We start from the raw sequence: 109,478 nt of genomic DNA, 5'->3' as shown, positions 1-109,478 counted from the left end.
CCTGAGATGGCTACCGTAAGTCCAGGTACTTACGAGGCAAGGCCAAGCGATAAGGAGGCTTCAGTAATCATGGAGTCCGTGCCTGAGGACCTAATAAAGAAGCGTAGGATTGAGCTCGTGGAGAAGAAGACCTCACCAATGCCTGACCTATCAAGGCTGAGAAGGTCGTTGTGGCAGGGCTTGGGACTGGAGGTGATTTAGAATTGATTAAGGAATTCGCAAACCTAATAGGCGCCGCTGTCGGCGTCACAAGACCACTCGCAGACATGGGCATAATGCCCAGGGACTACCAGATAGGCACCACGGGTGTCTCATTGAGGGCTAAGACCGTGTTTGTATTTGGTGCCAGCGGCGCTCCACACTTTGTTTATGGTATTAGGGACTGCGGTACGATAGTTGCGGTTAATACGGATAGGGAGGCACCAATATTTGAGAATTGTGATTACTGCGTCGTGGCTGACTTATTCGATGTGCTTAAGGCATTGATAAAGGAGTTGAGGGGTGGTAAGTGATGGCTTCCCTTAAGAACATAATAGTCACGATGAAGGTAACACCAAAGCCTGAGGAGATAAGGTTTGACCCGGTCACTAAGACTGTTGATAGGTCAAAGGCGACGAATGAGATAAACCCAGCTGATAAGAACGCCCTTGAACTTGCACTACAGCTTAAGGAGAAGTATGACGGTAGGGTAATAATACTGTCCATGGGACCACCATTCTGGGACCAATTCATAAAGATGGGCATAGCCATGGGCGCCGATGATGCAGTACTAATAAGCGACAGGGCCTTAGGAGGCTCTGACGCCTTTGTAACGTCAAAGGTACTTGCAGCCGCCATTAAGAAAATAGGTGATTACTCGCTTGTAATTACCGGCGAGGAGAGCGAGGATGGCTCAACGGGCCAGGTACCACCTGGCATAGCCGAGTGGTTGGGGATCCCCGTTGTTACCTACGTTTCCCAAGTCATTGACGTGACCGAGGACTCAATAATTGTTAGGAGAACGATTAAGGGAGGTTACGAAAACGTTAAGGTTAAGATGCCAGCCGTATTATCAGTAGAGCTTGGGGTTAATGCACCGAGGTTTCCGGACTTCGAGAGACTACAATGGGCCCAGGACCAGTTTAAGACAATGGTGTGGGGTATCAAGGACCTTGGGCTCACGGAGGATGAAGTTGGCTTTAATGGCTCACTAACAGCTGTTACAGAGCTGAAGGAATTAAGGCCTCGTGAGCGCCTACGCCAATTCATCGAGGGTAGCCTGAGGAGATAGCTAGGGAGCTCATTAAGAGACTTAGCCTTAAATGATTACCCAGCCAATTCATCTAATTGACTCAAAACATCCGCATAACCGCTTTGCCTTAATTCGTTGACCTCGTTCTTCTCGTACTTATATATTAAATCCGCCCTATTTGGTTCGAAGTCCCAAGGCGCAACCAGTATGTAATCACCAACCCTAAGCCACATCTTCTTCCTATACTTACCTGGTATCCTCACGAGCCTAATCTTGCCATCCTGGCACACGGCCTTTGCCCTATCATCACCAACAAGCTCTATTACCTTGGCAAGCATTTCACCCTCCTCAGGTAATCGTGTTTTACTTCCCTGCTGATTTTCCTTGGGCATCTGCGATAATAAATCTCATACCTTTATAAACCCAACCTTTATCATCAGCACATACCATTGAGCACATACCTATCATTACCTATCATAATTTCCAGGGACCTTGATCCTCGATCTTCAACACACCTGGTCTCATAACTTGGCACCGATATACCATCCTTAATAATTTCACTCAACCTAACATTAATAATCTCCCTACTACCCAACTCCATTAGCCTAAATGTCCCCTGCGAGTAAGAAAGCACGTAATATGGCCTATTTAAGTAAATAATCACTGAGCCACGGCTCAGAGGAACCAAAGCCACGCTAATACTTAACTTGGTAATTACCTTATCACCGTGTCCCCTAACCACACTCTGGCTCTCGGTTACCCTGCTCGGCACCGCCTTATGTATCTTATAGGCTATGGACCTAGCGAGGCTTTGATCCGATAACTTAATGTCGAGCCCCTCCTCCGTATCCTCAATCTTTAAAAAAACCACTTCTTTCATTCTTAATGGTTTCCTTCCTAACAACATCAATTATCAACCTCTTTAGTAGGCCATTCATCGGCACGGCACTCCTAACCTGTATGACCGCTCTTTCCCTTTCATTAATCATATCCCTACACCTTGGACACAGCTCCTCACTATACCTAACCCTGACATTAACCTCTTCGTCATAGTCGCTAATGAGTCCATGAACCGAACCCCTGACCTTAACCACCGCCGTATTCAACCCATGCCTCAAACTCAGGGTTTCGATGGATGCATTGGTGACCCTGCCCATGTACTCTATGGACTCGAGTATTAACTTCTCAATAACCCTTGGATCCTTCACCCACCTGCCCCTGTAGAGTATTGCGCCACAGCTTGGCACCTAACAATACCCACCACATCCCTCTTCACCCTGGCAAGCGGGTGCGTCTTCCTATAGCAGTCTGGGCATAATCCCTCAATCAATATATCAGTCTCCCTGCCACACAATGCACATACCCTGCGCATTTCCCATTAACGAACTAAGGCGGGTTAAATAAATCCTTTCCATTACCATAATACTTAATACATCTGGTTGCACCAATTACCTGTGAGTAAGGACGTGGAGTCAAGGATTATAGACATAGTTAATGAGATGAGATCCTCAGTCGTAAGTATAATAACGACTAGGCTCATGGTTGATGAATGGTTAAACGCAACTCCAGTCAGGGGTATTGGCACGGGATTCTTCATTGATAATAAGCATATAGTTACGGCGAATCACGTGGTTCATGATGCGGCCGAATTGGTGATAGTGACACCAGAGGGCGATGAGTATGAGGGTGAATTACTAGGTAGAGACCCAGAGTTTGATGCAGCATTAATTAGGGTTGAGGGCGCTAGGTCAGTTAGGTCCGTCAAGCTCGGTGATTCTGATAAACTCAAGGTGGGGCAGATGGTCATAGCCATAGGCTACCCACTTGGTTTGCTTGGTGAACCAACGGTCACTCTCGGCGTTATTTCAGCAATTGGTAGAAGCATAAATACGCCAGTGGGTGTTCTTGAGGGCTTAATACAGACGGACGCGGCGATAAATCCGGGAAATTCAGGTGTCCATTACTTAACCTTGATGGTGAGGTCGTGGGCATGAACACCGCAATAATAGCTGGTGCCCAGGGTATTGGTTTTGCTGTGCCCATAAACCTGGTTAAGTTAACAATAGATGAGATACTGAGGTTTGGTAGGGTCGTTAGACCGAGACTGGGCATATTCGGTACCGACATTAATAAACCCCTGGCTAGGTACTTTAGATTACCCGTGGAGAAGGGGGTTTTAGTAGTTAAGGTTTTACCAGGTTCTCCAGCTGATGATGCTGGCATTAGGCAGGGTGATATAATTACGGCTATTGATGATGAGGAATTATCAAGTATCGTTCAGTTAAAGGTTCACATGACTAGGAAGTTCATTGAGGGTAATAGGGCATTTGACCTGACAATAGTTAGGGGCAGGACTAGATACAGGATTAAGGTCAGCATCTAAGCTATTACCTTATAGGAATAGTTAAAAAAAATTAAAATTGTTTAAAATCATTATGAACAAGAACAATGAGCGAATTAGCGATACCTAATTATTCAGACTTAAGCATTCAGAATCTAGCTAATACATTACTATCGCATTTTGGCGCGGTACCTAGGGGTCCTAAGTTAAGGCTTGACCTTGACATTAACGATCGCGTAGTCCTAATACTAATTGATGGCCTTAGTTACCTGGATTTAATAAATGCCATGGGCAATTCATTACCCGTAAGTAGACTATATAGGATAACCTCGGTTTTTCCAACAACCACATCCACGGTATTAACAACACTATTCACAGGCCTAAGTCCTGGCCAGCACGGCGTCTTCGGCCCTAATGTCTACATTAAGGAAATCGGAACAATAGTCAATACCCTATCCATGGGTCCCGTAATTGGTGAGAGGGATGGACTACATAAAATGGGTTATGACCTAAAGAAGCTCTTCCCAATAAAGTCTACAATATTTGAGGAGCTGGGCAACATGGGTATAAGAAGTAGGGTGTATGTTCCTAAGGGCCTATCCGGCGGCTTATCAAGAATAACCTACGCAGGTGCTGAGATTGTGGAGTACGTAACGCCATACGACGCGATAATAAATGCATCAAAGTTCCTGAGTGAGTATAGGGTTAGTTTCGTGCACATATACATAACCACGGTAGACTCAGCAGCGCATAAGTATGGGCCGGACTCCGAGGAATGCAATGCCGTGATTAGGGAGACCGTGGATTCCGTGATTAGGATGGCTAAGAAGTACATGGCTGATGCCACGGTCTTGATAACGGCGGATCACGGACATGACGAGGTCAGGAGTAATGTTAAGGCCAATGATGTTCAGGGATTAATGAGACACCTTCATGTACCACCCTACGGCGATGCCAGGGCCGTATACCTCAAGCTCAGTGATAAGTCGAGTATTGATGAACTAACAGCATTACTCAGTAGGCATAACGTGGCCGGGCACTTCCTAAGTAGAGATGATGCGATTAACATGGGCCTATTTGGTGAGACTTCAAGCAATGTGATTGACAGGGTTGGTGACGTAATCTTCATACCCAATAGTGGCTCAGCCTTCATCTACCTGTATAAGCCGGACAATGAGGAATTACTAACCTCAGGGGTCAGCATGGAGGCTTAACCGAGAGGGAATTGTACATACCATTAATACAGCTATAATTACTCACTAACCAACCTGCCCAGTCTCCTACGTGACTTCTTTAACTGATTAACCATCCTCTTCATCAATTGATAGTAATTCAATAACTCCTTAACGTCCTTAGGAGTTACCCCAGCGCCCCTGGCTATCCTACGTATTCTAGATGCATTAACAATATCCGGGTTCAGCAACTCTTCCTTGGTCATCGAATCGAGTATGTGCCTCCACCTCCTGAGCATATCCTGGGCATTGCTCATTTTCTCCTCATCAAGCATCACAGCCCTATACTGCATCGGCAACATACTACTTGGTAATAACTCCAGGATCTTACTGAGGGGCCCAAGCTTCATTATTGAGTCGATCTGTTTCTTAATGGTTAGTAGGTTTATCTTGCCCTCCTCGATCTCCTCCATGATCTTGCTCTCCTCCTCAATAGCCCTTACCTTCTCAATCAATGCCTCAAGGTCGCCCATACCTAGTAATCTTGATACGTACTTATTAGCATCAAAGACCTCAATCTCATCAATATCCTCACCAACGCCAATGAACTTAATCCTCGCGCCGCTCTTTATAACCGAGGTTAATGCACCACCAGCCTTTGCGGTGCTATCCATCTTCGTTAGAAAAACACTATGTATTGGTACGTACTTCATGAAGGCCTCTGTTTGGGCAGCGGCCTGTCTACCGACTGTAGCATCGATCACGAGCATGACCTCGTCAGGCTTAGCCTCATCATAAATAGCCTTGGCCTCCTTCAGTAGCTCCTCCTCATTCTTATGCCTACCTGCCGTATCAATTATTATCAAGTCAACCCTATTCCTCTGCATGTGCTCAAGGCCGTGCCTAAGTATGGCTATGGGATCTTTAGAGTCCTCCTCGCCATAAAACAGGGCATTAATTTTTTTCAGCTAGTTGCTTAAGCTGATGATATGCGCCGGGCCTATATGTATCGGTCTCAATAAGCCCAACCCTTAGATTCCTCTTGATATAAAATCTGGCCAGTTTAGCCGCTGATGTTGTCTTGCCGCTGCCCTCAATGCCGATCAGCATTAACCTATATGGTCTTTTACTAATATTGACGTTTGGTATTTCCTCACCGCCAAGCGCCTTAACTAATTCCTGGTATAGGAGGTATAGAAGGAATTCCTTACTTGTGATGCCCTGGGGAGCTTCTCCTGCCTAAACCTTTCCTCAATTGCTTTTGTTATTGATAAAACAACGTCAGCACTAACGTCAGCCTTCAATAAGATCCTCTGTATTTCTCTTAATACCTCTTTGAGCGTTGCCTCGTCTATATAATTCAACCCCCTAATCCTATTGACTAGGTTCGTGAAAGCCTCAATTAATGGATTTGGCGCCACTGCAGCCTTAGCACCTGCTTATCTCTTAATTAATTTATTGCGGGTATTTTACTAGGGTAACGGGCTTAGTAGGTGAAAGGGTTAATTGAGCTTGACGTAGGCTCTGGCTATGAGTTAGGTTCTCTTGACCACGTTACTACTTAATAGTTCTTTATTCCTTGCCCTAAGTGAGGGCCAGGGCGGTTTTCCTCTAAGGCAATCGTGCCCGAATCAATACGCTCTATAAGCAAAATTAATGCTTATTGCTGCGTCTCGTAGTATTGAGACGTGTAATACTGCTGCGGGTAGTAGTAATAGCCCTGTGAGTACTGTTCCATCGCGTACTGATGCCCGCAGATACTCCTCAACGTAACCTCATTATTCAAGGGGCCTATCACATAAATACCATAAGGCGCGGCTATATCGTATACAAGCTTTATTGGTTTAATCGGCATCCACCTCATCTTCCTAATAAACATAATCCTGCTAAACACCCAAAGTTACTATTAATCATTGATACCTCCCTGAGGGATAGCATAATCACGCCACTCGCAAGATACTCCTCAACGCCAAACCTACTGAGCTTATTCTCCTCACCCGTGGGTATTTCCGAGGTCATTATCGTAGTCACATCCTTAAGTTTCTTAAGCTGGAACACCAACTCCCTCAGGTACTCCCTAATCCAAATAACGTCTTGGTGACTCATTATTATTAATGGCGCAATCGGATCAATGACGAGTCTCTTAACATCATACTTCTTAACCTGCTCAATAATCATCTTAGCCAGGTCCTTTGGATCAAGAGTTATCTTCTCATCCCGCGCATAAATCCTGAAGTATGTCCTGAAATCAGCCATTATTAGTTTACCGTTCTTCTCATAGGAATCTAAATCCCAACCAAGGGCATCCCTAACACCTCTTTTAACGTCCTCTGAAGGTTCGTCAACCGTTACGTACATACCCACCTCGCCAAGCTCGGCACCTGTCCTTAGGAATGTTAGGCTGAATATGGTCTTACCAGTGCCAGCCTCACCGGCTATCAGGTAAACCTCACCTCTCTTGAACCCACCACTAAGTATGTATGAGTCTAGGTAGTTAATTCCAGTTATTGCCTTGTCCTCATAATAGTAATAATAATATGGATATTGGTCCTGTGGATACTGAAGAGTTTGTGTGTTATATGGATATTGATAATATGTCATTGTATCATTATAATAATTATTATCTGTTTGATAATTTCCATAGTAATTATAATAATTCGAATAAGTATCCGAATCAGCTACCACGGGCTTTTTCATTGAACTCATATTATCCTGACAATAGTTATAAAAGTGCTTATATATGTTGCGTTTCGTCAATGTTCCTTCGGCCTTACCTTAAGTTGAACATTAAACTTCCTCCTAATATTCTCAAGTTTAGGCAGCCCCTTGGAGATGACAGCGCCTATGTATGCGTCAGGTACTTGGATTATTACCGAGCCATCCTCGCCCCTAACTATTGATATCTCCTCTGGTGGCACATACTTCCTCAAAACCCTAATAATCCTACTAATCAACCTCTTATCATTAACTGCCTGACCAATCCTACGTGACCTACTGATAGGCGTTACGAAGATCTCTTCGCCAAACACGTAAACCTCATACTCAACAGTATCATTTATGAAATCCTTAACAATGACCACGGGCCTCGCCAAGTCCTCCTCGCTCATACCCTCGGGGACCTTGACAGTAAGCTCGAGACTATACACCCTCTGAACCTCGCCATCCTTCATAAAGAGGACCGTGTCTATTATTGATGGTAGCATGCCAAGCTCAGTCCTGCCTATGAACCTCTGAATCGCATCTATGGGGCTTGTTGCGTGGACAACACCTACCATGCCAACACCCGCCAGCCTAAGGTCTATGTATAATTGGAAGTCGGCCGTATCTCTCATCTCGTCAAAAATCGTGAAGTCCGGTCTCGACAGCAGCAGTAGGTCGTGAACTTCTTCGGACGTTGCGTAGGTCTTTGATATCTGCGTTATTTCATTAGGCAGTATCATGTCTCTAGGTGATTCCACGGTCTTAACGATCTTGCCAAGGTTCATGTAATACTCCGCCAGAGCCTGGGCAAAGGTTGTCTTACCAGCACCTGGTGGGCCGGCTATTAGTATTCCCTCGGCCTGCCTACTCAGTCTATCAAGAACCTTTGGGTGCAGTGAATAATCCTCAAGTTTACGCTTAATTAATGGCCTAACTGCCGTTATCTCAATCCCATCAGAAACGGGGGGTAACGCAATGACAATTCTATACTCACTGTGCTGAATAATGAGTGAGTTCTCCCTCCTAATCTCAACCCTGGTGTTACTATTGGCCATGAGTGATGCCGATATCAATTCCCTAACCATCCTCTCCAGGTACTCCCTACTAAGCGGTTCACTACCGAGAGGCACTAATTGCCAACTTCCCGGCCTACCCTTCTTGGCATAGGGTATTGAACCCTCCTTTAAGTGGACGGACATAGTGTCGTTATCGAAGAACCTCTCAATCTCCAGTTTATCCTTATGCTGACCAATGAATAGCGTTTCAATACCCATAGCCCGTGAAATCTCAAAATTCATCTCATCACTCGTCACCAGTATTGCGCCTAATTCCCTGGCCAATTCCCTAACGATCTCATCAACCGAGTGCTGGTCAGGCCTTGGTATTGACTTTGGGAGTGTCGATACGTACTCAACCCTTACATCCTCGAGGCCGAGCTTATTTATTGAGTCCATGATGTAATTCAATTCCCTAATACCCAACCAACCCAATGCGCCACCAGACCTAGCCTCGCCCTCAAACTTCCTAATTATCTCTGTATGTATCAATAACCTACCCTTGATGTTACCCCTCAATATTGCCTCCTTTAGGCTTCCATCCAAGAACACCGACGTATCGGGTATGTAAATATTGCCTACTTGCATTCCGCTTATCGCTAAGTAATCGATATTAAGCACCCTTAATAAATACTTTTATTCATAATAAGCCAATTAATCATCACTCTCGATAATCGCGCCATTAATATCCAACCTGGCCCTTAATGCGGAACCGCCCACGAGTTCCACTGCCTTCTCAACCTCTACCCTATCGGACAACGCTATCATGCACCCACCGCCGCCGGCACCTGTCAACTTAGAGCCAAGGGCGCCTGCATTTCTGGCAGCATAAACCATCTCATTTAACTGCCGAGTCGACACACCAAGGGCATCAAGCAGTCCATGGTTAATGTTCATTAGAGCACCCATTAACTCCAAGTCACCCTTCTCCAGGGCCTCCCTACCCTTCCTAGTGATTAGCCCTATTGACCTTATTATCGGCTCTATTACGTCCCTCATGGTCTCGTACTTCTTCCTAACCATGGCCACCAAGTCCTTCGTCGTGCTCACCCTGGCACGTACCCAATAATCAATGGAATACTGGTTCCTGGCTTCACGGGTTCCATCGCCGCGTTGTTGCCCTCGGGTTTCACATACATTATACCGCCGAATGTGGCCATTGTGGTATCCGTAGGGCTTGCAGAACCTTGAACATCCTTCTCAACTTGCCAGGCCAGACGTGCCAGTTCGCGTTTATCAATATCATAACCCAGTTCTTTTATGTATGCGTATATGGTCGCTACGGCAACAGCAGCTGACGTGCCTAGCCCAGCGCCAACAGGCATTTCAGATCGTATCTCCAAGTCAATGCCAACCCTCTTATCTAGGTACTCCGTGGCTAGCTCAACCGCCCTCTTAACGTAGCTTAACGCGGAGATGACCGCGCCATAATCTGTCCTGGCAACTATATCGCCGTCTTCATTAATCGTCACCGAGACACCTGCCAACCTTAGATCTCTCGCATTTATGTTCACCTTATTATCGTTCCTAGCCTTTGCCATAACATAGACATACCTATTAATGGCCATGGCTAAGGCTGGCTCGCCGTAAACGACGGCGTGTTCCCCATACAGTATCACCTTACCAGGGCTCTTACGACAACCACAGGGGTTAGGATAATCAAGGAAATTAAATTCTTCCGCCGAATAACACCGAATCCTTCTGCCGTTGGTTTCGCCTGCTTAAATGAATGATCATGTTTAATATTGTCCTGCATGTGCTACCGAGTCCGTGAATTATCACTATATGACATTGGAATTACAGCACCAGATATGAATAGGAACGCAATAACTAAACCTGGCTTATAGACAGGGTCATTGTTCACTAGGGGTAATATGACGAGACCTACTTAAATGAATTACTACCAAGCTCAGTGACAGGGTTAATGGTATCAGGAATAAGGACTCTGTACTGATCCTATAAAATTCACCTGCCACATAACTACCTATTGTCTGTCCAATTAACTGAAACGTTATTAATAAGCTCATTCCATAACCCCTCTTGTCAATGTTAATTCTATTACCCAACTCACTCTGGATTGCGGTCATGATTAGCTGGGTACCGATTTGTAGGAGTAACATGTACCCAACGGTTGAGTAGACATTTTCGAGTAGGCCTATTGCGCTACCTAGCGTGTTAATAATGATACCAACAATAAGCAACTTACTCCTGTACCTATCTACATAGAACAATAGGAGAACACCTAGGACTATGTATGCTGCGTAGGAGGTGGATACCAAGTAACCCCAATAAACTGTACTCAATTCTAGCCTGTATACAACGTATATCGATAGTAACGTGTTAAGGGGCATCACGGCTATGTATGTTATTAATGTTATTAAATACATGGTTAGTAAGTCATTGGATAGATGAACCACGTTGCTCAGGGAGTAATAGGAACGCAATAACTCCCTAAGGGAGATATTTCTCGGCTTGCTATTGCCCAGTGTTTCCTTAATCGTGAAGTGCCTAATCACTGACACGGCCGTAGATATGACCGCGGAAAATAGGTAGGCAATTCTAATACCAAGTAGTCCGTACTTATTAATTAGGAAACCGCCGATTGGCGGTAGGATTAGCCACGGTATTTGGGGCAATACGGATGTCACCAGGATACCGCTGGCGTACCTTTCAGGTGGTAATGAGTCTATTAATATCGCCAACAGTGCAGGTTGGTAAAAACCCGCTGCCATGCTCAGGCATAGAATACAGCAAGTAATTGCCAACTTGGTGCTATCACCATTAAGTATGTCATTATTGTTATTAGCCACGTCCCTATGATTATTGACGATCTACGACCAATGGTATCCGTTAAATAACCACCGGGTATTATCGTCATTAACTGCGCTACCATAGACACCGAGTAGGTCAGGCCAATATCCACTGCATTGGCGCCAAGCATTTTAAGGTAGATTGAGAAGTAGGGCAACGTTACCGCATTGCCTATGGCATAAAGAAACCAGGTAAGCAATAGGACTCCCACATTACCTGTCACGTAATACCTAATGCCTCTTTTTATATCGTGCAATAACAATCCCCTTAATTATTAGGTATAGAACATGACTTATTTTAAGCATTATGAATGTAGGTGCAATAATCATACTCAGTCATTTACCCATCATCATTTAATCAAGAGACCGTCGTTTCATCATAGACATTAATTAACCCTTTAGGGCTTAAAAAAGACTTAAGCGTCGTGTCTTTATGGTACTACGTAGTAATAATCCTTTGTTGACTCCCTAATAGTTTTCTCATCAGCGTATATAGGCACCACTATTGGTAATGTATAGGGTGTAGGTATGATCACCAAGTGACCGGTAACTTGGCCATAATGATTATTTTTACTTCCGCTGTTTACTGGGTCGTTGCTATTTATTGATGACTTACTTAATTGCGTTGGTAATACCTTGATTCTTAAAATCCTGATTATTGATTTTGTTACCATCATACATTTTCCAACCTTTATGGAGAATTTAAATACCTATAAGGTAGGGAGAGTATACTTGCTATATATCAAGCATATTGGAAAAATTACTATATATGCTATATATCTCACATAGAATTAAATACTAATATTAGATAATTTTCACGAAACCTTAATCCTAATTATCGCACCCCTTGAACATACCAACTGACAAATACCGCAGCCAATACATGCCTTGGTATCAATAACGGGTTTCCTATTTAATTGAATTGCTGGACAATTAATCCTTAAGCAATCACCGCAATTATCGCAATACTCATCAACAATGCTAAACACGTATTTACCTAGGGAATTCACCGAGATATTTATTACAATTATACCACGTGAATTAACGATGTCCAGAACATCCTGTAACGAACTCAGGGGATTACCTGGATCGTAATTTACGACTTTATATTGAGCACTGACTTTAGATAAAACGTTTAAAGCCTCATTACATTCACCATTAATTAATGGAATTATCATGAGGTAATTATCATGAGTAGTATTAATGATCTCACGGATCAGATCCTCCTGGTTCAATAATGAGCATGGATTAACCACCGCTATTAACCTGCCATAGCCATAACCAGCCCTTAGAAATGCCAATATTGACATTAATGGATTCACCACAAAATCAACCACTTGATCGAACTCCTCGGTTCGAAGAATGTTGGGAGCATGTCATAGCTTGGCGTCAGCCCTTCAGTACTGATTATATGCATGTATGATGGGTCAATCACCATTATCGGTACTTCACCCTGTCTCCTATACTTTGAAAAGAGCCACTCAATGAGCATCAATGGGTCTCCCGGTCCCCGAAAAAAAGAGCCGCTTAACGGCATTATTGATTAAATCGTTATACCATTTATCAATATCATCAACCATAAGCCTATCAACACCGACCTCCTTCATTAAGTAATCCCCAATATCGATGACGTACTTAATACTGATCGAATCCTTAGGAAGTGGATTTATGTATAATGACAATATCATAGAGTAATTACTGATTTTATCGATGCGCTCCTTAATGAATGACCACGCAGAACCAGATATGAGTACCCCATCACCCTTCCCAATAATAGTAATGTTATCACGAGTCCTAACCCTGACCTCCTCAGGCAATTCTTTACGGAAACTACCCAATAATCGATTAGGTCCCCAACGCATGGGCTCACCCCAATTCTTATTAAACGTGGCCTCCCTACGCCTAACGCCAACGCCATTGATGCCCTCATCTATACCTAACCAAGGCCCCAACCTCACTATGTATGGTAGCTCAAAGGACTCACTATAATCACGGCTTTCCTTAATGGCCCTAACTAGGCTTTCCTGGTCCCAGGGCTCCAGGCATGGTAAACCCACTAAATTACAGAAGGGCCTTATGTCGTGAACGTCATAAACGAGTATCACGAGCGAGCCTCTATCTTGGCGATGCTTAAGGAGCCTAGGGAATTTAAGAAGCCGGTATCGTCAATTAGCACCGCAACATCCCTAAACATGCTTGAGAGGACCTCAGCCTCATTAATCGCATTCTCAGGATTTATCTTTACAGTAAATACCCTATTCATTAAGTAGGAACCTGTTATGACTACATCGTTAAATGAGTTCCTTAATACATCCGCGATTCTCAAAATACTACTTCTTACATCATGCACTGATTTCGGTATCTATACCGCGATTTAAAAAGTATTATTTTTGTCATGGAATTGAAAGGTTTTAATAACCTTATATATAAAAGTGTTTTATTAAGTATGAGTTCGAATGACTGGAATGGACTCGTCCCCTCGGTAATTATGAGATACATAATCATCACATTGATAACCCTGATCTTCATCTCAATTAATGCTAATGCATTAACACCTACTGTGAATAGTACACACTTCCTAATATACGACTTGGCAAATGCAGGTTCGTCATACGACCAAGCCCTAGATAATTACCTAGAACAGGCATACTCATTATATACTAACACCCTGGGCATGAAAATGTCACCGCCATGCAGTGGAAGTCAATACACGGTATATGTGGTATCCTCTCTTCCAGGGTCAGAGGCAGGCGTAACTGGGTGGGAATATACCTATAATCCAAACACTGGCCAAATAATCAGTACATGCATAGAGTACATAAACATAAGTGCTGGTTTGTCGAGTGATTGGCTTGAACACACGGCTTATCACGAGCTTGTACACGTATCGCAATTAGCGTATATGCAATACACGACAATACCCCAGGATTACCCGTGGTATATTGAAGCCGATGCTGAGGGTACAGCGAGTTACTACACGAACCAGTGCCCAATGGCCCAGGACTACTTCCAGTACAACCAGTATGGGTATGACCCATACGACTACTCAGGAGAGCCAATAATAAACATGTACTACTACTCAGCCTTCATATACTGGCTAATCGCGAATGGCATTGGACCCGCAACCATCGAACAGAACGTATTCGCCGGCAATAGCATCATTAATTCATGGCTCGATAATTACTACACCCAGTACCTAGTTTCACTGGTCCATGGGCAAAACCTATGCGGATCAACCTACTACCCAAGCTTCCAAACAATAAGTATGAGCGGTAGTACTTATTCATTTAGTGTTAGCCTTCAGGGCCTCAGCGCTCAGTACTACAAGGTTCAACTGCCTGCTACGGGCACTATAGAAATCACGGCAGGTGGTGGTTCAGTTATTAGTAACATTGAGCTCAACTCCGCATTCTCGATAACAAACACGACACTATACATGGCCCTGGTCAACCCAACAACAAATAACGAAACCGTTACCCTAACAATCAGCTATACACCGGGTATCACGGCTAGGATAGTGGGTGGTACGTATAACGTAATGACGGAGAGCCTGACCCTTAACCTATACGTAATGTATGGAACAGCGCCAATCACGGGTACGATATACATCAATGGCACACCAACAAGCGCAAGTAACGGCTATGCAAGTGCTACATTTACAGGGATCACCTGGGGCACCTACGTAGTTAACGTGACCTATGAAAACTCAACGGCATTAACCTACATCACGCTGGGTCAGCCGACGGCATCGCTGGTCACAACAACCACATTATACCTAACGAGTAATAGCTTTGGCAATTTAGTGATTTCAGTAAACAACCCAAACAGTGTAACGTTGGTTACGGACATGCTGATCACATCGCCACCAAGCCCCATCAACCCCTATAAACCAATGATATACTTCGAACCACCAAACACGACCTTAATACTGGGCCCGGGAACATCAACGATTAAGATAAACTTCGTTGTTAATTCCACCGTATCAAACGGCCAGGGTGACATCTACATATACAATAGCCCAAGTACAGCACTATCCCTTGGGTATGATGTAGTGCCCGTGCAGGTAAGTATCATAAACGCCACGTACTACATAAATGGTAACTACACAATTGTTGATACGTACGTTAATGATGTAGGGAAGATGAACTTCGTGATTGGGGGATTCACGGGAACAGTCTACATTAATTACAGCACGTACACAATAACAACGCTTAAAATAGGCGTGGTGAGCCCTACGGTAAGGCTATTACCGGAAATAGTATTACTAGCGCCAAGCTGGGCCTTGGTCAATACGACAATTGAGTTGATGACACCTAATTCCTGCCCTAGCTTCCCCGTGTTTTACTACGGTGAGTTTTACGTTAATAACACGTATGTAGGAAGCAAATTAGTTTCTTGCGGCAGCATTGGTGTTGTGTGGAATTTATTAAATGAAACCTATACGGGCCAGTACATGGTGTTGTCTGTGGCGGGTATGAATATCATGGCCAACATTAGCATAGTGCCTCCATTAATAAATGTGGTTAATTACCTATGGAACATAACCAGTACTAATGAATACGTAATTGTAAACCTAAGTATTTACGGCCCATACGAGTACGCAGTTCTTAGCCACTATGTGAACAACTCAACACTTCAGTTAACGTATTCCCTACCCGCGAACTATACCATGCTAACCATAAACACGGGGTTTGGCAATATAACGGTTTCAAGGCCGACACCATTAATAAGCCTTGAATCGCCCGCGGTGACCATCTATCCACAGCCAATTAACGCGGTTATCAACATCACAATGCCACCAACTTGCCTACCAGGGTTTATTGAATACGTACCTAAATGGTTCATTATACTCATCAACCACGGTTGACCTATCGCCAGGTGAATCATCATTGTTGGGCATGGTTATTAAGCCACGGTGCCGGGCACGTACGTGATTAATGTTGAGTTGGGCGCATCGGCATCGATTAATGTTACCGTAATGAGCGTGGAATTATTTAGATTGAGTATTGAGGCAGAACCGCTAGTGATTATTGGTCATAATGAGACGATAAATATAATACTCAATGATTACCCCGCGATAAGCGTACACGTTAATCTCACATTGCAAGGTTGCATTAATGATACGACCATGGTCATGGCAAATACATCATTAAGCCTAGGATTCAATAGGGAGTGTGCATTATTAATTAATGCATCGGCATACGCACTGACGGGTGAGGCTATTAGCTACTGGGATTACTTAAACCTATGGATTAATAACACGGTTGGTTATTACGATGGTTATCCGTTAATACTTAATGGGACAATAACTGCATATGCAACATTCCTAAACGGTTCCGAGGTGCCGGCCACGGTACTCATTAATGGATCAACAACGCTCACACCGCGGTACCTGGGACTCATCACAATTACGTTGAGCATTAATTACCTCGGTGCTACTAATGAGTCCACGGTAAGCGCCTACGTCATACCACCAACATACTTCGAAGCAGAGAAAATACTCAGTGAGTTGGGTAATCCACAGTTCCTGAACGCCACAGTTAGTAATGCTATAATGAGCGGTAACTGGAGCTTGGTCGATGAAATAATTAATGAGTACCAAGCATCATCGAGGCCGTACGACCCATTGGCTCAATTATCGAGGTATTTGCTAGTACAGGCAATAATGAGCGGTAGTGTCAGTAAGATAAGTCTCGTAAATGCCATACTTAGGTATGAACTCCTTATCTATACCGTGCTCATACTAATTATCATACTGGTGATGGTGGCTCTACATAGGGTAAGGGCTAGGTCACGTAAGTCCTAACTTACCCTCCTCCCTAAGTCGTTTATCGAATATCCTAATAAGCATGGTTGTGACTATGAATAAAGACGCCACGGTGGTTACTGAGTAAAATAGTTGGTAAGTAATTGGTATGGGAAGCTCCAGGTAGCCCAGGGCAGCCTCACGCATTATAACAAATGGGTAGGCTATTGGCGAGTACTCATTCACCAGCATCACGTACCTACCTGCCTCACTCGGTATTAATCCGCCTAATACAGGCATTAGGAACTGCATTATGTCTGTGATGACCCAGTTAGACCTGAGCCTAACCACGAGCATCGCATATATTGTTGATATAAAGAGAAGCTGTAATGAAGCAAGTATTATGGATGCTGTAAGGAGTACTGGGTTCCTAATGTCAATGGTTAGGCCGAATACTACGTAGAAGCTTATCACGAGAGATGCCAAATCGAGTAATGTATATATTGAGTATGCAATGCCCCAACCAATCACGTGTATTAGTAAGTTATTTATGGTGGTCATGACATTCTCGAGAATTCCCTCATAGCTCTCCTCAATAATCCCACCGCCAAAACCCCACAACCAACTCGAGTAAAGTGCGAAGGCATATGCAGCCATAGGAATAACTGGAGGATGAGTTTACCCAGGGTGAGTACACCGAATCCCCTGAGGGTGAGTATGAAGAAGGCAAGCCATAGTGGCGCCGTTACAACGTTTATCATAATCGATGATGGTTTCGAGAATAATAAGCGTAAACCTCTCCATACCTCAGCACCCAACTTTCTAAATTCCCCTGTTCCTGAACCCCCTCTCGAGCTTTGCATATGAGGTCATCCCAAATAGTAGGTATATGATTGTTGCGGTGATTAGGTAGATAATGAGCATGTAACTTGCCTGCCCAATGCTCTCTAGGTACATGGAGTAGAAGGTTATGTACATAGGTAGTGCATAAACGAGCCCCCTAACCCACCATGGAAGTACATATACTGGGTATGTGGTCCCAGATAATATTGTTAATATTGGTGTTATTACATTATTTACCGCGTCTGCGTCGTTAAGTCTCATAACTAGACCTGCTATTAATAATCCAATGCCATATAGAGGGAATAATCCGATGAAGAGCGTTAGAAGAGCTAATGCTAACCTAAGGCTCCGATTAATCCATACTCCATATAGAATAGTGGTAAGGATGCTATTGTGAAGGCGCCGATGTTTACTATTATCATCACTAGGGATGTGCCAAGTAAGATCAAGTACATGCTGGTTGGTGAGGCAAGCAGGAACTCAAGCCTACCACCCCTCCTCTCCTCCCATAGAAACCTAGACCCGGTCTGTACCATTATCATTGACAGCATTAAGACCTCAAACCCAATGAATTGCCTAATGAATACACTACTCGTTACCTTGACAAAGAATGATGCTATAAATGCCATACTACCAGCGATGAAGTACGGAAGAATGACAAGCAAGGCCAAACCGCCCGGCTCCCTACTTATTATCTTTAGTTCATTAGCCATTACAGCAAGTAACACACCTATCTTACCCATTTTACTCACCCTCATTCTTAACCACCTTCACGAAAGCCTCCTCTAGAGAAGGTTCATTTATCCTAACCCTAATTATATTCAACCCCCTCGCTTCTGCGTCATTAATGACCCTACGAAGTGAGTCAGCAGGGTTCGTGGTCTCCACACGTATGGTCTCCACACGGCCATTGAGTTGAACCTCAACCTCAACCACGTACTTAAGCCCAAGCATGTCCTTTATATCCCTCGGTGAACCCTCGATGATCATTCTACCATTACTTATTATACCAACCTATCACAGACCTCCTCCACCTCCCAAAGGTTATGACTAGTAAAGAGTATTGCCTTACCCTCCCTCTTAAGTCTCCTTACCAACTCCCTTACTTCCCTCGCAGAGATTGGGTCTAAACCGATGGTTGGCTCATCGAGAAACAGCACAGATGGGTCGTGAATCAATGCCCTGGCTATGGCAAGCCTAGCCCTCATACCAAGTGAGTACTCCTCATAGGACCTATTCATCGCGTTCTCAAGCCCAACAAGCCTCATTAACTCCCTAGCCTAGCCTCAGCCACCGACTTGCTTAACCCATAAAGCCTGCCAAAGTAAACGAGGTTTTCATACCCACTAAGTCTCGAGTAAAAACCTTATCTGGGTAAAGTACTAGGCCTATGATACTTCTAACGATACTTGCTTCCTTAACAACATCATGTCCATTAATCAAGGCATAACCGCCATCAGGGATTAACAAGGTAGACAGTATCTTGACGGTAGTCGTTTTACCGGCACCATTAGGGCCCAACAACCCATACACCTCACCCCACCTAACCCTGAAGGAAACACCCCTCAGCGCCTCAACTACGATTTTTCTCCTCCTTAGAAAACCAGTACGTTCATTACTAATGAACCTCTTCCTAATATTCGAAGTTATTATTGCATCGTTCACACAACCTCAAGCTTAAAGTCCCGAGTAAATAAGGCTTTGCTGATCACTAGTTTAATGAGACCTTAATTTAGGTAATGGGTTAATCCTCAATAGTGACATCATCAGCAATAAGCACCGGACTAAGGTGCTTGACCTCAAGTGGGAACCACCGTTAATGGAGAAACGCATAAGGTTTATTAAGCCTAATATTTTTATGGTTGTCGAATGAAAATACCGTTTTGCACCTTCTGTGTCAAGACCAGGGTGTTTTGCAACAAGTGCCAGTCTTTGCTTGACAGTGGAGAGTACTCCATGCTTGATGTTGATGTTAGCGACGCATTGCTAAATATAGCCACTGGTAAGATGGAGGAGGTCCTGAAGAATGTTGAGTATGTGAAGTCCTACGAGGTCGGTGACTTGGTTATTGTTGTACTTAAGGGCATAAAGGCGCTTCCTCGGACCATAATACAGCAGATGGAGCACGACTTAGAAAGGACATTGAATAAGAGGGTTAAGGTTGTTGAAAAGGGCGTTAATGTGAATGAGCTCGCCACGCAATTAGCATCACCTGCCAGGATACTCACAGTATCAACGTCCTGGCTTCCCGATGGCACCACGGAGACCGTAGTCAGAATAACAAAGAGTGAACTTAGGAGGTTACCATTTAGACCGAGTGAATTGGCTAAGGTTCTTAGTCAAATTAGTGGTACAAACATTAGGGTTGAAATTACCAAATAATCACAATTTTTAAATCCCCAAAATCTATAAGTTAGTCGTGAGTTTTCCAAGGAAGACCCACTGGACTAAAGACGTAATCCCTGAGCTTGATGGTAAAGAGGTCGTGCTGGCCGGCTGGGTCTGGGACATCAGAGACCTCGGTAATATAAAATTTATACTGCTTAGGGATAGGGAGGGCACTATTCAATTAACGATAAAGAAGGGGGCGGTCTCAGACAGTGTTTGGTCATTGATTCAGTCACTGGGTAGGGAGGACGCGATTGTCGTTAAGGGGGTCGTCAAGGCAAGCAAGGTGGCCAAGGCCGGTGTTGAAGTTTTCCCGAGCGAGATACATGTCGTGGCTAAGTCGAAGGCATTACCAATAGATATATGGGGCTCGGTGGAGACCGACCTGGATACGAGGTTAAGGTATAGGTCTGTTGATCTTAAGAGACCTATTAATTCTCTGATATTTAGGGTAGAAAGTGAGGTTGTACATGCAATACGTGATACATTGTATGGTCAGGGTTTCATTGAGGTGTTTACCCCAAAGATAATAGTGACTAGCACCGAGGGCGGTGCTGAGTTATTCGCGGTTCAATACTTTGAAAGAGTTGCCTACCTAGCCCAGAGCCCACAGCTCTATAAGGAGGAGTTAACGGCGAGCCTCGAGAGAATCTTCGAAATAGCGCCTGCCTATAGAGCTGAGAAGCATAACACGAATTATCATCTCAACGAATTCATATCGGTGGATATCGAGGAGGCCTTCGCCAATTACACGGACGTGATGGCGGTTCTTGAGGATGTGATAGTCAATGTATACGATAGGGTCAATAAGATGTTCGGCAATGAGTTGGCGAGGTACGGCATTGAGATTAAGATCCCCAGGAAACCCTTCAGGAAGATAACCTATGACGAGGCCCTAGACATACTGGGTAGGAGGGGCTTGAAAGTGAATTGGGGTGATGACGTGCCTAAGAATGGTATGGAAATCCTAAGTGAGGAGTTCGGCGAGCCATTCTTCATAATACACTTCCCAACGGACCTAAGGGCATTCTACACAAAGCCCCTCGACTCAGACCCAAAAATCAGTGAGTCATTCGACCTAGTCATGGGTGGCCTAGAGATAGCGTCAGGGAGTAGTAGAATTCACATTAAGGAGCAATTGATAGAGGCGCTAAGGAAGAGGGGACTTAACCCTGAGAGCTTCGAAAGCCACTTAATGGTTTATGACTACGGAATGCCGCCACACGCTGGTTGGGGCATGGGGCTCTACAGACTATTAATGGTATTATTGAAGAGAGATAATATTCGTGAGGTCGTGCTTTACCCAAGGGATAGGTTCAGGCTTGAGCCATAGCTATATCACCTTCCTCTTCCCAACAACCCTAGTCATTAAGTGTGGGTTAATGAATGTCACATAGCTTTTAGGCGCAATGTTTGGCGATGAGACAATTTCCTCATTTACCTGCATAGGTAAGTAATAGCTCATTAATCGCGGCTTTCTCCATACGTTATTTCTATTCAATTCAATATTGAGCGATAATATTGAAATAATTAGCAATATCCATGCCACCGAGTTCATTGGTAATCGCTGTATTGGTAATGACGCTATTAATGAACTAATAGTCTCCATAGAGGATGTTAACGAAGTCTCAACAGGACCTATTTGCCTAATTGATTCTGCGTATAACATGTAAGGTATTACGTTACCAACCAATGCCAGTATTAATGGGTAATAGGGGTTATCGAGACCGAGAGCTAATACTAGTGGGTTCCGTATTATTAAGTATGAAATAATGAGGGTACCAAGCGATTGACCAAGTACAAAATTAATAATATCAATATCATTAATTCCCGCAAGCTATTGTGTATACAAAATTCATGACCATGAGGAGCAGCGCCACATAAATGGAATCACCATAGCCCTGGAACAATAGGTATAGGGCTCCGAGCAGGGTAATCGCTGATACCAGGTACCTCACGTTAATGCTCCTATTATTGATGTAATCAAGGATTATCAGTGGTATTATGTAGCTTGAGCTCACGAGGGCGGTTAATCCACCAACACCACCCGACAAGTCCGTGTATAAGTAAACAATTGCGTAATTGATTGGCGACAATAGTAAACCCTTAATTATCGATTTCTCATCATAACCATGAAATAGCGATGCTATGAGAAGCAAAACCGTGGAAAATAGATAGCTTAAGGCAATTAACTCATTTATGCGGTATAGCCCCAGTGCTAAGTAGGTAATTGGGTACGAGGCTCCCCACAAAGCCGAGGCAAGCATCGCCAATGCCAAGTATCGCTTAGTCATAGGACCCACCACGAGTTTGGGGCTTTAAGGAAGAGAGCGAAACTTTCACTGTACTTGATAATTAAAAATCTTTCTAAATCAATTTCTTAGAATTCTAATGGTAATTCGATAAGTTATTTCATGGTGACTCATCGTGGTATTTAACTAATATTTCAGTTTGTAATATCCATGGGTTTTAAGAAGGTATGGAGCTTCATTACCTACGGTCAGCTGCCTTATCAAGTGCATGTATTGGTAATCCCCTGGTCTCAATACCAAAAATGAACCAAGCTAACGCCGCTAGGAAACCCACTACGTAGAGTATTAGGTTTGAGAGTAGGTATACGTAGGTGTTTGCGGAGGCAAGTAGATAATAGATGAGGAACACATACATTGCCCACGCAATGAACCTAACAATGCCAACCCAGGTAGCCCTATTTCTAGTTGGGTATAGCTCAGGCTCTAGGAGCACCCTAACTGCCCAACCAAGCTCACTGAATACCATGTTTAGGAATAGTAATGTATAGAATATGGTTAAAGACGATGCAAAGGCACTTTTAGTCATTACACCGTATATTATGAATATCGGTACCATGGTTAATAACCCACCCAGGAACGAAATCAGGGTGAAGGTCTTCCTACTTAACTTATCGACAGCCAACCCAATCAAACCAGCAATTGAAGCACCCACGTTGGCCCACAGTAACACTTGCGTAGCCAACACTTCATTATTTGAGAATGGTAATGATGGCAAGTAAACAATGTAAAAGGCCATTAATCCATAGGTCGCCAACTGGGATACACCGAGGAGAGATAGCACAAGTGTCCTAAACCACAAAGGCGGAAATCTAACGCCCTGTTCAGAACCTTCAGTGAGGCGTATGATAAGCCGTACTCACTAGCTATCCTTTCAGCCTCACTAACCCTGCCCTTAACGACAAGCCATCTAACCGATTCAGGCGTTACTAACCTAATAATCACCGCTACTATCAATACGATTATTGCGGAACCAATCATGGTCCAGGTAGCGGATAACTGAGTACCCCTCATCAACGCCAGCAATAGTATCGCCGATGCTATGGCCGCACCTATGTTATCGAAATTCGTCATTAAGACTAGTATCGAGCCCCTGTAATTATACGGCATTAACTCCGTAGCCGCGGCAAGTGCTGGCGGTTCCTCACCACCAACGCCTATCTCGGCTAATATGTACGATATAATGAACGGTATGAAGGCCTCAGACGCCGGTATTACATTTGATAGGAGTATTGACAACCCCATGCCTATTAACCCAATCGTATATAGGCTCATCGTATAGGCATATATGCCCCTCCTACCAACGATATCCGCCAACCTACCCATGAGTACATTACCGATCATTAGGGATATCGGTCCAAGGGCTACGGAGATGGGCACTAAGAACCTGGGTATGTACTTAGAGAAGTAGTAAATCGACATAACACCACTCGCGGTCACAAAACCCCATATTAAGAACGTGAGTGAGTAGCTCACGAACATAACGTAGTGAATCCCCGATAATCCCAAGTCCTCAGATGTTTTCATATCAATCACTCTTTTATTATTCATTAATAACATATTTATTTTTAAAGATTACTCGAGAATACAATCACTTAAATTATCGATGAATGATCAATGAATGTACCGCCAGGAGGAACCTATGACTGAGAGAAAACATGAATAAGCGATTGAGAAACCTAACCTTACTCCTCCTCAGTCTCCTGGGGCACCTCTATGTTCAGTTTCTTAAACCAACCCATGTAATAGTTCTTAATCCTATCCCTAACCTCCTCAAAGTGCTTCGGCAAATCAACAGGATCCAAACCCTTAGCCAAGTACTGAGAAAAGCGGGCCCTATACAACGCCTCATTCTCGCCCTTAAGCTTCTCCACGTACTCAGCAATGTGCTTACCACTTATCCTATCCTCATCGGGGAGTACCTCCTCGCCATGGGGCACCTCAAGACCTGTATCAAGCGCGCCCTTAAGAACAGCGAAAACGCGGGCGCCCTTAATCGGCCTATGAAGCCAATATCGAGTATCACCTTCTTAACGCCCTTGAGCAACGCCTTATAACCAACTATTAAGCCCACGAGGTACGCACTCGAAGTATTCTTCAAACTACCCTTCCAACCAAAACCTGCCAATTCCTTAGACGTGGCGCTCACGATAACCTCATCGCCCATAACCCTAGGCACAACGACCTGGGCAATAATGTACCTATTCGTCCTCCTAACAACAAGCCTAGGTAAGCCACTCTTAATCATCCCCCTACGCTTGTAATAATTCGTCTTACCCTCCCTCCTACGTCTAAACCTGACTTTATAGCGTCCGGTCCTTGCCATGTTCGTAAAACCAAGAAGATAATCACTTAATAAGTATTTCTAGGATAGAGAAGCAGGCTATTTTTACCGCTGTTGCTTAAGGAGGTTATTGCTGATTAGGTATGTCCTAAGTGACGCCACACTATCGAACCTGCCACCCTTAACCTGCAGGTAAAGCTCCCTCCAAGTCCTAGCATCAATCAACCCTCTTCTCTTTAGCGAGTTTAGGTACCTCCTCAATGCCCTAACCTTATTGACCCAAGCCTCCTTAGGATCAAGCCTAGCATACTTACTACCCCTCCTACTACCAACACCTCTCCTCCTTCCCTTCCTCCTCTTCTCATGCAGCTCACGCCACCTACCCCTACTAACGCCCCTGGCATACTCAGCGTATATCAAGCCCTCCTTAATCAAAGCCCTAACATCAGCCTTAGTAGTAACCTCCTCAAGCCTATCAAGAGCCTCAGGCTAATCCTAACCCGTGACTCACCGACACCCAAAATCTCGGCAGCCAATCTCTTAACGTCAACCATCAAGGACTCCTCATGAATGCACTATTTAAATATTTACCTAAGTAAGGACTGAAGCCGTTACGGCATGAGTAATACCTTACCTATCCTATCCTCAGCCTTGAACATGACGTCAAACGCCTCCTTAACCCTATCAAGCTCATCTTTGCATAGATTGGTGCCTTAATCCTACGTTTACTAAGCAGGTCGAGCAACCTAATAAGCTCAATCCTGGTACCACCTGTCGAACCTATTACAGTGACCTCCCTTGATAGAGTGATGGTAAACTAAGCGTAACATCGCCACCAGTTAATGCGCCAGCCGTTACCCACCTGCCGTAACGCGCAACTAATTGAAAGCTTAGGTTCCAAGTGGCTTGGCCAACGGAGTCGACCACTAAGTCGGCACCAAGCCCATTGCTTAACTCGTTTACAAGTACTTGAGCCTCCTCTGGCGTCACTACGTAATCGGCGCCTAGCCCTATTAATGCATTCCTGACCTTGTTTGCCTTACGGCTTACCGCGATGACCGTGGCTCCAGCTAGTTTTGTGAACTGAACGGCGTAACTACCCACGTTACCCGTGGCACCAAAAACAACGACTAATTCTCCAGGTCTTACGCCAGCTCTGTCAAAGACCATGTGCCAAGCCGTCAATGCGCCGACGGGCAATGTCGCCGCCTCATCAAGACCAACGCACTTGGGAACCCTTATTACGTTGGTCACGGGTACTACGGCGTATTCCGCAAACCCACCATTAGTTACGATGCCTATTAACCCACCATTTATGCACAGCTCCTCATGACCAATTAGGCAGTACTTACAGGTGCCGTCAAACAACCTGTTATAAATCACAACCTCATCACCAATATTGACGCCCCTAACATTGGAGCCAACCTCCTCAATCACGCCGCAAACTCAGCACCGGGTATGTGAGGCATCGGCCTGCCACCCCTATTGATTGTGAAGTAATCCACCGGGTTAACGCCTGCAAATTTAACCCTGACCAGGACCTCATTAGGCCCAGGCTTTGGCGCTTCGACATCCATTACCCGTAAATTCTCCATACCTGGTTTATCAAATACCACGGCATGCATTAATTACCTCGTAACCAATCTCGATTTAAATTAGTATGCGGCAGTTTTCAAATCCTTGACACGCATGGCATGGAATAGAGGCCCATTATTGCCGTGATTAGGGCGACCATGAGTTTGATGTGACGTTCAGGTAATCTTCTCTGGGTGATTGTGCCTAAGTAAATGCCGACCATACCTCCTAACCCCATGAATGCTCCATTAATTATGTTAGGTGGGTAACCAAGGTATGTATATAATATTACTCCGATCATCGATACTATAAACGTAACAATTAATGTTGGGCCCGAAATTACGTAGGCTGACAATCCCATGGGACCCATTAGTATTGGCGATAATATTGATGCGCCGCCAATACCATACGCACTACCTATGATGCCCACTAGCACCGTGATTATTACTAATAATGGTATATTGACTTCGTACGTATGGTCTTTAGTCGTGGTTATAGTGAGCAATAGCCTCCTGCGGTAGCACCGTAGTACCTCCTCGTAAACACGGACCTCCCTAATAAGTAGGGAATTTAAAATGAGTTCTATAGCCAGTATAAGCAGCACGAAGCTCATGAAGCAGGAAAAGACGTAACCACTAATTAAATAATGCCTTCTCAGCCAACGTTCCTAGCACAGCACCAGTTGATGAGCTCGTAATCAGCGTTAGGGTTAGTGGCATTGCAAGTCTTTTTTTTCACGGATGTACCTATGAATACTTAGTGGTATTGAGATTAGGTTATACATTAAGTTCGTACTTGTTATTACTGGGCTTAGAGTATTTAGGATGTACGACTGTATTGGTAATAGTAAGTAGGCCCCTGATATTCCTCCCTGGGATGTTATGAAGGATATTACCAATGCTATAAGGAATAATTCAATTGGTTTAAGCAGGTTAATACTCATGGAAATCTCAGAGTTTTTATTTAGAGATATCGTATTAAGGTTTGTTCCACGTGCAATTACAGACTTATTTTAAGGGATGTATGGTTTCCTCTTTCCTGCCGGGTATGTTAAGTTTTCTCCAATCAGACACAACTTTAACCTCTTTGCCCCTCCTGGTCATTGCATATGAGTACGCGGATAATGCCGCAATTACTCCCTGGGCAGCGGCAATAACTGCCTGCTTATACGGAGATACGCAAACATCGCCGCCCGCAAATAGCCCCTCAGTGCCTGTTCTACCGTACTCATCAATTATTATTTCACCCCTCTCATTTAGCTTAACTAGGTGGCGCACGAAATCTGTCTTAGCCACATAACCAATCTCAATAAACACAGCCTAACGGGTATTTCCAGTACCTCACCCGTGACCCTACTCTTAACTATCACGGACTCAACCCTACCCTTACCCTTTATCTCAACAACTTCATGCCTAGCATGAGTATTACCTTACCACTATTAAGTACGAGATTCATGAATTCATCATCATTGACAGGCCTATCACCGGGAAATACCAAGTAAAACTTATTCACCACGTTCATTAGGATTTCGGCAGCCTCATAAGCAGGCTTCCCCAGGATACCAACGCTACGTCTTGACCACGGTACAACGCCGCATCACATATGGTGCAGTAGCTCACGCCCCTACCCTTCAACTCCTGCTCACCAGGTACACCCAGGTCTCTCGGGGGTCTTTCCGAACGCCAGTATCACGGCTATGCTCCTATACTCATCGCCACTAGCCATCTTAACAATGAAGCCCCCATCACCAGCCCTATCAAGTTTAACCACTCTCATCAAATACAATTTCAGCGCCAAAAACCCTGGCTTGGCTTTCAACCCTTCTAACTAAGTCTAAGCCCTTAATGCTTGTGAAGCCAGAGTAATTCTGAACCTCATCCGTTAATGATAATTGACCACCAATATCCTTACTAATAACCAGTGTTCTTAATCCCTGCCTAGCAGTGTATAATGCGGCGCTCAGCCTGCAATACCCGCACCTATTATTATAACGTCGTAGGTATCGGTCTCGCCGTTCATCGTAATTGTGCCCTAATACTGCATTATAAATTCTTTTTACATGTTCAATAAAACTATTGATTTTTCATATGCTTAATTAATAATTATTTATAAGTATTCTTAATTTAAAAACAAATGAAATCACTCAATCATAGGGCTTAACCTCGTACTTACCGTCAGGGTATACGATAGCCCTAGCCCTCCTTGTTGCCCAGCAGGAGAAGACTATGCCTATTGCGAAGGTTGCTGGGTGCCTATAGGCATACTCAATGTGTACGTCTAGCGCCGTCACCTTACCGCCAGTTCCATGGGCTCCAATGCCGAGCTTATTAATAGCGTTCAGTAGCGCATCCTCGATATTGGCAATGTCAGGATTACTATTCCTAGAGCCGACCGGCCTGAGCACTGCCGCCTTCTTAGCGAGTTTTGCTGCAACGTCTAAGTTAGGGCCGATGCCTATTCCCACAATGACCGGTGGGCATGGCATTGGGCCGGCATCTATCACGGCATTAAGAACGAGCTCGGGCAACCTCTCCCAGGCATTGCCTGGCGGCACGACGAACGCCTTACTGGGTAATTCAGTACCACCGCCCTTTGGCGTATAGATCATCTCTAAGTAGTCCCCATCGAATAAATCAACATCGAAGACTGGTATTCCAATGCCGGTATTATCTCCTGGGTTCTTCTCTGTTAATGGGTCTACGGAGTTAGACCTGAGCGGTAATTCCTTCGTGACCTCCCTAACGGCCTCCGTGAGTATTAAGAATAACTTGCTCCTGATGGGAAAGCCATCACCAAGCCTTATGAAGAACGTTGGGACGCCAGTGTCCTGGCACACCGCCGCCGTATACTTTTGGGCCAGTTCTATGTTCGTTAATATGGCATTTAACTGAACCTTGCTTGGTTCATGAATTTCAACCTTAAGTGCGTTCTTTAATGCATTAACAACATCTTCAGCTGGAGATATGCTGGCCATCTTTATTATCGTCTTGGCCGCCTCCTTAACCACGTCCTCAAGACTCGGCATAGGTAAGCATCGCTTTACTTGTATTAAAGCTTTAATCCTATGTTTGTTTATAGAAAATACTTAGAAGAATGCTTAATTATACCCAACCTGATTGACTTAATTGGTAGGTATGGGTACGTACTACCTTAAAACACCAATATCAGATGATGACATTACTAAATTAAGGGTTGGCGATACAATATACGTAAGCGGCACCCTAATCAGCGCCAGGGATGCCGCGCATGTGAGGATGGTTGAGTTACTACATAGGGGCGAGAAACTACCCGTGGACCTAAGGGGCGGCGTTATTTACCACGCAGGTCCAGTGGCTCTTAAGCAGGGCGATACCTGGAGGATAGTGAGTATGGGCCAACCACCAGTGCCAGGATGGATGACTTCGAGCCAGAGGTCATTGAGAAGCTGGGTGTTAAGTTGGTCATTGGTAAGGGTGGCATGGGTCCAAAGACCACGGAGGCCATGAAGAAGTTCAAGGCGGCCTATGCAATATTCACGGGCGGCGCCGGTGTCCTGGCGGCTCAGGCAATAAAAAGGGTCGTTGGCGTTCACTGGCTTGACTTGGGTATTGCAGAGGCGATGTGGGTTCTCGAGGTTGAGAATTTCGGCCCATTAACCGTGATAATTGATTCATACGGTAATAATTACTATGAGGACTTGAGGAAGAACGTTAGGAGTAAAGTGCCTGAGCTGAGTAAGGAGGTCGTTAATACTATAAAGAATGTAATTAAGATATAGATGGGCGTGGCAGTACATAATTTAAATTAATTTCTCCATCTCACAATCACTTAACCATGCTCTTAACAACGTCGTGCTCAGTGATTATACCCATTAATCTACCAGTCTCAACAATCGGTAGTGAACCAAGGTTATTCCTCCTCATTAACCTAATGGCATCAACCAATGACGCGGCGCTATCAATTGTCACTGGGTTATGACTCATTAACCTTGATACGGCAATGTTGAGGTCAACCTGACCCCTTAACTTATAGTACCTAACCACGTACCTCAGTACGTCCTTAACCGTCATAATACCAAGCAACCTATCCTGATCCGTAATCAGTAAATGCCTAATGCCGTGCCTGACCATAACCTCCATGGCAGAGACCAATGAATAATCCTCACCAATCCTCACAGGATTCCTATTAGCAACCTCATGAACCCTATAACTCATGAATGATTGTTCAGGCATTTTGTTGATCACATCACGCTCAGTGACAATACCAACTAATTCACTTCCTTTAAGCACGAGTGCGTGGTCAACACCAACGTCAAGCATTTTCCTAACCACGGTCACGGCATCATCATTGTGAGACACAGTAAGGAATTTACCACTACCGTACTTAACCACGGGTTCCCTCAGGGCATTAATACCATTATTAACAATCCCATTGATTATCCCTAACGCCGTCAATACTGACCTCACGGAACCACCCTCAATAATCGGTAAGTGCCTAAACCCGTGATCAACCATTAACTGTACGGCAACGGCTAATTCCCGATTAGGGTCTATGGAGAATACGCTACCCGTCATTAACTCCTGCGCATTCATTAACTAGGGATAGCTATTCTCCAGTTTAAGTATTTCTAATCATTAAACCCGTTAAATGAGGTAGTACCCAGAAGACTTATTTTAAGGCCATTAAGAGCATGATTAATGCAGGCAATAACCATAAACATACTCGGCCCCGTAACATTGCCAGATTTTCCCAGGGAATTCCACGACACAATGACCAAGTTCGGTGTCTTCCGCGCCTTTATTACTGGTTCATGGATTGACTTCGGGAGTTACATGCCGGTTAAGTCGCCAATAAATGGCGAGGTGATAGCCCAGGTAAACAAATTAGGCGCTGAGCACGTTAATTCAGCCATAGAGAGACTTCACTACTCATGGCAGTCGCTCAAGGCAATACCGGCGCATAAGCGTGCCGATATGCTGATAAAGGTGGCAGACTTTATCGAGGAATACAAACAGCTGTTTAGGGATGTACTAATCATTGAAGGTGGGAAGCCCATCAACGAGGCTGAGGGCGAGGTTAACTCAACAATAACCAGGCTCAGGATGATTCACCAGGACCTGGGCAGGTTATTAAACGTAGGCATTCCAGGCGAGTACGGGGCAGGTACGGAGAATAAGTACGCAGTGGTTGTTAGGGAGCCTATAGGCGTGGTCGCGGCAATAGCCCCATTTAATTACCCATTATTCACATCAATGGTAAAGGTAGCCACAGCCCTCCTGGCAGGCAATCCCGTGATATTTAAACCATCGAGTTACACACCAATAACCGGCGTGTTAATAGCCAAGGCCATTGAGTATGCAGGGCTCGGCAATTACTTCGCAATGGTTACAGGGCCGGGAGCAACGGTGGGTGACGCGATGGTCACACACCCACTGGTTAGGGCAATCACCCTGACCGGTAGCACAGAGACTGGGCTTAGGGTCATGAGGATGGCCGGCCTAAAGAAGCTGCAGCTCGAGCTTGGCGGTAAGGCGCCAGCCATCGTACTTGAGGATGCCGATTTAAAAGACGCGGCCAAGAAGATAGTTATGGGTTCATTAAGGCTCTCGGGCCAGCGTTGTGATGCGATTAGCAGGGTCATCGCCATTGACAGCATTGCCGATGAATTAATGGAGTACATTATTAAGGAGGTAAATGAGTGGGTTGTTGGTGATCCACGTGATCCAAAGGTTAGGGTTGGCCCACTCATTGATTCCAACGCTGTTGAGAGGGTTCACTCAATGATTGATGATGCATTAATGAAGGGTGGTAAGTTAATCTACGGTGGTAGGTATTGGCTCACGTACCACGAACCGACGGTAGTCGATAACGTGAGTAGGAAGTCCAGGCTCGCGCTTGAGGAAATTTTTGGACCTGTGATTCCAATTATAAGGGTTAGGTCGGTTGATGAGGCCATTGAGGTGGCCAACGAGGTTATTTACGGGCTCGACGCCGCCGTATTCGGGCGTGACGTGGGCACACTATGGAGGGTGGCAAGGTCTCTTGAGGTTGGTGAGGTCACAATAAATGACTTCCCAAGGCATGGACTCGGCCTATTCCCATTCGGCGGCGTGAAGGAGTCAGGCTTCGGCCGTGAGGGTATTGGGTTTAGTGTGGAGGACGTCACAGAGTTAAAGACCATAGTCATAACGTATGGTTGATCAGTCCCTGACCCATCATTCATTGGTGTTCATCCGCCGCTGAAGTTTCATCATCCGCAAAACACTATAAGTGGGTGTTAAAATGCTTATTTGAGGATGAGCTTAAGGGAGAGGCTTGTTAAGGCGTTGATAATCGTCTCTAGGGATGGGGTTTTTACGCATGAGTCTCTTAAGTCGGTGTCGGGGCTTGGTGATTCCATGATTGATGAGTTCATAGGCTCGCTGATTAATGATGGGGTTTTAGTTAGGGTTGGTGATGGCTATAAGTCGGTCATGCCGCCTCATAAGTTAATTAAGTACTTCGTGGATAGGGGTGTTTATGTTGATCTTGAGTCGGTATCGAGGTACCTGCCATGGGATGAGTTTGAGGCCTTGATTAGGCTCGTGTTTGAGGAGTGGGGGTTTAGGGTTGTCAGTAGGCTTAGGGTCCCCGTGGCTGGTTCTAGGGTTGAGTTCGATGTAATAGCCTATAGGAGACCCTGGGTACTGTTGATAGAGGCTAAGCGTTGGAGGAGGGTCTCGTCATCGATACGGCAAATAGTGGATAGCACTTGGAGAAGGTTGGGTTAGTCGCCAGGGAGCCTGAGGTTTTGATGAGTAGGATTGGCGTTAATTGGGGTGAGGCGGTGCTTGTGCCTGTGGTTATTACTTGGCATAGGGCATCCATGGAATTACTGGATGGCATACCCATAGTTAGTATTTACCAGGTTAACTCCTTCATTAACGGATTTGATAGTATAATTGATAGTGTTAGAACGTTTAGGGTCTCCTGGAGCTATCTATGATGTTAGTGAATTATTATTGATTCAGCCCACTATCCCCCCTGTTAAACCTGTTTTTCCTTGCGTGATGTAATTTTTACATAACATTCGGGGCATGCGTAGACCTTGAAGGTCATGTTGAGTTCCTTAGCTTCATAGTCAACGATATGGTATTCCCTAACCCTCCTTAGGCAGAAGAAGCAGATTACGCCCTTATTGCTGGTTTTCCTCATTATCCTCAGACTGCTCTGTTTCTTCCTCACTCTTAAGCATAATGGTTAGACTCATTAATTGGTCAATGTCCGTGTACATGTCTCCCACGGTTGTCTTCTCTCGGTATAACCAAGTGCTCATCATGAGTAGTACCGTACTTATTAGGTAGGTATTGAAGAGAATCCAACATAGGCATTAACACCAACAATTATTGATTGATTTATTGAGTTCTCACCTAGGGGAATCTGGGTTGGTATGGGTAGTGAGAATATGAGGGCCACTATGAGCATTAGGATTATTCCGAAGAACAGTGGGTCTGAAACATCGATACTGTAATTTCTCTTAATCAGTAATAGGACTATTGAAATTATTATACCTATGAAGACGAATATCGGTGATAGGTAATCGACTGTGTCTATGAATAATGAATAACCCTTAATGGGTATTAACGTTAATGAACCGTTAGTATCACTAATGATTAACTTCAGTCCAGGTGTTACGTTGACGACATCATTAAAATTAGACACTGCTGCATTAGTTATTGGTAATGCAACCCTTATATTAGACATTATGAGTATTATTATGCCAATGACTATGAATGCCATTACGACCTTTCTCATTGTTTATCGCCTATAGGGTTATCACTCTGTTTTAAGGTTTTCTCTATCAATTCCTAATTCAGCGTCTGAAACACCATGCTTAATTCTATTCCTAATAGCACCCTTAATATAATAAACTAACGTATAATCATTGTTAACCCACCTATTTACATTATCAATCAATGAGTCAATTGGATTTCTCGCAAATAACGGTTCAAGCAACTTCCTATTAGTTTCTAAGCGCCTAATTACGCTTGATGGGTCGGCATAAAGGGTTAGGAAGTCATAAACCCTAGCGAGTGGTATTGCCGATAGCTTAGTTGACCAATGCAGGGAAAGGGGTACCCTATACATCCTTACCTTAAGCATTGTGTTGCCGCCAATAATGATATCGTTGCCGTAAGCCTGGAATAAATCAAAGGACTTCATACTCCTATTCACAACCTCATTTACTAAGTTAACGAAGGACCTCATCTCCTCATTATCAACTTCCTTGGCTAGTGGGGCAATAACCTTGAACCCATTCATTCCATCGAATATTACTGCATTATTCACCAAACCAACGTATTCAAAGATAACCCGTACTACGCTGACTATTAAGTCCATGAGTTCCAATCCTCTATCAATCATCCAAACCTTCCTACCACCCTTAACATCGATTATAGCCATGTCAATGCCCCTTGATAATGCAGTACCCACGGAGGCCATGAAGTCGATACCGCCAGCCTGACATACTTGATCAACTCATCCTTACTATTAATAATAATTGGTAATTTACTCCCATCCTCATGCCTAACCCTGGTCATTAAAACAGCGGAATCACCGATCTGTCTAATAATGGCGGTTCTCCTATTCGCTAGGAAATTAATCATTAAATCACCAACAATATCGTAATACTTAAGGGGCCTAATGGATGGCTTAATCACCATCGGCACGAGCCTCCTAGGCATTGTTAACCACCCCGGGCCTGTAGTAGTAAGTTAATTTACCGAGTATCCAATCCCTAATCACGGCAATGGCAGCTCCCTAGTATTCACCTTACCACCCCTCAAAAGCAACCCCCTCCTTCTACCGACTAGTTCCAGGAGTTCCATTGGGTCCTCCGCATCAACACCATATCTATCCATAAATGCCTTGGGGTTGAACGACTTAATCCTCATTATTAACTTTACCGCCGGTAAAACAGGATCCTCAAGCCTGGAGGGGTCTATGGCACCCTTAATAATGAGCAATGCCTCATCCCTAACCTCCTCAGGTGGTATAACACCGGGCGTGTCTATGACGATGAGCCACTGCTTAGCCTTGACGATCTGCTCGCCGATGGTCCAACCAGGCACTGGGCTTGTCTCAGCCACGTGCCTACCCTTAGGTAATTAATTATTGTTGACTTACCCACGTTTGGATAACCAACCACGGAGACCCTGACGGGAAGCCTGGGCGCATGCTGCTTAATACTGACGATAAGCTTCCTAGTGCCAAGCCTATTCTTGGCGCTTATGAATACCGTGGGGTACTCCCGCCCGATGTATTCCTTCCACTCCTTAAGCACGTCAATAGGCACTAGGTCAGCCTTGTTAATCACTATTATTAACGGCTTACCCAACTTACCCAAGAGCTCCTCAACCCTCTTGTTCCTCGTCTCCACAGGATCCCTGGAATCAATAACCTCAAGTACCAAATCGCTCATCTCCAGCACATTCCTAACCCTCCTCCAAGCCTCAGCCTGGCTCACCCTACTCATTTACCAAGGCCTAAGTCCTTATGTAATAATATTTAAAAATATAAAACGTTCCTTAACTACGTGGCCTTTGAGAGACCAATACCGTCAAGGCTAACCCTATTGAGACTTAGAAATCAGGAGAGGCTTTATAGGAGTATTAAGAAGACGGTTGAGGATGCGAGGAATGCAACCATACAGAGGATTAGGGCAATAATACCCAAACTTGAGAACGCAAGGAAGAGTGTTTATGACGAGTTAGAGAAGGCATCACTAGCGCTTAAGGCCGCCATTTCAAAGATGAGTATTGAGGATTACGGAAAGTTAAGCGAAGTTATAAGGCCATCAGTTGATGTGGAGTTTACGGACATAATAATGGAGGGGCTTAAGTTCAGGGGGCTTGAGTTTAGGGGCGTTTCGAGTCCTAATTATGGCATATTTGCAATACCGCCGGAACTCGATAGTGCCCTGTACGGTATTTATAGCAACTTCAGGGCAATCTCGGAAATGATGAACCTAGAGAGCCTATTCTATACGTTACTGGCTAGGGTCAGGGAGTACCAGAGAATGGTGAATGCCATAGACAACGTATTGCTTCCCAGGATTGTCGAGAACGCGAGATTCGTTAGGCTCAAGCTTGATGAGGATGAGCGTGAGGAGTTCGTCAGGAGGATAGTGATTAATAGGCTCCTTGAATCATTAGGTAGGCGTTAACTTAGTAAGTAAGGCTTAAGTACTTCATAGTGGCTTTACACGTAATGAGGACAGGAGGGATGCACCGAGCGGTGACGAAGGATTTGAACGCTGATTACCAATCCCTCCTCACATCAAAGCAGCGCTTTAGTGAGAAATATGACTGTAAGTATTAAGAGGGTTATTCTAATATACGCAGTTGAATTGCTGATCCTAGTGATAGTATCGTTAGTGGGTTTTTATGTAGGGCCATTGTTCATTAGCCAATCAATGGTTGCATCATTACAAAATCAGCTAGAGAGCACCGTAAAATTAGGACCAAGTTCCATTTTTCTGCATAACCTGGCAATAGACACATTAATGGCAATTCCCGTAATCGGCCCATTCTTCTTCGTATTTGCATTGGTAACGACGGGCTTCGTATTAGGTATTTATATTGCATATGCCGTGAATTCTATAATCGTCCTTATAGTAGCTCTCCTCGTAACAATGTTCCTTCCTCATGGTATTATAGAACTCCTGGCCTACGCATTCTCCACGGCAGGATCATTAACATTCACGAGAAATCTCATTAACTCATTACGTGGCAGGAGACGCATTGGTAGGAGCGAGGTCATAGCATTGATAATATATTATCTAATATCGGTTGTATTGCTCTATATTGCGGCAAATGTTGAGTATTTCGAAATAACGGCATTGAAGAGCTTAATAAGAGTAATGATTGGTTAACTACTTAGATTTTGATATATGAATTTCTGGGTCATTAAGTTCTGTATAAGTATTGGTAGCTGAATGCTATTGCTTGTATCGTCATAGGCTCCGGTCACCGAGTTATAACCGATTATGAAGAGTGTTGGTAAGTTCGGCAGGTTAATGGGTACCTCATACGTGAGTGGCGTCGGTGTCAAGAGCGGTTGTACGTAATAATCATTAATGATAGAGGGTATCACCATCTGATACATACTATTGGAAACGTAATGTCCATATTCACTCACACATTCTGTGGCGTTCAAGTTAATGTCCAGGTTATTAAGTATCTCCTGTATTGCGGATATGCTTGTGAGGTTTGCTACTTTAGTTATATTACTACCTACGAATGAACCAATCTCACTTAGAAATAATAATGCATTATATCTATTAGTTGAGTTGTAATATAGGCAGTAAGCCACGGAGGCTACATTCTCCTCAGCCAGTACAAGTGGTGAGGGCTGGCCTGAATAGTTGAAAGAATTTATATTGAATACTATCTCATACTGAACAAGTCCCTTCTCTGAAGTATTGATCATGTAATTAGTATTAACAATTGAGAAGTTAGTGGCTGGAGGTAAGATAGGGTTGTAGAATATCAATACCTTGATTGGTGCTGTATCTGGTCCATAAACCAAGCTATAATTCTTGAAGGTATTATAGACACTGCTTACTATGGATGCATTAAGTAATTGAAAGTATGGAGGCCACACGATGATACCAGACGTACCAATGGGGTACGTAATTATTGTTTCTCCACTATGTAGTTTTGATGGTGGTGCAACGACTCTAGCAAGTAAAAAGTATGTTAATACCGCGGCCAGTATAATCACTAATATGAGTATCGCATCATTTATTACCTTGTTAATGTCCATCTCGTTACCATAGGTGCCCGATTTATTAAGGATTACTCACGCATTAATAACGTTATAGAAATGCTTAAATTAGTGATTACCCCACGGATACTCAATGTCGCTACCCAGAGTTGAGAGGCCAAGCCGGTACTCCATGGACCGACCGTGCCAGTGTGTAGTTCATGCGGTAAGCCAATTAAGCCATACGAGAGGGCAACCCACTTCCTATGCCCAAACTGCGGCAAAGCCGAGATTTGGAGGTGTGAGCATTGTAGGAGGACGGGGAACCCATACAAGTGCCCAGTATGTGGTTTTGAAGGCCCGTGATACTCAGCATATTTAATTATCCTGCTTTCTCCAGTCTGTGAATGGCCTTGGGAACAACTCACCTATGTTATGTCTAATTACTTTATCTCCGTGAACGATGATCACCTCCTCGACACCGAACTCACTCATTACCTGGAGACAGGCTCCACAGGGATATATTGGCCTGTCTAGGTTTGAGGTCAGTACTATTGTCTTTATTTTCCTCTCGCCGTTGGATACGGCATTAAATATGGCGACCCTCTCCGCACAAACCGTGAGCCCAAGGGACGAATTCTCCACATTAACCCCTCTATACACCTTACCGTCTGGTGTTATAGCCAGCGCACTTACCTTAACTCCGCTGTATGGTGCGTATGAGTATTTCAACCCATCCTTAACAAGCTCCACCCACTCTCTTGGGATCACGGTTTGTGATAAGGTAATAATGAATTTAAATAGTTCCTGCTTAAGTTACGTAGTTGGTGGTTAATATTGAAGCTTGCCATAATAGTTGGAGCAAATAATGTGAGTGTTAATGTGGCTAAGGCCCTCATGGATAGATATGATGTGGTGATCGTCGACTCAAATGATGATGCGTGCTCAAGGGTTTTCAAGATGCTTAAATCGTCGGCGCTTGTTTATAGGGGTGATCCGAGTAGTGAAGATGTGCTTAATGAGGTTGGTATTGACAAGGCTGAGTTATTTCTGGCTTTGTCTGATAATGATGAATTAAATTATAAGGCATGTAGTATAGCCAGGGGTAAGGGGGTTCCATTGATAATCGCTAGGGTTAATAATAGGGATAACGTGGATTTGTTTAGGGAATTGAATGTAAATACCGTGATTGTTGAAGACCTAATATCAAGAAACATAGAGACCCTTATAATAAATAACATAGCTAAGTCCGTATTTAACGATCCATCAATAAATATAACATTCGCAGTAATTAGGATTAATGCAGGCTCGCAATTAATAGGTAAATCCATTAATGAGATAATTGATAATTACGGCATTGCAATACCGTATGTGGTAACATCGAACGGCGTCACCAAGCAAGTGGTGATTACGTTGTGGAGGGAAATGATGAGTTAGTGGTTGTAGGCCCCTCAGAAAGTATCAATAAATTAATAGGTGACCTCGGCGTTTAATTACTCATTACTCCTAACATTATATCTCCTCCTAAGCTCCATTGATAATTCAAAGGCCTTATTAAGTATGGAGTACTTAACATCATCTATTGTCCTCAAATCCTTATATATACCCCTTGCCATTAACTCCACAAACCTGTCCTCAATTGCCGCGACGTCAACGTGCGGATCTTCAATACCCAACTCCTCCATGTAGTCCGTGAGATCCTTGCGTAAATCCTCAATGAGCAACTCATTCTTAGGTACCTTAAACGGTATTCTAATTTCAATGCCTTCTGTGGGCGGTACTTTCCTAATAACATTCTTAAGTATTAATGTGTATGGCACGTATATCAACTCATTACGTGAACTCCTAATTATTAGGCCTATCGATGATTGCTTAATTATGTAGCCCTTAATCCCCATGACCTCCACGTGATCCCCAACATCCAGTGAGTAATCCTTAATGAGCCTAGTTATTTTACCCGTGAAGTACTCCTCAATTATTGGCCTAGTGCTAGTATCAATATTACGGCGAAAACAACAAGTAAGGTACCAACGATCAAGTACTGCTGATAAACATAGGCTATTGCTGATAGTATTGTCACTACTAACATCATTCTGAAGATGAACTTCGCATTCTCAACATCACCCTTCCTCGAAAGTTTCACGAAGGCCCTAACCAACTTATCAAATGCGTAATCAAGCACGAAGTAGATGGCCACGGCAGCCACAAGCACGATGATGGCTGTCCAGACCCAACTAGGGACTAGGCCGCTTACTCCGCTACCAATATTACCTGGATTACTTGCATTAATTATTTCGGCCATACTATGAATATCAATAATGATTAAGACAATCCGTGTTTTAAGCCTAACCTCATCTAATGAACAACAAGAACGGGCCTATTAGCATACCTAACAACCTTCTCACTCACTGAGCCCAGGAGAAAGCGGGTCAATCCCCTCAACCCCCTAGAACCAACTATTATTAAGTCGACGTTTAGGTTATTTGCAACATTTATTATGGTTTCAGCCGCGTCAGTGCCGACTTCAAGGAGGCCTTCCACGTCGACGCCGAGGTTTCTAGCACGTTCAACAGCCCTATTCAGCAAGTCCCTGCCCTGTTTTTCCATGGAGTCAATTAGGGCCGGGTACATTGATGAGTCGGGAGCTATCGTAATCTTGCCTTCCTCAATTACATGAATTATATAAAGCTTGGCATTAAAGCTCCTGGCAATGTTTATTGCGTAATCTAGGGCCTTATCACCGGCTTTCGAACCATCGTAACCAACCAATATCTTTGTTATAAATGACACTGGCTTTGTATGCATGTTTTATTAATAAGTATTATCAATCATTGGCACTGCTTATACTCGTCATGGATTTGTTGCCCCTGTAAATTGCGTAGGTATTACAAATTGGCTTTAATTCACATCTGACGCAAAGAAGAGGATCCGGTGGCTCCATAGGCCAGCCTTGGTAATTCTCGATAGCCTTGAGTTCCATTATGACGTTTTGGTACTCTCTTCTCAACCTATTTATGGGTAATGACTTAACGTCCCTCATAGTAACTAGGTATGCTTCCCTAATGGTTATACCGGTTTCCTCAAGCATTAATACGTATGAAATCACCTGCTTAAGGTACCTCCTCTCCCTATCTTCATTGAGATTCCACGAACTCTTCAACTCAATAAGCCCCCAAACCTCCTCTCCGTCAAACTCCCTCATATATATAATGTCCGCCCTACCCGAGGTGTCCACAGTCTCTATACCACTTTCGATCTCCACGTGAACCCTGGAATTAGCGAACTTAAACCACTCTTGGTAAAGGTCATGTATCGCCCTTCCCCTAGCCAAGCTCTTTATGCCCTCCATATTCGTTATTGTGCCAAACCTAAGCTTTATCAATGACTTAACAAAGCAATCGTTACTGAAGAAGGACGGTGTGGCCCTACCCGTGGCCTTATCTACGAGGAATAAGTCATCACCAATGACCTGGGCATTCCTCAACATCTCACCCACGTACTCATCAGTCTTCCTCCTAATCTCATCCTCACTCAACACATCGGCTATGGGCTTTACTACCAACTTAACCATAAGATGCAAATAAAGCCATACTTAAAGCCCTTTATAAATCCATCAATTATGCCCAATTAATAACTTAAAAGTACATACATCATTGAAGAACCTAATATGGTGTATGTGGGTGTTGATGTTGGCGCGACATACATAAGGGTTGGGCTTGTGAACGAAGACGGCCAAGTTATCAATAAGGTGAAGACGAGACAGCCAGCAAGTGGTGATGAGAATACCGTGGCTAACGTAATCATTAAATCAATAAGGGATTTAACGGGTAGAGGTGGCATTGATGGCATAGGTATCGGCTCAATAGGCCCGTTAGACCTAAGGGAGGGTATTGTACCCTGGACACCGAACGCACCAATTAAGAGGTTTAAACTCGTGGAACCAATAATCAGGGAGTTCAAGGTACCCGTGGTCCTGGGTAACGATGCGATGGCGGCCGTGTGGGGCGAGTACCTATTCGGTATTGGTAAGGGCATTAACAACCTCGTCTACATAACCCTTAGCACAGGCATTGGCGCTGGCGTCATTGTTGATGGCCACTTACTCGTTGGTAAGGATGGTAATGCTCACGAGATCGGCCACATGGTAATTGACGTGAACTCAGAGATACAATGTGGTTGTGGGGGTTATGGGCATTGGGAGGCCCTTGGTTCGGGGGCTAACGTACCGAGGATCATTAAGGAGTTCATTAAAGGGAGGTCGTACAAGTCGAGGTTGTATGAAAGACTTGTTAAAGGTGAGTATGTAAGTACTGAGGAGGTATTTCAGGCCTATTATGAGGGGGATGAGCTAGCCAGAGATTTCATTGATAATTACCTAATGAAGGTGCACGCAGCCGGCTTGGCCAGCGTCATGAATGCTTACGACCCGGAATTAATAGTGTTGGGGGGTTCAATGGCCCTTAACAACATGGATTTATTTAGAGGAGGAATTGAAAAATACCTAAAGAGATACTTAGCGGTTAAACCAGCACGTATTGAGTTTACTAGGTTTGGTGATGACATAGGCGTCCTGGGCGCGGCGGCGTTGGCAATAAAGGTGCCTGAGTCATTAAGGACCTACGTAGAGCAGTATAGGAAATTCCTTGAGCTAAGTTATTAAAAGTCACGGGTTCTCACATACTTTGTGGTTGATGCTGTTATAATCGGCGCGGGGCATAATGGATTAGTGGCGAGTATAGTCCTGGCCAGGGCCGGGCTCGATGTGCTTGTTCTGGATCATGTGACTTGGCCTGGGGGCTTGGCTGGTTATCACGTTGTTAGCGGCGTTGAGGTGCCCATAGGGCCTACGTACTTGGCCTAATACCCAGTGACTTAATGGGTGAATTGGGGATAAACGTTGACCAGTATAAGCCGGAGCCTATCGCAGTTTACGTAAAGGACGGTGAATTGGTTAGGTGGTGGAGGGGTTTTGAGGATAGGGTTCGTGAATTCAATAGGTGGGGCCTTGGCGATGACCTAAGGGCTATGTGGGGTAAGATCGTGAATTTCCATAGGGCATTACGTAAGTACATGTATAGGTTGGACCGCCGAGTAGGGATGAGTTACTCAATGACCCGGTGCTGGGCGAGTTCATTAAATTGAGGAGTTGGGAGTTCCTTAGCCAATACCTGCCCAGGGAATTTTGGGGTATGTTCATATTCGAGCCATACCTAGACCAGCCAGCCTCCATGGTTGGTTACTACAACCCCGATACCGATTGGTGGTTCCCCGCCAAGGACGGTGAGGTTGGTATGCAGGTCTTTGCCCGTGAATTATACAATGCCGCCCTGAGGGCCGGTGCTAAGGTAGTGCTTGGCCTGGGCGTTAGGAGAGTAATCGTTGAGGGTGGGAGGGTCAGGGGGGTGTTGACCGATGATGGGAGGCGTATTGAGCGAAGGCCGTGCTTTCCACGGCGAGCCCAGTAAACACATTAATTAACCTGGTTGGTGAGGATTACTTCGATGAATCAGTGATTAATAGATTGAGGAACATACCTCCAGGTGGTACGTCTAGGCTGGTCATTGTTAGTAATGGGTCAATTAAATTGAGGGGTGAGTTGAATAATTACAGGGATTCAATACTACAACTACCCTTCGGCGAGACGGTGGTTCATGACAATTACTTAATAGTCACGGGTCTGCCAACTAAGGATGAGCTTAGTGACTATGTAAATATTGATTGGTCTAGTATAAAGGCCTTTGAATTAATAACACCGAGTGATTACGAATCAATATTTAGGTTGGCCGGCGGCAACCTCAATCATCTGCCAATGACGGAGGATTACATGTTTAGTAATAGGCCTGTACCTGGTTGGGGCTACTCAACGCCGATAAGGGGCCTTTACCTGGGTGGTGCAGGTACGTGCCTGGTGGGCAAGTGACTGGGGTGCCTGGTTATAACGCGGCGAGGAAAATACTCAGTGATTGGGGCTCGCTGAGGTGATTGTTTTATGTATAAGCAGGTTATTGTGGTTAGGACTGACCTTGGGATGTCCTGCGGTAAGACGGCCGCCCAAGTGCTCATGGTGCTGTTGGGGCTGTGCTTAGAGTTCTTGAGGATGGTAAGAGGGATTGGCTTGAGTGGTTTAGGGCCTGGGAGTCCTCTGGGCAAAAGAAGGTTGTTTTGATTGCTAACTCACTGGATGAATTACTCAGGCTTAAGGAGAGGGCGGAGAAGCTGGGCCTGCCGACGTTCCTCGTGGAGGATGCAGGCCTCACGGAGTTGCCGCCGGGTACAATCACCGTACTCGCGATTGGGCCCGGACCTGAGGATTTAATTAATAAGGTCACTGGTTCGTTGAGGTTGTTAAGGTGATCATGTGAGCTTATCTCAATTCTTTAAGGACGTGATGAATAAGGTCTTTGCATACTCAAATTATGAATTGGTAAATACGGTTATCACACTCTTCCAACTGAGGAAACTTAGGTATTGGGCCTTTCAAGAGGTACTGCGCTCAATACGTGATTGCAGTGGTTACTTACTTGACCTTGGTGCTGGTGATGGCTCAATGACCAGGTTCGTAATAAATAACGGTCTTAAGCATAGGCCAATAATATTACTCGACCCAGCAATTAGTGGTCTCAAGACAATGAGTAACCTACACTCTGAGTTGGTTGATAGGGTTGTTGGCGTTAGTGAGTATTTGCCGCTTAGGCAAGGGTCGATGTGCGCCGTGTACACGTCGTTCGCACTGAGGCAATTCAGTAACAAGCCACTTGCCCTACTTGAGGTACGTAGGTCCTCAGGAGGGGTGGTTCATTCATAGTCCTCGAGTTCTGGAGACCCGATAATCCGCTAACCTATGCCGTCCTACTGTTTTACCTAGTGTTTGCACTGCCATTGTTGGTATCTATTGTGGCGCCTAGGGAGGTTTGGGATTACGCCACAATGAGGATTACAGTTAGGGGCATTGGGGGTATTTCATGGCTGAGGAGGTTAATTGAGGATTTAGTCGGCTACACCATATCTTACAGGACCTACCTAGGGATATTCCTACTAATAAGGGCTGTGAGGACCTAGGATTGAGACAGTATCTTTAGCCTGACAAGTGTATCCTGCCTAGGCTCCCAACCTCGTCATAACCCCTAAATTCGTAATACTTCTTGACCATGAACGACCACTCCTCCTCAGTGACCACGTACTGCTTGCCCTCATACTCAACAGGTTCCCTCAACCACCTCGGTGGTAACCTGTCCTGCTCAATCGTGGTACCATTCATGTACCTATGAAGCACAATAATCCTCTGGGCAGCCTCCCTCAACTCATCAACCGTGTAGTTAAAACCCGTCACGGCGTTCATGACATCCCTAATGACGTCCCACGTATATACCGCCCTACCGAACTTACAAAGGAGTATCGAGTCGTACAAGGCATTCCTCTCCTCAATATCCATTACAGCCCTAACCTTCTCCTCGCCAGTGGCGAACCTACCGCCTGCTTGACCAGCAATATCGACGGCATAAGCACTAGACCAAAGGTGATCAGCGCCTCTCTCGGAAATGGCATTGTTGAGTATCATGCCCTTAAGCGTCCTTGGGTCATAGGCAGCCGGCTCAAGGCCCTTAACATGTATTGCCAAGTCTTGTACGCCTAACTTCTCGGCAATGGCCTTAGTGCCCAATGCGGCTAGCTCACCAAGCCCACGCCTATAGGCGGTATCGATTATTAAGCGCTTAATACCCTCGTAATCACCCCACCCTGGCGCGCCCTTAATGATACCTCTCTCACCTAGGTATATTAGGAACGCTAATGTGTTTCCGAGACTTATCGTGTCGAAACCAAGCCTATCGGCTAGCTCCGCAAGGTCAATGAGCCTCTGTGGGTCGTGAATACCCGTTAGGCCTCCAAGGGCCATTGTTGTCTCATACTCAAGGTCGTACTCACCATTGCTTGATTTAACGACTTTATGACAGGCCACTGGGCAGTATAGGCAGGCGCCATGCTTAATGAAGTACCTTGGCTTTAGTACCTTCTCCCACGATATGTCCTCCCAATTGGGCATGACAACCCTGGTCCAGTAAATTGATGGGAAGAACCCCATGCCATTACCAACGTCTATAAGCCTTACAGTGCCGCCTTGCCTGTACGGTATCATGCCTGGGTTCGTGACGGCTTGCTACTTAGGTTCCTAACCAAGTCCTGGTAGGCCTTATCATCGGCCACATCCACGGCCTTGCTAACGGGTATGAAGGTTATGGCCTTCACACCCTTACTACCCATGACAGCCCCAGCCCCAGTACGCCCAAATTGTCTCCACTCCTCATGGCCGATGCACGCATATGGCACCTTATTCTCACCGGCAGGCCCAATCGTTAGGACCGCTGAATCCCTAAACTCCCTTTTAATGGCGTGCTCAGTCTCCACTGCGTCCATGCCCCATAACTCCCTCGCATCTCTAAACTCGACCTTACCATCACTAATCACTAAATGAACGGGCCTTGAACTTACGCCGGTAATCACTACGGCATCAATGCTGCATACTTCATGTACGCACCGAGCGTCCCACCAACAGTTGAGTAACTCCACCTACTCGTGAGTGGCGACTTAAATATTGCAGCGGCCCTAGTCGCTAATGGCATTCTCGTACCACCTAGAGGCCCCGTGGCTATTATCAACGGATTTTCAGGGCCATACGGATCAACGTCGTTAAGGTTCAGGTTCAAATCAAAGATTATCTTTAGCCCTAACCCCCTGCCTCCTATGAATAACCTAGCCACATTTTCACTAATGCCCTCAGCCCTCACCTCGTTACGGCTTAAATTAATCCAGAGCATCCTACCTGCATAACCATGCATATCGACATTGCCTCACTTAATAACTGATTAATAAGGGCTTACTCAAACATTTTAATCCCGGTACTCATTTAAAATCAGCGCCCCTTAACAATAGGTTTGTGGAGAAGACGTACTCCAATGGCGATTGGTTAGTAAGGGTTAGCAACGGCGTTGCCGAGGTCATAATAAATAGGCCACCACTGAACCTAATAACGCTTGAGATGAGGAGGGACCTGGGCAGGATAATAAATGAGTTGGAGCAGGACAGTAACGTGAGGGTCGTGATTTTCGAGGCAGTGGTGATAAGGCATTTAGCGCGGGCGGTGATGTTACGGAATTCCTAAACACCACACCCAGCGAATTAATTGATTGGGGTAAAATGATAGAGGCCGTGGAGAACCTCAGCAAGCCGACGATAGCCCTCCTCAGGGGCTACGTACTTGGCGCAGGCACAGAATTAGCCCTCGCCTGCGACATTAGGATAGGCACGCCGGACGTGGAAATAGGACTTCCCGAGATAAGGCTTGGCATGGTGCCGGCAAGTGGTGGACTGACAAGGATTGTTAAGGCGCTCGGCCCACTCCGTGCGAGGTATTACCTACTCCTTGGTAGGAGGATTAAGGCGGAGGAGGCGATACAGCTTGGCTTAATTCACGAGATTGTTGATCAGGCTAAGGCTCATGATAGGGTTATGGAGATAGCCAAGGACTTAATGTCACTGTCACCACTTGCGATTAAGGCGTTGAAGGAGGCCATTAGGTTGATCCAGGACTCGCCAATGGAGGTTGGTTTTGACCTTGAGAGGAAGGCCTTTGCATTACTGCGATACAGCCAGGACTTCCAGGAAGGCATTAGGGCGTTTAAGGAGAGGAGGCAACCCAGGTTCCAGGCTTATAATGTGGCGAAAGATTATTAAATCAATGTTAATACTGCTTAATTACCACACAGAGACCCGACGAGCGGGCCGATGAAGGTCGTGGGTTACCCCGGCCATATTTCATCCTTACTCATTTTAGGTAATTATCAAGGTCTTTAATTACAAGTCTTAAATCATCCGTAATTTCATAAGTAATCCTCTTCACATCGCCATTAATAATCACATATATCTGCGGTATCCTCACTACTCCATTATCAATCCCATACTTAATGATTAACCGTAGAGCCTCTTGGTCTTCGTAATTCATGGTCTCGCAATCAATACCTGCCTTAATAAATTGTGAACACAACATACTTAATTGGTCCTTGAAGTAATCCCAATCGGCCGTTACTATGACTATCTTCTTCGGCATCTATGACTTATTGAATTAAGTAATGTTTTTAAAGCGGTTTTCAACTGACATGTCGAGGAGGTATGGAGTACGTATATGCAGCATTACTGTTACACTACGGCAAACAACCCATTAATGAGGAGAATGTAGTCAAGGTCCTGCAGGCAGCTGGTATACAGGTTGATGAGGTTAGGGTTAAGGCTTGGTGGCTGCTCTTAAGGAGGTTAACATTGACGAGGCCATAAAGACTGCCGTCGCAATGCCGGTGGCCGCCGCCCCTGCGGCTGCAGCCCAGGCAGGCGGTGCTGCAGCTGGTGGTGAGCAGAAGACTGAGACTAAGGCGGAGGAGAAGAAGGCCGAGGAGAAGAAGGAGGGCCCAAGCGAGGAGGAGATCGCGGCAGGCCTTGCAAGTCTATTTGGCTGAATTAAATATTGTCATTAAACTTTCAATTTTACTTAAAATTATTGAATAGTACCCTCCTCAATCTTAAATAGGGTCTTCATTGCCTTATCCCACAGGTCCCTTGGTGACTTATGGTAAATCCTTATCTTTGTGTATGGTAATCCAGACAGTGGTTTTGAGAGTTGGAATTCGATGAATCTTCTCTTCTCATTAATCACTATCTGCTTGACTTGTATTGGCGACTTGAGTAGGTACATACCATCAATGAGCATCGCATCTCTGAAGATTATTAATTCCTTGGTTACTGTGTATGGGTAGTCTGTAATCTGAACGTTCATTGACATAAAGGGCATCCTCATTATCCTGAAAATCACGTACATGAGAATGAAGAAGACTCCGAAATATATGAGGTAGTCAATGAAGTATGCGTAAAATAGGTTTGCCTCCTGAATTGTTGATGTGAACCAGGGCTTTAGGTAGTAACCAATGTCCATCGTATCTGATATGTACTTAGCCAGTGCTATGAATGGCCCGGAAAGTACATACGTATAGAGCAGGAGCAAGCCTATTAGGACGACCATGAGTATCACCATGTTTTTCATCTGGGACTTAACGAACCTATTCGTTTCCTGAATGTACTCGGGATCCTTCTCCATCGCCTTCATGAAGTCATCACGAGTTAACTTCTCCACGGCGCCGGACTTCGTCATCTTCATGTACTCCTCAATCTCCCTAAACCTAACCCTAGTGCTCCTAATGCCTATGGCTATGGCTATTCCAAAGAATATGGCTAAATAAGCAATTACTATTATCCAGGTTATAGATGCTTCATGCGCAATGTTACCCCAGGCACCGACTATGGCGAAGACTAGTACGAACGCTATAGGCCATACATACCTAAATACCTTATTCCAGGTACTGCCCTGTTGTTGCGGGTACATCTCGGGTTTCCTTAATTCTAATGCCCATTTAAAACTTACCAAATGCTGGGTGATGTGCGAGGAAAGATTTATTTCCCGCATTAGCTATTGCCCTAGCGAAAATGAATGCTAGTAATGAATTAGTGATAAATGTGATTTGTGATAATGAGGTGAAGGCGCCCAATGTGAATGGGGATAACTCCATATCCTTACTGATCAATAATGAGTTAATGATTGATACATGCTCAAGCACTAGTAAGTTAATTAGTAATAGTAAGGCGTTGGGCATTAGCATTAAGCCTAAGTTACTGGTCATAACGACACCGGTTAATCATCACTGGGGTGGTATTGACGCCATTAATGGAGTATCCACAGTAGCCATACCCGTTGACAACACAATGCATGGCTTTGAACTAAGAAGTAAGCTTTATGAACTAGGTCTTGACGCTCTTGAGGTTGATGGTAGGGAAAGAATTAAGCTCACTCTAGGACCGTAGAGCTTATTAGGGTCGGTAATAAAAGGGTTGGCGAGTTATTCATTTATTTTCCCAACTATAGGCTACTGGTGAGCGGTTGCGGGTTAAACCTATGGCTCATTAATGATGATGAAATAACGAAGTTCTTCGGGGAATTGGGCGTTAGGTACTTCGTGGGTGGTTTGGGAGCTACATCAATAAGTGAATACCAAGGCGCATTATTGAGGGACATTATTAGGAACCTAGGCGGGGTTTATCCACTACATGGTACTGGTCCCAGGCTCAGGAGGGAATTGGTAAGTAATTACAGGAATGCCCATGATGCTGGTACAGGTTCTGTACTGAGGTTTAGGTGATGCCATGCAATACCTAGGCCTGTTAATAATCATCGCCGCCTGGTTCGTAATTGTTGGGATAATATACCTACTTAGGAGTCTCGGTATCAATGTGCCTGTGAAGGTTTACTACGGGGTATTCATAATGCTTAGGGATGAGGAGTTGGTTAAGGAGGTGATTGCGCCGCTCGGTAACCTACTGCGTAGGTTACCTAGTTGGTTAGTCATAGCACTGACTGTAGGCTTCTTCTCCGTTTCCATGTTTATAATTGTACCAATACCACTGACAATCATGGGTATAAACGCATGGGGCTTACCATCAATGCTCTACCTAATGTTTAGGAACTTAATTCTAATGGTCATAGCCATGATGCATAGACTAAGCCCAATAGAGACTGTGAGGAGTGGCTTCACCCCACTGGCTCCATTAATACCTGGCGTTACTGTGTCTCTTTACACGTTTATTTACATAATAGTCGCCATAGGCATTGGAATACTACTACACGAACTTGCACATGGAGCCGTATCATCTAGGTACGGAATAAGGATAAAGTCCGGAGGGGCCTTTGCCTTCCTTTTCCTCGCCTTTGGCGGATTCGTTGAAATCGACGAGGAGGAATTAAGGAATAGGAGCATCCTAATTAGACTCGCGGTTTACTCGAGTGGTGTGTTCATGAACGTAGTACTCGCCTATGTGGCGGTGGCTATCGTAGAGCTAGCAATGATGAGCCTAAACTAACGCAGGACCTCCTGGGCACCACGGTTGTTTATGTGGTTAATTCCACGGATATAGCCCTTAGGAATGGTTATATAATAACGGCCGTGAACAACCAACCCGTGGCCAGTATTTACTCACTAATTTCGATACTGAGCTCAACAAACTCAAGTAGTGTCACATTAACCATACTTAACCCGGCCAATGGCGCCATGTTCAATGAGGTCTTAAGTACGGGTAATTTGTCAATGTCTCTGCTTGGGTATTCGGCCTTGTATATAAGTCCGTGGGGTATCGTTGTTGAGAGTAGGTCCTTCTACAACCTAATGTTTTGGATATATACATTGAACCTAACCCTGGCGTTACTCAATGCCTTTCCAGCGTATCCACTTGACGGCGGTCAATTCCTGGAGACATTACTTGCAAGTGTGATAAAGAATCAGGAATTAAGGAGTACATTTATGATAATAATATCAGTAGTGCTGTGGTCCCTCATAGGATTAACCCTGTACTACACGTTAGCAACCGGTTTGTACAGGTTGATTTAGGGTGCGTGATTCTTTAATAATTCCCAACTAAGGTGCTGGTAATGTGCGGTAATACCATTGACCAGTCAAGGGACGTTAACATGAGGATTAGGAGGGGTTTCATACTTGGTGTAATTGTTACGTTTCTACTATTCATAATGGGGTTAACAAGTCTTGGCCAGGCCTTTGCCCTGGAGCCGAGGTATTACTACGTGATTTATGAATCTGGCGAGATCATACATGTTGGTTACGTACCATTCTACATCTATATGTGGAGGGTTTCATCATTAATATTCCTTGCCTGGGTGATTACGTACGTAGCGTACATAATAAAGTCATCACATGTTCTCGATTCTGCAGGTGTTGTATATGGCATCTCCTACGTAATCACCCACTACATTTACCTATTCACAATAGGCGCGCCGGTGATTATTTATCCCTTCACCTACGTGTTAATCACCGTGGGCAAGCCCCTCCTTTACCTTGATTGGGGTCAAGTCATTGCGTTAATAACCATTTGGAGGCTTTACTTAATTCGCAGGTTAATGCGGGGTTTATGATGAATAGCGTTAAGGAGAGAATAGCGAGTTTATTGCGTGGGCTCGGCATCAATTGGGTCAGGGGATTCGAGGAGAGGGACCCTCAATACTTAGCTGTGGCTAGATTATGCCGTGGATTTGGTCATGATGTGGAGGTGGCACTAAGGTTAACTATACTTAATGCCCTAGTTAGTTATCAATTGGCTGGTAAGGGTGAGGACCACTGGAATTACTTCGCCAATTACTTCATTGGGAATAAACCCGTTAATTTATGTGAGGACTTCATTAATTACGTGATGAGTAGTAGGTACTTAGTTCGTTACAGGGATTCTAGGGTGAGGAGGATTAGGAACGTTTGTCCACAAATAGCCAAGTTAAGCCTTAGTAGATACCTTAATGACTTATCATCGCTGTGGAGATTACTTTCGAATATAACAAAAACGCGTGGTGATGAGAAGACCATAGTGTTTGCCGTTAAGATGGCTTATTACGTGGGTAGGGTCTGTGGGCTTGGTGTTTCGGTTCCAATGGAAATACCAATACCCGTTGATTATAGGGTTACCGTAATAACAATATGTAGTGGGTTAATTACGGTTACGGTAAACCCCAACAATGTGACTGGCCTGGCTAGGGAGTTAATGACTAGGCGTAGGGCGGAGATTCAGCATGTGTGGAATGAGATTGGCAGACTCAGTGACATACCGCCGCTTAACCTCGACTCCGTGGTTTGGGTCCTCGGTGGATTACTAATTAATTCCTCATTCAATATAGATAAGGCAATTAATGAAGTAAGGGCTCTCGGCGCACTTAATGAGAAGGTCTCTGAATTACTTCATTTGTTTGGTGGACGCTGTGTCGAGAGGTAGGCATTAATAATGATTTCCCTGGCCCCCCTATATATTTGTGAGTGGTTCTTATTTGTCTTAAATCTACGTATTAGCTCAGCCCTATCACCCTTAATTACTATGTAGCCGCTTGAGACGAGCCTATCAAGTATTGCCTTGGCATAACTGGGGCCGAGCCAGTAGGTCATCATCCTATAAACCTTCAAGTACTTAAGCTTGGCCTTACCATTCCTCAACTCAAGCTCCTCAAGCAGTAATAACGCAAGTCTCGCTTCAGGCTCATTGACATAGACCTCACCCCTATCCAGGTCAACCCTGGCAATGGCGCCACTACTAAGGTTCAGTATATCCCTGGGTAGGTTAGTCATTATTGGTATCTGCGCCATGACAGCCCCAATTATAAGCATCGTATCAGCCTTAACACTGAGTATCACCAGTGGAGCCTTACCATACTTACTCAGTTGGTACATAACGTAGGGACCCACAGTCGAACCCCTCGAACTAGGTATCACCAAAACCTTACCCACAATGCTTGCGCTAATAGTCCTTATGACGCCATTTCTGCCATCAACATCGCCGAGGAAGGAAAGTGGTTCTCGATAAACCACCAACTCACCACTAACAATGCCATTTCCAAACACGGTCTCCCCCTTAAATTTCATGCGAGTTCAGGGTAATTATGAAAAATAATTACCTTATATTTTTTTAGGGGATTTAATGAGAGTTTTCATTACTCAATCCTAATCTTAATAATTCTCTTGGTCTCCTCAACCTCCTCCTTAGGCAACTCCCTATATGTCAACCACCAGGCATAGCCCTTATACTGCTGAAGTCTCTTGGGAGCCTCCTCAACATGGTGTGGTGGCGGATTCAACACATTCTCACCAATTACCTCATTATATGGCCAGTTAGCTGGCATGACAACGCCATACTTATCAATTAACTGTAATGATCTAACAATTCTAAGGATCTCGGGTATATTCCTACCAAGTTCCAGTGGGTAGTATAGTATTGTCCTTATTGTTGCCTTGTCATCTACTATGAAAACGGTCCTAACGGTGTTCGTGCTTGACTCTGCGTGAAGCATCCCTAGGGCCCTTGATACATTACCCAATGGATCGGCGATTATTGGGAATGGTATCTTAACACCAAGGGCCTTCTCAATCCACTGTACCCACTCGATATGGCTAATATCCGTATCAACACTTAGGCCTATTAACTCAGTATTCAGTTTCTTAAAGTCGTCATAGTGCTTGGCGAAGCTTACAAATTCTGTAGTACATACTGGTGTGAAGTCGCCTGGGTGGCTGAAGAGTACGAACCACTTGCCCTTGAAGGCATCCGGTAGCTTCATTGGTCCGTGGGTCGTCATTACATTTAACTCAGGGAATTTCTCCCTATTGATGGGATTGTTATTGGCATACTACGGGTCAATAAATGACCATGTATTTAAATGAGGTTTCTTTGTTATTTTGAATTTACTAGACAAATAGTTAAATGATGCATCGATTTACATATAATGAAGTTATGAATTACAGGTTCATTCGCATCATTTAAAATATACGTGTTGAATTACTTTAAATTAAAAACTATTCGTTCAAATAGCGAATTATGAGTAATGAAAGCATCGCATTACTCATTATGTATATTTTTATTGTATTCACGGTGATCCTACCATTAATGGCAATCCCAGTTGGTGCTCGATTAGGTTACTTCGGCATTTTCAATATACGTGCTATAATCAATGAGTATATCGACACCATGGTTTACCTGGTACCCCTGTTAATATTAGGTGCCCTACTAATTTATAGATATGCGACGCCACTCGCCAGGGTCATCCTGAGTGATGTGGTTAGGGTTTATGAATCTCACGGCATTTTAGATATCTTCATCCGTAAAAGGCTACTTCAATTATACCTATTATTGTTAATACCAGCCTTAATTTCATACTTAATCAATGTGGGGGTTATCAGGATTGTGAGTCCTAATTACGTAATGCTTTACACAACGCCATTCACAAGCTCATTTAATTTGATGCTCATGATAGTAGGCATTATCAACTTAGTATTGAGCACATGGTTAATAATTAGTGTTTCTTATCTGCAATTGAGAATCGTCGTAAAACGCATAGTTAATAGATTAGGTAGTGCAATAGGCAGTACAGTGGGTATTGCGGCGTCTACGGGTACGGCAGCGTTTGTGGGTTCAGCATGTGGGTTGGGTGTTTGTACGATGCCCATTTCCAGCGTTTCCCCCATGGCTATGATCGCGATGAGTCTCTTCGATGTTAACGCCTTTGAATTAATTCATTATTCATTAATCATTCTATTATCACTAACATTAATTACTATAGCCTTACTATTAATTGTCCATAGAGGCATAGTTAAGGTTCATAATGTTCATGGAGTTAATCTCAACTCCACCTTTAATGAAGAATACGCACACTTCACATATACATTCAATTCAATTTAAGAGCCCAGGTAAGAATTTTCACACAATTGTTAGCAAAGTTTTACTACTTAGAGTTAATCCATTAAATCGCACTGCGGCAATCATGATAGTAATAATATTTATCGCAGTCATGGTTGGCGGTTATACATTGAGATGTGTGGTCATAGCCACTGCCTACTTCCACATGCCAATAACGCCATTCTATAACACGCAACCACAGTGGGGTCCGTGGTGGGGGTGATGGGCATGGAGACGGCCACAAAGCTTACCCATGAGGAGACTAGGAAGGGCTTACTAATCACGAGGAGAGATTTCCTAAGGATTGCTAGCGTAATAGTTGCGGCAGCGGCACTCCTAGGCACCGTGGGTAGGGAGGCATTTGTCTTTGGGCAGGTATTTAAGGAGAGCAAGTTGGCTTCTGAGGAGGTAACGAGCGATGTTGTTGCGTTCACAACATGCTATGGATGCCTAGGTAGATGCAATGTCGAGGTTGTAATAAGTGGAACAACTAAACTACCTAGGTTCATAACGGGTTCAATATTTACTAGGAACCAAGGCGCTACTTGTGATATAGGCGTAACGACAATGCTTCACTACCTAAGCCCAGCAAGGCTAAGATCGCCATTGCTTAGGGTACCCACTAGCGAAAGGTGTGAGGGAGACTTCGTGGAAATTACGTACGATGATTTACTAGACATACTTGCAAATGGAGATAATTCATCCTACTTACAAGAAAGAGGCTGGAAATACGGATTCCTAGGCCTTAAGCAAATTAGGCAATGCTGCCCATACAAGTTCGTATACTTCACGGGCAGGGACCAGTATAATCCAACTGAGAACACGTGGTTCGCCGCAATGTTTGGTACGCCGAACCAGGCAGCACACGGCGGCTTCTGCGCAACGGCTGTGGCGTCAGGCGGTTCCTACGCAATGGGCGGTACCTGGTGGGAGTACGGTGGTTGGGACAGTGATTACACCAAGCTCTTGATCATTGCCGGCATGACCGTGTACACCTCAGAGACCACACCAAACAGTACTGAAATAACGACAATGGAGCCCGAGTTAGTGCCCGTTAGCATAGGCACAATAACCGTGAACGCAACTCAGGGAGGCGCCGTTGCAGTGGGTAACCTACTGGTGATAATACCACCCGGCACCTACGTCAAGACACCAAGCGGCCAAATACTCAGTACCTACAACTTCAGCCTGGTGTATCAAGCGGTTTACAACCCAGTATACCTAAATGAGAGCGGCACAATATACTGGCCAATATTCTCCTACGCCTTCGCAGTGAATAATGAGATAAGCCCGGGATACACCTTCGTAAACGCCTCGGGCTCTCCAACACCCGTGATAACCATTGCCCTCCTACCGCCACAGGCGTTCTATAATCCGGGCAGTATGATGATGCCTAATAAGGTTACGGCATCATGGACCTGGTTAGGCTATACGGAGTTACCGGATGGAACACTACTCGGTGGTAACTACGCCTTCGCGGACCCATGGCTTGTGGGCGATGACTACGTAGTAAATGTCGTGTTTGTTAAACCCGTACCTTGGGTCTTCGTGGCACCAATACACGGCTTCACAAACATGACGAGCGCCATGATGTCAATGAGCCAATCATCATCAAGCTACTCATCGGGAGGCTACTCATAATGCGCATTGTGTATTTAAATTTCGTTAAAAAAGCACCAGATTATTTTACCTTTTCGATTCTCATGATCTCACCGTAGCCATAAACTACTTCATTAGTTAGTTAGGCAATACTTTTAGTTATTGCAGTGTTATTACAATTTAGTTTCCAATTCATTATTAATGTCCACAGCACAAATGCACAACTGCCTTATTAACTGATTCGCCTAACATACGTTAATGCTTAAAACTTATAAATCATTGGCAGGTAATGTTGCCTATCTAATGGTTGAGTATGAGAAGGACTTAAAGAAAATACTTATTTGGTTGCTTGGCGGTTCCCGTGGAGGTTTAATGAGATTAAAAATCCTACTATTACTTAAGAAGAAGCCCATGAATCCTCATCAACTGACTAGGGCGTTGAACGTGAATTACAGGACCGTGATTTACCATCTGGAGCTCCTTGAGAGGTACGAATTAGTGAGTAGCTTGACGTGAGTTACGGAGCGCCATACTTCATTAGCGATAGACTTGAAAAGAGGTGGGACCTTATTAGAGATGTCATGAGATTAATGGGCATTAATGAGGAGACGAGGGTGGTGAGCCATGACGCATTACCTATGGTACATAGACATTGGTGCCGCAGTTGTGCAGAAATAATTGTGGCGTTAATACTCAAGAATTACCTAGGAGTTGGTTTTACGAGGATTGGCAGGATATTACTCTCGGTATCAGTAATACTCCTCATTGAGAGCGTATCAATGATAGCGATATACTACGTGTGGTCCACCTGGGGCCTTGGAATGGAGGTCGCGGCACCAATACTACTGATTACGGTACTAAACCTAATCGCGATCTCACTATTGTACATCAAATCAAGGCTTTAAGGACAAATCAGGTGAAAATTAATACTCCGCCTATCCTGATTAAGTTAGCAGGAAGTGCCATAGATATCTATAATTAGCAGGTTAGATTAAGTGCATGATCGTGAATCGTCTGTAAGACGGTCTAGGGCCTGGATGATTATTGGGGAATTGATGGTTGGGCAGGCAGAGTGGAGGTAAGATTATTCTCACCTCCACTCTGCATATCCAAGCCTCGACAGGTAATACCTACTCCCTGGGCTGTGGCATTTTATTCATGGTTTTGCCAAAGCCTTTACTGCATTTACCATGTTTCTGGCCTTTGTGGGGTCTATTTGTCCCTCCTCGTCCTTTAGGTATGTGCCTACTATGAAGCCGTGGGCCTCCCTGTAATCGCCTATGTTGTTTGGGTTTATGCCGCTCCCCACGAGTACCTTCGTGTTTACGGTCTTGATGACCCGCCTAAGTAGTAGTGGGTCTGGTGGTTCTCCTGTCCTTGGGCCTGTAACCACCAGTGCATCTGCCAGGGCCCTCTCAACGCAGTCCTTGGCCACGTCCTCGATGGTCATCCTGTGCAGTGGGCTTGCATGCTTGACGAATATGTCTGCGAGCACGGTGATCTTAGTGTTGAGTCTCGTCATTACCTCGAGGACCTCCCTGGCCACGGGCTCTATTAACCCCTCGGCACTCACTATGGCCTCGCAGTAAGCGTTTGACCTGATGAAGGATGCGCCGGTAACGGCTGCTATTGCCGCGGCTCGGGGCCTGAATTCCTTAGTAGGTTGATGCCGACGGGTATATTCACCGACCTAATGACCTCCCTGGCTATTATCGCCATGGATGCTATGGTCTCCGCCTCCCTAACCCTGGCTCTGAATGGGTAGTCATTGTAATTTTCTAGAATTACTGCGTCAAACCCGACCTCATCGAGTGTCCTGGAATTCCTAACGGCAAAGTCGATTATTGTACTTAGGTCGAGCCCACCATACCTAATTGAGCCAGGTAATGGCGGTAAATGCACAACACCTACGAGCATTGGCCTATCGTCTCTAAACCTCAATGTTGGCATCGTCTAATAACTAAACAAGGGGCATTAAATAGTATTACCATTCAAGGCCTTTTATACCGACTATGCTCTATCGAAGTAATGCTTCCTGGACTCCATGGTTGTTATTAAGTCAGCGATTTCAAGAAACTCACTGGGTGCGTTTCTACCCGTCAGCACGACATTAACCTCAGGCGGTAATGACTTAATACCATCAATCACCTCCTTAGTCGTTAAGTACCCACTCGATACGGCGTTATTGATCTCGTCAAGGATAAGTAGGAACGGCCTAATCTCCATAGCCCTACTCAATGCCATCCTAAACACATCCCTAGGCGTTAGGTGTTGGTCAGGGTCTAGAGAGTAAACATCAACGTGATCACTCAGAAATCTTTTAATGGCTAAGTACTCACCCACGTACTCACCCCTGTAAATCAGGGTTTTCATTAAGTGGGCAATCACTACCTTATAGCCGTGACCAACGGCCCTAAGCACGAGACCTAGGGCTGCCGTGGTCTTTCCCTTCCCATTCCCTGTGTAGAGTAGGATCAAACCCACGATGGCATTCACCGAAATCACTTAATTTGCATTACCGTATTGGGGTTGCTCAATAAACACTTGTAGAATATCGATTGGTTATGCTTAAAAATAGCGAGGCAGTGGGTTCCTTGATATGATTAGTACGTATTTAGAGGGTGCATTAATAACGCTTGGCGTTTTCGCCGTATTATCGGCAATAGGAATTATCATAACTAAGGACAACCTGTACGCGGCAATATACCTAGCCATAACGACTGGGTTGGTTGGTGCGGTGTATGGCCTGTTCGGTATAGCCTATGGCTTCGTATTAATATACCTAATATTCGTTGGCGCCACAATAACAATTACGATAGTCCTGGCTGCTACGTACAGGAAAATCGAGATTAAGGGTGGCGTGGGTAAGTCATGGATAGTGCCAATGATACTGTTCATAATCGCTATAGTGGTTGCCTCGGTATCCACGAAATACAATGTGACGCCAGTCACGGGCCAGTCATTAACGGGTTTCACAACAGCATCGGACGGCCTATTACTAATTGCATTATTGGCGTCACTCCTAATGGCGATAATGATTGGATTAATAATGTATTACCTGGAGGTGAGTGGGGTATGGAGGTCGTGAATGCGGCCATACTGTATGGGTTCGCATCCATAATACTAATGACTGGCTACTACAGCGCATTGAGGGCTAATGACTTAATTAGGATTTTGATATCTCTTGAGCTCATGTTCAATGCGATATTCCTAACCTTAATACCATTATTCACTGTAAGCCCTGTCATTGCCTTTGGAATACTTATTGTCGTTATTCTCTCATCATCCACGGAATTCATGACGTTAATAATAGCGATAATGGCAATGGATAGAATCAGGAGGTCGGTAAGGGTTGAGGAGATTAAGGCTGGTGGTGAGCAGTATGTCGAGACAAAGAGTAATACCTAAATTTAGTACCTGGGGTGGTGCATGATGACTATTCCCTACATATACATCCTCCTCGCCTCAACAGTAATAAACACGGTTGGCACAGCGCCTCTGCTCCTAAGTGAGGGTGCCAGGAGGTATTCTTGGGTAGTGCCATTAATATCAATGCTAATTCTCCTCATGACCCCAGATATTCATCTCCTGGTCTACGTGGCTTTCCTCGTGGTTATTGGCATACTTGGATTAATCACGTTAATGAGAGTAAAATCATCCATAAGAGGCATTGACTACATGCTCATTTCAATAATGATAATAGCCACGGTATTGGCCCTATACACAAGCAACCTAGCCCTAACACTACTGTCGTTGATGCTAGTCTCAGCGCCAACGTACCTACTGATCCTAATGGGTGACCCAAGCATTAGCATTGAGATTGGTGTTAAGTACGTGGTCAACATGATAATAGCCACGGTACTCTTTTTCGTGGGCGCAATAATAATTAGTTCAGGCCCGTCATTAATAACGTACATAATAGGCTTCTCCCTATTACTTCTCGGCCTATCCCTAGAGGTTGGCGCGGCCCCAATGCATGAGTGGGTGCCGACGTGTTCACGGCAGGCAACCCAATACCCGTCGCAATAATAGCCTCAATAGCCAAGATAGCCCCATTCATTGTTGCCGTGAAGATAACGCTGACCACAATGAGCCTCTATGGGGTATCACCGTACTACCTACCTACATAGCCGGCGCCTTCGCAACAATATCGATGTTCCTAGGCAACATAGGCGCGTTAACAAGTAGGGAGAGTCCGAGAGTCCTCGCCTACTCCTCAATAGCCAACATGGGCTATGTAATGGCTGCCTTCGCGGCAGCAATAATGGGCGCCCAGGAGATGGGGGCAACCCTTGATTTTGCATTTATTGGCTTGTTACTACAATTGTTCATGAACGCGGTTGGTAAAATGGGCTTCTTTAACACCGTATTCTCAAAGGGCAACAATGCAGTGAGTACCTGGTTGATATCCCTGGCCTTTATAGGAACGCCACCACTCCTGGGCTTCTGGTCGAAGCTATACATAATATTGGCGCTGGTTTATGGCAACCTTACCTGGCTAGCGGTTCTCCTGGTCATTAACTCCGTAATCTCGGTGCCTACTACGTGAGCTCGCCAGGGAGTTAGGGACTGGTTGGAAGGGTGGGTTGGCCGAGGGCTTGATCATCGTGTTTACAATACTTACGTTATCAACAATAATACCACCCTACTGGTTAGTGGTTCCACTAATTAAAATGAAACTGATCAATTACCTAATACTTAGCCTGAAATGATATTGCTTAAAACTATCGATTATTTTTAAAACGTTGATGAACATCATAAGGGGTGTTTATGAGGGTTTAACTGCCGTCATATACGGTTTAGTACTTGACGTAATACTAAAGGCATTACTTCTTATGGGGTTCACGGACTTAGTTAATGATGCGCTTCAGTTGATTGTGGCAACCCTTTGGATTGGTATTGAGATGTTTGGTTGGAATGGAGTCTGCATAGTTAATAGAGGTGTATGTAGGTTATCAACGATTTACAGGTACCTGATATTCATTGCAGTGCCATTACTGGCATTTTCCTACCTACTCTATATGTATGGTAGCGATACCGCGGCTGCCGTGTTATTCCTAGTAACCGTGAGTACAGTGTTGGGTCTATCAGTGGCTAGCTACATTGGTGCCTACATGGTTGTTAATCAATTTAGGAGTAACGTCGGTAAGGCTGGTGTACTGGTATCAATAATTGCGGTTATAATGTGGTTAACGCTGATATCTGGCGCCATGGAGATCGGCACGGCAATAAACGCCCTGGGCAACACATTAATACTAATAGCCCTACTGCAAGTTAGGAGGAGGTACACGCCGATGACCAAATTCCGCCATAGGTGAGTTTTAATAGATGTAGAAGTCCTCAATTATCTTCGCCAATTTCATAATACCTGGGTAACCAAATATTCCCTGCCCAATATTCCTATTCAAATTGCCAACTATCATCGTCGGTGTACCCGGGGCACCCAACTCCTTCGCCACGGACTTAGCCTCCATAACCCTCTGAAGCTCCTCATTTACACAATCGCCATCAGCCTCCGCAACGGCCTCCTCACCCTTCAACTTACCGCTCAGGTAAGCCTCGTAATGCCTCTTTAGGACCTCCAGGAAGACCATCGGGTCCCTCCTATAGATACACCTGAAGGTCGCGTGGAGCTTCTCAACACCCCTGTGCACTGGGTAATCAACGAAGTAAAGCGATGCCTTACCACTCCTGTACAACTCAACTAGGTAATCACCGGCCTCATCCTCGAGTAGGGCACAGCCTGGGCAGTACAGGTCATAAAAAAATAACAACGAGCAACCTGGGATTTTGAACCCTAAACCCAAGCCCAACCCTATCAATCCTCTCCAAAACACCCCTAACATCCCTAATCAACCACTCATCAGTCATCAACACGATTTAACACGGCAACCCTTAAAAACATTAATTGCCAATTCAGTGATCAATGGCCGTGGCATTACTATTTGGGGAACTGAACATGTTGGGCAGGCAGAGTGGAGGTAAGATTATTCTCACCTCCACTCTGCATATCCAAGTCTCGACCTCTGCATGATGGTCAGGGATTTAAGGCGGCCTTCCTGGCTATACTGTATGACTGTGCTTGATATTGGTTTTGGTAATGCTGTTTGGGTTAGGGCTAGGGTTAGGATTTATGAGAGTAGTAGGAGGGTTGGTGATAGGGAGTATAAGGTGATTAATGCCTACATACCACTGCCGACCACCGTTAAGTACTTTGGCTTCAGGAATGGGGCGCCAGTGAGGATTTGGTTGTTTAAGGATAATAGGTACATGGCCTATGAGGGAAACATAAGGAGGATACACAAGTCGCAGTACGGTGCGAGCCTACCAACCACCGTAATAGAGAACCTAGGCTTGAATAATAAGGATAAGGTTGAGGCATTGATATACCTGGAGCTGAGTGAGAGGGAAGGTGGTGAGGAGATTAAGGAATTGAGTGAGGGCGAGCAAGATGTTGAGTAATTGAACATTTTTTGGACCTGAAGAGTGGAGGTGAGAATAATCTTACCTCCACTCTGCCTGCCCAAACTTTAACACACCACTAATAAATAGATGCTTCACCAATACTTTCACTGATGTTTCTATTCTTTATTAGAGTAAAATTTATAAATCTCTGCTATTTTAACCCTGATGTACATAGTCACTGGCTACACACGCGGTAAGTCCTCGAGGAGCTTTGAGGGTAGGTATAAGGGTGTTGATGATGTTAGGGATGTCCATGAGACCCTAGCCATTAAGTTGAGGAGGGATTTGCAGTACTTCGTGATTACGAATGATGATGGAGACCTTGTTCTTTGGACCTTTGATATACCTGGTTATGAGACCCACATATACTCAATGATTAAGGAAACAGCAACGCTAATGCTTTGCCCAAGGATTGACAACTCCACATACCTACTACCCGACGCGTCAATGCTGGGCGACCTAGCAAGTGCCCTATCACGCCATGAGTATAGGGACATGGCGTACTTCGTGAGGCCACTAAATAGGGAATTCGTGATCAAGGCTTTGAGGGCTATCTACGACTCGGCAATGGTCATAATCATGAAAACACTGATGAGTGCAAGCAGGGCTAGGGGCATCACCCTGAGGGTTCTCATGGATAAGGTCGACTACATCGAGGGGTCAATAAGTAGGGCATTGAGCATATGGAGGGATAAGGGTTACGACATAGACTCCTCAAGTATTGAAAGTGCAATAGGCAGTGTTAGGGAGGTGCTTAGGAGGAGGTTGGTAAAAACTAACCGATAAGGTCATTAGATAATTACTTAAAATAAGGCAGTGGGTATGGAATAGATAGGCAGGTTATCAGGGCAGTAATCGAGGAGTTAAGGATTAGGTACCAGGCAAGTCAAGGTCCTGGGTAAGGAGGTCACTCAGAAGATTCCTGAGCAATAGCGTTAGGGCCTTGGGTGGTGATACGTGGGTTGTCAGGGGTGAGCCGTCAATGGGCGACAAGCTGCCTCAGTACATGGTTAGGTTCGTGAACGGCAGATACACCTGCGATTGTCAGGTAAGTGCCTGGGGCGAGAGCAGGGGGTTGTGCACCCACATTGGTGCAGTTATCATAAGTCGATTGTATAGTGAGCTCATGAAAACCGTGTACGCGGCAATAGTGAGGGCTGAGTGCCTCGATAATGAGTTATTAATACCTGGCAATAATGAGACCGTGGTGAATAAGGTCGTCCAGGGCGGCACAACCATATACGTAATAAGGACCGGGCAGGAAACCACCGTAAAGGCCTACTCGCCTGTAATGATGAGGTTAGGGAATTATTGATAGAAACAAAGCCCACGAAAAACTGGGAGGTCATGAGGATACTGAGGGGTAAAACCGCGTGATTCACGACGGAACTCTTATTGGGTAAGACCCACAATGAGTTAATGATGTAATCGCGGGCATCATAAATAAACTTCATGATCACATTAAGAGACAGGGTTAGTTACGCAGTGACCTCAGGTAATCATTAGGGGTGGTTGATTCAATGATGATTTCATGGCATTCCTATTGTTTGCAGTTTAGGTGATGATTAGGCTCTACATGGGTGCGTTGAAATGTGGGGTGGAACTATCAAGAGGCTTGAGGACTTGGGATCCAGGGAGGATTATGGAAAGTGTGAAATAGCATACGTGATTAAGTCCTCGAGGGCCGTTGACCTCATCAAACAAATGCTTGGTGATCTCTCGATCAAGGCTTTGGTCAAGGGTTTCAGTTAATTGCCCGGTGCTGGGAAGCCCAGGAACTAGTGGCGCTGGCTAATGTGAACGTTAGGTCCCTGGGCAGGTCATCAATTGAGGTTGTTGGTATTAAAATGAGCGTCCACGTGAATAATGATGGCTGTATTGAGCTTAGGACCAAACACAGGGGCCTCGAGGACCCAACACCAACCAAAGCTCACAGGTTCAATAAAACAAAAACTAAACCTCCTTAACAAGTGTGGAGCCCCGGCCGGGATTCGAACCCGGGACCTCCCGCTTACGAGGCTTGCACGGGGCTTTCGCCCCAGGGCGCTCCGACCGGGCTGAGCTACCGGGCTGAGCAATTGCTGCGCCGCATGAGTTTTAAGTTTTTCGTGACTTATCCCTTATCGATTGATTGTGATTGTTAAATCACTCGTTCATGAAATTGTTGATCTTAGTAATTAATGCAGGTACCCTTATTCAGACCAAGGGTTTAAAGGCCTTGGCTCGTCATTATATCCTCAACAGCCTGGTTGAATAAGTAGCCTATTTCGTGAACCTTTACGGTATCCTCATGCCTAGGTCTTGTTACCGTGGCTATGTAAACACCGTAATCCGAGTGATTGCCCTCCTCAGGTCCCTGCGGATTGCCGTATGGCGAGAACAGTATCATGTGTGTTATGTCGTTTCTCAGGATTAAATTCCTCAATGCCCTATCGAGCTGGTTATAGATTTCGCACTTCATTTGTGGCTTTAGATGTAGGAATCTATCGAGTGCGTTGATTGATGCTATTACGGGCTTTGTTTGGGCCTCGACCATTACTGAGCTTATCACATTGTTTATCTCTGTTGTTGGATCCACCTCCTGGTTCATCTTAATGCTGTATTTGCCATATGTTGGGTCGGTGATTGGTATGTTTATTAGTGATGCCCTGGTTAACTTAACAAGTGGTGCCTGCATTGGGTCTATACTCGGCACTTCCTTCACCGGCTCCATCATCAGTACGGACCACCATGACTTGTCAGGGTATTGCGGCTTTCTATTCTCCGTGACGCCCCTCTCTATTGAGTTCATTAATGACAGTAGGAGGTTGGTCTCGCACTCCATGAATCCCTGATACTCAAGCCCAGGTATTCCCAGTAGTATTGGTTGCATCTGGTTACGTCATTACTTTGCCTTTAATATCATTTCTTAGTCATAAATATGACTAAGATTACGTGAAATCAATCTCAGGGTGTTTACTCTTCATTAATTCCCTGAGGAATACCGTGGCGTAGTTACCGCGGGGTAGTCTGAAGACTATGTTCAATTCGTAATTAACCAGGTTAATACCAATGATAACGAGCTTAGTAAATAACGGTCTATAACCACCCCTGACTGATAATCTTGGTATTGACTTAACCATAAACATCAATAAATCCACACCCTCCCTCCTAAGCACATTAAGCTCTATATCACTCTGAATACCGGGTGGAAACTTGGTATTATAACCTACTAAGTGCCCCACGGGGATTGCGCGTCCCTTTATCACTAATTCATTGACCTTATCAACCATAGTCTCATTTACATGAATTACATGCTTGGTCGGTAATCCATGCTCATCAAGCAGTGCAACAATATCACCAGGCAGCGCCCTATTTATTGGTAAACCCCTGCCTATCCGCTCACTCAGGGCTAGGTTGAATAGGTATGATTGGTAGGACTCAACGTAGAGGTTTAATAATTCACGGGGTAACTTCCTTAGGGCATTCACAAAATCCCTGGGGTTACTGGCCAATTGCCTAAGTACAGCCTTTCAGGGTAATACCTATAGCTCTTGGGCATTAATTCAAGTGCCTTTGAGTAATCACCAGTCCTCGCGATGAGTTCCCTGACTTCCCTAATCCTTGGGGGTTCCATTGGGTAAGTATGAGCCAGCAATTCATTGACGGCATCCTCAAACTCACCAAAAATAATGTGCTTACCTATAACGTGGGAGTTCGGTCTCTTTAAGCCGAATCTTTGATAACCATAGTATGTGGGTAAACCCCTCTCCATCAGTTGATTAATCATGCAGTTAATGTTGTCCTTCCTGGATGGGTCAATGTTCTTAACCCTTATGGTGAATTCATTGCCCCAAATATCGCCAGTTGTGAAGGCCCTATCCATACTTACCACGCTAAGTACCTTGATGTCTCTGCCGAAGTTGCTGGGTACTTCATTAATTGAGACCCCACGTACAGAGACCACCTGTGATGTGATGGCCACCGCATCCTTAAGTCCACCAAAGCTTATGTCACGAGAGCCAACACCAAGCTTCCTACTTATTATCAACGATAGTGTTATTGCGTCGATACCCCTCTTCTCAATAATCATCCAGACCCAAGGCCCCGGCTTACCAACGATCTTAGGTAATGGTTTGCCAGTGACGCTGGTGGGCACGACCTGCCCATCAATCAGCACCTCCTCAACTATGAAGTCCTCAAGTCTCTCCTTAATCCTACCACCAATGCCCTCACAATCCGTTACATAGTAATTCATCCCAACATACCTATCAAGCCAGGCCTCAGATAATAACGGCATCTTACTGACCTTGATAAATAATAAGGACTTTTAAGGAATTTTATTTACTTAGTAAGGCACTCATTCATTAGCTCGGCGATGGCCGAGTAAGATCTTCCCAAGCAGTCCTGACACACGATCCTAGTTACCTTATTACCCACGATCTCCACGTAACCAAGATCCTCAGGCCTTACCCAATGGCCACATACTGAGCACCTTCTAAGTCCGAGCAACCTATTCACTTCCCTAACCACTTTAGACGCCTCATTGTTCATTAGAATACGCCTTTCGTCGTTTATTACGGCTACGGCAATGACTAAACCCTTAACCCTCATTAATGAAAGTTTTCTGAAGCTACTCATCACTTAATTACTCTCTCTGCGATTAATAAATTACTTCCAGAGTCATGTGTATAGCGAGTAACAGAGTTAAGCAAAACTTTCACTTCACTTCCTGCCCACGACTCGATAGACAGTGCTCAATAAGCTCATCAACGCGGGTAAACGGTGACCTACGCACGTTATATCCCATACCCATTAACTTACCAACTAGGGACAAGTAATCGCTAAGCCCCATGCTCTGCGGTAAGGAGACAAGGACATTACCAACGCAGTAATCAGTGTCCGTCTTAATATCCATGGGCTTTGGTAAGGTGAGTATGAGGTCCTTACTAACAGCCTTACTCACAGCCCTAACACCAAACCTAATAATGGCCGAGAAGACAGGGTCCGAAACCTCAACACCCTCAACCCTGGACATCGCGAACTTACTATATGGTATTAAGCCGGGGTTGGACCAATCAACCACGTAGATTCTGGACTCGTACTGCCTGGATAGGTGGACAGAGAACGACCTCTTAACAACCATGCACCTAGCCTCCAGGTCGATCGTGAGCTCCCTACTAACTAGTTTATTCGGGACTAGGTCAGCGGGTTCCCTAACGCCAGCCAGTATTGATTCGGGGTTCTCATAAAATATGGCAAGCCCGAGGTCCAAGATGTTGATATCATTAACAAGCTTGAGGTAGTTGTTCATCATTATGAGGTCGACTAGGGAAAAACTCCTCCTACTAAGCAAATCAATTAACGCCCCCGCCAGATCCACCTCCCTAATCAACCCCCTCCTATACTGGACGGCTAGTGCATGAACATCCTCGATAAAGCCTCATTACCCGTTAAGCCATTCCAAGCCCTTAAAAACGTACTGTTAATTGACTCATTATAACCACCACCAACCATCACGATGAGCGAAAGGGCTTGTTTCATGTTTTTCATCAGTAAATCGTCCAGTGCCGTGTAATCCTCGATTAAACGTCGCCACTCGGGGTAATCAATGTATGCAAGCACGCGATATTCCTTATTAATGACTTGTTAATAAGCCATTGCTGTGTATATACTCGCCAGTAAGTGGGCTAGGTCCATGATGGCTTGGCCACTTGGTATAGCAATTGGTAGGGAGGCACCCGAGTCGATTATTAGGGTAAGGAGCGAGTATGAGAATTCCTTCCTTATAACAGTTGGTGATGTGGTCACAATGAACACAATGAAGTATTGGAGGATTCCTAACCTGGCTTTTATGGATTTGAAGACTAGGAGGACAATTGACATGGGCAATGTTGAGGTTACTGGTTTTGACAGAGTCATTAATATGGTTAATAGGCCAGCAACGCTGGGTGTTGATGTAATTAATACCGTGAAAGATGCAATGAGGTATGCTGCTAGTGGTGTTCACGTGCTCATACAAGTTGATGGCGAGGAGGACTTACTCGCGATACCCGCCGTACTCCTTGCACCAAGGGGTTCCCTAGTGCTGTATGGTCTCTATACCGGCTACCTAGTTGCCATACCGGTTAATGACGAGTATAGGCTCGCATTCCTGAAGCTTTTTTTCAATGATGAAGCCAGATTAGTTCGCCTAAAATGAATTGATGCAATGCAGTAGGTAGTGCCTGTAATCATCCTGAGTATGGAATAATGAGCTACTTAATGACTTGTGGCTACGCAAGAAATACTATGCGCATACGTTTAGTTAGTTAATTATAAAGTCTGAGTCGGTAGTATCCATAGAAATGCAAGGTAAGGTTGAGGTTTTGTTTAGGGAGTTGGTTAGGGATGTTCCATCGACCACCTACGCCACCCACGCACTTTACATGTACCCTGCCAAGTTTATTCCGCATGTCGTTAGGTACGTGATTAATAAGTATACTAATCCTGGTGATTGGGTCTTCGACCCATTCGCTGGTTATGGCACTGTGGCTATTGAGGCATCACTCACCGGCAGAAACGCGGTTCTTTGGGACTTGAACCCAATCATGGAGGTCCTCGTTAAGGCGTCAACGTACATGGGCGAGTTGAGGCTCAGTGACTTCGACATCGATTGGGGGTTCAGCAGGCCCTACAGGCCCCTGTGGAGCAACATCAATTATTGGCACCCGAGGGAGTTCTACGAAGTCCTGAGTCGCGCCTGGGGTTTCTGGCACTACGCAGTGCCGAGCGATTTGAAGCCCGTGGTGGCAATACCGTTGCTTAAGGTAACTAGGTACTTCAGCTATGCTGACTTGGAGATTGCTAAACTGTATAAATCAAGGGAGGCTGAGGCTAGGGTTAAGGAATTGTTGTCAAGCGACTGGAGGAGCAAGTTAAGGGAGCTTTACTGGCAGTATGCCAGGGAGACCTATGATAAGATTAGGGATTATCAGTACAGGGGTCCCAAGAGGGTTGAGTTAATTGTTAGGGCTGGGGTTGACTCACTGAACATGAGGCTTGATAGGGATGTTGATGTATTAATAACTTCGCCACCGTACCTACAGGCCCAGGAGTACATTAGGTCCTTTAAGCTTGAACTGGCTTGGCTCGGCTATGGCAACAAATTAACCGAGTTGTCCAAGCATGAAATACCATATAACAACCCACCCAACGTTAAGGTTAATAGTGAAACCTATGCGAGGATTAGGGAGGAGGTTAGGAAGCTCGACCATGAGAAGCTCCTTGAAATCTACGACGCATACTTCAAGTCGCTGGCCCACTTCCTAAACAACAACCACGAGAGGGTTGGGAGGGTCATGGCGATATTCGTAGGGCCAACAAAGATTAGGAACATCAGGGTACCAATAGACGAAATACTCAGGGAACACCTGGAGAGCCTTGGCTGGAAGCACGAGGTAACCCTAGTGGATAAGATAGTCTCAAGGAGACTGTTCAAGGTTGAGAGAAACCCAGCAACAGGGCTAGTTGACGAAAGAACACCAACAGAACACCTACTAATAATGAGTAAGAATTAATTCGTAATTAATAAGGAACAAGACCTAGCTTATATTTAAGAAGGAATAGACCTTGTTGCAATATGCCGTGATAACAAGTCTGTATAATTTATCAAGTTAAGAACGAGTATGCAGGTGGTCGTACCGGCCAGGAATCATTAATTAATAAGTCGAATAAAGTACTTGGCCTAATAGTAATATAGACGATTAATTAGAGACGCCTTAAATAACTCTGATGTCATCAAGCGCATAAACGTTAACCCATAAACATAGCCATTGGCCAATTTTTAACGCCTTACGTTAGTTCACGAAAGCTCGCTTAAGCCTGCGGTGCCTTACGAAATTATTTAGGTTCTCAAATGCATTACATGGTTAAAGCCTGATGAGGGGTGGTTACTGGGTAGGTTTAATATCGTGAGTAATGAGGAAAGTCTTAACAAGGACTAACCTGGCGGTACACATGGTGTAGCTTAGGAGGTGATTAGGGATCATTAATGCACCCTTATCTTAATAGTAATCCCACCCCACCATGTTTTTTTAAGCCTTGACTTAGTGAGGTCAAAGGGTGGTTGATGCAGAGACCTTATGTGATTATTGTCTCGGCGGCCTCGGTGGACGGCAGGATAGCCAGTAAGACCGGTTACTCAAGGCTTTCATGCCCCTTCGACTTAAAGAGACTTCATGAGGTTAGGGCAAGTGTCGATGCGATAATGGTTGGGGCTAATACGGTAATTAATGATGATCCAACACTAACGCCTAGGTATGTTAAGGCTGTTAGAAACCCCATAAGGGTCGTTATTGATGGGAAAATGAGAACACCACTAACAGCTAAGGTAGTCACGAATAAGGAGGCACCGACGATAATAGTCACCACGGAACAGGCAGACCGTAGTAAGATCACTCAATTAGTGAACATGGGCGTTGAGGTATGGGTAATGGGTAAGGAACGTGTTAACCTTAAAGACGTCCTTGAGAAGTTGTTCACGGAGAGGGGCGTTAGGAGGGTCCTTGTGGAGGGTGGTGGACACCTTAATTGGGAATTGATTAAGGAGGGGCTTGTGGACGAGATTAGGCTCACAATATCACCATACGTATTTGGGGCAGGTACATCATTCATAGAGGGCGAGGGATACCCAACAACGATGGAGGGGCCTAGGTTAAGGCTTAGGTCCGTCAACATATGCGAATGCGGTCAGGAGGTTATAATTAACTATATCGTTGAGAGGTGTTGTTCGTCAATATGAACTTCGCCGGGAATAGCAATGGTCGGGATTGCCAAAGAAACCATGTGATACTTTATTTACCTTAAATTCACTACTTAAGGTTGTTGATCAACCTCATTATTGATGTTTCCTAAACCTTGTAATATTAATCGTGGTTGATATCATTAAACGCTTGGCGTTGCTTAATAAAAAGGTTCTTAAGTACTTTTGTACTTATATTTCCTTAGTGTTTGGTTTATGAGTAAGGGTAAGAGAGATGTTGAGGTTATTAAAGTTGAGTTGCCTAGGGATTTGGCTGAGAGATTTCGTAGGTACGTGGCTGAGAGGTATGGGCTTAGAAGAGGTTCGTTATCGAGGGCTGTCGCTGATTTAATAGCCAGGGAACTAGCGCTTTATGGTGAGACTAATGGTAGTATTGATGCTATTGTGGGCCTTGGCCTTCAGTCTGATTATCAATGGAGTGGTGAGGACCTCGTCGAGGCCTTAAGGAGGAGGACCCATGTACCTAATTGATGCCAACATATTCCTGGAGGTAATATACAGAAGGGATAAGTGGGCTGAGTGCTATGAGTTCCTTAACAGGATTAAGAAAGGAGACATTAGGCCTACACTCTTCATTTCACTATACATGCCATATCAGCCATTCTGGGTAAGCCTGACTTAGTAAGTAAGTTCCTGTCTGAGATAAGTACTTGGCGTGGGCTCGTAATAATCGATTCACCGGTTGATGAGGAGGCTATGGCCGCGGAGCTTGCGTTTAAGGTAGGCTTGGACTTTGACGATGGTCTTCATTATTACTACGCTAAGAAGATGGGCCTTAAATTGATATCATTCGATAAGGACTTCGATAAAACGGACATAGAGAGATTAGAACCGCATGATGTATTACGGACGTCATAGCGATATGGCGCACCTCTATTAATGGCACTCCATTCTAAAGTAATAATTTAGTTTTAGTTTCAAGTAATTAATACGTAACCCCATGGCCATTATTGCGTGGAAAAAAATGACCTAAAGTACCGCCAATCCGTATGGTCTCGAATACTCTAATCGGTCAGTGGTTGGGTCAACACGAAGACCAAGACCTTCGAGGGTTACGACCCCAAGTAATGGCTCGGGGGACTCTAAAATAATTACTGGGAATATACCATCCCTATCAAGGAATCGCATGTAAGCCAGCGATAGGCTAGCGGTGGTCTCGCGACCATCAGCCAGCTTAAGCCTTATACTCGCCATGGGCTTTATACAGGTCCTCGGCAAGGTTTGGATTTATCACGGTATAAAACGCGCCGGTATCAACCAGGAAATCAACCTCCCTAACCCTCGACTTATCCGCATTACCTATAACACCCTTAACCCTGACGTAACCCCATAACACGTAAGTAATAATTCAAGGGTAATTAAACCCATAAAATGCAAGAACCTAGCTAATTAGGAAATAGCTAATAAAAGTCGTTAGATGGAGCCATATTACCGAGAGATAGCAGGATAAAGCATAATATAGCCCATAATTAGGGTTATTAATTTAATGAGGAATATAATGAGGAATATCTTGATAGGTACTTGTGGATTTCCCACGGCGCGATCAAGGTACTACTCATTATTTAAGGTTGTGGAGTTGCAGGAGACCTTTTATGACTTGCCAACACCGGAGAGGATGAGTAGCCTGAGGAGGGAGGCCCCTGCTGATTTTCAGTTTGCCGTTAAGGTGTTTCAAGGATTAACACATACCAGTGATTCACCGACTTGGCGCAGGATAAGGAGGGCTAGGTTAACGGGTGACTTGGGTAATTATGGCTTGCTTAGGCCCACGAGGGAGAATCTCGAGCTTTGGAATGAATTTGTTAACGTGACTAAGCCACTTAACCCTGTGTTTTATGTCTTTCAGACGCCGCCTTCCATGGAGGTGACTGAGGATAGTGTTAGGGATGTTGTTGAGTTCTTCCGCACGATAGGTGGTGGCGATAGGATTGGTTGGGAACCTAGGGGCGTTAGTTATAATAACGTTAATTTACTGAAGAGGATATTTGAGGAGGTGGGTATTGTGCATGTTGTTGATCCCTTTAAGCATGAGGTTCTTATTCCTCATGACATAACCTACTTTAGGCTTCATGGAATTGGTAAGGGTGAGGTTAATTACTCATATAAGTACACCGATGACGACCTTGGGAGACTTAAGGCCATCGTTGATGGTATTGAGTCATCCACGGTATATGTGATGTTTAATAACGCGCACATGCTTGATGATGCCCTCAGATTCACGAAGTTGATTGGGAGGTAGTATGTGGAGATTCTTCAGTAGGCAGGTTGCTGAGGAGGTCCTGAAGCTCCTCGGTAATGACCGTGTTGAGGTCCTTGACCAATGCAACTGCCTTAACTATACCTACGTGCTTATAAACACAGGGCTTGGGGAGTTCCTTGGCATTGCCTACACTCCGGTTGAGGATTTAAGGACTGGCGAGGTCGGCGTCGTCCCTAGGGTTGAGGAACTCCCTGAACTCGTTATTAACCTAGACTCACTGGTTAGGGCCCTGGGGATTGCACTGATTAACGCCGTATCTAATTACTTGGTTGTGCGTGATGGGCTCAGGCTTTCTCAGGGTGATTTAAAGAGCGAGATTCTGAGGTTTGTTAAGCCTCGTGCACGGCTTGTTTTGTCGGTAGTATTACGCCGGTTGCAGAGGCACTCAGGGATAAGTGCTGTGTTTATCAACTGGAGAGGAGGAGTGACTTGAGGCATGATGGTTATCCTGATATCGATGCACCACTCATAATACCGAATTGCGATATGCTCGTTATAACGGGCTCCGCGATGGTAAATAATACAATTGATCAATTACTGGCCATGAGGAGGGATGGGGCAATCACCGTATTGAGCGGGCCCACGGCTGCCGCCTATCCCCCAGTGCTGCATGGGTTGGGCATCAACGTCATTGGTAGTTCACTGGTTAAGAAGCCTCGCTCCGTCATTGAGTTACTTAAACTTGGGGCCGGTTATAGATTACTTGATAGGATGGGGTTATTGTTTAAGTACGTGTCAGCAGGTGCCGTTCAATGAGCAGGAGGGTTCTTGTAATTATTAATTGCAGTAGGAGGAAGTCGGTTAGGATTGAGTTGGTTAAGGAGAGACTTGGTTTGGTACCTGGTTTTGACCTTGAGAGAGAGGACGAGTATGTGAGTGCGTTGAGTGATTTGATGAGGCCGGCCCTTGATATGTATGATGGACCTGAGTTCAGAATTCTCAGACGCTTCAGAAGTTGTGTTAATGTCTTTGTATTATCCGCTAGATATGGTATTATAAGTGGTGAGAGGTGGATAATACCCTACGATGCTTATTTAGGGAGTACTAACGAGACCGTGTTAAGTAAGTGGATGGCTTACGGCAATCCGGACATGAATGAATTAGTAAGCAGTAGGTGGGATTACGTGATTATTAGATTGACGAAGACCTACATGAGGTACTTCAGGAGGCTAGTGCATGATCCCTGTGGGTTAGGAAGTGAGATTCACATAATCACTGGTAGAGGTAGGTACCTTAATTGCGGTAATGTTATTTATCACTATGTTAGAGGACCTGGTGATTCCCAATCAGTGCTTAGGAAATTATTGGCTGAAACCTGTCCTTCAATTTCTAATTACTCTAAATAGAAAATTTTTAAAAGTAATCATAAACAATACAGGTTCCCCACGACCATGTACGGTGAATACTTCAGTAAAAAAACAGTTAGATTTTTAAAGACCACGTTTCTATGATATCATAAAGCCATAAATATGAACAATCATGTAAACAATAACCTGCGTAGTAGTGTGAGCGAGGTCGGCCTGCGTAGGGTGCTGGGATTCTGGGACGTATTCTTCGCAAGCCTAGGTGGGCAATCACCATTCTTAGCGACCTAACCTATGCCTCTGCAACCCTAGCCATAGCCGGATTGGCGGGCCCCGTAGCTATAATAATTGGGACACTAATAGCATTTATCAACGGCTTCGTGGTTGCACGACTTAGTAAGAGGGTCACGGAAGCCGGCGGTTATTATAAGTACGCCACTAAGTACCTCGGTGGTAAGTCCACGGGTTTTTTCATTGGCTGGAATTATCTATTTTATGCAATTCTTTACGGCGCCGCTACGTGATCGGTGCCTCATACCTCGCCCAATGGATACTGGGGATCCCTGGCAAATCAGTTTACCAATATCCCTGGCTATAATGACCATACTAGCATACTTGGGTATTAGAATCTCGGCTAGCTACGCCATCTTCGCGGGTTCGTTAGAGATGGCAGCCTCATATTAATATCCATGGCATTACTTCTGATCCCACATGGTATTCTCTTCAATCCCTTTGCTTACGTAAGCTCAGTACCGTTGTCAACATTGATGGTTGCCGTAGTTTACGCAATAGCGATTCCCACGGGCTACGGCACGATAGCGCCATTGAGCGGCGAGGTTAAGAGAGCTAGGGAGACGATAAGCCGGGCGGTGGAGACCGTCATAATTACTGGCGGTGCCCTGGCCGCATTGGCCATTTACTCAACGGCAGTCGCTGGCTTATCATACATGAACATTCATGAGTTTATTAGGTTCTTAAATGAGGCCACTGGTAAGGTTTATCACCTGTTGTAATAGTACTACATCACTTCCTTGGCGTGTTACTCGACCCAATAGTAATCTTTGCAATGATTAATGATGGCGTGCTTGGCGCCTTGGCTTACGTACTTGCATCATCAAGGACTTTATATGCCATGGCCGATGATGGACAACTACCAGGTTTATTATCGTTGGTTAATAGTAAGGGTAACCCAGTAATCTCAGTGCTAATCAGTGCGTTGGCCCTTGACGCAATTGCATTAGTGATTACTTACTTACTCGGGCCCTTCAATGCTTTCCTACTCCTTGGTTTCCTGTCGATGCTCGCCAATTTGATAGTCCACCTATCAGCTAACTTTGCCCTGCTTAGGGCCGCTACGATGAGGATAAAGGCCGTGCTTTACGGCGTTGACACAATTAGGTGGTTGGATAAGGTGGTGTCTGTGGCGGCGGCCTTAATAACGATATTTACGGCTACGGAGTCCGTGCTCGGCATAAACATAATTGAGCTAATGCCATACTTCGTAGTCCTCGCGATAGCCGTGGTTTACCTAGTGGTAAGGACGTTAGTAATTCGAGGGACATTCTCTGGGTCGAGGATTCATAATTATAAAATGACTAGGTAACCCTCGCAAGCCTAAGCAGTGGTAGGAGCGGTAAGGACACTACTATCATTAATATCCAGGGCAATGAGTATGATACTACCATGGTCTCCGTAAACACAACGCTAAGCCACATGCCAATGACCATATTCAGAGCATTCAATGTCGCCAGCGAGAGGGCCGGGTTCTCATGCCTAGCAACTAACGCGTATGCTGCGGTTAATGCCAACTCATTCGTGAAACCCATTAAACCCCCAGCAATTATTATGGCTGCGATATTTAACGTGGGTATGAAGATTAGCGGTACGGTACCCACTATAGTCAACACCACTATTAATAAGACCCTATTTCTAATGGCATCAATGATTCGGCCAGAAAGCCCTCCAAATATACTTGAGAAAAGCATTATTGACGTTAATAATGAGGATACATAGAGAGGCAAACCCCTACTAACGGCGTAAGTGGGCAGTAAGTTGCCGGTTGCGTAATACGCACCCCAAAAGCCGCTCGTTGCTATACCAATCACTACTGCATCACGACTAAACCTAATGCGCAACCTATGCATGTAACCACCCTGAATAAAGAATACTATCAATGCCACAGGAATGCCAACAATACTGAGAAGCAGCGTTGATAATTTCCACCCAAGGAATACATATGTAATGCTCCACGCTAAGCCTATTCCCGACCCAAGGCCAAAGGCTGCGTTATAAATGCCAAGTAATGTACCGACGCGTTCAGGGTATGCGGTCGATAGTATTGCAGCACCCGTCGAGAAGAATAGTGCAGCACCAACACCGGCAATTAACCTGAGGATTAACACCTCATAGAAGTTAATGCTGAGGGTACTAACAAGCCCGTAATCGCCATAGTAAGTAGACCAAGGCCTGCGGTCCTGGCATTGCCTAGGTGACTTGCGATAATGCCTGCCGGTACTTGAAATGCTGCAGCACCGACGATGAATATGAGTGGGACCAGGCCAAGTAATGCCTTACCAACCCTAAACTCAACGCCAATTATTGGCAGAGCGGGTGCTAGGTAAAACCAGTAGGCACTATATATTACCCTAGCCAATATTATAACAATTGCAATAGCTACCTTCCTCACCACGTTTCTATAATATAGCGCAATTAAATTTTTATTGTAAGTATAAGTAACTAATTATGACCTGATATAGTATATATAATTTTTGATATTATAGATAATATAAATATAAAAAGTAAAAGAAGTACTTTAAACTTAGTATTAATTACCGATTAACCCGTATGAGCGTTGCCTCTAGTATGGCTCTGGCGGCAACAGATCTTGTGTATATAGTTGGTGGCGCCATGCTAATAACAGTAGGTGGTGTCAATATGAATATTGGAAAGAAAAATGAACCCAGGGACTTGGGTATTGTCTTCCTTAGTGGCGCCATCATGCTACTAATAGGCGTATTGTTTGATGTAATGTCATGTACCTCGCCTACGAATCTTCCTGCAATATTATCCTCAGCCGCAACCGCTGTCTTTGATGCGATTCTTTGGGCTATTGGCATAGCCTTAACCGTAGGTAAGAGCAATCTATTTGCCATGAACCACCTATTACTTTACTCCGGTATATACTTCCTATACGTCACCGTCATGGCTGGGTTAGGTAACCAAATATTACTATCATTGGCGCTTCTCTTCTTAGCTTTACAGGTATTGACAGCGGCAATAGCTGGTTATAAATTGAACGCTAGATTGCAGTGGATCTCGGGGCTTTTGGCGATGATTGATGGCGTACTATTTCTAATACTCGGTATTGTGGTCTCACTAGGAATACCGCAACCACTTGGTATAGTACCACCGTCATGAGTACGAAGTAACTTCTAGCTGTTTCTCATAATAAAAATTAATTTTATTTTATTATTTTATCACCCTCTTCGATATCAACACCCATATCCCTTAGCAGATAAGCTGCATTATCATATAGTATTGATTCTAAATCACGCCTAGGCAATTTAGATAACTCAAGGCAGTTTAAGTTCCTAATTACTTGCTTAAGCCTTAGGTATGGATAACCACCACCATATAGAATTCTCTCCGCACCCACTGACTTTACGAAGTCGCGTCCCATTAACGTGTTGAATAGTATGCATGATATGCCCGTAGTCTCTAGATAAACCCTGTCATATCTCTTCATTAATCGGGCAATTCTCTCAAGCCATGGATAAGCCATTCCATCAGATATGCCCAAGGCTGATAAAACCATCTTGATACTATATCTCTCAAGTAATTCATTAAGGATATCAGGCATGAGGCTCTCGAAACAAACGTTTACGTTATATGGGCAAGGATCCAGGTGCATTATAAGGAGTATATCATTTCTCTCGACATACTCAAGTATTGCCTTGAAGGCCCTCGTGTTTATTGGATCAAATAATTGAAGTGTTGGTGAAACCACGATACCCCTAACATTAAGGCCCTCCAACTCATTGAGTTTTTCATAAACGTACTTAGAACCAAGGGATGGATTGATGCTTGCCAGCGGTACAAAGAAGCCGTTATGATAAGCTGCCTCATACCATAGCTTCACATTATCATACATCCTGGGCGACCATAAACTGGTTAGTCTGATTATGAACTTACTCCAGAGGAGTGCTGAATAAGGATCTTCCTTTGATAACTTTTTGAAAAAAATCATTGGGTATTACATGGAATAATGGTAATGCATCTATTGGCTGTAAGACAGCCCTTGATATATTCATTAATGATAATCTATCCTTGATTGTAGATAAGTCTATAGACGGACACGCGTGGAAGTCAATTATCATATAGAGTGTATAATAGTGCCTAGATTTTTAAACACTATTTAATATATATCCTATATATTTCATGTAGAAAGCACATTCTTGTAAAGCTCCCTGAGCACCTTCTTATCGGCCTTAGCAGTACTTGTCTTTGGTAGTTCTTTTTCGCTAATTATTATTTTGTCTGGTAGCCACCATTTTGGTATTTCTCCTTTTTCGACGAATTTCATTAGGTGGTTTTTGATTTCGTCTTCCGTGATTCTTTGGCCTGGCTTTGGAACCACAATGGCCACCGGCCTCTCACCCCACTTCGGGTGCGGAACACCAACAACAGCAACCTCACCAACAGCAGGATAAGTACTAATGATATCCTCCAGCTTAGTGCTTACAATCCACTCACCACCACTCTTAATAACATCCTTAAGCCTATCCATGATCCAAATATGGCCCTCGCTATCCCAGACAGCCACATCACCGGTATGCAACCAACCGCCACGCCATAGGTCCCTAGTCTTCTCAGGATCTTTGAAGTAAGCTGGTGTTAGCCAGGGTGATCTAACCACAATCTCACCGATGGTTTTTCCATCCCTCGGAACATCCTTACCTTGGTCATTAACGACCCTTATGAATGCCAGTGGTATCTGCCTAAGGCCCTTCATTAGGTAATTCTCCTTCTTTTCGTCGGGCCAGCCTAGCATTGATGCATTAAACAATGCCTGAGCTATCACTGGCGCAGTCTCTGATAAGCCATAACCATTAATCACAATGATACCCCTAGACCTTGCCAGTTTGTAGAGGCCCTCGGGCATTGCCGAACCACCATTACCATACTTTAGACCCCTTAGGTCATACTTCGGCGAGTCAGGGTGAGTGAGTAGTAGGTATAATATTACGGGGACTCCGTATATGTACGTGACCTTCTCCTCACTTATTGTCTTCAATATATAGCCCCAATCCATACGCCCAGTAAATACGTACTTCTGGCCGGCAAGGAACATGGCATGCGGACCTCCCCATGCATGCACATGATACATGGGCACCAACGGCATCACTACATCCCTGACGCTAAGTTCGTAAGGCGGCGCTGACGTTGATATTGCAACGGCCATTGCATGAAGAACCAACTGTCTATGGGTAAAGAATACACTTTGGTGGCCCCGTCGTTCCTGATGTGTAGAATAGCGTAGCCACGGTCCTTTCGTCAATGTCTCCAAACTCATATGGGCTTGAACTCTTTATTAAGTCCTCATAGTTATATACCTCGATTCCGGGAAGCTTTACCTGCGGCGGCTCTGACCTGTCTGTCATTATTACGGCCTTCCTAACCGTCTTGAGTTTCGGCATTATTGCACTAACTAGCGGTACGAACTCGTCTTTAACAAATAATATTTCGTCACCAGCATGATTAATTGTATACACAAGGTCCTCTGGCGAGTACCTGATATTTACGGTATGTAGTACAGCACCAAGCCCCGGAACCGCATAGTAAAGCTCCAAGTACCTGTGCGAATTCCACTCCAATACACCAACCTTGTACCTAATTTCTTGGGATCGCCTGGCTTAACGCCAAGTTGCTCAAGCGCCGTGGCAAGTCTCCTAGCCCTATCCCAGATCTGCGCAAAGGTGAGCCTAAGCTAGCGCGTCCGGCGGCGCATAGACTACCTCCTGCTCAGGAAAAGTATCAGCGCCCCATTTTATGAGGTTCGTCAACGTTAAAGGATAGTCATAAAACTCCGTAGCCTTTTCTACGAACTCCTCAATAGACATCAATGAATTAAGTCTAGTGCATCCCTTAGGCTTAATCCTTATCATAAATATATAGCCATATTTAGGTATTTAATAAAAATAAAACATAAAATCGATAAAAATAAAAATAATAAAGAACTAAAGAATTAGGATATAGTTAACAAAAAAATACACTCTCAATTTAATATGATGAATTCAATGTTATTAAGCAACATATCGTTGAAGTAACCATTAATGACTAGGCATATATAGGATATTTACTGATTAGGCTTAAGTACGTGAGGACTTAGTCAACCCTTAATGACTGATATCCTGGATTTGTTCCCGCAATACGCGGAGGAATTGAAACTACTAAGAAAAACTGCCAGGGAATTCGCCCAGAGAAACTTCTCACCTGAACTCGCTAGGGAGTATGAAAAGAAGGAAGAATTTCCCTGGGACTTGTATAAAAAGGCCGGCGAACTTGGCTTACTGGCTCCATCAATACCCACCGAGTACGGTGGTGGTGGATTCACTACATACCTAGCTGATATAGTCGTTACTGAGGAGTTGGTAAGGGCAGAACCCACACTGGGGCTCGCTATAATGGCAGGCCCATTCACATCGCACATGCTCTACTTCTTCGGCACTGAGGAACAGAGAAAGAAATACCTACCACCTGTTTATAGGGGCGAGAATACGTTCTTCGGCGCATACACGGAGCCTGAGCATGGTACTGATATTACACAGTTGAATACTGTGGCTGTGAAGAAGGGCGATAAGTACATAATTAAGGGTATGAAAACCTTCATAACAAACGCACCAACAGCCAAGTACGGCCTACTCCTAGCGCAGACAGACCCCGAGAAGAGACATAGGGGTCAAACACTATTCATAATACATACTGACTGGCCGGGTGTTACCATTAGGAGGCTAACCGGTAAGATGGGGCAGAGAACGATCCCCGTCGGCGAGATTTACCTCGACAATGTCGAGGTCCCTGCAGAGAACGTGCTCGGTGGTGAAGAAAAGGGCTTGAATCAAGGTTTCTATTGGACACTGGCCTACTTCAACGTATCAAGGATTGGAGTGGCAACTCTAGGCCTTGGAATAGCGTTAGCCGCCTTTGATAAGGCCCTCGAATACGCACAAAAAAAGAACGCAGTTTGGGCAACCACTGATAAGCTTTGAAATGATACAGGAAAAACTGGCCAGAATGGCAATGTTTATAGAGGCAGCTAGGTCATTAATCTATAGAGCCGCGTACTATATTGATGATTACTTAAAATTCAAGATTGACCCAAGGGCCATGGGCGCATTAGCAGGTGCTGCCAAGGTTTATGGAACCGAGGTTGCCAATTACGTGGTTGATGAGGCAATACAGATACATGGTGGTTATGGTTACTTTGAGGAGTTCGACGTAGAGAGGTATTGGAGGGACCATAGGGTTACGAGGATTTATGAAGGAACTAATGAAATAAACCTGCTGACAATAACCGATGCCTTGAGAAGGGGCGTGTGGAAGCCATAATTACTTAAAATTAATTTGAGGTAAGAGTATTTCTCAAATCGAGATATATACATTTGTACCTATATATAAGCTATACTTAATTACTCTGGATAATTAGGATCTACCTATGCCTAGGTCGGCAGCTGAGTATATAAACTCTGTTAGGGATGGCAGGATCGTTTATTACAGGGGTAAGAGGGTTGATGATATAACGACGCACCCAATCATTGGTATAGCCGTCAGGCATGCGGCAGACTTATTCAATGTGAAGGATAGGCTTTATGATGACCCAAACTATGGGCATATAAGCAAGTACTTTAAGGTACCTAGAAACACAAATGACTTACTTGAGAGGTATAAATTGATCTATGAGGATACCCTTAGGTTCGATGGCCTATTTAATATAGTACAGGCGATAGGTAGTGATGCTCTTTTCTCATTGATGATTGTGGCTAAGAAGGTTGATAGGAAGTACGGCACTAGTTATTATGATAGGGTAATGAAGTACTACGAGTATGTTGTTAAGAATGATCTGGCGATAGCGGTTGCTCAGACTGACGTTAAGGGTAACAGGGCGAAGAGGCCCCATGAGCAGGAGGATGGGGACATGTACCTTAGGGTTGTTGAGGTCCGCAATGATGGCATTGTAGTTAATGGCGCGAAAATACACACCACGCAGGGACCTGTGGCTAATGAGATAATTGTATTGCCATATAGGGCCATGGTTGAGGGTGATAGGGATTATGCCGTTGCCTTTGCCGTGCCTGCGAACACGAAGGGTCTCAAGTTCATTGTTAGACCTGTGCTTGAGTATGATGGTAACCCAAACGCTGTTAATGCGGCGAGTAGGTTCGAGGTTGAGTCATTGACGATATTTGATCACGTGTTCGTGCCCTGGGACAGGGTATTCATGTTCAGGGAGTGGGACTTGGCTGGGCAGTTGGCTTGGACCTTCGCAACTTATCATAGGTTCACGGCAATATCCTACAGAGCAGCCACGGCTAATTTATACCTGGGCGCTGCGCTCTATGCTGCTAGGGCTAATGGGATTGAGAATGCACCACACGTTAGGGATTGGCTGGTTCAGATGATTATGTATAAGGAGATAATGAGGATGGGGGCCATGGCGGCTGCCTGGAGCCCTGGATTGATGAGGGAATAGCCATACCAAACCCCGTATACACAAACGTAAGTAAGCTGTACGCTAATGCCCACTTCATAGACGTGGTGCATGGCTCATAGACATTGCAGGTGGTTTAATAGCCACAATGCCCTCACACGATGATTACGTCAATACGGAGGAAAGGCAATACATTAGTAAGTACCTCAGAGGCGTGGTTGATGGTGATACGAGGTATAAGATAATGAGCTTGGTCAGGGAGTTAGGCGCGAGCCACCTAATGGGTTACCTATTAACGGCCATGATACATGCGGAGGGCTCCGAAGCAGCGAGTAAGATAGGAATGCTGAGGGAGTACAATTATAAGGAGGCGGAAGAATTAATAAATAAAATATTGAGTAAAATAAAACTTTAATCAATAAATATTTCGTGAAATAAAAATAAAATACTAATTATTGCATTTATTAATTATAAAAAAGTGATCGGATTTGATACTAAAAATAACAATAATGAGCCTTGAAGAATTCAATCCCTGGTGGAGAGGTAGGGAATATATTGATGAGGATCCCGATATCATTAAATGGCACAACGCCAGGGTCAAGTGGATGCCCAAAGAGGTTAATGCCGTGTCGCTCAAGCCATTTTCTCTAAATTTCATTTATGGACCTAGGCAGGTGGGTAAGACCGCGATGATCAAATTAATAATTAAGAACTTACTTCATGAAGTTAATGAAGAGAGTAATAACAATATCGAGAGATACGGAGGATGTTGATGTAATCCCTGCCCACATATTTTTATCAGGGCTAAGCGCATGAATGCTTTATGCTTCTCAAAACCGAGCACATCCGCGTAATTACCTAGGTCAAGCAGTCCATGCCCCGAAAAGCTAATTAGGATTACCCTCCTCTCGCCAGTCCTCCTGGCCTCCTCAGCAATCTCCTTAATAACAGGTAGTACATGGGCCGTCTCCGGCGCTGGCACGTACCCCTCGACCTGAGCAAATACCTGGGCCATCCTAAACACGGTTTCCTGGTCATAATCACGACCCTCAACATACCCCTTACTCATTAGATAAGACAGTGTTGGCGCCACGGCGTGGTACCTCAAACCACCTGCATAGATTGGCGGTGGCACGAAGTCGGCACCAATGGTGAACATCTTCAATTGAGGCAATACCCTACCCGTGTCAGGATCATCGTACCTATAAACGCCCTTGGTCACCTTTGGGACTTCTATGGCTCCAACCGCGATATACCTGCGCCTAACCTTACCACTCCTAAGCTCCTCACCTATGAATGGGAAAAAGACTCCACCCCAATTGCTACCTCCCCCAACTACGCCAATCATCACATCGGGATCCTCACCAATTAATTCTAACTGCTTCTTAGCCTCAAGACCTGCAATGGTCTTAAACATTATGTCGACATTTATTACGCTACCAACCACGTACTTACCACCATTCTTTAGTGCGTACTCGGCGGATTCCGTTATTGCAATACCCAGGCTGCTGGGTGGTTAGGGTTTTCACGTAGTAATTTCCTGCCGAATTCTGTTAACTCGCTTGGGCTTGGGTGGACCTCGGCTCCGTACATCTGCATTAAGTACCTCCTCAGTGGCTTCGCGTAATAACTTGCCCTAACCATGAACACATGGGCCTTAACCTTAAACAGAGCGGCGGCCAGGGCAACGGCAGAGCCCACTGCCCGGCCCCAGTTTCTGTGGTTACGAACTTGGCTCCATCCTTCAGGGCGTAATATACCCAGGCAAGTGCGGAGTTTATCTTGTGGCTACCCGTGTATGTGTAGCCCTCCATCTTTAGGTAAATCCTAACTGGCGCGTTTAGATATTCCTCAAACTTCCTTGCCCTTATTAATGGCGTTGGTCTACCCACCTGTAGGTAGCGTTCTAGGACTTCCTCGGGTATTTTCACAAACCTCTCCGTGGAGGATTCAAGCCTTAGTGGCTCTGATGGTATTACCTGCTTTAGGAGTTCTAGCCTTTTGCCATTATCTGGGTCATACGGTGGTGGTAGTGGTTCTGGTAGGTCTGCAAGTATGTTATACCAATACGTAGGTATCTCATCTATTGGTAGGTCTATTCGGTATTTTTCCTGACCCAGATAGTTACCACCGTGTTTCCTACCTATTTTTTTCTTTATAAGTATTATCCATTCATACATAAACTACTATGCCTTAGGATTATGATTATGGATGATATTTATATCGTTCATGAACAATGTAAATCTAGGTTATTTAGCGTATCATTTCGATGAACGCTTAATTTTCAGTATCTCCTTGAGTAGTGATATTTCGTCCTCCGTTAACTGATCCTTGAACTGGGTCATTAGGGTTATTGCGTGTTCCTCGGGCACGTCAACGTATAACTCATCGCCTTCCTTTACCTGCCTACCAACCATTATGTTACCCTCTATCGATATCGCGACCTCCATACCCTTCCTAGCCTCTTGTATGTTCTTACCCTTATCCTGAATCTGCATTATAGTGCCCACCCTCTTACCATCACCCCTGATCAATGGTATCCAGGCTTTATCAACCCCTCAAGCACCGCAATACCAACAATGACTGGGTCACTCCTCCTGAATACGTAGCCAGGGAGTATCCTTATCTTCCCAGGCTTATGTACTTATCAAGCTCCATTTCCACAAGCCTTGTCCTCTGCTCTCTATACCACTGGGTGAACTCCTCAACAAGTCTGTAGAGGATCTCGTTCCTGAATATCTTTACTCCATACTGCATAGCCTCTACCTCAACATCATGCGGGACCTTGACGTTAAATGCAAGGACAACGCCGTAAAGCGGATCCTTCTTCCTGACTATGGAGCCTCAACGACATCCCTCCTGCTCACATTACCGACATCAGCCTTTCTAACGGGTATTCCCTGACTCCTAAGGTAGACTACCATGGCCTCGAGTACCCAATGTATCGGCCTTGGCAATGACACCCTCCTTATCAGTCTCAATCCTAACCTCCGAAACCTCCTCCCTGACCATTTTTACGTACTCATCTAATGATGAGCCCTGGGGTACGACGAATACCGGTGCACCTGGGACGACTTGGTCAAGACCATCAGCAATTATCTTAACGCCAGCCGCGGCCTTAACCTCGTCCATGAACATATACCTATCCTCAGGATCCCTCATCTCGTCAAGTGGCTTTGGCATGACGAGCATCTTAACCTTAGTGCTCACTGGGCCCTCGAGCCCTGCCGTAACTATTAAGTCCCCCTTCCTAATCACCCCGTCATAAAGCACGACGTCTGCCGTGGCGCCCCAACCCTTCTCCTCCCTAATCTCCATGACAACGCCCTTACCGTCCATACATCACCTTAAGCTTCTCCCTATTGAACCTCTGGCTTAGCCCGGCAAGAACGACGAGTAAATCGGCCAAGCCCTCGCCAGTGACCGCGCTCGTGGGTACAATAGGTACCTGGGTATTGAAGTCCCTCACTCTGTCATACCTGTCAGCATCCATCCCCAACTTATTGAACTCCTCTATCATCCTTGCTATGGCCTCCTCAACCCTACCTTGGACATCCTCTCTTTGTTTATCATATGATTCAAGGAATGGCGCATTCTCATGGGGTTCCCAACCATATATTCTATCGAGCTTGTTCGCAGCGACTACGAAGGGTATGTTCCTAGATCTAATTAAGGTTAGACTTTCGTAGGTTTGTTCCTCGAACCCTCTAGTGATGTCTATAACTAACACGGCCAAGTCAGCCACAGAGCCACCCCTACGCCTCAGGTTTGAGAAGGCGGCGTGGCCTGGTGTGTCCACCATGAGGAAGCCCTTAATCCATACCTTACCCTTAAGCCTAAACTTTATGAGTAATGGGTCGGCTATCCTCTCCACGGCATTCCACGGTATGAATGATAGGCCTATGTGCTGTGTTATCATGCCTGGCTCCCTATAGGCTACGAAGGTCCCCCTTATCTTGTCAAGGAGCAGTGTCTTGCCTACATCGACATGACCAACCACTACGGTGATTGGTGGCCTGTAATCCACTAATGATGCATCAACCTTACTCATAATTATCTAGAATGATGAGAAGACTTGATTTAAAATCATTTTTCCTAATAGCGTAGATAATGCAAATATTGTCTTCCTCATGTGTGGTAAGTATGGTCAATTATGAACTATGGTTTAGAAGGGTTGTTCATATTGATCATTGAAAATAAACTGTAAAAGACCTATGGGTATTGACCTAAGAAGGACGCCATGAGGAATTAGGCCATTACGTATTTCACAAAATATTTGCATAAACTTTAAAAATCATTACTAAATACGGACGCTGTATGAGAATTTACACATGCGCTTTCTGCGGGAGACCAATACCGCCAGGCACTGGGATAATGTACGTCAGAGCTGATGGCACGGTGCTTAGATTCTGCAGCAGGAGATGTTTTGTTAGTATGATTAAGTATAATCGCGATCCAAGGAAGCTGACCTGGTTCGTGAGGTAACGAAGAAGAAGGCTGGCAGTGCAAGCACAGAAATGAGAAATTTTTAAGGTAACGCATTACTTACTAGACAATGGTTATAGTTTACAGAGGCAGGCGAGTCACGCTAGATGTATCTAAGGTCGTATTGCCGAATAAACATGAGATGAATGTAGAGAAAATAATATTTCCGCATGCCGTAGCCGCTTTACCAATTTATGACGGTAATAAGGTTGTATTACTACGTCAGTTTAGGCCTGTCATTAATGATTACATCCTTGAAATACCGGCTGGTGTCGTTGAGGAGGGTGAAAGGCCTGAGGAGGCCTTGATTAGGGAACTTAATGAGGAGGTTGGTGCTGAGGCTTATTACTTCGAGAAGTTATTTGAGGGCTTCACCACGCCTGGTTACTCCACTGAATATATGGTAATTTACTATGCTAACGTTAAGAGGTTGGGTGAACCAAGGCCTGAACCTTACGAGGTCATTAATAGGGTTATTGTTGATTTTAGGGATGCGGTGAATATGGTCCTCAGTGGCAGTATAAGAGATGTTAAGTCAGCGTTAGCTATAACGCTGTATATGCTTAAGAAAGGCGTTAAGGCGTGATTTCATATGGCCTTGACAGAAGAGTTGGTGCTTAAGGCCCTCGCTAATGTTAAGATAGAGCTAGGAGGTTTGCGGTCCTCTATGTGTTTAGGAGTGGTAATGACATCTTTAAGGCGCTCGTTGTGACAATACTGACGCAGAACACGAATGATAAGAATGCGCTTAGGGCCTATGAAAACCTCACTAAGGTTGTTAGTGATATAACGCCTGAGAAACTAGTAAGTATTGGTGAGGATGCTTTGGCCAACGCCATTAGGCCTGCCGGTATGTATAGGGTTAGGGCTAGGAAAATTATTGAATTATCTAAGGTAGTCCTTGAGAAGTATGGTGGTAACCTAGTGTGGATTAAGGATCTCCCGCTTGATGATGCCAGGAAGGCGTTACTCGAACTTCCTGGCGTTGGTGAGAAGACCGCGGATGTGATACTCGTTAACCTGGGTAAGCTAACATTCCCTGTTGATACGCACATAACTAGGATATCCCTTAGGCTCGGTATTGCTAGATCTAGGAATTACCGTGAGATACAGAGAGCTTGGATGAGCATATTAACGCCAGATCCCAGCAGATACCTGGAGATTCACCTTAAGCTAATCCAGTTTGGTAGAGACGTATGTAGGGCCAGGAACCCAAGGTGCGACGTGTGCGGATTTAAGGAGGTTTGTAATTACTACATAAATGTTAAGGGAAGGGTTAATCAATAGCGTTATCGAATTAACTCCTTAAGGTATGGCTCAGAATTAACCTCCCTATAGCCCTCCTTGGTTATTGTTACGACGTCAATACCCTCACCACTCCCTGGATCGTGGTAAATGGCCGACCTGACGGCCCTAACCGCAAGCCTGATTGCGTCCTCAATACTCATGTCCCTCCTATAACCATCCTCAAGAACACCAAACGCTGTTGGTGAACCACTGCCAGTGGCCATGAACTCTGTTTCCCTTGTTAATGTCCCGAAGAAATCAAGCATATATATTACGGGTCCCTCATCAGGGTCCCAACCACCAAGTATCATGTGAACCAGGTAAACATACGGCCTGCTTGAGAATACCACGAGAGATGCGTAGTTGGCTAGGGCCTTTATCGATATTGGCTTGCCAGTCTCTATCTTGTACTGTATCGCGGTTGCCGTCAATGCATCAAGCACCTTCTGAAGGTCTGCAACACCACCACTCATTGTCGCTGCTATATGATTGTCAACTTTCCAGATCTTAACGCCCTTCTTTCTATGGGCTATGTAGTAACCGGCAGTTACCCTCCTGTCCGTGGCTAGAACGACACCGTCATTAATCACTATCCCTACCGTGGTGGTTCCGGTCATTAATCTGGTTAGGTTTTCATTACCTGCACTAAACATCAAGCCCAATGAGAACTACTTTATTAATAAATCTTAACCTGATTCTTTAACTCACTGAGAGGATTGCTGCGCCTGCTGGGTCTCGGGCTTTGACTCCGCCTGCTTCTCCTCAGCCTTAGTCTCCGCAGGCTTTGCCTCAGTCTCCCTCTTAATCTCTATTTCATCAACAAAGACTACCTTATTTACGTTCGTGAACTTGTTTCCAACATCATCAGCTATTCTAGCCTTTATTGTGCCTATGTTCTCCACGAATAACGTCTCGATAGGTAACTTAATCGTTACAATAGAACCATCTTGACTAAGCTCCACCCCCACTTTATCAATATCAATCCTCGGTATGTACTGCTTAATTATGTACTTAACCTTGTCCTGCACTGTCTCAAGCTTCTTAACCACCTTAGCCGTGACCACGAGGGTCTTACCGGCCAGTGGATGATTGAAGTCTAGGGTAACCCTACCACCCGTTATACTAACGACCCTACCTTGCTGGTTATTAACCTCGACAATATCACCAACCTTGGGTAACTTGCCATACCTATAAAACTCCCTGATGGACATAACCTTAACCTTGCCTGGGTCCCTCTGACCAAAGGCCTTGTCTGGCGGTATCTCCACTGTTATTTCCTGGCCCTCGCTTGAATTCATTATTGCTTGCTCTAGTGGCTCGAAGAGCTTTGTTTCGCCTATTATTATTAGGCGTGGTTCATAAATCTCATCAGGCCTATAAATACCTGCCTCCTTGGCCTTGTCCTCTACCGTGGTTTCCACAACCCTGTTATCATCCTTATCAATAACCGTGTACTCAAGTAGTACGTAATCACCCTTCTGAAACGGCATCGGCTATGAACCAATTGATCACCCTTTTAAATTTTAAGCTGTAAGAGAAATAGGTTTTAATCCCCCTTTAGGATTAGTGCAATGTGATGAATATAGCCTACGTAATGAGCCTTGCAGTGACACTATCGATAATACTGGCATTATTAGGGATTGTGCTAATAATAATTGACGTAATGAGGAGCCACGAGGAGGAAAAGGAGGATGAGAATGAGAAGAGAAAGTCAAGTGTTGGTGGCGTAGTCTTAATAGGCCCGGTGCCGATAATCTTTGGTAATGACTTATCCATCATTAAGTGGGCTATAGTACTTACGATAATAATTGTGGCGCTATTCGTGATACTCATGTTACTACCTGGCATATTGTGAGGCGATTGCCATGAGACTTTACCAACTCGGTATTTTACTAATAATTCTTGCGGTTCTCATACCCGTTATGGCGATCATAGCGATCATCATTTCAACGGGAATTGGCGGTGCGTATGCACCGTCTTCTAATATTGGTGGCATTGTCGTGATTCCATTTCCATTGCCAACAATTATAAAGTTCGGCAATGTACAGATACCACAACCACTGATTTGGTTCACATACGTTATTTTCCTAATATTCTTAGCCCTGGTAGTATTCTCGGTGGTGCAGTATTACAGAGCAAGGAGGGAGTTAATGAAGCGTTGGCAGGAAGAACATAAATAGGTTAAAAGCCAAGTAAGGACTTAATGCGACTGTACTGGTCTCCTGTTGAGTTGGCGAGCAGGTTGGCAAGAAGAGGCATTAAGTATAACTTCGCCAGTGGTGCACCTGACCCAGGCCTATTACCATTTGATGAGTTGAGAAAATCCTTCGAGAGGGTTTATGAGGAATATGGTAAGGCGATTATCGCGTATCCAGGCGCTGGTGGTTTAAGGGAATTGAGGATTGAGTTATCGAGATACGCCAATAGGGTCCTTGGTATAAACGCCAATTGGAGAGATGTAATAGTGACCGCTGGTGCTCAACACGCCATTAAGTTACTATCACAACTACTAATGAGGAGAAGGACCGTGGTCTATGTCGAGGACCCCACATTTGTGGAGACTATCGCACCCATGAAATTCCAGGGAGCACGATTAATTAGCGTCCCCATCGATGATGAAGGCGTGAATACGCACGAGCTAGAGAGGTTGGTTAAGACCCATGGACCTGGTATTATATATACCGTACCCAACTGCCACAATCCAACAGGGGTCTCCCTGAGCAGAAATAGGAGAAAACACTTGATCGAGATTGCAAGGGAGTATGGGTTAATAATTATCGAGGATGACCCATATACATCACTGTATCCCAACACTGAGCCCGCACTTAAGGCAATTAATAATGATGTTATTTACGTTGGTACGTTCTCGAAGATCCTCGGTCCCGGCTTGAGGATTGGATTTGCAATAGCAAGTGGTGAGTTAAGGAATAACCTGGAGAAACTTGAACAGCATGATTTTGCAGCCTCGACGCTTAATCAATACCTGGTTTTCGACTTATTAAGAAGAGGTATCGCAGATGATGTTATTAGAAAAGCACGTGAACTATACCCCAGGAAACTTCAGGAACTAGTCAAGGCGCTAGACGATTATTTGCCGAATACCCTAATGTTTAGGCCATCCTGCGGCTTCTATGCCTTCATAAACACTGGCGTAAATGCATGGGAATTACTGAAGAGAAGTGTTAAGCAGAAGGTAGTGTTTGTTCCTGGGGGTAAGTTCTTCATTAATGGTGGTAGACAGAATACGGCAAGGCTTAGTATTGGATCAATAAGAATTGACCTAATAAGGGAGGGTATAAAAGTGCTAAGTGACGTGATTAATGGTTATTCAATGACTATGTAGTCATCATTGTTAGATCCACCATTACTTAGCCCCTTTATCATTAAAACAATGATGAGAAGCAACGTTAATAAGCCAAATATTATTAGCAATGACTTAATGCCTAGAGCTCCCAGTGTCCAGACCCTAACATTGACATTACCGCTGGTATATTCACGACATATATATCATTACCATAGATAACCATACCAATTGAGGAATTAATTGGAACGCAGTACCTACCGGAACCCACGTAGTATAAATCACCAATATTTAATATTGCATTTGGTAACTCATTATTAAGTAGGTCAGTGGGTGCGAAATTGACAATGTGCGGATTAATCACCAGCTCCTCCGGGTTACTATTATTTATTGTTATTATGCGACTATAAAGAAGCGACCCATTGCCCAATAATTCCACCTGTACCTGACTATTAATTATGGCGTCAGGTATGTTTACATCCTCACTGCTGCCACTTAGTGGAATTATATACTGGTTGTTACCATACCTAATTAATAATTCTAGCCTTAAATCGGGGCATTCATTGGGAATTACAACATGCAATGTGTAATTGGAGAATATTGGCACCATTAATGAACTGCCCTGATAAATATCGCTTGTACCTAGGTTCATTAATTCACCATTCGTAAGCGCATATACATCGTAGTTACCTGGGTAAATGCATGAACCATTGACGAGTGGTACCAATGTTCCGTTAATATTTAAATAAATTAACGCATTTATTGGATTTCCGGCCTTATCAATTATTGATAGACTTGAACGTGGAATTAAAGGAATACTTACTGTAATGGTAGATACTGGTATCGAATTAAGGTAAATACCTATGGTTTTCATGCCATTAATGGTTATATATAATACTCTATTTGATTCTGGATTTAACGTTAAATTACTTGTTAAACCTAATACTGAGCCTCCCTGTGTTGCTATAAACACGTTATTGCATTTTAACTCCTGCATGGATTCATCAACGAAATTCACAGTTATTGGACTAATTGATGTATTGATTGAACAGTAGGGCGTGTATAACAGATAGGTTGTCCACGGTGTTATTCCTGGAATACCTGTATTAACCACTGTGCAGTTACTGTAAGAGTAATGAATCCATGGTGCTCCTGTAAGCATTATTAATGGTTTTGATGAAACAGCCAGTACCAGGTTTTGGATATTATTGTTTATTTGTACATAGTAGTAGGGCGTTACCGTGATATACGTTGTGCCATTGGTCGTGATATCTATATTGCTTAAGTACGTAATATAAGTCGTTATTTTAGCGTATGTACTTAGGGAATCAATATTAATGCTTGCGTATTCCACGCCTAACTCCGCAGTTAGGTAATTGTCAATACTAGCCTCGGCAGGCGATATTGTTATCAATTTAACTATTGAAAATAAATAGTTGAGACCAGGAGTTATGGGTATTGATATATTCATGGAACCCTGGGTCATTGTGAACGTCATATTTGAACCAGGTATTATCAAGCCTCGGGTGGGTATGGGCCATAAGGTCCTAAACTGAGATAGACACCGTATATGGGCAATGAACAATTAACTTCCATACTAACATACTTGGGACTATAACTAATAACCGGGGCATTTAGAAGAGTTCCATTGTACAGCACTAGAGACGCTGATATTATGCCCTCGTTTGAGAGAGGGTCTAGGTATGCATTAATCGTTACATTACCTCCCTGTGAACAGTATTGATATATTGGTATTATTAATTTATTATTGGTTATATTAATTACTTCAGTGAAGGATTGATTGTTATAATAAATGTTAACCCTAGGTAATTAATAGTTACCTGCGCATAACTAAGCATGGGCAGCGCCATAAATACAACAATAATGGTTATCCAAAGTATGCGTCTTATCACGAGTAGTAACTCAGAAGGGTTATAAATAATACAATCACGTAAAATAACCAAGTTAATGATGATGCAGTTCGCGGTGGATTGAATGACAGAGCCTTCGAAGACTGATCATGCATATACAGTCGTATTCACGCTATATGGTGATGACAAACCATGCCTTCTATTGTAGGCAGCCCTTAATAGCGCAATGAATAGTGGATGTGCCTTAACGGCCTACTCCTAAACTCTGGGTGGAATTGCGTAGCTATGAAGAAGTAGTGGCTTGGTAGCTCTATTATCTCAACCTAGGTACATCAACCTCCATGCCGAGAATACCAAGCCCTTCTCCCTGAGCAAATCAAAAAAACTTGGGGTTAATCTCATACCTATGCCTATGTCTCTCTTTAATCTCTGTAGCTCCATAAATAGCGTGAGCTATTGTACCCTTAACGATACTTATTCTTCTATCACCAAGTATCATAGTCCCACCTAACTCCTCAATATTTTGTTCCTCAGGGGTTATATCAATGACTGGATAGGGCGTGTTTGGATCAACCTCGGTGGTGTGAGCACCCTTGAGACCAACAACATTCCTTGCAAACTCAACAATGGCGAGTTGCATACCGTAACATATACCTAGAAACGGTATGTTATTCTCACGCACATACCTTATAGCCTCAATCTTACCCTCGACACCCCTAGCGCCAAATCCAGGCAGTACAATTACGGCATCTGCTTTATTAAGCTCGGTAACTTTAATATGGTCCTTCTCAATATCCTCAGTATCGCACCAAACAATGTTGGGCTTAAGCCCTAACTTAGCAGCTGCGTGTTTGATGGCCTCGACAATGCTTATGTAAGAGTCATGAAGCTTAACGTACTTGCCACACATGTAGACATTAATCTCCTCCTTACCATCCTCAAGAGCATTAACAAAGGCTATCCAATCATCGAGGTTAGGCTCCACCTGGGTTAAACCTAACTTATTTACAATGTATTTTCCTAAGCCCTGTTCCTCGAGTATTAATGGCACCTTGTAAATTGTATCCACGTCATATGATGTAAATACTGCATCAAGTGGCACATTAGTGAATAGTGAGATCTTCCTCCTAGTCTGTTCGTCCAATGGTTTAGGCGATCGGGCTATTATTATGTCAGGCTGTATACCAACTCTCCTAAGCTCAGCAACGCTGTGTTGTAGTGGTTTTGTCTTAAGTTCGCCCGTAGTCGATAGTATGGGGACCAGGGCGACATGAACAAACAATACGTCATTGGGCATTTCAAGTCTCATTTGCCTTGCAGTCTCTAGGAACGGTAGTCCTTCATAATCCCCCACCGTACCTCCAATCTCGATTAATACAATATCCGGCTTCTCCCTCTTTGTTACAAGTAATATTCTTCTCTTTACCTCCTCGGTGACATGCGGTATTAACTGAACCGTCTGTCCAAGGTACTTACCCTTACGCTCCCTCCTAATAACGGTATAGTAAACCTGGCCGCTGGTAATGTTATGGTACTTCGGAACCTCTATATCGAGAAATCTCTCGTAATGACCAAGGTCAAGGTCTGTTTCACCGCCGTCAAATGTCACAAAGACTTCACCATGCTGGAATGGGTTCATAGTGCCGGCATCAACGTTTAGGTATGGGTCTATCTTAATGGCAGTTACCCGATAGCCCCTGGCCTGTAGGATTTTTCCAATGGATGCTGTTGTAATACCCTTACCCAATCCCGATAATACACCGCCGGTTACAAAGATGTATTTTGTCGTCATAATAAGCACGATACAGCTTAATATTTAATACTTACTCTTATACTGAATAAGCCATTACTTAGTCTTACTTCTCATTAATTCCTCATAAACGCCCATTATTAATTCATGCCTTCTCCTTACCTTCTTCTCTAGGTCATAAAGCTCATTCCTCATTCTATATAGCTCTACCCTTAACCCATTAACCCTATTAATTAGGTCTAGCTCGCTAGGTGACAACAAGTACTCAAGCTTAGCGTCTGGTTTTAACGTCCTCAGTATTAAGTATATATCTAGTTTACTGAGACCCCTACTTCTTAGCTCATTCACGATGTTTCTTATGTCCTTAGCCTGTGAAATTGAAAGCATTGGAAACCACCTTCTGAAGATCATTCACAAAGCCATTTAATGCGTTATTAACAGAGCCTTGTAAATGCATTATCCCAGTTACGGTATTTCCAAATAAGCCACTTATCAATGACACTAACGCCACAAGCACCGCCATCGATATTGCTATGAGCAAAACCTCCTCAATAAATATATCCCCTCTCTTCCTTATTTTCCCCACTTTCATGCCCATCGATTAATAACACTCAACTTATTATATAAGGCACTACGTTCTAAACTATGGCCCTAACACCCTTCCTAAAGCCTATCTTCTTAACTACATAGGGTATCAATATGGGTAGCACGACGGTGGCATCCTCAAGAACAAAGGCCTGCCTCGCGGTTGGCTTCACCTTACCCCACGTAATGGCCTCCTTTGGGCGAGCACCACTTAGTGACCCATCCCATTCAACAGCCATCGTTATGTAAACCACATAATCAACCCACCGGCAAACTGACTCCACCAAATAACATGGTGCTTGGAAATACCGCCGCCAATTATTAATGCACCCAGGGACTTACTTGAGTAAACAATGTCCATTAGCTCATGCTCATCCCTAAGAACATCCACCCTAACCTGCTTGCCCCCAGTCCTCGTCCTCTGCATTTCATTGTATGTAAGTATTGCTGTGCCAAAGGCACCATCCACGAAACCAGGTACATAAATTGGCACTTTAGCCTTTGACGCTGCCCTAAGTATTGAGTAGTCATCATCAATCCTCTTACCCATCTCCCAAAGCAACTCCCTAATACCCCACTCCTCCTTAATCCTCGATAAGTCCTCAAGCGATGAGTGCACGAACTTCTCAATTAATGGTCCATAATGCTCCTTCCTAACTGCAATATTGCCAATCCTATGAATACCCGCCTTACTCATCTCGACATCATCGACGTCGAAGTAACTCTGGTAATACTTACCACCCATTGACTTGGCTATGTCGTGGTCCAGGTACCCGCTGTCGTGATTACGACATCCGCAAAACCCCTTTCAATGAATTTTGCTATTAAGCCTCGTAGCCCTGTCGAGACCAGGTTTGCCGTGAAGGATAAGAAGACGGTAGTATCTGGGTCTTTGTACATGTTTAATAGTACATCCACCGCCTCAGCTATGTATCTACCCTGGAACCCACCGATTCGGCTATAGGCTTCTATTAAATCATCTATCGTGCTTATTCCAACGTCCAAGTCATAAACCTCACTTGTTATGAAGGGTGAACCGCTCATTGGATAGGATAAGTTAATTTATTTTTAATGTTTTATGAATTTAAATTACTTAATAATCCTTACCTCCTTAATGAGCCCCTGCCTCATTAACTCACTCACTATATCTCTAACACTTCTTATGGTTAATTGCATCTTGTTTGATATCTCCTCAATGGACCTATTACCATCAATCAGTTCGAGAACCTCCAGGTACTTCTCATTAAGCTGCATGTTCTTTAGCTTTTCCTCTAGCTCATTAACGGGTATTGGTACTTCAAGACCCGATATCTTGTATAGGTATATCTTGTGGCTTCTCCATTCCTCATATAGATCCTCAACAATTAAGGGTCTCCAGCCGGGAACCTCAAAGTCGTGGGACACAATCCTGGTGCTGGGTCTGAGCTCACGCTCGAGCTTAGGCTTTATCCTTTCATTAACGCTTGTGAGTAGGTACATCGTAACCACGTCAGCCTCAGACAAGTCTTCCTCGAAGAAATTGCCGTAAATTACGTGAATCCTATCTTCGAGCCCTAAATCCCTAACCCTCTTAAGTGTTTGTTCGTACAGATCCTTCCTAATTTCTATACAAGTAGCCTGAGCACCAAATTCCCTAGCAGCCATTATTACTATTCTACCATCGCCACAACCAAGGTCATAAACAACCTCATCCCTCTTAACATTTGCTAGCTGAAGCATTCTCCTGACCACGACCTCTGGCGTAGGTACGAAAGGGACATCGTAAGGCATATTAAAATACGGAAAGAAATTGGGGTTATATATATCCTTCTCTAGCGCGTTTTCATAGTAATCATCGAAATTGCTCACGGACCCTCATTACTAGCCCTATTTATTATTTTTATTTTGAGCCCCTCATTATCATAATTAATATCAAGGTCAACAATACCCTTTTTCTTAAGGATCCTAATCGCATCAATTAATAATGATCGTTCCTGAGGCGTTACCTTGGCCAACGCATCATTTAAGTCCTCAGAATTACTAACTATGTCTAGGTACTTCCTAATTAATGTTGAATTTAAATTAATTAATGCTGGGTTTTCCTCAAGCATTAACTCATGAATTGCCGAGTCCGTGATTGAGTATATATCCATTAATACGTCTGATAATGATACGCATTTAATTATTATGTCATTTATTAATGATGATAATTCCGATAGTTCGGGATACTTAGTCTCTAGCCTATTGATTAACATCCTCAATTCACTCATTTTCTCAATTAAGTCCATGTATACGCCATAACTAGGGACAAAAATTAAACTAACCATTAAATAACTAATGAAATATTGTAAGTTACCAATTATCGTATAATCCTGGCTAACCTACTCGATATTGGCGGGTGCGATGCAAAAATAATAAATCTCCTTCTTACCAATTCATTATGTAATTCCTTCCAAGTAACTCTGATTAATGCCATGGCTAAGTCCCTCTTCGGCACAAACTTGAGGGCGTACTTATCCGCTGAGTACTCGCTCAATTTCATTATATATGCCATGCCAAATATTTCGAAGAATATTGCGACGATAATTATGGGTATCGCTGGTAGGCTCATCAATGGAATTATATAGGTAATTAGTGCAATATTCACCAATTGAACCAGCGATATTAAGAACAATGCCTTTGCGGAGTCTCCATGAACAATATGCCCAACCTCATGCATTATTACAGCAATTAACTCATTGGTACTCAGACATGATAAAAGTCTTGATGTTAATATTATGTAATTAATGCCGGGTAAACCAATGGATGCCGCGTTACATTGATTTACATTAACTAGGTAAATGCCATAATTCTTCCTAATACCTAACCTACTAATTAAGTCGTTAACGTTTATCTCCTCCTCATAGAAGTTTTGTGGTCTTGTTCTTGAGTTGCTCACCAATAGCATTAGAAATCTCCTTATTTCATTTAGTGATTTTATATTTTCAATTCTAGATAAAAGTCGTAAAGCCTCGTTAAACCTCTTCTCATCAAAATCCCCGTACTCCAGTACAAACTTTATTATTTGTGCATTTCTTAAATCACCACGTCTAATTTTTAATCGTAATATGTATGAATAAATAATTGGTATTAAAAGTGGTGATAGGAGCAATACTATTATTAGGTGTAGTGATGGTATTGCATTAACAATTCTCAATACAGCAATAATTATTGATAGCACCATTATTGATATTAACATAAGCCATATTAAGCCAACAGGCGGTGAGTAGGCCCTTGGCAAATCATTAACCCTATAAATCCTATTTTTCCTCTTTATGAGAAGTATTGTTATTCTACGTACGCCATCAGTGCCCAGATACCTTAGGATCAGTGCATTTACAAGATCCTTTACCTTACCACGACCCCTTATTCTCACCTCATGATTAATGCTTAACTCGGCATTTCCATCATCACCATACACCATCAACCTAGCAATATCACTGTTGATCTCCCTAGTCACGTACAACAAACCAGCGATCTTCAATAAATAATCCTCTACATAATTAATTAGGGATTGAGGATCTTTAATTAAATCACGGATTATTTGATATATTCTTATTGCCGCCATTCGTGGCTGTCTGTGCCAGGTTTATTTTTTTGGGCATTAGCTAATTCCCTCAGCATATTTATACTAGTATTACCTCTTCTCGTGGATTTATAACCATCAATGAAGGATAGTATCTCATGAACATTGTTATGCTCAAGAATGAGCCAGAACTCGGTGTTTCTCATTATACCGTAGACCTTACCCCTAGCACTCCTCTTAATAACCCTAATGAGACCAAGCTCAACAAGCTCCTCAAGGAAATTCCTGACTATGACTGATTCAGAACGTGGACTCTTCCTTGTCCAAATGGATATGTCCTGGGCGACCTTCGCGGGCCTGAAGGTTATTAGTTGACCCTTTGCGTTGAGGACCATGTCCTTTAACATCTGAAGTATTAGAATCTTCACCTTCTTTGTATCCACCATTAAGTTTTCCGAGGTTGTCATTAGGGCACCAGGGTTTCCGTATATATCCGCTTAAATAAATAAATTCAGAAATTGTGACACTCCCGCAGTAGTAAACGTTAGAGTTCCAAGAAATCTCTTTATAACTAATTACATGTCATTTTTCAATTTGCCATCAAGCTCCAGTATCTTCTCGATGAGCTTTTCATCCGCATCTAGTATTCTTTCTATTTCATTAACCTTGTCACGTAAATTAACAACCTCTTTTTCCAACTCCATTATTTGTTTCCTAAATAGCGAATCCCCATTATTTATTACTGCGCTATTAAGTAGCGTTGACCCGCCATTATCAGGGCTTACCTGCCTTACCATTGCCCTTTTATCATGACCTGGGGCTTCATTTACCCTACTCACGATCTCGTTATTGGTACTTACTTGGTTATCCGTTTCAGCCATGGGTTTATTATTTAGTAATAAATTACTGTTTACACTGTTTATCATGTTAGTATTAATATCCTGAAAAGATCCATTTCCTAGCTCACTAAGTCTTCTAATAACTACATGGGTTGGCTCAATTGTTGCCTTAATGGCCTCACCCTTGTAATGCCCTTACTACTTATTACTATTGCCTCCTCAGTGGATATTTCATTCAACTTATTAATTAGGTTCCTGGAAAACATTATCTCACCATCCAATAATTCAGGATTTATCTTAAACAGCACTATATTACAATGCTTTAATATCGATGATTTAGGCACAGCATTACTAACTAGGACAACCCTCAACCCGTACTTGGCCAATTCCATTATTATGTGATCAATTATTGAGTAACTGGAGCTATCTATGTCGAGTAGGTTCTGGGCCTCCTCAATAATCAATACATGCCTAACACCCTTCTCGATTAAACCCCTCCTCATGTAATGCATGTACAGTGCTGCCAGTATTAATGAAGAGACGAGTCTCTTCTCCTCAATAATCGTCAGGTCACTAAGATCTATAACAGCGTCACCCTCTACTAACGAATTAATATCCACAATACCCTTACCAATGTTCATAGCTGAATACTCAAGTCTCCTCAGTATAGCTGCCTTCATCTCAGCCTCTGTCCTGGTACTAACAAGGTAATTATCTATCTTATTTATTAAATCATTAAAGTTCGTGTAATTACCATCACGGATCATCCTATACAGCATGTACATACTCGGCTCATTAAGCCCCAGACCAAAGCCCAGGATCTCAGTCAATAACTTAGGTGGAAGCTTCTCAAGATCTATATTAATTGCCGAGGTTGGTAATGTTGGTAATAACCCCGTGTACTCGCCATGCCAGTCAAGCACTGTAACCACGTATTTTCTACGAAGCTTCTTAATCATGGCCTTAACAAGTGATGACTTACCACCTGGTGGGGCCAAGAATACATAAATGCCTATCAAGTGATACTTTATAGGGCATCATGAATCGTGTACCCACTGTAACATTGTCCGCCGAGAATTCCTTCATTAATGATGCAATGATTAATGAAGTGGGTATTACAATCGCACTAATGCCCAGTATGTCCATACACCTCATTATGAAACTCCCAACAGGACTTATAAGGCACTCAATGACTCATCGCCATAGCGACTCATTTAGTAATTGGAAGAGCCTTATTGGTTTTATCCTAGACATAAGCCATTTAGGCATGTATTTTCTATAGCGATAAAATCTACCATCAAGTAAAACAGCGACCTTCTTGTGCCTATCCAAATCCCTAAGTAACCTACCAATTATTTGTATTGTGGTTGATATGGCTGGGAATAAGAACGTGGTTGTAAACCCACTTATCCCTAGTTTTCCGTAATAACGCGACTTTAAGAAACCCCATTGGTTGTATTGAGGTAGTGGAAATCCAATAATCATAACGCCGATTAACTCCTGCTCGAGAAAGTTTATGCCTTCACCAATTGGGTTCTGGGCATACGTTATTATTAATGACTTGGTGACCCTGGCATTCTCCTTAAACACCCCTATGGCATTTACGGCCTCAGAACCATCTCTGAGTATGAAAGTTGGAATCCCCCAAACTGGTGGGGTGTATTGATTAATGTATGAATTCATATACTCAATGCTTGGAAAGAATACGGCTAAACCACCGACTGGCGGTGATGCTTCAATAAAAGCCTTAATGCTTCTATCGACGATGTCCAGGTACTCCTTCAATAACCTGTTTCTATGCGTAAATTCAACATCCCTTACAGAAAAAAACAACAAGATTTTCCAGATACTCCTTAGGTAGGGAATCCACAGTTATGTAATACGAAGGCCTAGAGAAAATGTTCACTATGTATGAAAATCTTTTGCTAATAGATGCCGTTAGGAGAAGAACCTTTTGTGATTTCATTATTAAATCACGGATAGGCCTTAATGAGAGACACCTTAGCTTAACTAGGTCACCATCGTATGTAAATGCACATAAGTCATTCCCAAAGTGAGTAAGTATTTCAATAACTTTATCGTCGATTGATTCTGACCCCTTTAATAAATCATCAATATCAAACCTCCTCAGTATCACGACTTCCCTCTCTGGTGTATAACCATTTATCCTATCGAGTAATTTGCTGGCTAGGTCATTGCCACTTGATGCCCATCGCCTCAATTCATCAATCTTAATGAACGTAGACTCCTCAAGACCCACCGCTACATTATGGAACTCATCGATGATCACAAGGGGCTTGTTCCAGGTATTGATGATACTCATTATCTTACCATAGAGTTCAGGGCTTGATAAGTACGCGTGGGTTGATATTACTATGGGTAATTGATAGGCTAGGGCTTCATTAACCTCGTATGGGCATAAGCCATCACTAAACAGGTCAAGGGGGTTGCAAGTCATTATAGGTAATGTAACTTCGGTCCTCTTGACTTTACATACACCATTTAACCTATATAGGAAGCACTGCTTAGAATTATGTGCATTAAATGGACATAGTGACTCCCTGCCAAGGAATAGGGAGGTTCTATCCCTGATACCAGCCCTTCTAGTAAATTCGCAAAGCTGCAGTGCCTCGGCCCTGGACTTAGTTATTATTAATACCTGCCCACCATCATTAACCCACTTCATCGCCACCGCTATCGCTATCCTGGACTTACCAAAGCCTGGATAAGCATTTAATAAGATAATATCCTTCTTCCTTAATACTGAGTATATGTAATCGGTAATATCCATTCCAATAGTTATGACCCAAATCAATTAATTAGGCACTATGCAGAGGGTTCGTAAATCCGCGTCTTAGAGCCCTCAAGAAACTTCTTCTTAATTCCCTTCATACTCTCAAGGGCATTATTAATGGCATTAAGCACCCTTGGGTCTGTCTTAACCTCATCAAGCTCCTTACAATTATTTAACACTTTCTCAAATAACTTATCAACTATCTTATCCGGAAGTCTCTCAAGGGCCTCTCCATATATCTTCAGTAATTCGTTGCTTATGAAGTCAACAATATTGCTAATATCTTTCCAGTTATCCTCAGCCTGCCTAATAATTGATAGTATTGTTTCTAGGCTATACCTCTCATCAGCTGATGATTTAGAATCATCGAGCCCCAAGTAGGCCCTATTTAGGCAGTACCTAACGAACCTGTACATTAATGGATTTATGTTAAGTGCCGACGCCGACATCGAGTTATATAAGAATGGCTCTTTAAAAATCTATACCTAAATGTTGGATTAATCACGACTACCGGCAAATCAATTTATAGGGGTTATTAATCACGGCATTTTGAGGCGCTTGATCGATGCCCATGCACATCTAAGCAGGTGGGATGTGTATAATCGTGCGGATGAATTGATAAGTGAAGCTCGTAGGGAGGGATTACTTGGTATAATCAATGTAACAATGAGATTAAGTGAGGTAATGAATGCGATAAGTCTCGTGAATAGGTATGGTGAGTTTGTACATACGGCATTAGGGTATGACTATGGTGGTTTCGACATTAAGGAGGTCCAGGAGATCATGAAGGTGATTAATGAGAGGAGAGACTTGATTGTTGGGATTGGTGAGGTTGGGCTTGACTACAGTGTTGTTAGGGATAGAATGCTTAGGGAGATCTCACGGCACATATTCACTAAATGGATCCTACTTGCTAAGGACCTTGATCTGCCATTAATAATTCATTCGAGGGGTGCCGAGGATGATATAATTAGGTTACTGAACAAGTATGGGCCTGTCAAATGCGTAATGCATGCATTCAGTGGTAGTAGGGAACAGGTAATGAAATTGCTCGAGCTCGGTTGTTACTTCTCAATACCACCGACCATAACCAGATCCCGGCAAAAGAGGGACTTGGCCATGGTGCTACCTCTAAATCGAATACTCCTCGAAAGCGATACGCCTGAACTTGGGCCTAGCCCTGGCGAGGAGTCAAGGCCTGTTCATATTAAGGTTGTGCTGATGGAATTGTCAAGGATCCTTGGTATTGACCCAATGGAGTTAGACAGTGTTATTTCTGAGAATACATTATCAATATTTCGATTAGGTAGGAAATAATCAGTCCTGCGTGGTTTCTTCACGGTTCATCTCTCCGGTCCTCATCATTGGCATGAATTTCTCTCTGGAAGGTAATAAATAATTTATTAACTTGCCATAGTATTACTTAAGGAATTGCTCATGGGAATTATCGATAGGATTATTGAGGAGTTTAGAAATAGAGGATTTAGAATTAGGATTGTCCGTGATGACTCAATAAAGGCCGACCTTAATAGATTAAGGGCTAAGGCTGGGTTATTCCAGGGAGTTACTTTCCATGGTGGTCAAACCCACTTGACATGATTGAGGAGTTGGAGCTTAGTGATGTCAATGCGTTATTCGTTATTTCTGAAAGGCCGTACGTGATTAGTGATTACATTGTTAATAATTTGTCGAAAGCTCGTTATTGGTTTAATAAGGAATTGAATATTAAAGTATACGCAATAAACATCGATAGGCTGGAGGAAGACTTAGAGGATGGTATTAACCTTGCAATAACGAACTTCTATGAGGAAGTCAGCAACGTAATGCTAAGGGGGAGTGCCTGCAAGCTGTGGCCTGCCAATGACCTTAATGTACTCCTCGAGGTATTACTCACGTAGGTGGAAGACGTGGGTCAACGAATACGTTGAAGTCTGCGAGAGGTGTAAGATTATTTCTCATAAATTAACTATTTCATATTTACAATAGTGAACTTTTACCCTAAAATAATACTTATTAACCACTAAAGTGATAACCCATGGAAGCAGGTTTTATGCCTGATTTACCATTTATGCCGTTAGATGCAAGGTTCGCAGATGTGCTTGGATTAATAGACACACTCGTCAATGAGTTTAAGGGGCAGGCTGACATATTCATGATAGCCAAGGAGATGGAGTCCGACATCGATGATTTAATGCCGGCGTTAAACGCGGCTGTTTACCTTGGGTTTGTCGAGGTTAAGGGTGGTGATATAAAGATCACGAATGAGGGTAAGGAGTTTCTTAACGCTAAAATTAGCGATAGGAAGAAAATACTCCGGCAAAAGCTGCTTAATCTTGAGCCATTCCATACAGCTTACAACCTGGGTCTGCGTAAACCATTTACAATCGATGACCTTATTGAGAAATTGAATGAGAAAGGCTACGTGGAGGCCAGGGAACCAGGAATTAGGCATTTGCTCGAGATACTACTAGCCGAGTGGGGTGTATTCGCAGGCATGCTCAAGAAGAGGGGTGATGTGTATATTGCAATACCGTGAAACTAAGTCACTTATTAACCCTGATGAATACCATCCCTGAAACAATAACCTCCTCAATAACTCCATCATTCAATAACTGATTATATATCAATCGCCAATTATCAGAAACACTATTACTAAGCCACTCCTCAAATTGGGGCTTTGGCATCATTCCCTGAATCTCACTCCTTAGTTTATCCACAAGTCTCTGAAGGTTTAGTTTATTCCTGCCATTACCAGCATCATTAGAGCTATTTTTAGTACTGCCCACGGTGAAACTTTCAATAGCCCTTCTCTTTATATAAAATGTACCATCCAACGTACTATACATAACCTCAAAGAGACTTGATCTGCTTAACCTGTTAATTAAGTCAATACCTATCTTCACGCCCAGTAAATGCTCCACCTCATCAATACTAACCCACTTATCATCAACAACCCCCATCAACCTCCTTATCAAATCATCACTTATTGCCAATGTCACGCGGGAAATGTTGCGTACTGATATAAATCTTAAATAATTAATTTAAAAAGAGCGATTAATGATTACATCGTTTAAAGTACCCACGGTACTGGTAATCGGCAGGATAGGTAGAGAGTTAACTGTGTGGAGTATAGATGGTACTACCACGCCGCTGGGCAGTGTTAATGGTATTGAATTAGTTGACGAGCTCAAGATAGAGAGACAGGTAGTAGGCCACGTAGCAATTACGTCCTTTGGGCAGTACGTAATTAAGGCCATGGACATGGGTAGTAGGTATGGCTCATACACATTGAGCGAGGACTCCCTGGTCAGGATACCTAGCAGGGGTGGTATTGACCTTAGGAAGTACAATGATTGGATAACCATAAGAAACGCCTTTATACTGATTGGAGACCCGAATTCTGGTTACTCTGATTATTACCCATTAATATGTCCATATAGGGTTGGCGATACGTTATTCATTAATGCGGGATACACCAATTCAGGAAGTATTAGGGCTGTATTAACCATACTTGGCATTCTACGTAACTATGCAGAGAGAGGTCGAGTAAATGCATCATGCATGTGCAGGATACCCTCAATGCCCCTAGAAATGGCATTGATAAGCGGTGATAAGTACCTACTGGTTAGGACCTACCTCAATGATGGTCAGTCAATGGTAAGTAATAAGTACCTGGTCATACTGACCAAGGGAGGTAACGTAATTAATAGGTACTCGACAGACAATGACCCGGTGGACATCGTCATTAAGATGCTTAATAAAATGAGGAGCATCTAGGTAAGTAAAAGTAAGGATTAATAGTGACCATACTTTGTATTAATTTGTGAGTATAAACACAGGGCTTGAATTCGTCGCCGAGAATGTACTGCCAATAATAAGGAGTTTAGTCGCCAAGAGATTACTCGAGAGTGGCTATAGCCAGCTTAGGGTGGCTAGGATACTGGGCGTAACGCAACCAGCGGTTAATAGGTACGTAAGTAAAGACTATGGTGAACTGCTCAGTAGGGCTGAGTCCCTAGGTATTAGTAAGGATTGGATCCTCAGGGTTGTTGATAACGTCGTTGAGTTAATACTAGGTAATAGGGAATACGAGGCCCTTGAATACCTAACCAATGCAGTGTTAATGGAACTTGGTTCCCTAAGACTGTGCGATGCTCATAGGAGACTTGTACCATCACTACCAATAACCTGCAATGTATGTTCGATATTCATTACGGGTGTCTCTGATTCGGTAATTAAAAATATGGAGAAGGCATTATCAATTCTTGAAACGCACCCTGAAATTCAGGTTGTAATACCAAGGGTGTTGATGAATATTGTTGAAGCGAGGCCGGGCGCGGTCAATGAGAATGACGTAGTTGGTGTGCCAGGCAGGATTAATGCTCATGATGGAAGAGTAATCATAGGCTCAAGGCCT

General features: G+C 44.0%; 150 protein-coding genes, 1 tRNA gene and 18 pseudogenes (2 of these 169 only partly in view). 79 read left to right on the top strand and 90 right to left on the bottom strand.

Annotated features, from left to right (window positions below; translation table 11 throughout):
• The 3 genes in view from JCM16159_RS19025 to JCM16159_RS07465 are tightly spaced (each overlapping or abutting the next) and all read left to right on the top strand, a layout consistent with a single transcriptional unit that may run on beyond the window.
• Positions 1-201, top strand: partial view of a hypothetical protein gene (locus JCM16159_RS19025; RefSeq protein WP_367834381.1) — the 3' portion only. It extends 180 nt beyond the left edge of the window; 201 of the gene's 381 nt are visible here — the last part of the coding sequence; the start codon falls outside the window, past its left edge; its stop codon occupies positions 199-201.
• The gene (locus tag JCM16159_RS16040; RefSeq protein WP_243666294.1) at positions 171-512 is read left to right on the top strand and encodes an electron transfer flavoprotein subunit alpha/FixB family protein; all 342 of its coding nucleotides are present in this window, start codon (positions 171-173) and stop codon (positions 510-512) included. The genes JCM16159_RS19025 and JCM16159_RS16040 overlap by 31 nt, the downstream gene beginning before the upstream one ends.
• On the top strand, positions 512-1,270 hold the full coding sequence (locus tag JCM16159_RS07465) for an electron transfer flavoprotein subunit beta/FixA family protein (RefSeq protein WP_054857421.1): 759 nt from the start codon (positions 512-514) through the stop codon (positions 1,268-1,270). Before JCM16159_RS16040 ends, JCM16159_RS07465 begins: the two co-directional genes overlap by 1 nt.
• 35 nt (positions 1,271-1,305) lie before the next feature.
• Here the strand turns inward: JCM16159_RS07465 and JCM16159_RS07460 are convergent, their stop codons facing one another.
• The 3 genes and pseudogenes from JCM16159_RS07460 to JCM16159_RS19015 form a co-directional block, all read right to left on the bottom strand.
• On the bottom strand, positions 1,306-1,623 hold the full coding sequence (locus JCM16159_RS07460; RefSeq protein WP_054857413.1) for a translation initiation factor aIF-1A: 318 nt from the start codon (positions 1,621-1,623) through the stop codon (positions 1,306-1,308).
• Between the two features lie 44 nt (positions 1,624-1,667).
• Positions 1,668-2,102, bottom strand: a complete 435-nt coding sequence (locus JCM16159_RS19020) for an NMD3-related protein (protein WP_367834380.1) — start codon at positions 2,100-2,102, stop codon at positions 1,668-1,670.
• A pseudogene (locus JCM16159_RS19015) lies at positions 2,083-2,603 on the bottom strand (NMD3-related protein). Before JCM16159_RS19015 ends, JCM16159_RS19020 begins: the two are co-directional and overlap by 20 nt.
• Positions 2,604-2,685: 82 nt before the next feature.
• On the opposite strand from JCM16159_RS19015, the gene JCM16159_RS16035 reads away from it, so the two are divergent.
• The 3 genes from JCM16159_RS16035 (at position 2,686) to JCM16159_RS07445 (ending at position 4,786) form a co-directional block, all read left to right on the top strand.
• Positions 2,686-3,225, top strand: coding sequence for a S1C family serine protease (locus JCM16159_RS16035; protein WP_243666293.1), 540 nt, complete (start codon positions 2,686-2,688; stop codon positions 3,223-3,225).
• A complete protein-coding gene (locus JCM16159_RS16030; RefSeq protein ID WP_243666306.1) occupies positions 3,222-3,614 on the top strand; it encodes a S1C family serine protease in 393 nt (130 codons plus the stop codon). Before JCM16159_RS16035 ends, JCM16159_RS16030 begins: the two co-directional genes overlap by 4 nt.
• A gap of 65 nt (positions 3,615-3,679) precedes the next feature.
• Positions 3,680-4,786: an alkaline phosphatase family protein gene (locus JCM16159_RS07445; protein WP_243666292.1), complete on the top strand. Its 1,107-nt coding sequence runs from the start codon at positions 3,680-3,682 to the stop codon at positions 4,784-4,786.
• A gap of 38 nt (positions 4,787-4,824) precedes the next feature.
• Here the strand turns inward: JCM16159_RS07445 and JCM16159_RS19010 are convergent, their stop codons facing one another.
• The 14 genes and pseudogenes from JCM16159_RS19010 to JCM16159_RS16000 form a co-directional block, all read right to left on the bottom strand.
• Entirely contained in the window at positions 4,825-5,655 is an 831-nt protein-coding gene (locus tag JCM16159_RS19010) for a hypothetical protein (RefSeq protein WP_367834385.1), read from the bottom strand.
• A gap of 43 nt (positions 5,656-5,698) precedes the next feature.
• Positions 5,699-5,854, bottom strand: a complete 156-nt coding sequence (locus JCM16159_RS19005) for a hypothetical protein (protein ID WP_367834379.1) — start codon at positions 5,852-5,854, stop codon at positions 5,699-5,701.
• 62 nt (positions 5,855-5,916) lie between these two features.
• Entirely contained in the window at positions 5,917-6,165 is a 249-nt protein-coding gene (locus JCM16159_RS19000) for a signal recognition particle receptor subunit alpha (RefSeq protein WP_367834378.1), read from the bottom strand.
• Between the two features lie 239 nt (positions 6,166-6,404).
• Positions 6,405-7,450, bottom strand: a pseudogene (locus JCM16159_RS07435) (ATPase domain-containing protein).
• A 47-nt stretch (positions 7,451-7,497) separates the two neighbouring features.
• Positions 7,498-9,087 carry a PINc/VapC family ATPase gene (locus JCM16159_RS07430; RefSeq protein WP_054857420.1) on the bottom strand — a complete coding sequence of 530 codons (1,590 nt, stop codon included), beginning with the start codon at positions 9,085-9,087 and terminating at the stop codon, positions 7,498-7,500.
• Between the two features lie 66 nt (positions 9,088-9,153).
• Positions 9,154-9,549: a hypothetical protein gene (locus JCM16159_RS16025; RefSeq protein ID WP_243666291.1), complete on the bottom strand. Its 396-nt coding sequence runs from the start codon at positions 9,547-9,549 to the stop codon at positions 9,154-9,156.
• Positions 9,546-10,118: a mevalonate kinase gene (locus JCM16159_RS16020; protein WP_243666290.1), complete on the bottom strand. Its 573-nt coding sequence runs from the start codon at positions 10,116-10,118 to the stop codon at positions 9,546-9,548. Before JCM16159_RS16020 ends, JCM16159_RS16025 begins: the two co-directional genes overlap by 4 nt.
• A 234-nt stretch (positions 10,119-10,352) precedes the next feature.
• The gene (locus tag JCM16159_RS07420) at positions 10,353-11,231 is read right to left on the bottom strand and encodes an MFS transporter (RefSeq protein WP_054857412.1); all 879 of its coding nucleotides are present in this window, start codon (positions 11,229-11,231) and stop codon (positions 10,353-10,355) included.
• A gap of 2 nt (positions 11,232-11,233) precedes the next feature.
• Positions 11,234-11,566, bottom strand: a complete 333-nt coding sequence (locus JCM16159_RS07415; protein WP_243666289.1) for an MFS transporter — start codon at positions 11,564-11,566, stop codon at positions 11,234-11,236.
• Positions 11,567-11,740: 174 nt separating this feature from the next.
• On the bottom strand, positions 11,741-11,986 hold the full coding sequence (locus tag JCM16159_RS07410; RefSeq protein ID WP_054857410.1) for a hypothetical protein: 246 nt from the start codon (positions 11,984-11,986) through the stop codon (positions 11,741-11,743).
• Between the two features lie 138 nt (positions 11,987-12,124).
• Complete coding sequence (locus tag JCM16159_RS16015) at positions 12,125-12,631, bottom strand: 4Fe-4S binding protein (RefSeq protein WP_243666288.1); 507 nt, start codon at positions 12,629-12,631, stop codon at positions 12,125-12,127.
• Positions 12,628-12,801, bottom strand: a complete 174-nt coding sequence (locus tag JCM16159_RS16010) for a hypothetical protein (protein ID WP_243666287.1) — start codon at positions 12,799-12,801, stop codon at positions 12,628-12,630. The genes JCM16159_RS16015 and JCM16159_RS16010 overlap by 4 nt, the downstream gene beginning before the upstream one ends.
• Complete coding sequence (locus JCM16159_RS16005; protein ID WP_243666286.1) at positions 12,791-13,414, bottom strand: hypothetical protein; 624 nt, start codon at positions 13,412-13,414, stop codon at positions 12,791-12,793. The genes JCM16159_RS16010 and JCM16159_RS16005 overlap by 11 nt, the downstream gene beginning before the upstream one ends.
• Positions 13,411-13,659, bottom strand: coding sequence for a hypothetical protein (locus tag JCM16159_RS16000; protein ID WP_243666285.1), 249 nt, complete (start codon positions 13,657-13,659; stop codon positions 13,411-13,413). The genes JCM16159_RS16005 and JCM16159_RS16000 overlap by 4 nt, the downstream gene beginning before the upstream one ends.
• Before the next feature lie 96 nt (positions 13,660-13,755).
• Between JCM16159_RS16000 and JCM16159_RS07400 the strand changes: the two genes are divergently transcribed.
• Positions 13,756-16,176, top strand: a complete 2,421-nt coding sequence (locus JCM16159_RS07400) for a hypothetical protein (protein WP_243666284.1) — start codon at positions 13,756-13,758, stop codon at positions 16,174-16,176.
• Between the two features lie 63 nt (positions 16,177-16,239).
• Positions 16,240-17,115, top strand: a complete 876-nt coding sequence (locus JCM16159_RS15995; protein ID WP_243666283.1) for a hypothetical protein — start codon at positions 16,240-16,242, stop codon at positions 17,113-17,115.
• Here the strand turns inward: JCM16159_RS15995 and JCM16159_RS07395 are convergent.
• From JCM16159_RS07395 to JCM16159_RS18995, 6 genes are all read right to left on the bottom strand, one after another.
• Positions 17,101-17,712: a hypothetical protein gene (locus JCM16159_RS07395; protein WP_243666282.1), complete on the bottom strand. Its 612-nt coding sequence runs from the start codon at positions 17,710-17,712 to the stop codon at positions 17,101-17,103. The two genes, JCM16159_RS15995 and JCM16159_RS07395, sit on opposite strands and share 15 nt — an antisense overlap.
• Before the next feature lie 165 nt (positions 17,713-17,877).
• Complete coding sequence (locus tag JCM16159_RS15990; protein WP_243666305.1) at positions 17,878-18,255, bottom strand: ABC transporter permease; 378 nt, start codon at positions 18,253-18,255, stop codon at positions 17,878-17,880.
• Positions 18,234-18,641, bottom strand: coding sequence for a hypothetical protein (locus tag JCM16159_RS15985; RefSeq protein ID WP_243666281.1), 408 nt, complete (start codon positions 18,639-18,641; stop codon positions 18,234-18,236). Before JCM16159_RS15985 ends, JCM16159_RS15990 begins: the two co-directional genes overlap by 22 nt.
• 1 nt (position 18,642) lies before the next feature.
• On the bottom strand, positions 18,643-18,888 hold the full coding sequence (locus JCM16159_RS15980) for a hypothetical protein (protein WP_243666280.1): 246 nt from the start codon (positions 18,886-18,888) through the stop codon (positions 18,643-18,645).
• 14 nt (positions 18,889-18,902) lie between these two features.
• Positions 18,903-19,166, bottom strand: a complete 264-nt coding sequence (locus tag JCM16159_RS15975) for an AAA family ATPase (protein ID WP_367834377.1) — start codon at positions 19,164-19,166, stop codon at positions 18,903-18,905.
• Positions 19,167-19,200: 34 nt separating this feature from the next.
• The gene (locus tag JCM16159_RS18995; RefSeq protein WP_367834376.1) at positions 19,201-19,563 is read right to left on the bottom strand and encodes an ATP-binding cassette domain-containing protein; all 363 of its coding nucleotides are present in this window, start codon (positions 19,561-19,563) and stop codon (positions 19,201-19,203) included.
• Positions 19,564-19,767: 204 nt separating this feature from the next.
• Here JCM16159_RS18995 and JCM16159_RS07380 point away from each other — a divergent pair, with 204 nt between their 5' ends.
• Positions 19,768-20,280, top strand: coding sequence for a transcription elongation factor NusA (locus JCM16159_RS07380; RefSeq protein ID WP_054857409.1), 513 nt, complete (start codon positions 19,768-19,770; stop codon positions 20,278-20,280).
• A 37-nt stretch (positions 20,281-20,317) separates the two neighbouring features.
• Positions 20,318-21,619, top strand: coding sequence for an aspartate--tRNA(Asn) ligase (gene aspS / locus JCM16159_RS07375; protein ID WP_054857408.1), 1,302 nt, complete (start codon positions 20,318-20,320; stop codon positions 21,617-21,619).
• On the opposite strand, the gene JCM16159_RS15965 is transcribed toward aspS, so the two are convergent.
• From JCM16159_RS15965 to JCM16159_RS07335, 12 genes and pseudogenes are all read right to left on the bottom strand, one after another.
• Complete coding sequence (locus JCM16159_RS15965) at positions 21,620-21,955, bottom strand: hypothetical protein (protein WP_243666279.1); 336 nt, start codon at positions 21,953-21,955, stop codon at positions 21,620-21,622.
• Between the two features lie 154 nt (positions 21,956-22,109).
• A complete protein-coding gene (locus JCM16159_RS15960) occupies positions 22,110-22,580 on the bottom strand; it encodes a hypothetical protein (protein WP_243666278.1) in 471 nt (156 codons plus the stop codon).
• Between the two features lie 196 nt (positions 22,581-22,776).
• On the bottom strand, positions 22,777-23,334 hold the full coding sequence (locus JCM16159_RS18990) for an MFS transporter (protein WP_367834375.1): 558 nt from the start codon (positions 23,332-23,334) through the stop codon (positions 22,777-22,779).
• Positions 23,334-24,122: an MFS transporter gene (locus JCM16159_RS18985; protein WP_367834374.1), complete on the bottom strand. Its 789-nt coding sequence runs from the start codon at positions 24,120-24,122 to the stop codon at positions 23,334-23,336. Before JCM16159_RS18985 ends, JCM16159_RS18990 begins: the two co-directional genes overlap by 1 nt.
• Before the next feature lie 158 nt (positions 24,123-24,280).
• Positions 24,281-24,921, bottom strand: a pseudogene (locus JCM16159_RS07360) (50S ribosomal protein L18).
• Between the two features lie 63 nt (positions 24,922-24,984).
• Positions 24,985-25,433: pseudogene (locus JCM16159_RS07355) on the bottom strand (50S ribosomal protein L19e).
• Positions 25,434-25,662: 229 nt separating this feature from the next.
• Positions 25,663-26,316 carry a zinc-binding dehydrogenase gene (locus JCM16159_RS15955; RefSeq protein WP_243666277.1) on the bottom strand — a complete coding sequence of 218 codons (654 nt, stop codon included), beginning with the start codon at positions 26,314-26,316 and terminating at the stop codon, positions 25,663-25,665.
• Positions 26,313-26,495, bottom strand: a complete 183-nt coding sequence (locus JCM16159_RS15950) for a hypothetical protein (RefSeq protein ID WP_243666276.1) — start codon at positions 26,493-26,495, stop codon at positions 26,313-26,315. The genes JCM16159_RS15955 and JCM16159_RS15950 overlap by 4 nt, the downstream gene beginning before the upstream one ends.
• Before the next feature lie 56 nt (positions 26,496-26,551).
• On the bottom strand, positions 26,552-27,094 hold the full coding sequence (locus JCM16159_RS15945; RefSeq protein ID WP_367834384.1) for a sulfite exporter TauE/SafE family protein: 543 nt from the start codon (positions 27,092-27,094) through the stop codon (positions 26,552-26,554).
• 69 nt (positions 27,095-27,163) lie between these two features.
• Positions 27,164-27,397, bottom strand: a complete 234-nt coding sequence (locus JCM16159_RS15940) for a hypothetical protein (protein ID WP_243666274.1) — start codon at positions 27,395-27,397, stop codon at positions 27,164-27,166.
• A gap of 64 nt (positions 27,398-27,461) precedes the next feature.
• Positions 27,462-28,473: pseudogene (locus JCM16159_RS07340) on the bottom strand (NAD(P)/FAD-dependent oxidoreductase).
• 124 nt (positions 28,474-28,597) lie between these two features.
• Positions 28,598-29,479 (bottom strand): fumarate hydratase, encoded by an 882-nt coding sequence (locus tag JCM16159_RS07335; RefSeq protein WP_054857406.1) that lies wholly within the window; start codon positions 29,477-29,479, stop codon positions 28,598-28,600.
• Positions 29,480-29,588: 109 nt separating this feature from the next.
• Between JCM16159_RS07335 and JCM16159_RS07330 the strand changes: the two are divergent.
• Positions 29,589-30,211: pseudogene (locus tag JCM16159_RS07330) on the top strand (FumA C-terminus/TtdB family hydratase beta subunit).
• Between the two features lie 46 nt (positions 30,212-30,257).
• Here JCM16159_RS07330 and JCM16159_RS07325 read toward each other — a convergent pair.
• The gene (locus tag JCM16159_RS07325) at positions 30,258-31,025 is read right to left on the bottom strand and encodes a CBS domain-containing protein (protein ID WP_054857405.1); all 768 of its coding nucleotides are present in this window, start codon (positions 31,023-31,025) and stop codon (positions 30,258-30,260) included.
• A gap of 105 nt (positions 31,026-31,130) precedes the next feature.
• Here JCM16159_RS07325 and JCM16159_RS07320 point away from each other — a divergent pair, with 105 nt between their 5' ends.
• The 3 genes from JCM16159_RS07320 to JCM16159_RS15935 all read left to right on the top strand — a co-directional run bounded on the left by JCM16159_RS07320 (position 31,131) and on the right by JCM16159_RS15935 (position 33,418).
• Positions 31,131-32,633, top strand: a complete 1,503-nt coding sequence (locus JCM16159_RS07320; protein ID WP_054857404.1) for an aldehyde dehydrogenase — start codon at positions 31,131-31,133, stop codon at positions 32,631-32,633.
• A 96-nt stretch (positions 32,634-32,729) separates the two neighbouring features.
• Positions 32,730-33,203, top strand: coding sequence for a restriction endonuclease (locus tag JCM16159_RS07315; RefSeq protein ID WP_243666273.1), 474 nt, complete (start codon positions 32,730-32,732; stop codon positions 33,201-33,203).
• On the top strand, positions 33,185-33,418 hold the full coding sequence (locus JCM16159_RS15935; RefSeq protein WP_243666272.1) for a hypothetical protein: 234 nt from the start codon (positions 33,185-33,187) through the stop codon (positions 33,416-33,418). Before JCM16159_RS07315 ends, JCM16159_RS15935 begins: the two co-directional genes overlap by 19 nt.
• 189 nt (positions 33,419-33,607) lie before the next feature.
• On the opposite strand, the gene JCM16159_RS15930 is transcribed toward JCM16159_RS15935, so the two are convergent.
• Genes JCM16159_RS15930 through JCM16159_RS18975 form a run of 6 tightly spaced genes read right to left on the bottom strand, consistent with a single transcriptional unit; the run spans position 33,608 to position 35,947 of the window.
• On the bottom strand, positions 33,608-33,751 hold the full coding sequence (locus JCM16159_RS15930) for a hypothetical protein (protein ID WP_243666271.1): 144 nt from the start codon (positions 33,749-33,751) through the stop codon (positions 33,608-33,610).
• 17 nt (positions 33,752-33,768) lie between these two features.
• Positions 33,769-34,227 (bottom strand): hypothetical protein, encoded by a 459-nt coding sequence (locus tag JCM16159_RS07310; RefSeq protein WP_054857403.1) that lies wholly within the window; start codon positions 34,225-34,227, stop codon positions 33,769-33,771.
• A gap of 21 nt (positions 34,228-34,248) precedes the next feature.
• Positions 34,249-34,914 carry a hypothetical protein gene (locus JCM16159_RS07305; protein WP_243666270.1) on the bottom strand — a complete coding sequence of 222 codons (666 nt, stop codon included), beginning with the start codon at positions 34,912-34,914 and terminating at the stop codon, positions 34,249-34,251.
• A complete protein-coding gene (locus tag JCM16159_RS07300; protein WP_054857401.1) occupies positions 34,866-35,156 on the bottom strand; it encodes a hypothetical protein in 291 nt (96 codons plus the stop codon). The genes JCM16159_RS07305 and JCM16159_RS07300 overlap by 49 nt, the downstream gene beginning before the upstream one ends.
• A 57-nt stretch (positions 35,157-35,213) precedes the next feature.
• Complete coding sequence (locus tag JCM16159_RS18980) at positions 35,214-35,543, bottom strand: hypothetical protein (RefSeq protein ID WP_367834373.1); 330 nt, start codon at positions 35,541-35,543, stop codon at positions 35,214-35,216.
• Complete coding sequence (locus tag JCM16159_RS18975) at positions 35,483-35,947, bottom strand: GTPase (RefSeq protein WP_367834372.1); 465 nt, start codon at positions 35,945-35,947, stop codon at positions 35,483-35,485. The genes JCM16159_RS18980 and JCM16159_RS18975 overlap by 61 nt, the downstream gene beginning before the upstream one ends.
• A gap of 60 nt (positions 35,948-36,007) precedes the next feature.
• Here JCM16159_RS18975 and JCM16159_RS07290 point away from each other — a divergent pair, with 60 nt between their 5' ends.
• Positions 36,008-36,637: a V-type ATP synthase subunit D gene (locus tag JCM16159_RS07290; RefSeq protein ID WP_054857400.1), complete on the top strand. Its 630-nt coding sequence runs from the start codon at positions 36,008-36,010 to the stop codon at positions 36,635-36,637.
• Positions 36,638-36,775: 138 nt separating this feature from the next.
• Complete coding sequence (locus JCM16159_RS07285) at positions 36,776-37,345, top strand: stage II sporulation protein M (RefSeq protein WP_054857399.1); 570 nt, start codon at positions 36,776-36,778, stop codon at positions 37,343-37,345.
• Here JCM16159_RS07285 and JCM16159_RS07280 read toward each other — a convergent pair.
• Positions 37,342-38,238 (bottom strand): hypothetical protein, encoded by an 897-nt coding sequence (locus JCM16159_RS07280; RefSeq protein WP_054857398.1) that lies wholly within the window; start codon positions 38,236-38,238, stop codon positions 37,342-37,344. The genes JCM16159_RS07285 and JCM16159_RS07280 overlap by 4 nt on opposite strands.
• Positions 38,239-38,382: 144 nt before the next feature.
• Between JCM16159_RS07280 and JCM16159_RS15925 the strand changes: the two genes are divergently transcribed.
• Entirely contained in the window at positions 38,383-38,544 is a 162-nt protein-coding gene (locus JCM16159_RS15925; protein WP_243675045.1) for a zinc finger domain-containing protein, read from the top strand.
• A gap of 12 nt (positions 38,545-38,556) precedes the next feature.
• On the opposite strand, the gene JCM16159_RS07275 is transcribed toward JCM16159_RS15925, so the two are convergent.
• A complete protein-coding gene (locus JCM16159_RS07275; RefSeq protein WP_054857397.1) occupies positions 38,557-38,949 on the bottom strand; it encodes a cytidine deaminase in 393 nt (130 codons plus the stop codon).
• Positions 38,950-39,015: 66 nt separating this feature from the next.
• Between JCM16159_RS07275 and JCM16159_RS07270 the strand changes: the two genes are divergently transcribed.
• On the top strand, positions 39,016-39,615 hold the full coding sequence (locus JCM16159_RS07270; protein WP_243666268.1) for a TrkA family potassium uptake protein: 600 nt from the start codon (positions 39,016-39,018) through the stop codon (positions 39,613-39,615).
• Between the two features lie 56 nt (positions 39,616-39,671).
• On the opposite strand, the gene JCM16159_RS15920 is transcribed toward JCM16159_RS07270, so the two are convergent.
• The 4 genes from JCM16159_RS15920 to JCM16159_RS07255 all read right to left on the bottom strand — a co-directional run bounded on the left by JCM16159_RS15920 (position 39,672) and on the right by JCM16159_RS07255 (position 41,749).
• Positions 39,672-40,076 (bottom strand): hypothetical protein, encoded by a 405-nt coding sequence (locus JCM16159_RS15920; protein ID WP_243666303.1) that lies wholly within the window; start codon positions 40,074-40,076, stop codon positions 39,672-39,674.
• A gap of 77 nt (positions 40,077-40,153) precedes the next feature.
• Entirely contained in the window at positions 40,154-40,480 is a 327-nt protein-coding gene (locus JCM16159_RS15915; RefSeq protein ID WP_243666267.1) for a hypothetical protein, read from the bottom strand.
• 53 nt (positions 40,481-40,533) lie between these two features.
• Positions 40,534-40,968 carry a universal stress protein gene (locus tag JCM16159_RS07260; protein WP_054857396.1) on the bottom strand — a complete coding sequence of 145 codons (435 nt, stop codon included), beginning with the start codon at positions 40,966-40,968 and terminating at the stop codon, positions 40,534-40,536.
• Between the two features lie 34 nt (positions 40,969-41,002).
• Positions 41,003-41,749, bottom strand: coding sequence for a Dna2/Cas4 domain-containing protein (locus tag JCM16159_RS07255; protein ID WP_054857395.1), 747 nt, complete (start codon positions 41,747-41,749; stop codon positions 41,003-41,005).
• A 96-nt stretch (positions 41,750-41,845) separates the two neighbouring features.
• Here JCM16159_RS07255 and JCM16159_RS07250 point away from each other — a divergent pair, with 96 nt between their 5' ends.
• The 5 genes and pseudogenes from JCM16159_RS07250 (at position 41,846) to JCM16159_RS15885 (ending at position 45,237) form a co-directional block, all read left to right on the top strand.
• Positions 41,846-42,838 carry an ROK family protein gene (locus tag JCM16159_RS07250; RefSeq protein ID WP_054857394.1) on the top strand — a complete coding sequence of 331 codons (993 nt, stop codon included), beginning with the start codon at positions 41,846-41,848 and terminating at the stop codon, positions 42,836-42,838.
• A 24-nt stretch (positions 42,839-42,862) separates the two neighbouring features.
• Positions 42,863-44,160: pseudogene (locus tag JCM16159_RS18970) on the top strand (phytoene desaturase family protein).
• 7 nt (positions 44,161-44,167) lie between these two features.
• Positions 44,168-44,532: pseudogene (gene pth2 / locus JCM16159_RS07240) on the top strand (peptidyl-tRNA hydrolase Pth2).
• 4 nt (positions 44,533-44,536) lie between these two features.
• The gene (locus JCM16159_RS15890) at positions 44,537-44,983 is read left to right on the top strand and encodes a class I SAM-dependent methyltransferase (RefSeq protein WP_243666262.1); all 447 of its coding nucleotides are present in this window, start codon (positions 44,537-44,539) and stop codon (positions 44,981-44,983) included.
• 59 nt (positions 44,984-45,042) lie between these two features.
• Positions 45,043-45,237, top strand: coding sequence for a hypothetical protein (locus tag JCM16159_RS15885; protein ID WP_243666261.1), 195 nt, complete (start codon positions 45,043-45,045; stop codon positions 45,235-45,237).
• Positions 45,238-45,253: 16 nt separating this feature from the next.
• Here JCM16159_RS15885 and JCM16159_RS15880 read toward each other — a convergent pair whose 3' ends face one another.
• Positions 45,254-46,312, bottom strand: a complete 1,059-nt coding sequence (locus tag JCM16159_RS15880; protein ID WP_243666260.1) for an aldehyde ferredoxin oxidoreductase C-terminal domain-containing protein — start codon at positions 46,310-46,312, stop codon at positions 45,254-45,256.
• Positions 46,309-46,991, bottom strand: a pseudogene (locus tag JCM16159_RS15875) (aldehyde ferredoxin oxidoreductase N-terminal domain-containing protein). Before JCM16159_RS15875 ends, JCM16159_RS15880 begins: the two are co-directional and overlap by 4 nt.
• 119 nt (positions 46,992-47,110) lie before the next feature.
• Between JCM16159_RS15875 and JCM16159_RS15870 the strand changes: the two are divergent.
• The gene (locus tag JCM16159_RS15870) at positions 47,111-47,335 is read left to right on the top strand and encodes an enoyl-CoA hydratase/isomerase family protein (protein WP_243666259.1); all 225 of its coding nucleotides are present in this window, start codon (positions 47,111-47,113) and stop codon (positions 47,333-47,335) included.
• Positions 47,336-47,340: 5 nt separating this feature from the next.
• Positions 47,341-47,907: pseudogene (locus JCM16159_RS07225) on the top strand (enoyl-CoA hydratase/isomerase family protein); the annotation flags it as partial.
• 91 nt (positions 47,908-47,998) lie between these two features.
• Here the strand turns inward: JCM16159_RS07225 and JCM16159_RS07220 are convergent.
• The gene (locus JCM16159_RS07220) at positions 47,999-48,280 is read right to left on the bottom strand and encodes a hypothetical protein (protein ID WP_054857393.1); all 282 of its coding nucleotides are present in this window, start codon (positions 48,278-48,280) and stop codon (positions 47,999-48,001) included.
• 62 nt (positions 48,281-48,342) lie between these two features.
• On the opposite strand from JCM16159_RS07220, the pseudogene rpl12p reads away from it, so the two are divergent.
• Positions 48,343-48,683, top strand: a pseudogene (rpl12p, locus tag JCM16159_RS07215) (50S ribosomal protein P1).
• Positions 48,684-48,721: 38 nt separating this feature from the next.
• Here the strand turns inward: rpl12p and JCM16159_RS07210 are convergent.
• A complete protein-coding gene (locus tag JCM16159_RS07210) occupies positions 48,722-49,603 on the bottom strand; it encodes a DUF2208 family protein (RefSeq protein ID WP_054857392.1) in 882 nt (293 codons plus the stop codon).
• A 101-nt stretch (positions 49,604-49,704) separates the two neighbouring features.
• Between JCM16159_RS07210 and JCM16159_RS15865 the strand changes: the two genes are divergently transcribed.
• The 6 genes from JCM16159_RS15865 to JCM16159_RS07190 all read left to right on the top strand — a co-directional run bounded on the left by JCM16159_RS15865 (position 49,705) and on the right by JCM16159_RS07190 (position 53,040).
• Positions 49,705-50,079 (top strand): hypothetical protein, encoded by a 375-nt coding sequence (locus JCM16159_RS15865; protein ID WP_243666258.1) that lies wholly within the window; start codon positions 49,705-49,707, stop codon positions 50,077-50,079.
• 68 nt (positions 50,080-50,147) lie between these two features.
• On the top strand, positions 50,148-50,414 hold the full coding sequence (locus tag JCM16159_RS15860; RefSeq protein ID WP_243666257.1) for a hypothetical protein: 267 nt from the start codon (positions 50,148-50,150) through the stop codon (positions 50,412-50,414).
• A 4-nt stretch (positions 50,415-50,418) separates the two neighbouring features.
• Positions 50,419-51,132 (top strand): site-2 protease family protein, encoded by a 714-nt coding sequence (locus JCM16159_RS15855; protein WP_243666256.1) that lies wholly within the window; start codon positions 50,419-50,421, stop codon positions 51,130-51,132.
• A gap of 32 nt (positions 51,133-51,164) precedes the next feature.
• On the top strand, positions 51,165-51,656 hold the full coding sequence (locus tag JCM16159_RS15850; protein ID WP_243666255.1) for a site-2 protease family protein: 492 nt from the start codon (positions 51,165-51,167) through the stop codon (positions 51,654-51,656).
• 41 nt (positions 51,657-51,697) lie between these two features.
• The gene (locus JCM16159_RS07195) at positions 51,698-52,195 is read left to right on the top strand and encodes a hypothetical protein (protein WP_054857391.1); all 498 of its coding nucleotides are present in this window, start codon (positions 51,698-51,700) and stop codon (positions 52,193-52,195) included.
• Positions 52,192-53,040, top strand: coding sequence for an N-glycosylase/DNA lyase (locus JCM16159_RS07190; protein ID WP_243666254.1), 849 nt, complete (start codon positions 52,192-52,194; stop codon positions 53,038-53,040). Before JCM16159_RS07195 ends, JCM16159_RS07190 begins: the two co-directional genes overlap by 4 nt.
• On the opposite strand, the gene JCM16159_RS15845 is transcribed toward JCM16159_RS07190, so the two are convergent.
• Positions 53,007-53,681, bottom strand: a complete 675-nt coding sequence (locus tag JCM16159_RS15845) for a DUF126 domain-containing protein (RefSeq protein ID WP_243666253.1) — start codon at positions 53,679-53,681, stop codon at positions 53,007-53,009. The two genes, JCM16159_RS07190 and JCM16159_RS15845, sit on opposite strands and share 34 nt — an antisense overlap.
• 68 nt (positions 53,682-53,749) lie before the next feature.
• Complete coding sequence (locus JCM16159_RS07180) at positions 53,750-54,391, bottom strand: peroxiredoxin (RefSeq protein WP_243666252.1); 642 nt, start codon at positions 54,389-54,391, stop codon at positions 53,750-53,752.
• A 239-nt stretch (positions 54,392-54,630) separates the two neighbouring features.
• On the opposite strand from JCM16159_RS07180, the gene JCM16159_RS07175 reads away from it, so the two are divergent.
• The 5 genes from JCM16159_RS07175 to JCM16159_RS07160 all read left to right on the top strand — a co-directional run bounded on the left by JCM16159_RS07175 (position 54,631) and on the right by JCM16159_RS07160 (position 57,992).
• On the top strand, positions 54,631-55,491 hold the full coding sequence (locus tag JCM16159_RS07175) for a hypothetical protein (RefSeq protein ID WP_243666251.1): 861 nt from the start codon (positions 54,631-54,633) through the stop codon (positions 55,489-55,491).
• 82 nt (positions 55,492-55,573) lie between these two features.
• Positions 55,574-55,711 carry a hypothetical protein gene (locus JCM16159_RS15840; protein WP_243666250.1) on the top strand — a complete coding sequence of 46 codons (138 nt, stop codon included), beginning with the start codon at positions 55,574-55,576 and terminating at the stop codon, positions 55,709-55,711.
• Positions 55,711-57,129 (top strand): hypothetical protein, encoded by a 1,419-nt coding sequence (locus JCM16159_RS15835; protein WP_243666249.1) that lies wholly within the window; start codon positions 55,711-55,713, stop codon positions 57,127-57,129. Before JCM16159_RS15840 ends, JCM16159_RS15835 begins: the two co-directional genes overlap by 1 nt.
• A 261-nt stretch (positions 57,130-57,390) precedes the next feature.
• A complete protein-coding gene (locus JCM16159_RS15830) occupies positions 57,391-57,603 on the top strand; it encodes an ArsR family transcriptional regulator (RefSeq protein WP_243666248.1) in 213 nt (70 codons plus the stop codon).
• Positions 57,600-57,992: a hypothetical protein gene (locus JCM16159_RS07160; protein ID WP_243666247.1), complete on the top strand. Its 393-nt coding sequence runs from the start codon at positions 57,600-57,602 to the stop codon at positions 57,990-57,992. Before JCM16159_RS15830 ends, JCM16159_RS07160 begins: the two co-directional genes overlap by 4 nt.
• Before the next feature lie 251 nt (positions 57,993-58,243).
• On the opposite strand, the gene JCM16159_RS18965 is transcribed toward JCM16159_RS07160, so the two are convergent.
• From JCM16159_RS18965 to JCM16159_RS07150, 3 genes are read right to left on the bottom strand one after another with little or no spacing between them, the layout of a single operon-like run.
• Positions 58,244-58,690, bottom strand: coding sequence for a BtpA/SgcQ family protein (locus JCM16159_RS18965; RefSeq protein ID WP_367834383.1), 447 nt, complete (start codon positions 58,688-58,690; stop codon positions 58,244-58,246).
• Between the two features lie 23 nt (positions 58,691-58,713).
• Positions 58,714-59,037, bottom strand: coding sequence for a BtpA/SgcQ family protein (locus JCM16159_RS18960; RefSeq protein ID WP_367834371.1), 324 nt, complete (start codon positions 59,035-59,037; stop codon positions 58,714-58,716).
• A gap of 60 nt (positions 59,038-59,097) precedes the next feature.
• Positions 59,098-59,592 carry a cob(I)yrinic acid a,c-diamide adenosyltransferase gene (locus tag JCM16159_RS07150; protein ID WP_243666246.1) on the bottom strand — a complete coding sequence of 165 codons (495 nt, stop codon included), beginning with the start codon at positions 59,590-59,592 and terminating at the stop codon, positions 59,098-59,100.
• Positions 59,593-59,686: 94 nt separating this feature from the next.
• Between JCM16159_RS07150 and JCM16159_RS07145 the strand changes: the two genes are divergently transcribed.
• From JCM16159_RS07145 to JCM16159_RS07130, 6 genes are all read left to right on the top strand, one after another.
• Entirely contained in the window at positions 59,687-60,175 is a 489-nt protein-coding gene (locus JCM16159_RS07145) for a hypothetical protein (protein WP_054857389.1), read from the top strand.
• A complete protein-coding gene (locus JCM16159_RS07140) occupies positions 60,163-60,495 on the top strand; it encodes an NADH-quinone oxidoreductase subunit K (protein ID WP_054857388.1) in 333 nt (110 codons plus the stop codon). Before JCM16159_RS07145 ends, JCM16159_RS07140 begins: the two co-directional genes overlap by 13 nt.
• Before the next feature lie 21 nt (positions 60,496-60,516).
• The gene (locus tag JCM16159_RS15825) at positions 60,517-61,116 is read left to right on the top strand and encodes a hypothetical protein (protein ID WP_243666245.1); all 600 of its coding nucleotides are present in this window, start codon (positions 60,517-60,519) and stop codon (positions 61,114-61,116) included.
• Entirely contained in the window at positions 61,080-61,217 is a 138-nt protein-coding gene (locus tag JCM16159_RS15820; protein WP_243666244.1) for a hypothetical protein, read from the top strand. Before JCM16159_RS15825 ends, JCM16159_RS15820 begins: the two co-directional genes overlap by 37 nt.
• Positions 61,218-61,240: 23 nt before the next feature.
• The gene (locus JCM16159_RS15815; RefSeq protein WP_243666243.1) at positions 61,241-61,636 is read left to right on the top strand and encodes a proton-conducting transporter membrane subunit; all 396 of its coding nucleotides are present in this window, start codon (positions 61,241-61,243) and stop codon (positions 61,634-61,636) included.
• A gap of 199 nt (positions 61,637-61,835) precedes the next feature.
• Positions 61,836-62,405: a hypothetical protein gene (locus JCM16159_RS07130; protein WP_054857387.1), complete on the top strand. Its 570-nt coding sequence runs from the start codon at positions 61,836-61,838 to the stop codon at positions 62,403-62,405.
• 3 nt (positions 62,406-62,408) lie between these two features.
• Here JCM16159_RS07130 and JCM16159_RS07125 read toward each other — a convergent pair whose 3' ends face one another.
• Positions 62,409-62,861: a thioredoxin domain-containing protein gene (locus JCM16159_RS07125; RefSeq protein ID WP_243666242.1), complete on the bottom strand. Its 453-nt coding sequence runs from the start codon at positions 62,859-62,861 to the stop codon at positions 62,409-62,411.
• A 256-nt stretch (positions 62,862-63,117) separates the two neighbouring features.
• On the opposite strand from JCM16159_RS07125, the gene JCM16159_RS07120 reads away from it, so the two are divergent.
• The 5 genes from JCM16159_RS07120 (at position 63,118) to JCM16159_RS07105 (ending at position 65,519) form a co-directional block, all read left to right on the top strand.
• A complete protein-coding gene (locus tag JCM16159_RS07120) occupies positions 63,118-63,549 on the top strand; it encodes a hypothetical protein (RefSeq protein ID WP_243666241.1) in 432 nt (143 codons plus the stop codon).
• A 168-nt stretch (positions 63,550-63,717) separates the two neighbouring features.
• Complete coding sequence (locus JCM16159_RS07115) at positions 63,718-64,338, top strand: hypothetical protein (protein ID WP_054857385.1); 621 nt, start codon at positions 63,718-63,720, stop codon at positions 64,336-64,338.
• Positions 64,339-64,495: 157 nt separating this feature from the next.
• Entirely contained in the window at positions 64,496-64,867 is a 372-nt protein-coding gene (locus JCM16159_RS07110) for a hypothetical protein (RefSeq protein WP_054857384.1), read from the top strand.
• 275 nt (positions 64,868-65,142) lie between these two features.
• The gene (locus tag JCM16159_RS15810) at positions 65,143-65,304 is read left to right on the top strand and encodes a hypothetical protein (protein WP_243666240.1); all 162 of its coding nucleotides are present in this window, start codon (positions 65,143-65,145) and stop codon (positions 65,302-65,304) included.
• Positions 65,305-65,333: 29 nt separating this feature from the next.
• The gene (locus JCM16159_RS07105) at positions 65,334-65,519 is read left to right on the top strand and encodes a hypothetical protein (protein ID WP_054857383.1); all 186 of its coding nucleotides are present in this window, start codon (positions 65,334-65,336) and stop codon (positions 65,517-65,519) included.
• Between the two features lie 6 nt (positions 65,520-65,525).
• Here the strand turns inward: JCM16159_RS07105 and JCM16159_RS15805 are convergent.
• The 6 genes and pseudogenes from JCM16159_RS15805 to JCM16159_RS15800 all read right to left on the bottom strand — a co-directional run bounded on the left by JCM16159_RS15805 (position 65,526) and on the right by JCM16159_RS15800 (position 69,156).
• A tRNA-Thr gene (locus tag JCM16159_RS15805) sits at positions 65,526-65,623 on the bottom strand.
• 138 nt (positions 65,624-65,761) lie between these two features.
• Entirely contained in the window at positions 65,762-66,424 is a 663-nt protein-coding gene (locus JCM16159_RS07100; RefSeq protein WP_054857382.1) for a hypothetical protein, read from the bottom strand.
• Between the two features lie 58 nt (positions 66,425-66,482).
• Positions 66,483-67,789: pseudogene (gene truD, locus JCM16159_RS07095) on the bottom strand (tRNA pseudouridine(13) synthase TruD).
• A gap of 86 nt (positions 67,790-67,875) precedes the next feature.
• Positions 67,876-68,172: a hypothetical protein gene (locus tag JCM16159_RS07090; protein WP_054857381.1), complete on the bottom strand. Its 297-nt coding sequence runs from the start codon at positions 68,170-68,172 to the stop codon at positions 67,876-67,878.
• 79 nt (positions 68,173-68,251) lie between these two features.
• A complete protein-coding gene (locus JCM16159_RS07085; RefSeq protein ID WP_243666239.1) occupies positions 68,252-68,914 on the bottom strand; it encodes a hypothetical protein in 663 nt (220 codons plus the stop codon).
• 32 nt (positions 68,915-68,946) lie between these two features.
• A complete protein-coding gene (locus JCM16159_RS15800) occupies positions 68,947-69,156 on the bottom strand; it encodes a hypothetical protein (RefSeq protein WP_243666238.1) in 210 nt (69 codons plus the stop codon).
• A 40-nt stretch (positions 69,157-69,196) separates the two neighbouring features.
• Here JCM16159_RS15800 and JCM16159_RS07080 point away from each other — a divergent pair, with 40 nt between their 5' ends.
• The 6 genes from JCM16159_RS07080 (at position 69,197) to JCM16159_RS15790 (ending at position 73,192) form a co-directional block, all read left to right on the top strand.
• Entirely contained in the window at positions 69,197-69,733 is a 537-nt protein-coding gene (locus JCM16159_RS07080; RefSeq protein WP_054857380.1) for a GTP-dependent dephospho-CoA kinase family protein, read from the top strand.
• 145 nt (positions 69,734-69,878) lie between these two features.
• Positions 69,879-71,090 (top strand): DNA methyltransferase, encoded by a 1,212-nt coding sequence (locus JCM16159_RS07075; RefSeq protein WP_054857379.1) that lies wholly within the window; start codon positions 69,879-69,881, stop codon positions 71,088-71,090.
• Between the two features lie 551 nt (positions 71,091-71,641).
• Entirely contained in the window at positions 71,642-72,313 is a 672-nt protein-coding gene (locus JCM16159_RS07070; protein WP_054857378.1) for a 2,5-diamino-6-(ribosylamino)-4(3H)-pyrimidinone 5'-phosphate reductase, read from the top strand.
• A gap of 216 nt (positions 72,314-72,529) precedes the next feature.
• Positions 72,530-72,805 (top strand): hypothetical protein, encoded by a 276-nt coding sequence (locus tag JCM16159_RS07065; RefSeq protein WP_054857419.1) that lies wholly within the window; start codon positions 72,530-72,532, stop codon positions 72,803-72,805.
• A complete protein-coding gene (locus tag JCM16159_RS15795; RefSeq protein ID WP_243666237.1) occupies positions 72,792-72,956 on the top strand; it encodes a hypothetical protein in 165 nt (54 codons plus the stop codon). Before JCM16159_RS07065 ends, JCM16159_RS15795 begins: the two co-directional genes overlap by 14 nt.
• Before the next feature lie 74 nt (positions 72,957-73,030).
• Positions 73,031-73,192 (top strand): PIN domain-containing protein, encoded by a 162-nt coding sequence (locus JCM16159_RS15790; RefSeq protein ID WP_367834370.1) that lies wholly within the window; start codon positions 73,031-73,033, stop codon positions 73,190-73,192.
• A 111-nt stretch (positions 73,193-73,303) separates the two neighbouring features.
• Here the strand turns inward: JCM16159_RS15790 and JCM16159_RS07055 are convergent, their stop codons facing one another.
• Positions 73,304-73,552, bottom strand: coding sequence for a hypothetical protein (locus tag JCM16159_RS07055; RefSeq protein WP_243666236.1), 249 nt, complete (start codon positions 73,550-73,552; stop codon positions 73,304-73,306).
• Positions 73,509-73,670: an aspartyl protease family protein gene (locus JCM16159_RS15785; RefSeq protein WP_243666235.1), complete on the bottom strand. Its 162-nt coding sequence runs from the start codon at positions 73,668-73,670 to the stop codon at positions 73,509-73,511. The genes JCM16159_RS07055 and JCM16159_RS15785 overlap by 44 nt, the downstream gene beginning before the upstream one ends.
• A gap of 162 nt (positions 73,671-73,832) precedes the next feature.
• Here JCM16159_RS15785 and JCM16159_RS07050 point away from each other — a divergent pair, with 162 nt between their 5' ends.
• From JCM16159_RS07050 to JCM16159_RS07025, 8 genes are all read left to right on the top strand, one after another.
• On the top strand, positions 73,833-74,573 hold the full coding sequence (locus tag JCM16159_RS07050) for a DUF72 domain-containing protein (RefSeq protein ID WP_054857418.1): 741 nt from the start codon (positions 73,833-73,835) through the stop codon (positions 74,571-74,573).
• A 1-nt stretch (position 74,574) separates the two neighbouring features.
• Positions 74,575-75,027, top strand: coding sequence for a DUF4213 domain-containing proteins (locus JCM16159_RS15780; RefSeq protein ID WP_243666234.1), 453 nt, complete (start codon positions 74,575-74,577; stop codon positions 75,025-75,027).
• Entirely contained in the window at positions 74,958-75,350 is a 393-nt protein-coding gene (locus JCM16159_RS15775) for a DUF364 domain-containing protein (RefSeq protein ID WP_243666301.1), read from the top strand. The genes JCM16159_RS15780 and JCM16159_RS15775 overlap by 70 nt, the downstream gene beginning before the upstream one ends.
• A complete protein-coding gene (locus JCM16159_RS07040; RefSeq protein WP_054857376.1) occupies positions 75,347-75,940 on the top strand; it encodes a DUF6884 domain-containing protein in 594 nt (197 codons plus the stop codon). Before JCM16159_RS15775 ends, JCM16159_RS07040 begins: the two co-directional genes overlap by 4 nt.
• A gap of 281 nt (positions 75,941-76,221) precedes the next feature.
• On the top strand, positions 76,222-76,422 hold the full coding sequence (locus tag JCM16159_RS07035) for a hypothetical protein (protein WP_054857375.1): 201 nt from the start codon (positions 76,222-76,224) through the stop codon (positions 76,420-76,422).
• Positions 76,423-76,444: 22 nt separating this feature from the next.
• Entirely contained in the window at positions 76,445-76,582 is a 138-nt protein-coding gene (locus JCM16159_RS15770) for a hypothetical protein (protein WP_243666233.1), read from the top strand.
• A 5-nt stretch (positions 76,583-76,587) separates the two neighbouring features.
• Entirely contained in the window at positions 76,588-76,911 is a 324-nt protein-coding gene (locus tag JCM16159_RS07030; protein ID WP_054857374.1) for a hypothetical protein, read from the top strand.
• A gap of 23 nt (positions 76,912-76,934) precedes the next feature.
• Positions 76,935-77,501: a hypothetical protein gene (locus tag JCM16159_RS07025; protein ID WP_054857373.1), complete on the top strand. Its 567-nt coding sequence runs from the start codon at positions 76,935-76,937 to the stop codon at positions 77,499-77,501.
• Here JCM16159_RS07025 and JCM16159_RS07020 read toward each other — a convergent pair.
• Entirely contained in the window at positions 77,494-78,300 is an 807-nt protein-coding gene (locus tag JCM16159_RS07020; protein ID WP_243666232.1) for an MFS transporter, read from the bottom strand. The genes JCM16159_RS07025 and JCM16159_RS07020 overlap by 8 nt on opposite strands.
• Complete coding sequence (locus JCM16159_RS15765; protein WP_243666231.1) at positions 78,294-78,584, bottom strand: MFS transporter; 291 nt, start codon at positions 78,582-78,584, stop codon at positions 78,294-78,296. The genes JCM16159_RS07020 and JCM16159_RS15765 overlap by 7 nt, the downstream gene beginning before the upstream one ends.
• Positions 78,585-78,742: 158 nt before the next feature.
• Between JCM16159_RS15765 and JCM16159_RS07015 the strand changes: the two genes are divergently transcribed.
• Entirely contained in the window at positions 78,743-79,315 is a 573-nt protein-coding gene (locus tag JCM16159_RS07015) for a hypothetical protein (protein ID WP_054857372.1), read from the top strand.
• A gap of 43 nt (positions 79,316-79,358) precedes the next feature.
• Here the strand turns inward: JCM16159_RS07015 and JCM16159_RS07010 are convergent, their stop codons facing one another.
• Both JCM16159_RS07010 and JCM16159_RS18955 read right to left on the bottom strand, forming a co-directional pair.
• Positions 79,359-80,144, bottom strand: a complete 786-nt coding sequence (locus tag JCM16159_RS07010) for an amidohydrolase family protein (RefSeq protein WP_243666230.1) — start codon at positions 80,142-80,144, stop codon at positions 79,359-79,361.
• 189 nt (positions 80,145-80,333) lie between these two features.
• Positions 80,334-82,017 (bottom strand): annotated as a pseudogene (locus tag JCM16159_RS18955) (long-chain-fatty-acid--CoA ligase).
• A gap of 279 nt (positions 82,018-82,296) precedes the next feature.
• Here JCM16159_RS18955 and JCM16159_RS07000 point away from each other — a divergent pair.
• The 4 genes and pseudogenes from JCM16159_RS07000 to JCM16159_RS15740 all read left to right on the top strand — a co-directional run bounded on the left by JCM16159_RS07000 (position 82,297) and on the right by JCM16159_RS15740 (position 85,378).
• Positions 82,297-83,166, top strand: a complete 870-nt coding sequence (locus JCM16159_RS07000; RefSeq protein WP_243666228.1) for an acyl-CoA dehydrogenase family protein — start codon at positions 82,297-82,299, stop codon at positions 83,164-83,166.
• A gap of 1 nt (position 83,167) precedes the next feature.
• Positions 83,168-83,506, top strand: a complete 339-nt coding sequence (locus JCM16159_RS15745) for an acyl-CoA dehydrogenase family protein (protein WP_243666227.1) — start codon at positions 83,168-83,170, stop codon at positions 83,504-83,506.
• A 106-nt stretch (positions 83,507-83,612) separates the two neighbouring features.
• A pseudogene (locus tag JCM16159_RS06995) lies at positions 83,613-85,020 on the top strand (4-hydroxyphenylacetate 3-hydroxylase N-terminal domain-containing protein).
• 73 nt (positions 85,021-85,093) lie between these two features.
• The gene (locus JCM16159_RS15740; protein WP_243666226.1) at positions 85,094-85,378 is read left to right on the top strand and encodes a hypothetical protein; all 285 of its coding nucleotides are present in this window, start codon (positions 85,094-85,096) and stop codon (positions 85,376-85,378) included.
• Between the two features lie 56 nt (positions 85,379-85,434).
• On the opposite strand, the pseudogene JCM16159_RS06990 reads toward JCM16159_RS15740, so the two are convergent.
• A pseudogene (locus JCM16159_RS06990) lies at positions 85,435-86,725 on the bottom strand (TrpB-like pyridoxal phosphate-dependent enzyme); the annotation flags it as partial.
• 141 nt (positions 86,726-86,866) lie between these two features.
• A pseudogene (gene infB, locus JCM16159_RS06985) lies at positions 86,867-88,656 on the bottom strand (translation initiation factor IF-2).
• Positions 88,657-88,922: 266 nt separating this feature from the next.
• Here infB and JCM16159_RS06980 point away from each other — a divergent pair.
• The 3 genes from JCM16159_RS06980 to nth all read left to right on the top strand — a co-directional run bounded on the left by JCM16159_RS06980 (position 88,923) and on the right by nth (position 90,377).
• Positions 88,923-89,090: a 50S ribosomal protein L24e gene (locus JCM16159_RS06980; protein WP_054857371.1), complete on the top strand. Its 168-nt coding sequence runs from the start codon at positions 88,923-88,925 to the stop codon at positions 89,088-89,090.
• A 70-nt stretch (positions 89,091-89,160) separates the two neighbouring features.
• Entirely contained in the window at positions 89,161-89,676 is a 516-nt protein-coding gene (locus tag JCM16159_RS06975) for an NUDIX hydrolase (RefSeq protein WP_054857370.1), read from the top strand.
• A gap of 83 nt (positions 89,677-89,759) precedes the next feature.
• The gene (nth, locus tag JCM16159_RS06970; protein ID WP_243666225.1) at positions 89,760-90,377 is read left to right on the top strand and encodes an endonuclease III; all 618 of its coding nucleotides are present in this window, start codon (positions 89,760-89,762) and stop codon (positions 90,375-90,377) included.
• Positions 90,378-90,379: 2 nt separating this feature from the next.
• Here the strand turns inward: nth and JCM16159_RS06965 are convergent, their stop codons facing one another.
• Both JCM16159_RS06965 and JCM16159_RS06960 read right to left on the bottom strand, forming a co-directional pair.
• Positions 90,380-91,030: a proteasome subunit beta gene (locus tag JCM16159_RS06965; RefSeq protein WP_243666224.1), complete on the bottom strand. Its 651-nt coding sequence runs from the start codon at positions 91,028-91,030 to the stop codon at positions 90,380-90,382.
• 51 nt (positions 91,031-91,081) lie between these two features.
• Positions 91,082-91,867, bottom strand: coding sequence for a peptidylprolyl isomerase (locus JCM16159_RS06960; protein ID WP_054857369.1), 786 nt, complete (start codon positions 91,865-91,867; stop codon positions 91,082-91,084).
• A gap of 86 nt (positions 91,868-91,953) precedes the next feature.
• Here JCM16159_RS06960 and JCM16159_RS06955 point away from each other — a divergent pair, with 86 nt between their 5' ends.
• The 3 genes from JCM16159_RS06955 to JCM16159_RS06945 are packed head-to-tail and all read left to right on the top strand — an operon-like array spanning position 91,954 to position 93,720.
• Positions 91,954-92,232, top strand: a complete 279-nt coding sequence (locus JCM16159_RS06955; RefSeq protein ID WP_054857368.1) for a DUF131 domain-containing protein — start codon at positions 91,954-91,956, stop codon at positions 92,230-92,232.
• A 10-nt stretch (positions 92,233-92,242) separates the two neighbouring features.
• The gene (locus JCM16159_RS06950; RefSeq protein ID WP_054857367.1) at positions 92,243-92,557 is read left to right on the top strand and encodes a hypothetical protein; all 315 of its coding nucleotides are present in this window, start codon (positions 92,243-92,245) and stop codon (positions 92,555-92,557) included.
• 23 nt (positions 92,558-92,580) lie between these two features.
• Entirely contained in the window at positions 92,581-93,720 is a 1,140-nt protein-coding gene (locus JCM16159_RS06945) for a PLP-dependent aminotransferase family protein (RefSeq protein ID WP_054857366.1), read from the top strand.
• Between the two features lie 100 nt (positions 93,721-93,820).
• On the opposite strand, the gene JCM16159_RS06940 is transcribed toward JCM16159_RS06945, so the two are convergent.
• The 15 genes and pseudogenes from JCM16159_RS06940 to JCM16159_RS06880 form a co-directional block, all read right to left on the bottom strand.
• Complete coding sequence (locus JCM16159_RS06940) at positions 93,821-95,176, bottom strand: hypothetical protein (protein ID WP_243666223.1); 1,356 nt, start codon at positions 95,174-95,176, stop codon at positions 93,821-93,823.
• A gap of 520 nt (positions 95,177-95,696) precedes the next feature.
• Positions 95,697-97,341: pseudogene (locus JCM16159_RS06935) on the bottom strand (CTP synthase).
• Between the two features lie 54 nt (positions 97,342-97,395).
• Positions 97,396-97,686, bottom strand: a complete 291-nt coding sequence (locus tag JCM16159_RS06930; protein WP_054857364.1) for a hypothetical protein — start codon at positions 97,684-97,686, stop codon at positions 97,396-97,398.
• Positions 97,664-97,897, bottom strand: coding sequence for a hypothetical protein (locus JCM16159_RS06925; protein WP_054857363.1), 234 nt, complete (start codon positions 97,895-97,897; stop codon positions 97,664-97,666). Before JCM16159_RS06925 ends, JCM16159_RS06930 begins: the two co-directional genes overlap by 23 nt.
• Positions 97,898-97,937: 40 nt before the next feature.
• A pseudogene (locus JCM16159_RS06920) lies at positions 97,938-98,928 on the bottom strand (deoxyhypusine synthase).
• 45 nt (positions 98,929-98,973) lie between these two features.
• A complete protein-coding gene (locus tag JCM16159_RS06915) occupies positions 98,974-99,732 on the bottom strand; it encodes a class I SAM-dependent methyltransferase (protein WP_054857362.1) in 759 nt (252 codons plus the stop codon).
• Complete coding sequence (locus tag JCM16159_RS06910; protein WP_243666222.1) at positions 99,729-100,190, bottom strand: hypothetical protein; 462 nt, start codon at positions 100,188-100,190, stop codon at positions 99,729-99,731. Before JCM16159_RS06910 ends, JCM16159_RS06915 begins: the two co-directional genes overlap by 4 nt.
• A 32-nt stretch (positions 100,191-100,222) precedes the next feature.
• On the bottom strand, positions 100,223-101,470 hold the full coding sequence (locus tag JCM16159_RS06905) for a M48 family metalloprotease (RefSeq protein ID WP_054857360.1): 1,248 nt from the start codon (positions 101,468-101,470) through the stop codon (positions 100,223-100,225).
• The gene (locus JCM16159_RS06900; protein WP_243666221.1) at positions 101,458-101,895 is read right to left on the bottom strand and encodes a hypothetical protein; all 438 of its coding nucleotides are present in this window, start codon (positions 101,893-101,895) and stop codon (positions 101,458-101,460) included. The genes JCM16159_RS06905 and JCM16159_RS06900 overlap by 13 nt, the downstream gene beginning before the upstream one ends.
• Positions 101,896-102,003: 108 nt before the next feature.
• Complete coding sequence (locus JCM16159_RS06895) at positions 102,004-102,309, bottom strand: hypothetical protein (protein WP_243666220.1); 306 nt, start codon at positions 102,307-102,309, stop codon at positions 102,004-102,006.
• A 101-nt stretch (positions 102,310-102,410) separates the two neighbouring features.
• Positions 102,411-103,265, bottom strand: coding sequence for an ATP-binding protein (locus tag JCM16159_RS06890; protein ID WP_054857358.1), 855 nt, complete (start codon positions 103,263-103,265; stop codon positions 102,411-102,413).
• Positions 103,246-103,413 carry a hypothetical protein gene (locus JCM16159_RS15735; protein WP_243666219.1) on the bottom strand — a complete coding sequence of 56 codons (168 nt, stop codon included), beginning with the start codon at positions 103,411-103,413 and terminating at the stop codon, positions 103,246-103,248. The genes JCM16159_RS06890 and JCM16159_RS15735 overlap by 20 nt, the downstream gene beginning before the upstream one ends.
• Positions 103,414-103,461: 48 nt before the next feature.
• Entirely contained in the window at positions 103,462-104,100 is a 639-nt protein-coding gene (locus tag JCM16159_RS15730) for a helicase C-terminal domain-containing protein (protein WP_243666218.1), read from the bottom strand.
• On the bottom strand, positions 104,075-105,058 hold the full coding sequence (locus JCM16159_RS15725) for a hypothetical protein (RefSeq protein ID WP_243666217.1): 984 nt from the start codon (positions 105,056-105,058) through the stop codon (positions 104,075-104,077). The genes JCM16159_RS15730 and JCM16159_RS15725 overlap by 26 nt, the downstream gene beginning before the upstream one ends.
• A 35-nt stretch (positions 105,059-105,093) precedes the next feature.
• Entirely contained in the window at positions 105,094-105,510 is a 417-nt protein-coding gene (locus tag JCM16159_RS06880) for a hypothetical protein (RefSeq protein ID WP_054857357.1), read from the bottom strand.
• A 100-nt stretch (positions 105,511-105,610) separates the two neighbouring features.
• On the opposite strand from JCM16159_RS06880, the gene JCM16159_RS06875 reads away from it, so the two are divergent.
• From JCM16159_RS06875 to JCM16159_RS06865, 4 genes are all read left to right on the top strand, one after another.
• Positions 105,611-106,378, top strand: a complete 768-nt coding sequence (locus JCM16159_RS06875; RefSeq protein WP_367834369.1) for a TatD family hydrolase — start codon at positions 105,611-105,613, stop codon at positions 106,376-106,378.
• 114 nt (positions 106,379-106,492) lie between these two features.
• Complete coding sequence (locus tag JCM16159_RS15720) at positions 106,493-106,660, top strand: hypothetical protein (protein ID WP_243666215.1); 168 nt, start codon at positions 106,493-106,495, stop codon at positions 106,658-106,660.
• Positions 106,657-106,959, top strand: coding sequence for a hypothetical protein (locus JCM16159_RS15715; protein WP_243666214.1), 303 nt, complete (start codon positions 106,657-106,659; stop codon positions 106,957-106,959). The genes JCM16159_RS15720 and JCM16159_RS15715 overlap by 4 nt, the downstream gene beginning before the upstream one ends.
• A gap of 170 nt (positions 106,960-107,129) precedes the next feature.
• Positions 107,130-107,597, top strand: a complete 468-nt coding sequence (locus JCM16159_RS06865) for an AAA-associated domain-containing protein (protein WP_243666213.1) — start codon at positions 107,130-107,132, stop codon at positions 107,595-107,597.
• A gap of 7 nt (positions 107,598-107,604) precedes the next feature.
• On the opposite strand, the gene JCM16159_RS06860 is transcribed toward JCM16159_RS06865, so the two are convergent.
• A complete protein-coding gene (locus JCM16159_RS06860; RefSeq protein ID WP_054857355.1) occupies positions 107,605-108,060 on the bottom strand; it encodes a hypothetical protein in 456 nt (151 codons plus the stop codon).
• A 58-nt stretch (positions 108,061-108,118) separates the two neighbouring features.
• Between JCM16159_RS06860 and JCM16159_RS06855 the strand changes: the two genes are divergently transcribed.
• Positions 108,119-108,838, top strand: a complete 720-nt coding sequence (locus tag JCM16159_RS06855; RefSeq protein WP_054857354.1) for a hypothetical protein — start codon at positions 108,119-108,121, stop codon at positions 108,836-108,838.
• A gap of 46 nt (positions 108,839-108,884) precedes the next feature.
• On the top strand, positions 108,885-109,478 hold the 5' portion of the coding sequence (locus JCM16159_RS06850; RefSeq protein ID WP_054857353.1) for a thiamine-phosphate synthase family protein. It continues 333 nt past the right edge of the window; only the first 594 of its 927 coding nucleotides appear in the window; it begins with the start codon at positions 108,885-108,887; its stop codon lies off the right edge, out of view.

The sequence above is a fragment of the Vulcanisaeta sp. JCM 16159 genome (assembly GCF_001316265.1).
GTDB lineage: Archaea > Thermoproteota > Thermoprotei > Thermoproteales > Thermocladiaceae > Vulcanisaeta.
Note: the sequence above shows the minus strand (reverse complement) of the source record. Positions and strands in the feature narration are given on the sequence as shown.

Coding starts and splice junctions, on each gene's coding strand:
- JCM16159_RS06855 (WP_054857354.1), top strand. CDS start 108,119: ATGATTACATCGTTTAAAGTACCCACGGTACTGGTAATCGGCAGGATA.
- JCM16159_RS15920 (WP_243666303.1), bottom strand. CDS start 40,076: ATGGGGATTAAGGGCTACATAATTAAGCAATCATCGATAGGCCTAATA.
- JCM16159_RS07410 (WP_054857410.1), bottom strand. CDS start 11,986: ATGATGGTAACAAAATCAATAATCAGGATTTTAAGAATCAAGGTATTA.
- JCM16159_RS07050 (WP_054857418.1), top strand. CDS start 73,833: ATGAGGAATATCTTGATAGGTACTTGTGGATTTCCCACGGCGCGATCA.
- JCM16159_RS06895 (WP_243666220.1), bottom strand. CDS start 102,309: ATGGCTGAAACGGATAACCAAGTAAGTACCAATAACGAGATCGTGAGT.
- JCM16159_RS06955 (WP_054857368.1), top strand. CDS start 91,954: ATGAATATAGCCTACGTAATGAGCCTTGCAGTGACACTATCGATAATA.
- JCM16159_RS18990 (WP_367834375.1), bottom strand. CDS start 23,334: ATGGCCTTTTACATTGTTTACTTGCCATCATTACCATTCTCAAATAAT.
- JCM16159_RS16030 (WP_243666306.1), top strand. CDS start 3,222: ATGAACACCGCAATAATAGCTGGTGCCCAGGGTATTGGTTTTGCTGTG.
- JCM16159_RS07280 (WP_054857398.1), bottom strand. CDS start 38,238: ATGGACATTAACAAGGTAATAAATGATGCGATACTCATATTAGTGATT.
- JCM16159_RS07070 (WP_054857378.1), top strand. CDS start 71,642: ATGCAGAGACCTTATGTGATTATTGTCTCGGCGGCCTCGGTGGACGGC.
- JCM16159_RS07075 (WP_054857379.1), top strand. CDS start 69,879: ATGCAAGGTAAGGTTGAGGTTTTGTTTAGGGAGTTGGTTAGGGATGTT.
- JCM16159_RS15780 (WP_243666234.1), top strand. CDS start 74,575: ATGTGGAGATTCTTCAGTAGGCAGGTTGCTGAGGAGGTCCTGAAGCTC.
- JCM16159_RS07395 (WP_243666282.1), bottom strand. CDS start 17,712: ATGGCTGCATATGCCTTCGCACTTTACTCGAGTTGGTTGTGGGGTTTT.
- JCM16159_RS15840 (WP_243666250.1), top strand. CDS start 55,574: ATGATAGTAATAATATTTATCGCAGTCATGGTTGGCGGTTATACATTG.
- JCM16159_RS07400 (WP_243666284.1), top strand. CDS start 13,756: ATGAGTTCGAATGACTGGAATGGACTCGTCCCCTCGGTAATTATGAGA.
- JCM16159_RS07015 (WP_054857372.1), top strand. CDS start 78,743: ATGAGCGTTGCCTCTAGTATGGCTCTGGCGGCAACAGATCTTGTGTAT.
- JCM16159_RS15790 (WP_367834370.1), top strand. CDS start 73,031: ATGGCCGCGGAGCTTGCGTTTAAGGTAGGCTTGGACTTTGACGATGGT.
- JCM16159_RS19005 (WP_367834379.1), bottom strand. CDS start 5,854: ATGCTGATCGGCATTGAGGGCAGCGGCAAGACAACATCAGCGGCTAAA.
- JCM16159_RS07315 (WP_243666273.1), top strand. CDS start 32,730: ATGAGCTTAAGGGAGAGGCTTGTTAAGGCGTTGATAATCGTCTCTAGG.
- JCM16159_RS15770 (WP_243666233.1), top strand. CDS start 76,445: ATGGATACTGGGGATCCCTGGCAAATCAGTTTACCAATATCCCTGGCT.
- JCM16159_RS06965 (WP_243666224.1), bottom strand. CDS start 91,030: ATGTTTAGTGCAGGTAATGAAAACCTAACCAGATTAATGACCGGAACC.
- JCM16159_RS07420 (WP_054857412.1), bottom strand. CDS start 11,231: ATGGCAGCGGGTTTTTACCAACCTGCACTGTTGGCGATATTAATAGAC.
- JCM16159_RS07115 (WP_054857385.1), top strand. CDS start 63,718: ATGTACATAGTCACTGGCTACACACGCGGTAAGTCCTCGAGGAGCTTT.
- JCM16159_RS15725 (WP_243666217.1), bottom strand. CDS start 105,058: ATGGATATTACCGATTACATATACTCAGTATTAAGGAAGAAGGATATT.
- JCM16159_RS06980 (WP_054857371.1), top strand. CDS start 88,923: ATGAGAATTTACACATGCGCTTTCTGCGGGAGACCAATACCGCCAGGC.
- JCM16159_RS15835 (WP_243666249.1), top strand. CDS start 55,711: ATGGGCATGGAGACGGCCACAAAGCTTACCCATGAGGAGACTAGGAAG.
- JCM16159_RS07430 (WP_054857420.1), bottom strand. CDS start 9,087: ATGCAAGTAGGCAATATTTACATACCCGATACGTCGGTGTTCTTGGAT.
- JCM16159_RS06910 (WP_243666222.1), bottom strand. CDS start 100,190: ATGGTTAGTTTAATTTTTGTCCCTAGTTATGGCGTATACATGGACTTA.
- JCM16159_RS15795 (WP_243666237.1), top strand. CDS start 72,792: ATGTACCTAATTGATGCCAACATATTCCTGGAGGTAATATACAGAAGG.
- JCM16159_RS18975 (WP_367834372.1), bottom strand. CDS start 35,947: ATGAGTAGGGTGAGCCAGGCTGAGGCTTGGAGGAGGGTTAGGAATGTG.
- JCM16159_RS07335 (WP_054857406.1), bottom strand. CDS start 29,479: ATGCCGAGTCTTGAGGACGTGGTTAAGGAGGCGGCCAAGACGATAATA.
- JCM16159_RS07445 (WP_243666292.1), top strand. CDS start 3,680: ATGAGCGAATTAGCGATACCTAATTATTCAGACTTAAGCATTCAGAAT.
- JCM16159_RS15960 (WP_243666278.1), bottom strand. CDS start 22,580: ATGACTAAGCGATACTTGGCATTGGCGATGCTTGCCTCGGCTTTGTGG.
- JCM16159_RS06930 (WP_054857364.1), bottom strand. CDS start 97,686: ATGCTTTCAATTTCACAGGCTAAGGACATAAGAAACATCGTGAATGAG.
- JCM16159_RS15830 (WP_243666248.1), top strand. CDS start 57,391: ATGGTTGAGTATGAGAAGGACTTAAAGAAAATACTTATTTGGTTGCTT.
- JCM16159_RS18985 (WP_367834374.1), bottom strand. CDS start 24,122: ATGAAAACATCTGAGGACTTGGGATTATCGGGGATTCACTACGTTATG.
- JCM16159_RS18960 (WP_367834371.1), bottom strand. CDS start 59,037: ATGCCAACATTGAGGTTTAGAGACGATAGGCCAATGCTCGTAGGTGTT.
- JCM16159_RS15965 (WP_243666279.1), bottom strand. CDS start 21,955: ATGTTATACGCAGAATCAATTAGGCAAATAGGTCCTGTTGAGACTTCG.
- JCM16159_RS15930 (WP_243666271.1), bottom strand. CDS start 33,751: ATGATGAGCACTTGGTTATACCGAGAGAAGACAACCGTGGGAGACATG.
- JCM16159_RS07285 (WP_054857399.1), top strand. CDS start 36,776: ATGACTGTAAGTATTAAGAGGGTTATTCTAATATACGCAGTTGAATTG.
- JCM16159_RS15810 (WP_243666240.1), top strand. CDS start 65,143: ATGTGGGGTGGAACTATCAAGAGGCTTGAGGACTTGGGATCCAGGGAG.
- JCM16159_RS07320 (WP_054857404.1), top strand. CDS start 31,131: ATGCAGGCAATAACCATAAACATACTCGGCCCCGTAACATTGCCAGAT.
- JCM16159_RS06940 (WP_243666223.1), bottom strand. CDS start 95,176: ATGACGTTCACAATGACCCAGGGTTCCATGAATATATCAATACCCATA.
- JCM16159_RS07180 (WP_243666252.1), bottom strand. CDS start 54,391: ATGACGACCCACGGACCAATGAAGCTACCGGATGCCTTCAAGGGCAAG.
- JCM16159_RS07210 (WP_054857392.1), bottom strand. CDS start 49,603: ATGTACCCGCAACAACAGGGCAGTACCTGGAATAAGGTATTTAGGTAT.
- JCM16159_RS07120 (WP_243666241.1), top strand. CDS start 63,118: ATGATGGTCAGGGATTTAAGGCGGCCTTCCTGGCTATACTGTATGACT.
- JCM16159_RS07220 (WP_054857393.1), bottom strand. CDS start 48,280: ATGCCGAAGAAGATAGTCATAGTAACGGCCGATTGGGATTACTTCAAG.
- JCM16159_RS07305 (WP_243666270.1), bottom strand. CDS start 34,914: ATGGCCTCCGTGGGTACTGCATTATCAAGGGGCATTGACATGGCTATA.
- JCM16159_RS07010 (WP_243666230.1), bottom strand. CDS start 80,144: ATGATTTTTTTCAAAAAGTTATCAAAGGAAGATCCTTATTCAGCACTC.
- JCM16159_RS15715 (WP_243666214.1), top strand. CDS start 106,657: ATGATTGAGGAGTTGGAGCTTAGTGATGTCAATGCGTTATTCGTTATT.
- JCM16159_RS07325 (WP_054857405.1), bottom strand. CDS start 31,025: ATGAATGCGCAGGAGTTAATGACGGGTAGCGTATTCTCCATAGACCCT.
- JCM16159_RS07465 (WP_054857421.1), top strand. CDS start 512: ATGGCTTCCCTTAAGAACATAATAGTCACGATGAAGGTAACACCAAAG.
- JCM16159_RS15815 (WP_243666243.1), top strand. CDS start 61,241: ATGTTCCTAGGCAACATAGGCGCGTTAACAAGTAGGGAGAGTCCGAGA.
- JCM16159_RS06880 (WP_054857357.1), bottom strand. CDS start 105,510: ATGTCGGCGTCGGCACTTAACATAAATCCATTAATGTACAGGTTCGTT.
- JCM16159_RS07300 (WP_054857401.1), bottom strand. CDS start 35,156: ATGCCTAGGAGGCTCGTGCCGATGGTGATTAAGCCATCCATTAGGCCC.
- JCM16159_RS06900 (WP_243666221.1), bottom strand. CDS start 101,895: ATGACAACCTCGGAAAACTTAATGGTGGATACAAAGAAGGTGAAGATT.
- JCM16159_RS07000 (WP_243666228.1), top strand. CDS start 82,297: ATGACTGATATCCTGGATTTGTTCCCGCAATACGCGGAGGAATTGAAA.
- JCM16159_RS15745 (WP_243666227.1), top strand. CDS start 83,168: ATGATACAGGAAAAACTGGCCAGAATGGCAATGTTTATAGAGGCAGCT.
- JCM16159_RS15975 (WP_367834377.1), bottom strand. CDS start 19,166: ATGAGGCTTGTTGGGCTTGAGAACGCGATGAATAGGTCCTATGAGGAG.
- JCM16159_RS06950 (WP_054857367.1), top strand. CDS start 92,243: ATGAGACTTTACCAACTCGGTATTTTACTAATAATTCTTGCGGTTCTC.
- JCM16159_RS07140 (WP_054857388.1), top strand. CDS start 60,163: ATGGAGGTCGTGAATGCGGCCATACTGTATGGGTTCGCATCCATAATA.
- JCM16159_RS07255 (WP_054857395.1), bottom strand. CDS start 41,749: ATGGTTAAGTTGGTAGTAAAGCCCATAGCCGATGTGTTGAGTGAGGAT.
- JCM16159_RS07380 (WP_054857409.1), top strand. CDS start 19,768: ATGAAAATACCGTTTTGCACCTTCTGTGTCAAGACCAGGGTGTTTTGC.
- JCM16159_RS07145 (WP_054857389.1), top strand. CDS start 59,687: ATGATTAGTACGTATTTAGAGGGTGCATTAATAACGCTTGGCGTTTTC.
- JCM16159_RS06945 (WP_054857366.1), top strand. CDS start 92,581: ATGCGACTGTACTGGTCTCCTGTTGAGTTGGCGAGCAGGTTGGCAAGA.
- JCM16159_RS15915 (WP_243666267.1), bottom strand. CDS start 40,480: ATGGCCGAAATAATTAATGCAAGTAATCCAGGTAATATTGGTAGCGGA.
- JCM16159_RS07065 (WP_054857419.1), top strand. CDS start 72,530: ATGAGTAAGGGTAAGAGAGATGTTGAGGTTATTAAAGTTGAGTTGCCT.
- JCM16159_RS15985 (WP_243666281.1), bottom strand. CDS start 18,641: ATGGGTAAGATAGGTGTGTTACTTGCTGTAATGGCTAATGAACTAAAG.
- JCM16159_RS15980 (WP_243666280.1), bottom strand. CDS start 18,888: ATGATCATCGAGGGTTCACCGAGGGATATAAAGGACATGCTTGGGCTT.
- JCM16159_RS07100 (WP_054857382.1), bottom strand. CDS start 66,424: ATGCAACCAATACTACTGGGAATACCTGGGCTTGAGTATCAGGGATTC.
- JCM16159_RS15880 (WP_243666260.1), bottom strand. CDS start 46,312: ATGATACCGTACAGGCAAGGCGGCACTGTAAGGCTTATAGACGTTGGT.
- JCM16159_RS07030 (WP_054857374.1), top strand. CDS start 76,588: ATGGCATTACTTCTGATCCCACATGGTATTCTCTTCAATCCCTTTGCT.
- JCM16159_RS07190 (WP_243666254.1), top strand. CDS start 52,192: ATGATGAATAGCGTTAAGGAGAGAATAGCGAGTTTATTGCGTGGGCTC.
- JCM16159_RS07460 (WP_054857413.1), bottom strand. CDS start 1,623: ATGCCCAAGGAAAATCAGCAGGGAAGTAAAACACGATTACCTGAGGAG.
- JCM16159_RS06925 (WP_054857363.1), bottom strand. CDS start 97,897: ATGGGCATGAAAGTGGGGAAAATAAGGAAGAGAGGGGATATATTTATT.
- JCM16159_RS15940 (WP_243666274.1), bottom strand. CDS start 27,397: ATGAGTATTAACCTGCTTAAACCAATTGAATTATTCCTTATAGCATTG.
- JCM16159_RS15825 (WP_243666245.1), top strand. CDS start 60,517: ATGATGACTATTCCCTACATATACATCCTCCTCGCCTCAACAGTAATA.
- JCM16159_RS07175 (WP_243666251.1), top strand. CDS start 54,631: ATGAGTAATGAAAGCATCGCATTACTCATTATGTATATTTTTATTGTA.
- JCM16159_RS07195 (WP_054857391.1), top strand. CDS start 51,698: ATGTGCGGTAATACCATTGACCAGTCAAGGGACGTTAACATGAGGATT.
- JCM16159_RS07090 (WP_054857381.1), bottom strand. CDS start 68,172: ATGAGTAGCTTCAGAAAACTTTCATTAATGAGGGTTAAGGGTTTAGTC.
- JCM16159_RS15855 (WP_243666256.1), top strand. CDS start 50,419: ATGCAATACCTAGGCCTGTTAATAATCATCGCCGCCTGGTTCGTAATT.
- JCM16159_RS15735 (WP_243666219.1), bottom strand. CDS start 103,413: ATGGACATACTGGGCATTAGTGCGATTGTAATACCCACTTCATTAATC.
- JCM16159_RS15865 (WP_243666258.1), top strand. CDS start 49,705: ATGAATGCTAGTAATGAATTAGTGATAAATGTGATTTGTGATAATGAG.
- JCM16159_RS15845 (WP_243666253.1), bottom strand. CDS start 53,681: ATGAAATTTAAGGGGGAGACCGTGTTTGGAAATGGCATTGTTAGTGGT.
- JCM16159_RS07250 (WP_054857394.1), top strand. CDS start 41,846: ATGGTGTATGTGGGTGTTGATGTTGGCGCGACATACATAAGGGTTGGG.
- JCM16159_RS07040 (WP_054857376.1), top strand. CDS start 75,347: ATGAGCAGGAGGGTTCTTGTAATTATTAATTGCAGTAGGAGGAAGTCG.
- JCM16159_RS06960 (WP_054857369.1), bottom strand. CDS start 91,867: ATGCCGTTTCAGAAGGGTGATTACGTACTACTTGAGTACACGGTTATT.
- JCM16159_RS16010 (WP_243666287.1), bottom strand. CDS start 12,801: ATGCTCATTGAGTGGCTCTTTTCAAAGTATAGGAGACAGGGTGAAGTA.
- JCM16159_RS06905 (WP_054857360.1), bottom strand. CDS start 101,470: ATGGCGGCAATAAGAATATATCAAATAATCCGTGATTTAATTAAAGAT.
- JCM16159_RS07130 (WP_054857387.1), top strand. CDS start 61,836: ATGAACATCATAAGGGGTGTTTATGAGGGTTTAACTGCCGTCATATAC.
- JCM16159_RS07310 (WP_054857403.1), bottom strand. CDS start 34,227: ATGAGAAAGGTCGTAATGGCATTCATAGTCATTGGCATAATAATACTC.
- JCM16159_RS06975 (WP_054857370.1), top strand. CDS start 89,161: ATGGTTATAGTTTACAGAGGCAGGCGAGTCACGCTAGATGTATCTAAG.
- JCM16159_RS06865 (WP_243666213.1), top strand. CDS start 107,130: ATGCCGTTAGATGCAAGGTTCGCAGATGTGCTTGGATTAATAGACACA.